Origin of the sequence: Staphylococcus sp. FSL W8-0056, assembly GCF_037963075.1 — a bacterium.
Lineage (GTDB): Bacteria > Bacillota > Bacilli > Staphylococcales > Staphylococcaceae > Staphylococcus > Staphylococcus aureus.
Map to the genome: position 1 here is coordinate 1,326,441 of NZ_CP150142.1, position 115,343 is coordinate 1,441,783.

Consider the following 115,343-nt stretch of genomic DNA (forward strand, 5'->3'; position numbering starts at 1 on the left):
AATTTTTACATTAATATTTGGCGAAGATATATCTTGTAATAATTCTGCAATTCTATTTGATTCTATATATTGTAGAATGGGCTGAATTGAAGATACATTACTTTCATTCAATGCATCAATAAGTTTAACCTTTCCACCCATATAAATGCTATTACTTTGATTAGAAATATGATTATTCATCGTATTTATCAATTTATTGATAAATATTTCTTCCTGCTCTGATTGAACAAAAGAGACAATATCATCTTGTAAATTCTGATTAAACTCAGTTAGTTTGTTAGTAACAAAATTTGATATTGTATTTAGTTTATCATTACTAAACGGTATGTCTGAAGCAAGATGTACATGCTCAACATGACCTGATGAAAATACGATAACCATTATAACTAAATTAGGATTAGCACGAATCAAATGTACATTATTGATAATATCTTGTTTATGATTAGGATGAACAACTAAAGTTGTATATTGAGATATATTTGATAATTCATCTGCAAAATATGTCAATGCTGATGATACATCATATTGATTCTCAACTAACAATTGATTTAATCGTCTTAATTTATTTGTTTTTTGATGAGATGTTTGTTCAAGTAAACGATTGACATAATACCTAAAACCTAATTGTGATGGCGAACGCCCTGAAGAACTATGTGTCTTTTCGATATAGTTTAAATCTTCAAGCTGTTTCATCTCATTTCTAATTGTAGCAGGACTAACATTCAAGTTATGTCGCTCAATTAGTGTTTTAGAACCAACGGGTTGTCCAAAATCAACATAATCCTCAACAATTGCGTTTAATATACTCAATTGCCTATCTGTAATCATGTTTTCACCTCATTAGCACTCACTTATCTCAAGTGCTAATTATAATTTATCAAATTGGTCAAAGTAAGTCAATGTTAAAGACTCGAAATTTCAATTTTTTTTAATCATTTATTAGGAAAGCTTCAAAAACCTCATTACCTATGACTTTCCCTCGCTTTGTTAGTGCAATCGCATCGTTCTTTTCTACAATTAATTCTTTCTCTTTTAAATTATTTATTGTTTGACCAAAGACACTTTCAATAGATTGGTCAAACTTCTTTTTGAACCTACTACTACTCACACCTTCATTTAAACGCAACCCAAGAAACATTTCTTCTTCCATTCTCTCAGTCAAAGAAGGTTTATTTGATACTAAAATTGCTTTACTTTCTTTATTTATAGCTTTGATATAATGATTCACTGGATTGATATTCGTATAACGCACACCATCTACATAACCACTTGCACCTGCTCCAAATCCATAATATTCCTCATTAAACCAGTAAACCTTATTATGTTCTGATTCATGGCCATCTAATGCAAAATTAGATATTTCGTATTGATGGAAAGGAGATTGTTCTATCTTAGACATCAACAACTGATACATGTCAGCACCTAAATCCTCATTAGGAAGTTTAAGCAACCCTTTTCTATACATATTATAAAATTGGGTTTTAGGTTCAAGTATTAAGCCGTAACTCGAAATATGTTGAATATCCATATCTAAAGCTAGATCTAAACTTTGTTCAAAATCTTCAATCGTCTGTTTCGGTAAATGATACATTAAATCTAAACTGATTGATTTAATACCTGCGTTTTTAGCATTTAACACCGAAGTGTAAATATCTTCAGTATTGTGCGTTCTACCTAAAACAGACAATAACTCCGGTTTGAATGTTTGAACGCCCATTGAAATTCTATTTACTCCATATTTCTCTAATAGTTGGACTTTCTCTTTAGTTAACTCATCAGGATTTGCTTCAAATGTATACTCGCCTGTGATTGTAAACGTATCACGTATTGCTTTAAGTAATCTTTCCAACTGATTAATAGAAAGGGCCGTTGGTGTGCCGCCACCTACATACATGGTCTTTAAGTTCCTATATTTTGCTGTAGACATTTCTGTTATTAGTGCATCTAAGTACTCATCTACAGGTTGATTCTGTATAAAATATTTATTGAAATCACAATATGTACATATTCTTACACAAAATGGAATATGTATATATGCACTTTGTACCGTCATTTTAATGCCCCGCTTCTCAGACTGTTTATCCAATCGGCTACATCCTGTTGGACTATCTGCTGTTATTCTTACTTTTAACTTTAACGTTTAATCAATGGTTGTCTAATATATCGATTCATTTTGATATTTATTCTTGTTTAGAGGGAGTGAGATAGAAATAATAAAGAACCACTAATGATTTATTATGTAGTGGCTCTTACACATTAGCCAGATGTAATATGTCCTTAAAAATAAAATTACATGAGTAAAACTCATGCATAAGGGAGTGGGACAGAAATGATATTTTCGCAAAATTTATTTCGTTGTCCCACCCCAACTTGCATTGCCTGTAGAATTTCTTTTCGAAATTCTCTGTGTTGGGGCCCCATTGTTATAAGCTCATTTTAACTCTGTCGATGACTGCCAATATAACATTGTAAAGCCCAGGACGTTAATTTATCCTAGGCTCCCTCTTTTTAGTTATTAAACTTTATTCATTGTAAATTGTTAATAAATTTTTTAAAAACTTATTCGTCATCCATTTTCAATACAGCCAAGAAAGCATCCTGTGGAATTTCAACATTACCAACTGCTTTCATCTTAGCTTTACCTGCTTTTTGTTTTTCAAGTAATTTACGTTTACGGCTTATGTCACCGCCATAACATTTAGCTAAAACGTTTTTACCCATTGATTTAATATTTGTACGCGCTACAATTTTTTGTCCTATTGCAGCCTGTACAGGTACTTCAAATTGCTGTCTTGGAATTAACGTTTTAAGTTTTTCAACTAATGCTTTACCACGTTCATATGCAAAATCTCTATGAACTATGAAGCTTAGCGCATCCACTTTATCACCGTTTAATAAAATATCCATCTTAACTAAATTACTTTCTTTATTTTCGATGAATTCATAATCAAATGATGCATATCCTTTAGTATTAGATTTAAGTTGATCGAAGAAATCAAATACAACTTCAGCTAAAGGTAATTCATAAACAATATTTACACGAATATCATCTAAATAGTCCATATTTATAAATTGTCCACGTTTACGTTGACATAATTCCATTACTGCACCTACATAGTCATTTGGAACCATCATAGTTGCACGAACATATGGCTCAAATATTTTATCAATTTTATCACGATCTGGCATTTGTGCTGGGTTATCAACCGTCACTTCTGAACCGTCCCTTAAAATACATTGATAAATTACAGATGGTGCTGTTGCAATTAATTCAATGCCAAATTCTCTTTCAATTCTTTCTTGAATTATTTCCATGTGTAACATACCTAAGAAACCAGTTCTATAACCAAAACCTAATGCTTGTGACGATTCAGGCTCAAATTCTAATGATGCATCATTCAATTGTAATTTTTCTAATGCTTCTCTTAAATCATTATAATTTTTGTTATCTATTGGGAACAGTCCGCAATATACCATTGGATTCATTTTCTTATAACCTTGCAATGGTTCTGATGCAGGTCTACTAGCTAATGTGATGGTGTCACCAACCCTAGAATCATCAACATTTTTAATACTTGCAATAATATAACCAACATCACCAACTGTTAATTCATCAACTGGAAGCTGCTTAGGTGTATTAATTCCAACTTCTGTTACTTCGAACTCTTTACCAGTGGCCATCATTCGAATTTTATCTCCAGCTTTAACAACACCGTCTACAATTCTTATCGATGAAATTACCCCTCTATATGGATCATACTCAGAATCAAATATTAATGCTTTTAGTGGTGCTTCTGGGTCACCATCTGGAGCTGGCACAACTTCAACTATTTTCTCTAGTATCTCTTCAATTCCAATGTTAGATTTAGCACTTGCTAAAACAACATCGTCTTGGTCTAAACCTATCATATCTTCAATTTCTTGTTTCACGCGTTCAGGTTCTGCAGCAGGTAAATCAATTTTGTTAATAACAGGCAATAACTCTAACTCATTATCTAATGCCAAATAAACATTTGCTAATGTTTGTGCTTCGATACCTTGAGCCGCATCTACTACTAAAATCGCACCCTCACAAGCTGCCAAAGAACGTGACACTTCATATGTAAAATCGACGTGTCCAGGCGTATCGATTAAATGGAATGTATAAGTATTTCCATCTTTAGCTTCGTACTTTAAACGAACTGCGTTTAATTTGATTGTAATACCACGTTCTCTTTCTAAATCCATTGAATCTAGTAACTGATCTTGCATATCTCTTGTTTCAACTGATTTGGTATTTTCTAAAATTCTATCAGCCAATGTAGATTTTCCGTGGTCAATATGTGCTATAATCGAGAAATTCCTTATATTCTCTCTTCTTTTTAAGCGTTGCTCATTATCCATTTTATCCTTCTCACTTTCATAAAATAAACCCGTATTATCTTTCGCATCTTTGATATAATAACGTTTTTAATAGGTAAATGCAAACGCCATAATCTTGGATGAACTTTGAAATTATAACAATCTTTATTTAAATACATACTTGCGATATGTTAATATGTTAATTACGTACTTATAATTATAAAACGTATTGATTGTGTTTCCAACACAATTTATTAAATCTGCAAAATTTTAAGCTAACCCCATCAAATAAATGATTGCACAACGGTTAGACTTTTGTTAAAATATTTCTTGTTGTAATCAAATAAAATTTTGATAAGATGAACTCACTTTTAGGAGGTGACAGAAATGGCAAATATCAAATCTGCAATTAAACGTGTAAAAACAACTGAAAAAGCTGAAGCACGCAACATTTCACAAAAGAGTGCAATGCGTACAGCAGTTAAAAACGCTAAAACAGCTGTTTCAAATAACGCTGATAATAAAAATGAATTAGTAAGCTTAGCAGTTAAGTTAGTAGACAAAGCTGCTCAAAGTAATTTAATACATTCAAACAAAGCTGACCGTATTAAATCACAATTAATGACTGCAAATAAATAATCTTTTTAAATAAAAGTTCAAGCGCATGCTTGAACTTTTATTTTTTATAAAGATAGAATGAATAATTCCAGTATTAACTGTTTATCCATATATGATGATTTAAGTTTATAATCAGTTTCCGCACAAGCATCTACAATATTCAATAATTCATCAAGTTGATAATGTCTTACTTGTCCTAACGCTAATTTTACTCTGTATGGATGCACTCCTATTGTTTTAGCAATTTGCTGTCCACTATATCCTTTTTGACTCAGAATCTTACATTGATAAAATAATCGGTAATTACTTGTAATTAGTGCAAGTAATTTAATTGGTTCTTCTTTCATAGTTATTAAATCTTTTACTAAATGAATTGCTTGTTCTTTCTTTCTTTTCTGAATGTATTCAGTCAGTAAAAATACATTTTGCTCTAAACTTCTATTAATAATTTGGTTAACATCCTGCTTATTAATTGTTGGTCTATCGCCTAAAAATAAAATCAACTTTTCTATCTCTTGTGAGACAATATTAAAGTTAATACCTGTCAACTCAATAAATAAATCTAATGCATCTCTTTTGATATCTTTGAAATTCTCATTTAATTTACTTTGAATCCATTTTTTTATTTCTTCTTCAGACATTTGCTCTATTTTTTTAAGCCTTGCATGCTTTTTTAGAGTTTTAGTTAACTTTTTTCTTTCATCAAGTTTATTTTGATATATCTCAAAGACAATCAAATTTTCGCCATCATATTTTTCAATAAATTCTATTAATTGATCTACATTATGAGCCATATCTTTTGGCGCTTTTTCACCTGTAAATATATATGCATTTTTAACCAAAATTGCTTTTTTATCTGAAAAGAAAGGCAATGTTAATGTTTCTTCAACAATTGGTGCAATCTCTGTTTCGTATAAATTATATTTCACAAAGTTAAAGTCATCTCTATCACTTTTCAAAAATTGTGATATGATTTCTGCACTTTGTTTTTCAACCAATTCAGGCACATCTCCATAAATAGCTACAATATTGTCGCTCATTCATTACACCCTTTCATTCGTTTGACACATCAATAGATTATATCATGTTTCTGTATCTATAAACCACTTGCATTTCCATAAGAGTTTGAATCAACTTTTAAATTATCATCTAAGTCAATTGTAACTTGACCGTTTTGTTGACTATTGTAAATGCGACTGCGAATCCTTTGCAATCGTTTAACAACTTCTATATTAGGAAGATGATACATATTGTTCTTCCCAGAAGAAATCAAACTTATTTTAGGCTTAATCATCTCTATAAATTCTTTAGAACTACTTGTCTTGCTCCCATGATGTCCTACTTTTAAAATATCAATCTCCGGCAAGTTATATTTTTTTAGTAGTAAAGATTCATTATTTTTACTAGCATCGCCCATTAATAAAACTTTTTTATTTTGATATGTAATCATAGTAATAATCGAATACTCATTTTTATCTCGGCTATTTGGAATAAAACTATCAAAAAATAGAAAACTACTATCTCCAAGTTTAAAACTACTAACTTGTCTTACATCCATAAGTTTAATGTTGTACTTATGGCTTAATTTCGATAATAACATCAATGTATTACTACTATATCCCTTATTGTATATCACTATATGTTTAATTTTAATATGACTAATAATATATTCCACTTCACCAATATGGTCATTGTGTGGATGTGTTAAAATTAGATACTCTAATTCATTTATCCCTCTTTCATTTAGCGTTGGTAAAATATGATATTTAGAAATTGAATAACTAGGTTGTTTAGTATCATCAATCACTTTCCCACCTGTATCAATCAAGACATTTTGGTTCTTACCGCCTTCATATAAAATACTGTCTCCCTGCCCCACATTTAACATTGTAATTTTGTGATGTGAATTTGTTGGAAACGTTATTAATAATGTCAGAATAATTATAGTCCAAAACGTAACCAATATATATTTACGTTTAGCCAATAACCAAAATATGTAATAAACAGAAATTATAAATATTATAAATATCCAATCATTAAACTTGGGAACAGAAAAATGTGATTGCTTAATTCTTGTGAATAGGTCTAGTAACCAGTCATGAAAATTAAAACTTAGGTCAACCAAGTAATTTAGCGGCGTTAATCCCACAATAAAATGACTTGTAATAAAGAATAAAATAGATAGCGGAAACAATATAATCGAATAGTACGGTACAAAAATCAAATTAGATAAAAATCCCACCCATTGAAGTTGATGAAAGTTTGGAATGGCAACGATAAATGAAGCTAATTGTGCAATAAACGTAATTATGAATAATGATTGTAACTTTGACAATTGCTGTAAAAAAGGAAAAAGTAGCATAATAAAAAATGAAATGATGAATGAAAATTGAAATCCAATATCATAAACAACTAGTGGGTTTAAAATAAACATAATTATAAATGCAAATGCTAATAGCTGAATACCCTTTATTTTAATTTGCTTAGTAATAAGCAGTACAAGAGTTGTCATTATTATAGCTCTTACAGCACTAGGTGCATAATTTGTGTATTGAGCATATAAAGTTAATACAATGATTGTAATTCCTTTAATGACAAATAAAGGTAAATTTAATCGTTTTAAAGGTTGGTAAATTAAGAATACAATTGCAGCTATATGCGAGCCACTAACTGCCAGCAAATGATATATACCTATCTCTTTAACACGTTCCTTAAATTGCTCATTAATTTCTTTTACGTCACCAGTAATCAATGCCATAATACGATCCGGAAACTTAATACCCGAATCATAAATTCGATTCATTATAAACTGTTTATGTTTCTCAATTAAATTAGACCGGTTCGATTCTAGGCAGCTTTGTACAACTATACTTTGTAATTTAAGAGTTACAAACTTATTTTCATTAACTTTGAATTGTCCTTTAACAATACAATTACGACTTTCAATTTTCTTTAAATCAAAATTCTTTTTATCTGTTAAAAAGAAAGGATATATTTCATTTTTTAAACTCAACCTACCTTTATATGTGTCACTACCTTGACGTTGAATTTGGATTACTTGAGCACGCTCATTAAACTGAGAATTACGTTCAATATAATTGATATAATTAAATATTGCTTGTTGTGAATAATGTAAATACCATGAGGAGAAAATGATTAAAAAGAGAGAAATAGGGGCATAAACGATTTTATTTTTACGATAAGTAATATACAAAAGTAAAATGAAAAGAAATGTAGAGAGCACTTTGCTAGAATTCCAAAGCACTCCTACAATCATTGATAACGCGACATACAGCAAAACATTAACCTTTAGTCAGATATTTAGCAACATATTCTGGTGAAAATGGAATTTTTTTAAATTCAATACCAGATTGTTTGAGTAATTTAGTTGCATATTCATGGTTATGATAATCTTCTGCATAGTAGATACGCTTTATACCTGCTTGAATAATTGACTTTGTACAATTTAGGCATGGAAAATGAGTAACATAGATTGTTGCACCTTCAGTAGATACACCTTGTTTTGCACATTGTAATAAAGCATTCATTTCTGCATGTATCGTTCTGATACAATGTCCATCTTCAATTAAACATCCTTCATCTATACAATGCACCTCGCCAGCTACAGAGCCATTATAACCACCAGCAATAATACGATTATCCTTAACAATCGTTGCACCTACAGATAATCTTTGACAAGTTGAACGTAATGCTAGCAAATGACTTTGTGCCATAAAATATTCTTCCCATTTGATTCTTTCCAAGATGTTCACCTTCCATACTTAAAATTTAGTAACATTTTCTAATAATATAAGATTAATCACAAAAAATAAAATTTGCAATTAAAATAATCCATTATATCGTGAAATAAGATTTCAGTTTATCAAAAGTTTTACTTCCAAAACCTTTTACTTTTTTCAAATCGTCAATTTCTTGAAATGCACCTTGTTGGTTGCGATATTCAACAATTGCATTAGCTTTAGCTTGCCCTACTCCAGGAACAGACATCAATTCTGATACAGATGCGGTATTTAAATTTACTTTAGTATTATTTGTGTTCCCATTTTTTACGTGCACACTGTTTACTTCAATTTGTGGTTCAACATTCTTTTGTCCTTTATGAGGTATGAAAATCATTTTTTGATCTGTTAATTTTTCAGACAAATTAATTCGACTTACATCTGCATCATCCAATAATTGTGCTTTATCAAGTAAATCAACTACTCTATCCTTAGATGTCATTTTATAAACATTAGGATGTTTAACAGCACCTTTTACATCGACATATACAGGACCTTTATTTTTGGAATTATCTCCATCTTTGACCTGGACATCTTCTAATTTGGACAAACTATTATTTTCACTAGTGCTTTGTTTCAGAGCAGTATCTTTATTTTCAAAATTTCTTGAAGTATAATCATCTTGTCTCCAGAATATAAAACCAATTAATACCATAATTAAAACAACAGCACTTATAATATATAACTTCCACTGAGTTAAAAAATCTTTATAGCGTAATAAAAATTGATACAATAAAACCACTCCTCAACTTTATACACGTCTGAGCGAGTGGTTTTACTTTTATTTTTTCGCAATGAAAAACAATCTTTCTGTATCTTCATTATGTTCATCTATATTAAAATCAGTAAATGTTTCAACATGTTTAAAACCGACTTGAGCTAACCAAGACAAATATGTCTTTTCATCAAATGTTCTCTGAAAATGAGACTCATCAAATCTTGAATATGTTTCATCTTCATGTCGAATGAAAAATGTCATATCATGATAAACACTTAAAGGTAAATCTCCTTGCACAGCATCCCATGCTAAAAAAATGTCCCCTTTATCATCAATATAACTTTGATTATTAAACAAAGTCATCATTTTATAAACAGTATGTACATCAAAAATAAATACACCTGAATCAGTCAGATGATGATAAACATTGATGAATGTTTCAATCACTGCAGTTTCATCTTGCAAATAATTTAGAGAGTCACAAAAAATAGTGATGATATCAAATTGTTGTTGCAAATCAAAAGATGTCATATCTCCTTCAAGCCAATTTACATTTGCTGATTTTTGAGCTGCAACAGTCAACATATCAACACTTAAATCCATACCAGTAACATTACCTAAAGCTTCTAATTGAACTGTTAAACTACCAGTACCGCATCCAATATCTAAAATATTTGATTCATCTTTGCAGTGATTTTTTACAATTTCAAACCATTTTTCATATGGTTGATCTTGAGTCAATTGATCGTACACTAGGCTCATTTCTGCATATTGCGACATAATTAATACGCAACCTGACCATATGATTCTAATGGTGCATCTTGATATAACTTTTCAATATTATAATAATTTCTTTCGTCTTTATGGAAAACATGTACCACAACATCAGCTAAGTCAATTAATATCCAACGCGCTTCATTGTATCCTTCCATACGTTTTACTTCTATATTTTGTTCATTGGCTACTTCTTTCACCGCTCTAGCAATCGCTTGAACTTGTCGTTCATTATTTCCGTGCGTTACAACAAAATAATCTGTCATATCGCTGATACCTTTCATTTCTAAAGAAATCGTATCTTCGCCTTTTTTATTGTCAATTGCATCCACAGCAATTGCTAATAATTCTTGTGAATTCATTTAATCATCCTTTATTCTTTCGTCACTATAGTTATAATAATTTAAACAGTCAATCGTCTTATTATATACCGTAATATCTTTCTGTATTAAAAATAGTACTGTGCGTTTAGAAATTTCATAAATTGTCTTATCTAAACTACCTTGATTGTATGCCATATCTCGAATATCATCAACTCCTGGGATTGTTCTTCCAGGTTCGATGTAATCAGCAATAAAAATCAGTTTTTCAGTTTTTGTCATTTGTTGACGTCCAGTAGTATGGTATTTGATAGCCATTAATACTTCCTCATCATTGATACCATATTCATGTTCCATGATTGCTGCACACACAGGGCCATGCAATATTTCACTACCATAACTCAGTAGATCATTACCTAATTCGTATTGTCGAACAATTTGATACATTTTACCTAAATCATCATATTTACAGAAATCATGTAATACACCTGCTAATTCTACTTTACTAGTGTCTCCATCATAAATTTCTGCCAATTTAATCGCTGTTTCTGCAACTCTTAAAGAATGATTATAACGTTTCTCTGGCAGTTTCTCTTTTGCAAGCCGTTTTGCTTTTTCAATGTTCATATAATCCTTCCCCCTTAATATAGTTTTCAACGGATTTAGGAACAAGAACTTGGATAGATTTCCCTTCACTAACTCTTTGTCGAATCATTGTCGAACTTATATCTACCCTAGGTATCTGAATTGCAATCATAGCATTTTCAACATTTTGACTATTTTTGTCTCGATTTACAACTACAAAAGTAACCATTTCTTTTAAGTATTCAATTTGATACCATTTCTCTAGTTGGTTATACTGATCCGTCCCAATAACAAAGTACAACTCACTGTCTTTGTGTTGCTCCTTGAATGCCTTGATCGTGTCATAGGTATAACTCTGACCACCACGTTTAATTTCATCGTCGCAAATATCTCCAAAACCAAGCTCGTCGATAATCATCTGTATCATTGTTAATCTGTGCTGAACATCTATAAAATTATTGTGCTTTTTCAATGGAGACATAAAACTAGGTAAAAAATAAAATTCATCTGGCTGTAATTCATGAAATACTTCGCTAGCTACTATCATATGTGCAGTATGGATAGGGTTAAACTGACCGCCGTAAAGTACTATCTTTTTCATTATTATGGCAATTCAATTTCTTTATTTTCTTTAGATTCTCTATAAATCACTATCATAGATCCAATCACTTGCACTAATTCACTACGCGTAGCTTCGCTTAATGTTTCAGCTAATTCTTTTTTATCATCAAAGTTATTTTGTAGTACATGTACTTTAATCAATTCTCTGTTTTCTAACGTATCATCTATTTGTTTAATCATATTTTCGTTGATACCGCCTTTTCCAATTTGAAAAATCGGATCAATATTGTGTGCTAAACTTCTTAAGTATCTTTTTTGTTTGCCAGTAAGCATATGTTATTCTCCTTTTAATTGTTGTAAAACTGCTGTTTTCATAGAATTAATATCAGCATCTTTATTAGTCCAAATTTTAAAGCTTTCCGCACCTTGGTAAACAAACATATCTAAGCCATTATAAATATGGTTTCCCTTGCGCTCTGCTTCCTCTAAAATAGGTGTTTTATACGGTATATAAACAATATCACTCATTAAAGTATTGGGAGAAAGATGTTTTAAATTAATAATACTTTCGTTATTTCCAGCCATACCCGCTGGTGTTGTATTAATAACGATATCGAATTCAGCTAAATACTTTTCAGCATCTGCCAATGAAATTTGGTTTATATTTAAATTCCAAGATTCAAAACGAGCCATCGTTCTATTCGCAACAGTTAATTTGGGCTTTACAAATTTTGCTAATTCATAAGCAATACCTTTACTTGCACCACCTGCGCCCAAAATTAAAATGTATGCATTTTCTAAATCTGGATAAACGCTGTGCAATCCTTTAACATAACCAATACCATCTGTATTATACCCTATCCACTTGCCATCTTTTATCAAAACAGTGTTAACTGCACCTGCATTAATCGCTTGTTCATCAACATAATCTAAATACGGTATGATACGTTCTTTATGAGGAATTGTGATATTAAAGCCATCTAATTCTTTTTTCGAAATAATTTCTTTAATTAAATGAAAATCTTCAATTGGAATATTTAAAGCTTCATAAGTATCATCTAATCCTAAAGAATTAAAATTTGCTCTATGCATAACGGGCGACAAGGAATGTGAAATAGGATTTCCGATAACTGCAAATTTCATTTTTTAAATCACCTTATAAAATAGAATTTCTTAATACAACATCAACATTTTTAGGAACACGAACGATTACTTTAGCTCCTGGTCCTATAGTTATAAAGCCTAGACCAGAGATCATAACATCACGTTTCTCTTTGCCTGTTTCAAGTCTAACAGCCTTTAACTCATTAAGATCAAAATTTTGTGGATTTCCAGGTGGCGTTAATAAATCGCCAAGTTGATTACGCCATAAATCATTAGCCTTCTCCGTTTTAGTACGATGTATATTCAAGTCATTAGAAAAGAAACAAACTAACGGACGTTTACCACCTGATACATAATCTATGCGCGCTAGACCGCCGAAGAATAATGTCTGCGCCTCATTTAATTGATATACGCGTTGTTTTATTTCTTTCTTAGGCATAATAATTTTCAATTCTTTTTCACTAACTAAATGCGTCATTTGATGATCTTGAATAATACCTGGTGTATCATACATAAATGATGATTCATCTAAAGGAATATCTATCATATCTAAAGTTGTTCCAGGGAATCTTGAAGTTGTTACTACATCTTTTTCACCAACACTAGCTTCAATCAGTTTATTAATCAATGTAGATTTCCCAACATTCGTTGTCCCTACAATATACACATCTTCATTTTCTCGAATATTCGCAATTGATGATAATAAGTCGTCTATGCCCCAGCCTTTTTCAGCTGAAATTAATACGACATCGTCAGCTTCCAAACCATATTTTCTTGCTGTTCGTTTTAACCATTCTTTAACTCGACGTTTATTAATTTGTTTCGGCAATAAATCCAATTTATTTGCTGCTAAAATGATTTTTTTGTTTCCGACAATACGTTTAACTGCATTAATAAATGATCCTTCAAAGTCAAATACATCCACGACATTGACGACAATACCCTTTTTATCCGCAAGTCCTGATAATAATTTTAAAAAGTCTTCACTTTCTAATCCTACATCTTGAACTTCGTTATAATTTTTCAAGCGGAAACAACGTCTGCAAATCACGTCATCACGAAACATATTATGCTCTGGTACAAAACCAGGTTTATTTTTATCTTCAGATTGAAGTGGCGCACCACAACCGATACATTTTAAAATGTCAGACAATCAATTTTCCTCCCATGTGATATAACCTTTTTTACTGAAATGACGTAATAATCGTCTTTCAATTAATCTATTAACCTTAGTAATAAAGCCATCAGTTCGTTTAACTGGAACAACCATAATTGTATATAGACCTCGACGATTACCACCAAATACATCAGTAAGCATTTGGTCACCTATAACAACAGTTTGATCTGGTCTGATATTCATCTTAGTTATTGCTTTATCAAACGCTTTCCCCATTGGCTTTCTCGCTTTAAAAATAAAATCGATGTCTAAATGCTGACTAAAACTAGCAACACGAGACTCATTATTATTAGACACGATTGTAATAGTGATTCCTTTTTCATTAGCTTCCTTAAACCATGCTTTAACACGTTCTGTAGGTTCTTTAACATCCCAACCTACTAGCGTATTATCTAAATCTGTAATAATACCTTTAACGCCTTTGTCCACTAACTTGTCTAAATCAATTTGAAATATTGATTGAACATATGAATTCGGCATAAAAAACTTGCGAACTAAACCCATTTAACTCACCTTTACCTTTTTATAATTGAGACACTAATGCTTCAACAGTTTGACTTGATGATACAGCTGCTTTTTCTAAAAATGCTTCGAAGCTCATTTCCGCTTCTCCATTTGCTAAGTCTGAAACTGCACGAACTACAACAAATGGTACATTAAATTGATAACATGTTTGTGCAATTGCAGTTGCTTCCATTTCAACCGCCATCGCATTTGGAAATGCTTTTTTAATTTTTTGGCGTTGTTCAACACTACCGATAAAGCTATCACCACTTACAATTAAGCCTACTTTAGCTGTTAATTGTTGTTGTTGTACAACTTGAGATACTTTTTCTATTAAAGGTTTACTTGATTGAAATGCTACCGGCATCTGTGGTATTTGTCCATATTCATAACCAAATGCTGTTGCATCCGCATCATGATATTTTACATCATCACTTATAAGAACGTCACCTACATTTAAACTTTCATCTAAAGCTCCAGCAGAACCTGTATTAATAATGACGTCCGGTTTAAACTTATTAATTAATAATGTCGTAGAAATTGCAGCATTAACTTTTCCAATGCCACTTTGGGTAATCACTACTTCTCTATCTTTTAAAATGCCAGTATAAAATTTAACATGTGCAACTGAAATTTCGCTTAATTGTGTTAATTTATTTTTTAATATTGTTACTTCTTCTTCCATGGCACCAATTATACCAATCATCCTTTGATTCACCTCTTTTAAAAAATCCTAGCATTTGTTATTTTATCACATTTTAATCACTACAACGACAAGTATCATGATTTTCATTACTGTATAAAACTTTTGCTTTATTTTTATAAAAAGCTCTTTCAATAACTTGGTATCATAAATAATTATTTTTGAACTCATAACAGTGAATTCGATGCTTCTAATTTGTCTATTTTTCAAAAACTAATCATATCAATTACATCAACCAATCGTGTCAAGAAACTTTATTAAATAACAGGAAAATGATATGTTTAAAATAATAATGATGAAATAAGAGGATTTTACAATGGCTGAAAATAATCAAAATAGTCTCGTAACAAAGATAGCTACATACGGCAGTTTTATTGCAATTGCGTCGTTTGTCATTTTATTTATAAGTATATTTTTAAAGTTTTCATTTAATATCGAGTTTATAGCAACAATTATGAACATATGTCGCTACACTCTAATTCTAGGATTTATACTTATGTCCTTACCTGATGTTGTTGATAAAAACATCAAGAAAATTATATTCGATGCATTTATTATCATCGTCTTTATCTTCTTTTTACTATAGTAGTTTTATTTTGTAATTACACAGTTAATCATATTTGTTTCGTATCGAATTCCTGTGTGCATTAAAGATAATTCTAATAGAAAATAGCAGTAAGACTTTTCTAAGTGTTAGCATCCTTACTGCTGTTTTCATTTGTAACAATATAATGTCAGGTACTTTATATTTCACTGTCAAAGATTATTAATGATTAACTTAATTAAATTATGATTTGAATAAATAGATATCTAAATGCAATTTGTCTCTATTGATAGTTTTATTATCAGCATACATTTTTAATACCTCATAACCATACTCACCATTTAAATTATAAAAATCATATTCTACATTTTGTTCATCATCATTATGATATTTAACATACCCTTTAACAATGTCGCCACCTTGTTCGTACAACTTATACTTCTCATTCAAATAATTTCTTAATTGAACATCTAATTCTTGAATGGTAACAATTTTCTTTTTTCGTTTTTACTGCAGTTAGTTCTATTTCTGTTTGATGTCCGTCAATCCATAAATTAGAAGGTATATTCTTATAATCATCTTATTTATTATTGTCACTTAAAGTAACACCACCATAACTACATTGCGTTTTATTGGTTGCTCCCCCATGACATTCATAGCTATAGCTTCCAGCATATATATCGATATTCTTATTTATAAATTTCTTTGAAAGTGCCTCATTTTCGAATTCAACTTTAAAATCCTTTTTCGAAGCAACATTTACGAACATGTCATGAAATAACAAATCATGCTTCAACAGTCTATCGTTTGTGTTTTTATTTTCAAGCTGAGTTGGATTGATGAATGACATCTTAGCATTACTTAGACGCTTTGAATCAAACTTACTTTTATGATGTAAGTCTGAATATTCGATTGCACTCGCTGAATTTGTAAAAATTCCTTCTAACAATAATATTAAAATAAATCCTGTTAAATATTTAACTTCAAACTCCCCCAAAACAATTATTAATTTACATTTGAGAGCGAGACATAAATGATAAACAGGCTGGGACATAAATCAATGTTCTATGCTCTACGAAGTTATATTGGCAGTAGTTGACTGAACGAAAATGCACTTGTAACAAGCTTTTTTCAATTCTAGTCAGGGGCCCCAACACAGAGAATTTCGAAAAGAAATTCTACAGGCAATGCAAGTTGGGGCGGGGCCCCAACATAGAAGCTGGCGGAAAGTCAGCTTACAATAATGTGCAAGTTGGGTGGGACGACGATAAAGAAATACTTTTTCTATAGAAATTAGTATTTCTTATACATGAGTTTTACTCATGTATTCCTATTTTTAAGTACACATTAGCTGTGGCTAATGTGTAAGAACCACTACATAATAAATCATTAGTGGCTCTTTATCATTTCTGTCCCACTCCCTTGAGCCTACAATTTTGATTATGTATCACGTTCATAATACTTTCCAATTTGAAATACCCTGTTCGCAATTATTAGTTGAGTTATATCAACCAATACAGTGTAAACATAAAAATTCCAAACCGTTTAACAGTATATCAGAAAAAATGATAATCATTTCTTTTATTTTTATTAAATTTCATAATGATTCATATAATATTCGCATTAAAACATCACAATACTGATACACAACAAAAAGAGCAGTACATTTGTCATGCACCACTCTCAACAAATATATTTTTCAATGAAGCAATTACGCGATCTTACAAATACTATAAGTATAGCTGAATCACATATTATATTTATTTTATAATCGAATTTAGAAATTCATCACTTATCTCATAAATTGTTGGTCTACTTTTAATTTTAACTAAGTAGTTATCATATTTTTTAATTGTATTATTAATTTTTACTCTTCCTACTCCCAATATGTTTTCTAAATCAATTAATGTTAATCTATTTCTTTTATTTCCAAACAATTTATCCATTGAAAGGAGATACAAAAATTCATAATCTATCTGTTTATAATGACTAGTTAAATAAAGCGTTAATTTTTCAGTCGCATCCATTTTTGGTATTAACTCATCAAGTATTCTTTCTTGTCCTGCTATCAATAGCTCAAGCATTGTGTCAATAAATTCCGTCAAATCACCACAATTCAAATGATTTGAAGCAGTCATAAACGCCTTGTAATATTTCGATTTATTTCTATTTATAACATATGAAAATGTCAAAGCAGTATAATTATCATAATAATCACTCAAGAGCTTGGCAATTATAAATCTTCCAACTCTACCATTGCCATCATAAAAAGGATGTATATATTCAAACAGATAATGACTAGCCATGATTTTGAACGGCTGAGGCGCATCAAAATATTTTAAAAATGTTAGCATTTCACCTATATATTCAACAATTTTGGTTTCAGGTTGTAACCCAACATGTATATATTTATTCGTTGACCCATCATGCACACCGACAAAATTTTTACGAAATAGCTCTCCATCTAACTTATCTTGTTCGTTAATTTCATTTGAAACTAATTTATCATAAATCGCTCTAATGTCTCTTACATTATCAACTTTAATTTTTTTATTAAGTTCTATCTCTTTATATTGATCCACGAGGCCTCTGAACTTAAGAAATTCTGATGCTTGGTTATTTAACGCATGTGCAATCTCTTGTTTAGTACTAAATACATTTTCAATTTCATTAGTACTTTGTAATTCATCGATTAATAAATCATTAAAATATTGTTCTCTAGCTGCATATGGTAAAGAATTAAGTGCTCTATCAATTTTTCTACTATTAATTGATATTAATTCTTGTTTTTTTGATAGATTTTTAGTCACCATAAAGAATAGAGGATATTCCAAATCATTAACTTTTTTTCCATTTTCCATAGGTATGATATTAATATTAGTATTGAAAGAAGCTAAAGAATTAAATCTTTTAGTATACTCTTCCTTCATTTTACTTTCATTGTGTTCATGAAAAATACTTTTTAAAGTTCTGTAACCCATTTGCAGCCTCCTCTACTCATTTAAAATGTATTTTTTGTCCAATAAATCCATTTTCATTAGATTAGCTAAATATTATCACTTTTTTTCTTTAAAAACTATATAAATAACTATTTTCTCAATCAATAGAAAAAGATTTTTCATCACAACAAAAAGAGCAGTACATTTGTCATGCACCACTCTCCCTTAAAATATATCTAATTATGCTTTATAAATGAATCACCGGAAATCAAAATATATCTTGCCTAATACTAACAACATTTACAGTGATGCTATTAGTCGAAATGTCTTTTAAAATAACTGAAGTACTTCTTTGAATGAGAATATACCTGTCAATATTGTAACAAGTACTGCAACGATACCAAAGATGAACATCCAATTTGGGTGTTTATAATCACCAACAATTGATTTCTTTTTACTTGCAATCAAAATTGCACCTAACGTAATAGGTAAAATCCATCCATTTATCGCGCCTGCTATAATTAAAAGGCTGATTGGTTTTCCAATAAATAAGAAAATCATTGTTGAAATAACGATAAACACAATCACAATTAAATTACTTCTTTCGTTAAGTGATTTATGAAGTGTTTTTAAAAATGTTGCGCTTGTGTATGCTGAGCCAATTACTGATGACATAGCTGCAGCAAATAACACAATACCAAAAATATTCTTTCCAATTGGTCCAATTGCGTGTTCAAAAACTGACGCTGGTGGATTTTCAGAACTTAGTGTCACACCTGTTACAACAACTCCTAATACCGCTAGGAATAGTAACGTTCTCATAATACCTGTAGTTAAAATACCAGCAATTGCTGATTGATTTACAAATGGTAAATATTGCTTACCTTTAATGCCAGAGTCTAATATACGATGTGCACCTGCAAAGGTAATATAACCACCTACAGTTCCACCAACTAACGTAATGATGGGCAAGACTAATTTCATTGGATGTTCTGGCGCAAATGTATGCACAAAAGCATCACCATAAGGTGGATTAGAAACAAACATCACATATGCCACAACTAAAATCATCACAATACCAAGAATCATTGAAACAACGTCCATAATTTTTTGGCCACTTTTACTTACAAAGATTAATATTGCAAAGATTGCAGTAATAGCTGCGCCCCATTTTACATCTAATCCAAAAATTGCATTTAAACCTAAACCGGCACCAGCAATATTACCAATATTAAAAGCTAGACCACCAAATGCAATCAATATTGAGATAACAGTACCAAGCCCAGGAACAACTTTATTTGATATTTCTTGACCTCTTAAACCAGTTACAACTAATATGCGCCATATATTAATTTGTGCACCAATGTCAATGATGATAGACAGTAATATGGCAAATGCGAAACTTGCAAAAAATTGTGATGTAAATACTGCTGTTTGCGTTAAAAATGCTGGCCCAATTGCAGAAGTTGCCATCAAAAATACAGAACCTAATAATAACCTTTTATGATTTTTTGTGAATTCAAAGTCACTTTCTTTTTTAAGCTTTAAATTTCTCCCCATTTTTTTAGCCCCCTATAAGGATTGAATATCAATGCCTTCTTTCATTAAAATTTCTCTAATTTTCGAAACAAATAATAATGCATGTTCTCCATCACCATGCACACAAATTGTATCTGCTTGTAACGTTACTTCCTTATTGTTTTTTGAAATAACTTTATTTTCCTTCACCATCTTTAAAACCTGCTTAAGTGCTTCGTCAGTATCAGTAATCACAGCATCACTTTCTTTTCTACTAACGAGCTGCCCATCATCTTCGTATCGTCTATCAGCAAACACTTCAGAAGCTGTAATTAATCCGACATTCTTTGCTTCTGAAATTAGATATGAATTTGCTAATCCTACTAACACTAGTGATGGATCAAAGTCATAAACAGCTTGTGCTATAACGTTTGCTATTTCTCTGTCTTTTGCACCCATCTGATACAATGCACCATGCGGTTTAACATGATTAATTTTAAGTTGATGAATGCGACAAAACCCTTGTAATGCACCTAATTGATAAATCATCAAATTATAAATCTCGTCGTTAGAGATATCTATATTTCGTCTGCCAAAGCCTTTCAAATCAGGTAAACCAGGATGTGCACCTACTGCAACATTATGTGCTTTGGCAAGTTTTACCGTTTCATTCATTACATTTTCATCACCAGCGTGAAAACCACAAGCAACATTCGCACTTGTAATTAACGGAATAATTTGATGATCACCACCAAAGGAATAATTTCCAAATGCTTCGCCTAAATCACAATTCAAATCAACTCGCATTATAATTCCACCCCTTTAACAATTTGATGTTTTTCTAAAAATTTAATATCAACATCTTTTGCATCTCCATCACGATATAGTGGATAATTTAAAACTGCATATAAAAAATCGGCAGTTGTAGAAAATCCATCTATCACCATTTCATCTAAGGTGACTTTCAACTTATCAATTGCTGAAGCTCTATCATGAGATTTTACAATTACTTTAGCTACTAAAGAATCATAATATGGTGAAACTTGATAACCGTGATATAGTAAAGAATCGACTCGCACATTAAAGCCTTGAGGTAAATGTAACGCTGTCACTTTACCTGGTGTTGGTTGAAATTTCTTTTCAGGATTTTCGGCATTTATTCTCGCTTCTATCACATGACCATTAAATTGAATATCGCTTTGTGAAAAAGGTAAATGATTATGTTCCAATAAATACAGTTGTGCTGCAACCAAATCACGTTCTGCTCGCATCTCTGTAACAGTATGTTCAACTTGTATTCGAGCATTCATTTCAATAAAGTAATGTGCGGTATCAGTTACTAAAAATTCAATCGTACCTGCACTTCTATAATTTGCTGCACGTGCAACTTTAACAGCATCGTTACATATTTGTTGTCGTCGTTCTTCAGTTAATGCTGCACAAGGAGATTCTTCGATTAATTTTTGATTTTTACGTTGTACAGAACAATCACGTTCCCCTAAATGTACATAATTATCCTGCCCATCTCCCATAACTTGAACTTCAACATGTTTTGCAACAGGTATAAAAGCCTCAACATAAACACGATCATCATCAAAGTATTTTTTTCCTTCACTTTTAGCTTCTTTAAATGCCTTTTCTAAATCTTCAGCTTTCTTTACAATACGTATACCTTTACCACCACCGCCACTGGCAGCTTTGATAACAACTGGATAACCGATGTCTTTGGCAAGATTCTCAATTTCAGACACATGATTCACAGCACCATTTGATCCTGGAATCACAGGAACACCTGCATGATGAACTGTTTGTCTTGCTGTTATTTTATCCCCCATCATTTCCATCGTTTTTTTAGTAGGCCCTATAAACGCTATGCCTTGTTCCTCAACGGTTTGAGCAAATTTTGTTGATTCTGATAAAAAGCCATATCCTGGGTGAATTGCATTAGCACCAGTGATTTGTGCAGCAGATATGATGCGGTCAATATTTAAATAACTATCTAAAGCATTAGCTTCCCCAATACATATAGCTTGATCTGCTAAATGTACATGCAAGCTTTGCTCGTCCCCTTTTGCATAAACTGCTACAGTTTCAATCCCATATTCTCTGCAAGCTCTTATAATCCTTACAGCAATTTCACCTCTGTTCGCAATTAAACAACGAAGCATTTACTTACCCCCTTTACTTAATACGTACCAAAACTTGGTCGTATTCAACATTTGTGCCATGATCAGCTACTATTTCAGTAATTTCTCCAGCAACATCTGTTGTTACCTCGTTTAATACTTTCATCGCTTCAACATATCCTATAATATCTCCCTTGTTAACTTTGTCACCGACATTCACAATTGGTTCAGTTAATTCTTTACTATCTTGTAAAAAGAATGTACCTACCATTGGTGATTTAATGTCATGATAATCATTTGTCGAAACATCGGAGTTATCATTCGCTTTTGAAGCTGTCAAATCATTATTGTTCATACTTTGATTTGATTGATTACTGTGTGCAGCCAAATGATTCGAGTCAGTGAAGTCAATTTCTATTTCATCTTCAAAATTTTTATATTTAAATTTCTTAACATCATTTTCCTTCACTAATTTGATTATTTGTTCGATTTTTTCAATATTCATTTTACAAATCCCCTTTTAAAATTGTTGATAATTTTTTCGAAGTATGTCGCAAGCTAGATGTATCAAAAATTGGAGTCTTTTGATGACTCTTAAGAATTTCATTAAACAGAGACATTTGTTCCCGATTCTTATCTACAGCTTCTTGGAATGATATCCATTTAAATTGAATTGTATCTTTTGGTTTCATCTGTGCTAACTTTGGCAGATCAAATTTGCATACAGTTGCAATTTTGGTATAACCACCTATCGTTTGTTTATCATTAAGCAGAATAATAGGTTGACCATCATTTGGTACTTGAACACTACCAAGAGCAACCGGTTCAGAAATGATATCTGCTTGATTAATTGGTGCAACGCTGTCACCTTCCAAACGATAGCCCATACGGTCTGATTGTTCAGTAATTAAATATGGATGATTTACAATTTTCGCTCTAGCCTCTTCAGAAAATGCCTCGAATTGAGGTCCTTGAAGAATGTGTATAATATTATTTTCTGGCAATAAATCGTCCTGTAAATGAATAGTCTTTCCAATGTTTTCTTTAAAGTCATTATTTATTTTCACTGTTATTACATCATTAGCTAATAACTTTCTACCTTTGAATCCTCCTATACTGCTTCGGGTATGTGTTGCATAACTTTCAGCAATAGAAGGTACGTTGATAGAATGACCAAAAGTAAGATAACCGCGTGCACCTTTGGTTATAGCACCTATTTTTAAAATGTCACCTTTCTCAGCTAATATGACAGAATTCATTGATATAGTTTTATTATTTAGCGAAGCATTAATACTACCACCGGTTATAACAAATGTATTTTGCGTATTAAATTGAATGGTAGGACCAATCAAAGTATATTCAATCGCTGGACCATCATTGTTAATTAATGACTGCGCAACCTTAAAACTAAATTGATCCATGGCACCTGCGCCTGAAAATCCAATATGTTCATAACCTATTCTTCCTAGATCTTGTACCGTTGAAAAGAGACCTGGTTGTAAAATCTTAATTGACATTTTCAATCACCACCCAGTCATCAACATTAAAGTTGCCATCTGATATATCTCTTTCGATTTGTATAAATTTCTGTTCATCTATTGCATAAAATTGTATCCATTCTCCTGCTTCGTACATTGACATTGGTTCACGCTCGCTGCTAAATACTTTTAACGGTGTGCGTCCAATAATTTGCCATCCGCCAGGAGAATCTGATGGATATAGTCCTGTTTGATTATTCGCAATACCTACAGAACCTGCATGAATTTTTAACCTTGGCTGATTACGTCTAGGTGTATGTAGTTGTTCATCAAGTCCGCCTAAGTATGGAAATCCTGGCATAAATCCTAGCATATATATTAAATAAGGTTTACTTGTATGTTTTTCAATAACTTGCTCAACAGTTATTCGATTATGCTTTGCTACTTCTTCAATATCTGGTCCATATGTACCACCATATTGAACAGGTATTTTAATAATACGATTGGTTTGATTCACAGCATGAACATTTTTTTCATTAAATTTGTTAAGTTCTAAATTTTCAATTAATTTAGAAGATGTTATAGCTTGTTCATCAAAATATATTAGAACTGCTCGATACGAAGGGACAATATCTTGAATTTCTAATATTTCTTTTTCTCGTATCCACCGTACCATTGCTGTGACATTACGATATGTCTCTTCGGATATTTTATTTTCAAAATAAATCATAATTGTCTGCTCGTTAATAAATCTTACATCCACTTTAAATCCCCCTTTGTATTGCAATAAACCAGTATTGAATACCTTTTCATTGTATCATTGAGAAGCACAAGTTGTTTAATAAGTAATTCAAATCGCATACAATAACAAATGATAATCAATTTGTTTTCTCGGAAATATTTTGCTTTTTTAAAATGGAGTAGTTAATATTGTAACTCTTACACTAATTTAGGTTCTGCTATCATTCGGTCTGATGGAAAATTTTTACTTTTCATCTGTCCGATTTTTTGATTTTGAATATAAAAAAGCACGACCGAAGTATCATTAACACACTTCAATCGCGCAATTAAACAATCTATTTGATCATTTATTGGATATTAACAATTTTTACGTTCATTTCGCCACCATTAGGTAGTGGAACACGAACTTCATCATCTAAACCTTTACCAATTAACGCTTTAGCCATTGGTGATTCATTTGAAATCTTACCATTAAATGCATCTGATTCAGCTGAACCAACGATTTGATAACTTTCCTCTTCATCACCTGGTAATTCTACAAACGTTACTGTTTTACCAATTTTAACAACGTTGTTATCTCCAGTATCTTCAATGATTAATGCATTTCTTAACATATGCTCAATTCTTTGAATATCTTGTTCGATGAATCCTTGTTCATCTTTTGCTGCATCATACTCAGAGTTCTCTGATAAGTCACCAAATGAACGTGCAACTTTAATTTTCTCTACAACTTCAGGACGCTTAACTGTTTTTAATTCTTCAAGTTCACGCTCTAATTTTTCAAAACCTTCTTGAGTCATTGGATATTGCTTTTGATTTTCCATATTGTCATCTTCCTTTACTGAATTATACTATTGCTTGCTAACTAAAGACTGAATTTTTGTTGTCATAATATCTATTGCAACTTTATTGCTCCCACCTTCAGGAATAATTATATCAGCATATTTCTTAGTCGGTTCAATAAATTGGTCATGCATAGGTCTAACAACACTTAAATATTGATTGATAACAGAGTCCATTGAACGCCCACGCTCTTTAGTATCTCGTGTTAAACGGCGTAATATTCTCAAGTCTGCATCTGTATCAACATATATTTTAACATCCATCATATCACGTAATACCTTATTTTCTAAAGCGAAAATACCTTCTACGATAATAACATCTTTAGGTTTAAAATCAATGGTAATGTCACTTCTTGTATGACTAGCATAATCATATGTCGGTACTTCTACTGCTTTACCATTTTTCAAGTCTTTAAGATTTTCAATTAATAAATCATTATCGAATGCAAATGGATGGTCATAATTGGTTTCTAGGCGCTCGTCGAAAGTCAAGTGCTTTTGATCTTTATAATAGTAATCTTGAGCAAGTAAAGCGACACTATGACCTTCTAAGTTTTTCATAATTTCGTTAGTTACAGTTGTTTTTCCTGAGCCAGATCCACCAGCTATGCCAATGATTGTAGTAGCTTTCATTAGCCAATTTCCTTTCTCATCATGTTGTTTGGATATATCGGGCGATCCACTTTAATTTGAACGATTTGTAATGGATGGCGCGCCGCGTCTAAGCTGTTACCTTCTTCATCATAAATTGCTTCTACTACTTGTGTAAATGTTTCAATTTCTGGACCAAAGAATTCTATTTCTTGACCTGGTTTAAAGTTATTTCGTTGTTGAATAGTCGCAATTTTTGTATCTTCATTATAGTCTAATACCAAACCACAAAAATCAAATGGTGATTTTTTAGATTGTTGTTGACCAAACATCTGTTCTTCATAACCAGGTGTTCCCTCAAAGAATGCTGGTGCAGTGTCTCTATTTGCACATTTATCTAACTCAATTAACCATTCCGGATTAATCTTAAAGTTGTCAGGATCTGCCGCATACGCATCAATGACTTTACGATATACTGAGACAACTGTTGCAATATAATGAATTGACTTCATACGTCCTTCAATTTTTAATGAGTCCACACCAATATCCATCATTTGAGGAATTGATTCGATTAATTTTAAATCTTTAGGACTCATCGCAAACGGTGTAACTTCACCTTGATTATAAAATACATCAAGTTCACCATTATCATCAACTTCTAATAATTCATAATCCCAACGGCAACTTTGACAGCAACCGCCTCTGTTGGAATCCCTTGCAGTCATATGATTACTTAATGTACATCTACCTGAATAGGCGATACACATAGCACCATGAATAAATGCTTCGATTTCAATATCTACTTTTTCCTTCATTTCACGCATTTCCATCGCGCCGGTCTCACGTGCTAATACAACACGATCCAATCCTTCTTCTTTCCAATATTCTACAGCTTTGTAATTAGAAAGTGATTGTTGAGTAGATAAATGAATTTCAAGTTTTGGCGCAACTTCTTTACATGTTTCGATAATTAAAGGATCTGCAACAATGATACCTGTCGCACCAGTCTTTTCCAAATTACGCAAATATGATTCTAGACCTTCAATATTCTCATCATGTGCAATAATATTTGTCGTAACATAAATTTTGGCACCGTAACGGTTCGCAAATTCAACACCTTCAGCTATTTCTTCCATCGTGAAATTATCAGCATTTGAACGTAATCCATATTCTTGACCACCTAAAAATACGGCATCAGCGCCATAATGTACTGCTATTTTTAACTTTTCTAAGTTTCCAGCAGGTGCTAATAATTCTGGTTTCTTCATAACTGTTTTAGGAGTTGATTTAATCTCTTCTATTGTCTTCATGATTAACCTCCTTAATATACTGTTTGTTTATATAAGAAACCTTCGTCAAATGGTCGATGATCAGGTTGAATTTCTTCAATTGGATCAATCAACATAAATTTCTCATCTTCATAGATTTCAGGATCTTCATTGTACAAATCTATCGCTTGACGATACTGTTCCGTTACCACATTAATATATTCTTCCGTTTGTAGAATACCATCGATTTTAAATGAATCTATACCCGCCTCAAAAAATGGTGCTAATTCTTCAATTAAACAAATGTCGTTTGGTGACATAATGTGCGTACCATTGTAATCTTCGTAAACTGGGTAATTATTTTGTCTTTCTTCATCATAAAGTAATAAAGATTGTTCATCATTGCGACGTTCAATTTTCATTTGGCGATCTTGGAACGTATAATAATTGCCTAGTAGCATACGCTTTGATTGGAACATACAAGTCATTCCTTGAACTTGCACCTCAATTTCCACATTTGAATTTTCTTTTATATTAATAATTTCATCCAAATTCAGCTCACGTGCTAAGACAGCTCTTGATGCGCCTCTTTTACCCCAGTAATTACATTGAAAATGATTAGTTACTAACGTCTCTGCATTCCAATGAAGTGGTATTGGATTTTCTTGCGCCTTCACATACATTACTACTGCTGGATCCCCGAAAATAATTCTGTCAACTCGTATTTCATGTAAAAAATTAATATAATCTTCTACAGCATCTAAATGATAATTATGAAATAATCCATTCACTGCCGCATATACTTTTTTATCGTTTTTGTGAGCTAATGCGACAGCCTCTGTCATTTGTTGTCTATTGAATTCCCCTGGAAGTCTTAAACCAAACTTTTGCTCGCCAATTACAAAAGCATCTGCACCTAAATCAATAAGTGTTTCCATATGGCTTAATGACTTGGGTGTGACAAGTAATTCTGTCATAGTCATTCTCCTTTAATTGAAATCGCTAATCCATCGTCTATATTTAAAAAATTCGTTGTATATCCTGGTTGCTTTATTAACCACTCATTATAATCTTGAACCTTTTTAACCATTTGTCTTACATTTCTCGATCTAACAATCCCAATATCCGATACAAAACCGTGATATAAAACATTATCTGTAATTACGAGACCTTGGTGCTTTAAAAGTGGTGTATATATTTCAAAAAATTTCTTTGATTGCGCTTTTGCTGCATCAATAAATATCATATCATAAACTTTGTCATTTACATTTTCAAATTGCTCTAAAGCATTACCTTCAATAATTCGAACCTGGTTTTCAAAATGATAAGTAGCTAAATTTTGTTTAGCATATTGAATCATCGTTTCATTACGCTCTATCGTTGTGACATGAATGTCATCAGATATAGAAGCGAATTGCATAGAACTATAGCCGATTGCTGTACCAATTTCTAAAATATTTTTAACATTATTCATACGAATTAATTGCTTAATTAAATCTAATGTTAAACGATCTACAATTGGCACTTCATTTCCCTCGGCAAATTCACGCAAAACTTCGATTGAACTATTTTGATGTTGATGTAAATCTATTAAATATTTTTTATTTAGGTCATCCATGTTTTAAACTTCCTTTATGTAAAATAAGTCAATATGATTATGACAATAAAATAAATCAGCCTTCACAATTGATTATAATTTTGCCAACCAATTAAATGACTGATTTCTTGTTAGACGCAAAGCTATTTTATTTATAGAAGCGAATCATTCATATAAAATTTAACTTTAGATATTTTACCATATTTTCAATAAAATTATAAGCGTTAATTATTTATACATTGCTTGACTTAAAAAAATACTCTTGCCTACCCATCTTAAGGTTAGCAAGAGTAAAATCTTTTTAATTATTCTTCCATTTCAGTATTTACAACTTCTTCAATCATGTCCCATTCTTCATCAGTTTCGATTGGTACTAACTTACCACCGTCACCTGACTCATCTGGTTCATTGATCATTGGTACAAGCTCAATCATATCGTCTTCATCTGATTGAGCACCTTCTTCAGCTAAGATAACATACTCTTTTTTGAATTCAGGATGATAAAATTCTAAAACTTTTCGGTATAAAACTTCATTTCCCTCTTCATCGAATAAAGTTAATAATTCTTCTTCGTTATTAATTTCTAGTTGTGAATCATGATTATGTTCAGTCATAGTAAAATCTCCTTTTAATGTAGTGAATCTAAATAGCCTTGTAAAATAAATACCGCTGCCATTTTATCAATCACTTGTTTTCTTTTTTGTCTTGAAACATCTGCTTCTAATAATGATCGTTCAGCAGCCATTGTGCTTAATCTTTCATCCCACATCACAATCTCAATAGAAGGATAAGCTTCTAATAATTTTTCTTTATATGTTAACGAAGCTTCGCCTCGAAATCCTATTGAATTATTCATGTTTTTAGGTAGTCCTATTACGACTGTACCCACATTATGTTTTTTAATAATGTCTACTAATTGCTCAATACCTAATTCATTATTTTCTTCATTGATTCGGAGTGTGTCTAATCCTTGTGCCGTCCAACCCATTATATCACTAATTGCAATTCCTACCGTTCTACTACCGACATCGAGTCCTAAAATTTTATGTTGTAACATAAATTATTTATTTTGCTCTTTTAAATAGTAAGAAACAAGTTCTTCCATAATAACATCTCTATCAATATGACGAATTTGATTTCTTGCTTCATTCTGGCGTGGAATATACGCAGGGTCACCTGATAATAAATAACCTACAATTTGGTTTACGGCATTATATCCTCGTTCATCTAATGTTCGATAAACATTATTTAAAACATCTCTTACATCTTGCGTTGGAAGTTCTTCATAGTCGAATTTCATTGTTTTATCAAAGTTTTCCATTTGCGACACTCCTTTAATTACAAATATAACTCACTATCATCATACAATATTATGGCTTTAAATTATAGATTTTTAATGTAATCTTTAATAAAGCTTAATGATTTTGAGATATTTTCAGGTTGTGTACCGCCACCTTGAGCCATATCTGGACGACCGCCACCTTTACCACCAACGATTGGTGCCATTTGTTTGATAAGATCACCGGCTTTAACGTTATTTGTTAAAGATTTAGGGACAGTTGCAACCATCGATACTTTATCATCAACATTACTTGCAAGAATGATAATTGTATCTTGTAGTTTAGATTTAAAATCATCCATTGTCGAGCGAATTGCTTTCGCATTTGGTACATCCACTTCAGTAACCAATACTTTATAGCCATTGATTTCTTCAACTTGATCTTCAATATTACCCATTTTAAGTGATGTGATTTCTTTGTCACGTTGCTCTAATTGTTTTAATAATGCTTTTTCTTCATCTTGTAATTGTGTTAACTTTTCGACTACTTGATCATCAGATTTCACTTTCATCTGTGATTTCATCGTATTAAATTTCTCTTGAATATCTTCTAAATATAAGAAAGCTGCTTTACCTGTTAATGCTTCAATACGACGCACACCAGCTCCTGTACCTGACTCACTTACTATTTTGAATAAGCCAATTTCAGAAGTATTGCGGACATGAATACCACCACATAATTCAATTGAAAATGGTGCCATATTTACTACACGCACAACATCACCATATTTTTCACCGAATAATGCCATTGCGCCCATTTCTTTAGCTGAAGCAATATCCATTTCTTGAATGTTAACGTCAATACCTTTCCAAATTTCTTCATTTACTAAGCGTTCAACTTGATCAATTTCATCATTAGTCATTGGACCAAAATGAGAGAAATCAAAACGTAAACGATCTGCTTCTACTAGTGAACCAGCTTGGTTAACATGATCACCCAGTACTGATTTCAACGCTGCATGTAATAAATGTGTTGCACTATGGTTCTTTTGAATGTCACGTCGATCATTTTGGTTCACTTCAGCAGACACTGTAGCGCCAACATTTACTTGGCCAAATTGTACTACTCCTTTATGCAAGTTTTGACCATTTGGTGCTTTGGTTACTTCACTAACAGCAATTTCAAAATTGTCATTATAAACAATACCTGTATCCGCAACTTGTCCACCACTGACTGCATAAAATGGTGTTTCCGTTAACATGAAGTATACTGTTTCACCCGCTTCAACTTGTGAAACTTCTTCACCATTATATATCAAGTGTGTTAGTGTTGTTTGAGCTGTCGCAGTATCATAACCAACAAAAGTACTTGCAGATGTAATATTTTTCAATACTTCACTTTGAACTTGCATTGATTGAGAATTTTGACGTGCTTGACGTGCACGATCACGTTGTTGTTGCATTTCTGACTCAAATGTTGTCATATCAACTTTCAATCCTGCTTGCACTGCTATTTCTTCAGTTAATTCAATTGGGAACCCGTACGTATCATACAATTTAAATGCATCTTTCCCATTAATTTCATTTGTTGTCGCTTTAGCTTTTTTAATTAATTCATTTAAAATCGCTAAACCATCTTCTAATGTTTCATGGAATCGTTCTTCTTCAGACTTTATAACACGCTTAATGAAATCTGCTTTTTCCTTAACATTTGGATAATATGGTTCCATAATGTCTGCAACAATATCAACAAGTTTGTACATAAATGGCTCATTGATTCCTAACGTTTGACTAAAACGAACGGCACGACGTAACAATCGACGTAATACATATCCTCTACCTTCATTGGCAGGTAATGCACCATCAGAAATTGCAAATGCAATCGTACGAATGTGGTCAGCAATTACTTTAAATGCCACATCTTGTTCGTTGTTTACTAAATATTGTTTACCTGATACTTTTTCGATTTCATTCATTATAGGCATAAATAAATCTGTTTCATAGTTAGTACGTACATTTTGAGAAACTGAGGCCATACGCTCAAGCCCCATGCCGGTATCAATATTTTTATTAGGTAATGGTGTGTAACTATGATCTTTATTATGATTGAATTCACTAAATACTAAGTTCCATACTTCAAGATAGCGTTCATTTTCTCCACCTGGATACATTTCTTCTGCCGGATCGTCTTGTCCATATGCTTCTCCGCGATCATAGAAAATCTCAGTGTTCGGTCCTGAAGGCCCTTCACCAATATCCCAGAAGTTACCTTCAATGCGAATAATACGACTTTCTTCAAGCCCAATATCTTTATGCCAAATGTTATATGCTTCCATATCTTCCGGATGAATCGTAACGTACAATTTATCTGGCTCCATACCCATCCATTTATCACTCGTTAAAAATTCCCAAGCAAATTCAATCGCTTCTTGTTTAAAATAATCACCAATTGAGAAGTTACCTAACATTTCAAAGAATGTATGGTGACGCGCTGTGAAACCAACATTTTCAATATCATTTGTACGAATAGCTTTTTGAGAGTTTACAATTCTTGGCTTTTTAGGTGTTTCACGTCCATCAAAATATTTCTTTAATGTTGCTACACCTGAATTAATCCATAATAATGTATCATCATCAATTGGCACTAATGGTGCAGAAGGTTCAACCATATGTCCTTTTTCAACAAAGAAATCTAGATATTTTTGTCTAATTTCACTCGCTTTTAACTTTTTCATCTTTTACACATCCTATTTACTGTTTTTAAATTACCATTCCATAAAAATTGATGACACAGATAGTCGATTTGAAAAACTAGTATAAATCAATATCATTTTTTATTATTAAAAAATAAAAAACGCCCATCCTCAAAAGGGACGAACGTTATCGCGGTACCACCCTAGTTATAAATGCAATTCAACACATTTATCACTTTAAATCGACTATACAGTTGTGCATAAAGTAGCGTTCACTAATGTTTGTTGTACTTTTCACCAACCAGTACATCTCTGATAAACAAATCATTAACTACTCATCTTTATACGAATTTAATTCTATTTTAGTTACATTTACGCTTGTTGTCAACGTTCTATAAAGTCATACGGCGTGATTTCTCCCATATTAATCATTGGGTCAATTTTAAACATTGTAGCTTCCGTTAATACATTTATATCTGTTTTTGTTGAATCAGACGTAACTTCTCCACTATCATTCGATGACATTGGCGCTTCTACTTGATCATCTATTGTCGTTTGTGAAGCTCCTGTATCATTAGTTGCTGTGTTTTCCAGCATTTCTTCATCTTCTGAATTAAAATAATTTTTCAACAATGTACATAATTGTGTTAAACGCGCTTGACCATTTGTTTTTAATCCAATATCAAATGCTTCTGGATCACCAAGTAGAACTAAACTCGTTTTCGCTCTAGTTAAACCAGTATATAATATCGGTCTTTGTAACATTCTAAAATACTGTTTAACAATAGGCATGATAACAATAGGAAATTCTGAACCTTGTGATTTATGGATTGATGTACAATAAGCATGTGTTAATTCCATCATATCTTGTTTCGTAAATGTAATTTCATTACCTTCAAAATCCACAACAAGTACATCTTTATTAAGGGCATTTTCTTTCGCCCAAAAAATACCAACAATAACTCCTATGTCACCATTGAATATGTTATCATTTGGCCTATTAACAAGTTGTAATACTTTGTCACCTTTTCTAAAGACTACATCACCAAACTCAATTTCTCGTGTGTCTTTCTTTTTAGGGTTTAAAATATCTTGTAAAACTTGATTTAAACGTTTAATACCGGCATTTCCTTTATACATTGGTGCAAGCACTTGAATATCAGCCATAGTATACCCTTTATTAACAGCACTAGTAACTACCTTCTCAACAACTGTTGGTATTTGGTTTGCCTGACAGTTAATAAAACTTCTATCATGAAAACGCTGTGTAATATCAATTTTCTGACCCAATTTCATTCGATGTGCTAATTCTATAATGCTTGAACCATCTTGTTGACGATATACTTCAGTCAGATTAACTCGTGGTATAGCTTTCGATTCAATTAAATCTTTAAATACTTGACCAGGACCTACAGAAGGCAATTGGTCCTCATCACCTACAAATATCAATTGTGCATCTAAAGGAACTGCACTTAAAAATTGGTGAAACAACCAAGTATCTACCATAGACATCTCATCAATGATTATGAGTCGTGCGTTTATTTCATTTTCTAATATATCCTCTGGCTTTGTGTCTTGATTCCAACCTATTAAACGATGAATCGTCATTGCTTCTAATCCAGTTGACTCTTGTAGTCTCTTAGACGCTCTTCCTGTTGGCGCTGCTAATACAACTGGATAATCATCATTGACATAATCATCATAATCTAATGATAAGCCATGAATCTCAGCATATAATTCTACAATACCTTTAATTACTGTCGTCTTTCCTGTTCCCGGTCCACCGGTTAATAGCATCACCTTAGAATTGATAGCCGTTTGCAAAGCTTCTTTTTGTGAAGCTGCATAGTTCACTTGATTCGCATCTTCTATTTCACCAATATGCATTTGTAAATCTGACTGTTCAATTTCCGTAAGTTTATTTGTATGCGTCTTTATTCTGAATAAGTTTTGAACACTTTTGATTTCAGAATAATACAAACTTGGAATTGCAACTTGTTCATTGTCAATAATTAGTCGTTTTTCCTCATTTAAGTATTGCAACATTTCGTCTAATTTTTCAGGTTCGATGACCTCTTCATCTTGATAATTTAATACATCAACCGTTAAATCTATAACAACATTGATAGGCAAATATGTATGTCCCTGTTTAATACATTCTTCTTCTAACGTATAGAGCAACGCAGCTTTTAATCGTTCATTATCGTTATAAGCGATACCAATATTTCTAGCAAGTTGATCTGCTTTATTAAAACCAATACCTTTAATATCATAAATCAATTGATATGGATTTCGATCTAAAATAGTCAGTGTATCGCCGAGATAAAACTGATAAATTGCCATTGAAAGTTTAGGACCAAACCCTAAATCATGTAAACGAATCATTATTTTTTCAGATTCTTGATTTGCTGAAATTTGTTCTGCAATTTGTTTCTGTTTCTTTTTAGATAATCCCGAAACTTTTTCTAGCACTGAATGGTCATCTAATATATCATTTATCGCATTGTCACCTAATGTATTAACAATATTTTGAGCTGTCTTTTTACCTACACCTTTAAACAAATCACTAGATAAATAACTTATAATTGCTTCTTTCGTTTGTGGCATTTCTTTTTCAAAAGTCTCTGCTTTTAATTGTTTACCATAACGTGGATGATCAACAACTTGCCCTTTAAATGTGTAGACATCGCCTTCAACAATATTCGGAAGAAACCCTACAACAGTTGGCATTGTATCAAAGTCTTCATTTGTTTCAATAGTATCTACTTTAAGCACTGTATAAAAATTATCACTGTTTTGAAACAATATCGCTTCAACAGTACCTTTGATCATTGAATAATCAAATAGTGTAGGGTCTGACATGTTACTCCTCCTCTTTCATTTTAGTGAATGTTTTCAGCGCATGCTGACTTAATAAGTGTTTAGGGTCGATAGTCACAGCTTCTTTAAAATGAGTTATTGCTTCATCAATATCTTCATTTTTCATAAATAACGCTAAGCCCAAATTGTATCTTGCATCAACATGATTTTTATCAATCGTTAATACATGTTTAAGTTGAGTTATGGCTTCATTAAACATTTCTAATTGACATAATACAAGACCATATTGAAATTGAACTTCTGCATCTTTGTCTTTATCTAGTTCCGCAGCAGTCATTAAATACGGCAATGCCAGCTTAAATGATTCTAACTGATTAAACGCCATACCGATCATATAATTACAATCAACTTGTTCAATCTCTGTTTGTAATGCTTGTTGATATAATTTAATAGCTTCTTGATAACGTTGCTGATTATAATATACATTTGCTAGATTATAAAATACGACGCCATTCTTCGGATCTATTGTTAAAGCTTTTTGGAAAAAACGCTCTGCCTTTTCAATCTCATTCGCATCAGCAAGTACGATACCAGCATTAATATAATTTTCAATAATTGTAGGATCTTCTTCGATATTTCCGAACAATGCTTGTAACGCTTCTTCTATTTTTCCATTTTGTATGTATTGATAAATTGTTTGTTGATCTATCATTTACGAACCTCATTTCTCATCAATTATAACATCTTGATAAATTGTATGTCTCGAATCACTTAACAACGAATAAAATATAATCTAATATCATTTTCATTCATGAAAAAGCGGGAATGGAATAGAAATGCTAAAGAACCATTAACGGTTTATTATGTAATGGTTCTTCCACATTAGCCACCACTATTATGTACTTAAAAATAGGAATACATAATTAGATTCATGCATAGGGAGTGGGACAGAAATGATATTTTAACAAAATTAAATTCGTTATCCCCAACTGGCATTGCCTGTAGAATTTCTTTACGAAATTCTCTGTGTTGGGGCCCCATCCCCAACTTGCACATTATTGAAAGCTGACTTTTGGTCAGCTTCTATGTTGGGGGCCCCGTCCCCAACTTCCATTGCCTGTTGAAATTAGGGTTCCAATTTCTCTGTGTTGGGGCCCCGCCAACTTCCATTGCCTGTTGAAATTGGGGTTCCAATTTCTCTATGTTGGGGCCCCGCCAATATAACATTGTAGAGCCTAGGACATTGTGATGTCCCAGACTCTATCATCATGAATTATTCTCATCAAAAACTGTCTTTCGTCATTTTCGACGTTGAAACTTCAAATAAGTAATTTATTGTTGCCATTGTTTATACAACATAATTTAATTGACCTTCATTTTTGAACACATCGTCAATTATTGCACCACCAAGACACACATCACCTTGATAAAAAACAACTGCTTGTCCAGGTGTGATTGCTCTTACTGGCTCAGCAAAAGTAACACGTAGTGCATGGTCGTTTTCACGTTTCACAAAAACTTTCGTATCTTTTTGGCGATATCTAAATTTAGCTGTACATTCAAAACCTTGATCTAAGTCATTATCTTCTGGATTTACAAATGAATAGTCTGAAGCAATTAAGTAATCACTGTATAATGCATCGTGATGGAATCCTTGTTCTACATATAAAACATTATCTTTTAGGTTTTTACCGACAACAAACCAAGGATCGCCATCTCCACCTATACCTAATCCATGTCTTTGTCCTATTGTGTAATACATCAAACCACTATGTTTACCCATTTTCTTACCATCAAGTGTTATCATATCACCCGGTTGTGCAGGTAAATATTGTGATAAAAATGTTTTAAAGTTTTTTTCGCCGATAAAACAAATGCCTGTAGAATCTTTTTTCTTAGCAGTAACAAGTCCTTGTTCTTCAGCAATTCGACGCACTTCACTCTTTTCGATGTCGCCAATTGGGAACATCACTTTTGAAAGTTGTTGTTGAGATAATTGATTCAAGAAGTATGTTTGATCTTTATTATTATCTACACCACGTAACATTTCAACATGACCATCTTCATGACGATGTATGCGTGCGTAATGTCCTGTTGCTACATAATCTGCACCTAAATTCATCGCATGATCTAAAAAGGCTTTAAACTTAATTTCTTTATTACACATAACGTCTGGATTTGGAGTACGACCTTTTTTGTATTCATCTAAGAAATACGTAAAGACTTTATCCCAATATTCTTTTTCAAAATTAACAGCGTAATATGGAATGCCAATTTGATTACACACTTCAATAACATCGTTGTAATCTTCAGTTGCAGTACATACGCCATTTTCGTCAGTGTCATCCCAGTTTTTCATAAATATGCCAATGACATCATAACCTTGTTCTTTTAAGACGTGGGCTGTTACAGAACTATCTACACCGCCTGACATACCAACGACAACACGTATATCTTTATTTGACAATTATGACTCCTCCTTAAATTTAAAATATATTTTATGAATTTCAGCTACAATTGCATTAATTTCATTTTCAGTAGTCAATTCGTTAAAACTAAATCGAATCGAATGATTTGATCGCTCCTCATCTTCGAACATTGCATCTAAAACATGCGACGGTTGTGTAGAGCCTGCTGTACATGCAGATCCAGACGACACATAGATTTGTGCCATATCCAACAATGTTAACATCATTTCAACTTCAACAAACGGAAAATATAGATTTACAATATGGCCTGTAGCATCCGTCATTGAACCATTTAATTCAAATGGAATCGCTCTTTCTTGTAATTTAACTAAAAATTGTTCTTTTAAATTCATTAAATGAATATTGTTATCGTCTCGATTCTTTTCTGCTAATTGTAATGCTTTAGCCATCCCGACAATTTGTGCAAGATTTTCAGTACCTGCACGGCGTTTCAATTCTTGTTCACCGCCAAGTTGAGGATAATCTAATGTGACATGGTCTTTAACTAATAATGCACCGACACCTTTTGGTCCGCCAAACTTATGTGCAGTAATACTCATTGCGTCGATCTCAAATTCGTCAAACTTAACATCAAGATGTCCAATTGCTTGAACCGCATCAACATGGAAATATGCATTTGTCTCAGCAATAATATCTTGAATATCATAAATTTGTTGCACTGTGCCAACTTCATTATTTACAAACATAATAGATACTAAAATCGTCTTATCTGTAATTGTTTCTTCAAGTTGATCTAAATCAATAGCACCTGTATCATCAACATCTAGATATGTTACATCAAAACCTTCTCGCTCTAATTGTTCAAAAACATGTAACACAGAATGATGTTCAATCTTCGATGTGATAATGTGATTACCCAATTGTTCATTTGCTTTTACTATGCCTTTAATTGCCGTATTATTCGATTCTGTTGCACCACTCGTAAATATAATTTCATGTGTATCTGCACCAAGTAATTGTGCAATTTGACGTCTTGACTCATCTAAATATTTACGCGCATCTCTTCCCTTAGCATGTATTGATGATGGATTACCATAATGCGAATTGTAAATCATCATCATCGCATCTACTACTTCAGGTTTTACTGGTGTGGTCGCAGCATAATCTGCATAAATTTCCATGTTTGGACACTCCTCACAATTTTATCAATGTTCCAATAATAGCACCTTACATACTATTTTTCTACTTTTCTGTTTAACTTTATTTATAATGTTTTTAATTATATTTTACCATTTTCTACACATGCTTTTCGATAGGCTTTTTTAAGTTTATCGCTTTATTCTTGTCTTTTTTATAAATTTTAGTATTTGCAGATATTTTTTCATTTGTAAAATGTAACGTACTATTATTTTGGTTATGAGCAATTTAATATTTATCTGGTTATTCGATTGGTATACTTCTTATATCATAAAAAAGGAAGGACGATATAAAAATGGCGATTAAATATTCAGCATTAAACCTTGTCCCTATTCGAGAAGGTGACGATGAACGAACAGCAATTAATGATATGGTTAAGCTCGCACAACATTTAGATGAATTATCGTATGAAAGATATTGGATTGCTGAACACCATAACGCTCCCAACCTAGTAAGTTCAGCAACTGCTTTATTGATTCAACATACGTTAGAACATACGAAACACATACGTGTAGGTTCTGGAGGAATCATGTTACCTAACCATGCTCCATTAATCGTTGCGGAACAATTCGGCACGATGGCAACATTATTTCCAAATCGTGTCGATTTAGGATTAGGACGTGCACCTGGAACAGATATGATGACCGCAAGTGCATTAAGACGAGATCAACATGATGGTGTTTATAAATTTCCAGAAGAAGTTTCATTATTACAACAATATTTCGGCCCAGCTCACCAACAAGCATATGTTCGTGCTTATCCAGCAGTAGGTAAAAATGTGCCTTTATACATTCTTGGTTCTTCAACAGATTCTGCACATTTAGCTGCTCGCAAAGGGCTTCCATATGTGTTCGCTGGACATTTTGCACCTCAACAAATGAAAGAAGCTATCGAAATTTACAAAACGTTATTTGAACCTTCTGATGTATTAGACGAACCTTATGTTATTGTATGTTTAAATACAATCGTTGCTGAAAATGATGACGAAGCACAATATTTAGCTTCATCTATGGCACAAGTAATGGTTAGTATCACTCGTGGCAGAATGCAGCCCGTTCAACCGCCAACACATGATCTACAAAATATATTAACGCCGAGAGAATATGCGATGGCTATGGAAAGACAGAAAATATCATTAATAGGTTCAGAAAATACTGTTCAACAAAAAATTCAAGATTTTATGGAAACTTATGGTGAAGTCAACGAAATTATGGCAATAAGTTATATTTATGATAAAGATATGCAATTAGACTCTTATCGTCGGTTCAAGAATGTTATAAATCAGATAAATGAAAAAAACACTTTATAATGTGATAAATAAACTAAGTGAAAGTATGTATCCATAATATTAATAAAAATAAACAGTAACAGCATTTTGAATAAAAGATGTCTTTATTGTTCAATCATTTGTTTTAGTAATGATTCAAATTCACTTAAAATTCTAAAGCAAATATGAAAGCGCCCCTTCAACTTTACACTGTGTTAGTGTTTATTTGATGGGGCGCTTTCAAAATATTGAAAAGCATATCCAAAATTTAAAGAAATTTATTTCTCTTTATCTTCATTTTCTTTTTTCTCTTCGTTATTCGATCCTGTATATTCATTTATCTTATCTTTTACATTTTTAACTTGTTCATTATCGCTATTTTTAAATTTTTCTACTGCGTCTTTAGCTTTATCCATAAAACTCATATTAATCGCTCCTCTTATATTTGATTAGTTTAATTGAACTTATTTTTTAAGTTTATCAATTGCATCAGTTATTTTGTTTTTAGCATTTTCAACAACTTCTTTTGCTTTACCAGTCGCTTTATCTTGCTGACCTTCTTTTTCTAATTCTTTGTTATCAGTAACGTTACCTACTGTTTCTTTAACATTTCCTTTAAATTGATCGAACTTACTTTCGTCTGCCATAGTGAAACCTCCTTGGATGTATATATTTATATACCACTAAGGAGGTTCGCTAAACATTATAATATGAAGTTTTTATGTTATAGTATAGTATTTATACGATTAAATATAAAACATGTATCCGTCTAAATCTTCACTTGTATCTACATATTCCGCTAAATATTTCAATGTTGTATTATCTAAAACATCTCTCACTGCATCTCTCATGCGAATCCATAGTTGTTTTTGCGCAGGTGGTTCTGATTCAATACTTTCAACAAATGTAATTGGACCTTCTAACAGTCTTATAATATCCCCTGCTGAGATTTCTTCCGCTGGTACTCTTAATTGGTATCCACCTTTAGCACCGCGTACACTTCGAATTAACCCCGCATTTCTTAAAGGACCTACAAGCTGTTCTAAATATAAATCACTCAAATTATTTTCTTCAGCAATTGACTTTAATGATATACATCCTTGCCCCTCTTTTTTAGCAAGAGAAATCATCAATGTAAGTCCATATCTCCCTTTAGTAGAAATTTTCATTGTATAACCTCACTTAATTCGAATATTGATATTCCCATTTTAGCATTTTTTGAGTTAAGATAGTATAAGAAAGGTGTGACAAATGTGAGTACAGAACCATTAGCATCGAGAATGCGCCCAAAAAATATAGATGAAATCATTTCCCAACAACATTTAGTTGGACCAAAAGGCATTATCAGAAGAATGGTTGACACAAAAAAATTAACTTCAATGATTTTTTATGGTCCACCTGGTATAGGCAAAACAAGTATTGCCAAAGCAATTTCGGGCAGTACGCAATATAAATTCAGACAATTGAATGCTGTAACTAACACTAAAAAAGATATGCAACTTGTTGTTGAAGAAGCTAAAATGTCTGGTCAAGTTATCTTGTTGTTAGATGAAATACATCGACTAGATAAAGCTAAACAAGACTTTTTATTACCTCATTTAGAAAATGGCAAAATCGTCTTGATTGGTGCTACAACTTCAAATCCTTATCATGCTATCAATCCAGCGATTCGTTCAAGAGCGCAAATTTTCGAGTTATATCCTTTAAATGACGAAGATGTGCGCCAAGCGTTAACTCGTGCAATAGAAGATGATGAGAATGGTTTGAAAACATATCAACCCAAAATTGATGAAGATGCCATGACCTACTTTTCTACACAAAGCCAAGGTGATGTTCGTAGTGCGTTAAATGCATTGGAATTAGCTGTATTAAGCGCAGATAATGACAAAGACGGTTATCGACATGTTACATTGCAAGATGCTAAAGACTGTTTACAAAAAGGTGCATTTGTAAGTGATAAGGATGGTGACATGCATTACGATGTTATGAGCGCTTTCCAAAAATCTATCCGTGGTAGCGACGTCAATGCCGCTTTACATTATTTAGCACGATTAATTGAAGCTGGAGATTTACCTACAATAGTTCGACGATTACTTGTAATTAGCTATGAGGATATAGGCTTAGCCTCACCTAATGCTGGTCAGAGAACACTTGCTGCTATTGAATCAGCAGAACGTCTAGGTTTACCAGAAGCTAGAATTCCACTAAGCCAAGCAGTAATCGAACTATGCTTATCACCTAAGTCAAATTCAGCAATGAGTGCCATTGATAGTGCATTGTCCGATATTAGAAACGGTCATGTGGGTCAAATTCCAAATCATTTAAAAGATGGACATTATCAAGGTGCTAAAGATCTAGGCCGATCTATTGGTTACAAATATCCACACCAATATGTTAATGGCTATGTTTCACAGCAATATTTACCTGATAAACTTAAAAACAAAATTTATTATGAACCAAAAACGACATCTAAAAGTGAACAACAACTCAAAGAAATATATAACAACTTACTTAAACAAAGGCCGTAAAAATAAGATTAAATCGATTACCTTTGATATTTTAGCTATAATCAAATCAAAACTGACTAGTACACGAGGCATATTCTACTATGCTTGCGAACTAGTCAGTTTTAGTTTTATGGTGTGGTTACACTTGCCTTACGTTGAAAATTATGACTTTCAAAATGAATTATTGCCCTTTGTCTTTAATGCGACGAACTGGAATATCTTTTAATACGTCATTCACCACATAACTAGCACAAATTAATCCAACAACACTTGGCACAAAGGCATTTGAAGAAGGTGGCATTTGTCCTTTTCGATTGATAGCATTTTTATCTCCAACTATATCTTTTACATCTTCTCTTATGACAATTGGACTTTCATCTGAAAATACAACTGGAATCCCTTTACGAATTCCTAGTTTTTTCAATTTTTGACGAATAATTTTGGCCATTGGATCGGTATGTGTTTTAGAGATATCTGAAATTGTAAAACGTGTTGGATCTGTTTTATTTGCAGCACCCATACTGGAAATCACTTTAATCCCTCGGTCAAGACACTCTTTCATTAAGTGTACTTTGTACATTATTGTATCACTTGCATCTACAAAATAATCTATATCGTAGTTATCGAAAATTTCTTCATATGTCTCTTCTGTATAAAACATATGTAAGGGCGTGACTTTACAATCTGGATTAATTAATTTAATACGTTCTTCCATCAAAGAAACTTTACTTTGTCCTACCGTTGTAGTTAAAGCGTGTAATTGTCTGTTTACATTTGTAATATCAACATCATCTTTATCTATTAATATAATATGACCAATATTCGTTCTTGCTAATGCTTCAGCAGCAAATGAACCAACACCTCCAACGCCAAGTATGACAACAGTTTGTTGCTTCAATAAATCTAAACCTTGTTGTCCAATCGCTAGTTCATTTCTTGAAAATTGATGTTTCATTATTTTACCTCTTTCACTGATTTATACATAAGTACATAGTAACTTAAAATTTTATATTTAGCATTATCGCTTTGATTATTTTCCCAAAATTCAACGAGGAAACATTTATTAAACGCTATAAAACCCAACTAATTCTTTATTAAAAACTTAAAGAAACGCATAAAAATACGCAAGACAAAGTCTTGCGTATCGATAGAGTCCGTATTGCCGTAGTTATAATAGCTTGATCATTCGGCCTGTTATATACAGGTGGGTGCCCTGTTTCTTGTTTTGTACGTCCTTCATATAAGGCGTGTACGCTGCAAGAAAACCCATTGGGCTCCCTTGATCAAAGAGTGTTAGGCCCAAATTAAAAAGCAAACTTACGAACAACTCAGATGACTATCTTATGATGTTATATTACCACATAATTAAAATTAATGAAATTATAACAAACCAAAGTTTATTGATTTTTTAAAATTTAGTGACGAATTCGCAAAGAAAGTTCTTCTAATTGTTTATCAGAAACTTCACCAGGCGCATTCGTTAATAAACATGTAGCAGATGCTGTTTTAGGGAATGCGATTGTATCTCTCAAGTTTGTTCTATTAGTCAATAACATGACTAATCGGTCTAATCCTAATGCAATACCGCCATGTGGTGGTGCACCATATTTAAATGCATCTAGTAAGAAGCCGAACTGTTCTTGTGCTTGTTCTTTAGTAAATCCAAGAACTTCGAACATTTTTTCTTGTAACTCACCATCATGAATTCTGATTGAACCGCCACCTAATTCATAACCATTTAATACTATGTCATAAGCATTTGCCTCAGCTTCTTCTGGCGCAGTGCCAAGCTTAGCAATATCAGCTTCTTTTGGAGATGTAAATGGATGATGTGCTGCAACGTAACGTTTCGCATCTTCATCATATTCTAATAATGGCCAATCTGTCACCCATAAGAAGTTTAATTTTGTTTCATCGATTAAACCTAATTCTTTAGCTAATTTGACACGTAATGCACCTAAACTTTGTGCAACGACATTTGGTTTGTCTGCAACAAACATTACTAAGTCACCAGCTTCAGCACCAGTTAATGTAAGTAATGTTTCAACATTTTCTGTTTCAAAGAAACGTCCAATTGGACCTGTCAAACCATCTTCCACAACTTTAACCCACGCTAATCCTTTAGCACCATAGATGTTTACAAATTCTGTTAAAGCATCCATATCTTTACGAGTATATTGTTCAGCTGCACCTTTAGCGACAATTGCTTTAATTTCACCATCATTTTCAACAGTATCTTTAAATACTTTAAAGTCCATATCACGTCCTAATTGAGAAACGTCAATTAATTCCATTTCAAAACGTGTATCTGGTTTATCAGAACCATAGCGACGCATCGCTTCTTTATATGTCATGCGTGGGAAAGCGCCATTAATTTCAACGCCTTTAACTTCTTTAACAACTTTTTTAAGCATTTCTTCACCCATTTGCATCACATCTTCTTGATCTACAAAACTCATTTCAATATCGACTTGTGTGAATTCAGGTTGACGATCTGCACGTAAATCTTCGTCACGGAAGCATTTTACGATTTGGTAGTATTTGTCAAATCCACTAATCATCAATAATTGCTTAAATAATTGTGGTGATTGTGGTAATGCATAAAATTCACCATCATGAACACGAGATGGTACTAAATAGTCACGTGCACCCTCAGGTGTTGACTTCGTTAGTACTGGTGTTTCGATGTCAAAGAACCCTTCATCATCCAAATATTGACGAATAGAACGTGTAATTTGATGTCTCATTTTAAATGTTTGCGCTAACTCTTGACGACGTAAATCTAAATAACGGTATTTTAATCGAATATTTTCATCAACGTTAACATTTTCTTCATTTATAGAAAATGGTGGTGTCTCAGATTTATTAATCACTTTAATATTTGTAACTTGTACTTCAACTTGGCCAGTTTTAATTTTAGGATTAACTGTTTCAGGGTCACGCTTCGTAACTGTACCTTGAACTTCTACAACATATTCAGAACGTACTGTTTCAGCAATTTTCAATGCCTCTTCTGAAAATGCAGGATTAAACACGACTTGTACAATTCCTTCTCTATCTCTTAAATCAACGAAAATCAATCCACCTAGGTCACGACGATTGTTAACCCATCCTTTTAATGTAATTTCTTGTCCTAAAAATGCTTCAGTAACTAATCCACAATAAGTTGTTCTCTTACTCATATTTTAACGCCCTCTCTACTTCTTAAAATATTCGACTAATGCGTCTAATTCAATTGTTTCAGATTCACCAGTTGTCATATTTTTAACATCGATTTTATTATTTTCTAATTCTTGATCACCAATAACGATTGTAAACTTGGCACCTAAACGGTCTGCTTGTTTCATTTGTCCTTTAATTTTACGCTGTAAGTAGTCTTTATCTGCTTTAATACCATTATGTCTCAAATGATTTAATAACTTCACAGCATATCGATCTGCTTGATCACCCATTGTAACAATGAATAAATCTAAGTTTTCTTCAATATCTAATTCGATACCTTCTTCTTCAAGTGCAAGCAATAATCGTTCTATACTTAGCGCAAAACCAATACCTGTTTCACTTGGACCATCTAGCAATTCTAATAAACCATTATAACGGCCACCACCACAAAGCGTTGTAATGGCACCATCATAGTTAGGATTATCCATCATTAATTCAAATGCTGTATGTGTATAATAATCCAATCCACGAACTAAGTTAGGATCTTCAATATATGGAATACCTAAATCATCTAAATAAGCTTTTACTTGTTCATAATATGCCTTAGATTCCTCATTTAAGAAATCAGTGATTCTAGGTGCAGTCTTAATCGCTTCTTTATCACGGTCAACTTTACAATCCAAAATTCGCATCGGATTTGTATGCAAACGTGATTGACAATCTGAACAAAATTCATGAATTACTGGTTCAAAGTGTTTCACTAACGCTTCGTTATATTCTTTTCGAGACGCCATATCCCCTACACTATTAATAACAAGCTTTAAATGTTTTAATCCAAATGATTGATAAATATGCATAACCATAGCTAATACTTCTGCATCTACGCTAGGATTTTCAGCACCAATAGCTTCTACACCAAATTGATTAAATTGACGATAGCGCCCTTTTTGCTTACGTTCATATCTAAACATCGGTCCATTGTAATAAAGTTTAATTGGTTGGTTTGGATTACCTTGCATTTTATGTTCAATATATGAACGCACAACTGCAGCTGTTCCCTCAGGTCTTAATGTAATACTTCTATCGCCTTTATCTTTAAATGTATACATTTCTTTTTGTACGACATCGGTTGAATCACCAACACCTCTTGCAAAAAGATCTGTACTTTCAAAAATTGGTGTTCTTATTTCTTTATAATTATAAAATGTCATTAATTCATCTAATTGATTTTCAATGTAACGCCATTTCTTTGAATCTTCAGGTAAAATATCCTGCGTCCCTCTAGGTATTTTAATCATTTTGACATCTCCCTCGGCAAACTATTTTATTTAATTACCTTTTTAAAACTAAAACTATATACGATCACTTAACTTTGCATGATAAATCATAATTTTAAAAGCAAAAGAAAAAGCCCTTGCACAGCCTGAAACTGCACAAGGGACGAATATCCGTGTTGCCACCCTCATTGGTTTAAAAAACATGCCTAATTGTAATCATCATTACTTTTTATAAGCGTGCATTAAATAAACCCACTCAAAACGTTTAACGTACGTTTAACGGCTTTACTTTTCATAAAGCACCTCTTCTTGTGTTCAATGTATATAAACTACTCAGCATAATCTTTCAGTCTATGGATTATATTCCTACACAATCTTAGTTAGATTGCTACCTATTTCATTTACCATTTCAAGAATACTAACGGTTTTAGTTATAAAATTCAATATCAATGATAACTACTTTCACATATTTTTGCAAGCCCTACGCAGAAAAATAAATTTTAAGTCCATCAACAATTGCTTGTTCTAAAATTTGTCTATGTAATTGATCTTTAATCATCGTTTCATCAGTTGGGTTACTAATATAACCTAATTCTAATAAAACAGCAGGAACTTTTGTTTGTCTTAACACTTGATAATTTTCTTGTCTTGAACCGCGATTAGAAAGTAAACCTTTCTTCTGAATCGTAGCGTCTAACGTATCTGCTAAAGCTCTTTGATTATCATGATACCAATAAACTGTCATTCCATTTGCATTAGATGATTCTAATGCATCATTATGTATACTCAAATAGGCATCGCCTTTGATATCACGATTTTCTAGTGAAACATATGTATCGTCTGTTCTTGTCATCTTAACAGTTGCGCCTTCTTTTTCTAAAGTACGCTGCAATTCTTTTGCTGTTTTCAACGTATAGTCTTTTTCTAAACTTTTATATTTAGTATTGCTTGAAGCACCCTGGTCACTACCTCCATGACCAGGATCAAGCACTATTGTTTTACCTTGCAAAGGATTTTTCTCCTTCGTATTATCCGCGACAATATCTAAATTTGTGTGCCATCCAGCTATCCAACCTTTTTCATTACTGGATGTATCTTCAACTTCAATCCATTTACCTACTTTACCAATCTTTTTAAAATGGTCACCTTTCTCAACTTTATATATGACTGGATACGCAGCGTTTGGACCTGTACGTAATTCAGCATTTTCAGTTATCGTGATGTTCCCACTATCTTCACTATTGCTATTCAGCAATAAAAATAAAAAGATGATAAATAAGACAAAGGCAATCACTACTATTAGAGTACGTTTATTTTTAAGACCCTTTTTAGATAACCATGCCTCTATTTTTTTCATTGAATTTTGCCGTCCTGACTTTCATAAATAATAGTGACTGGACCATCATTATTTATGCTAACATTCATGTGTGTTCCAAATTCACCTGTTTTCACAGTAAGACCATACGCTCGTAGCGCATCATTAAAATACTCATAAATTTTTACCGCTTGATCAGGATTTTTAGAATTTGAGAAACCTGGACGGTTACCTTTTTTTACATCTGCATAGAGAGTAAATTGTGAAACTGATAGTATTTCACCATTCATTTGTTGGATATTAAAGTTTAATTTATTATTGTCATCTTCAAATAATCTTGCATTAGCAATTTTCTTTGCAATTACATCTGCATCTTGCTCTGTAGAGTTCTGACCGATACCGACTAATAAACAATATCCTTTTTTGATTTGATTATTTAATGTATCATTCGTCACCGATGCTTCTTTAACTCTTTGTACAACTACTTTCATATTTTGCACCTCTAGTTCCAAACTCTTGTTACTGTATAAACATCACCAAGTTGTTTGATCTTTTCTACCACACGATAAACATCATTCACGTTTTTCACCATGACACTAATATTTATTATTGCATTTTTATCAATATCTGAACGTCCTGAAACTTTAATTAAATTGCCGGCTGTCGAGCTAACAGCTTGTAGTACTTCATTCAACAAGCCATTTCGGTCATACGCAGTTACCTCTAAATCAACCTGATATTTTTGAGTTGCGTCTTTTGATTTTACCCATTCAACATTAATTAGTCGTTCAGTTTCGTTCTTAATATTTGGGCAATCAGTGCGATGTACTTTAATACCGTGACCTTTGGTGATATAACCTACAATATCATCACCTGGTATAGGATTACAACATTTTGACAACTTGATAAGTACATTTTCTAAACCTTCTACATAGACACCACTATCAGTAATGATGTTGTCTTTAATAGGCAATGATTTCGTAACTTCTTGTGCTTCATTTAAAGCACGTTGTTTATCTAAAATACGTTGTCTTTCAGTTAATTTATTAACAATCTGTAAGGATGTCACGCCGCCAAATCCTACAGCTGCGAATAAATCATCTTCATTTGCAAAGTTATATTTTTCATTAACAACCTGAATATTTTTCTCTGTCAAAATATCTTCGACTCTAAATCCTTGCTCTTTTATTTCAACTTCAACCATCATTCGGCCTTTTTCAATATTAGATGAACGATCTTGTTTTTTGAAGAAACTTTTAATTTTACCTTTGGCACTAGACGATTTAACAATTTTCAACCAATCACGACTTGGTCCATATGAATGTTTACTAGTACGTATTTCAACAATATCGCCTGTTTGTAAAATATAGTCAATTGGTACAATTTTGCCATTCACCTTGGCACCAATCATCTTATTACCTACTTCACTGTGAATCGCATAAGCAAAATCAATCGGCACAGCACCATATGGCAACTCAATAACATCACTCGCTGGGGTAAATGCGTATACTTTGTCACTCTGTAAGTCATATTTTAAGGTTTCCATAAATTCTTGAGCGTCAGACGATGTATGATCCGCTTCAGCTAATTCTTTTAACCAATTTAACTTATTTTGATAAGTTTGATCTTTTTCACTTACTTTTTTACCTTCTTTGTAAGCCCAGTGTGCTGCAACACCATGCTCAGCAATTTCGTGCATATCAAACGTTCGTATTTGGATTTCGAGCGGGTCTCCATTTGGACCTACTACTGTAGTATGCAATGACTGATACAAATTTTGTTTAGGCATTGCAATATAATCTTTAAAACGTCCTGGCATCGGTTTCCATAACGTATGCACCAACCCAAGTATCGCATAACAATCATTAATAGAATTGACAATAACACGTATCGCCAACAAATCAAAAATTTGATCAAATTGTTTTTTCTGCTTCATCATTTTCCGATAAATACTGTAAATATGTTTAGGTCTACCATTTATATCGCCTTCGATATTCATTCGGTCCATTTCAGTACGTATTCTATCAATAGCCGTTTCGATATACGCTTCACGTTCACTACGTTTCTTCTTCATTAAATTGACTATTCTAAAATATTGCACATTATCAATATAACGAAGAGCCGTATCTTCTAGTTCCCATTTAATTGTATTAATACCAAGACGATGTGCTAAAGGTGCATAAATTTCTAATGTTTCTCGAGAAATTCTAATTTGTTTTTCACGCGGCATGGCTTTCAAGGTACGCATATTATGTAATCTGTCTGCTAATTTCACCAAAATTACGCGTACATCTTTGGCAATCGCAATAAATAACTTGCGATGATTTTCAGCTTGTTGTTCTTCTTTTGAGCGGTATTTTACTTTTTTAAGCTTCGTCACACCATCAACAATTCGAGCAACTTCTTCATTGAACATTTCTTTTACATCTTCAAATGTATACGGTGTATCTTCAATTACATCATGCAAAAAACCTGCGACAATCGTCGGTCCGTCTAATCGCATTTCTGTTAAAATACCTGCAACTTGTATAGGATGCATAATGTATGGTAATCCGTTTTTTCGGAACTGACCTTTATGTGCTTCATAAGCAATATGATAGCTTTTTAAAACATACTCATATTCATCTGCTGACAAATATGATTTTGCTTTGTGAAGAACTTCATCTGCACTATATGGATATTCGTTGTTCATTATATGATACACCCCATTCATATTTATTACTTCGCCTTAAACAATGATTTAGGTACTCTTGTTGAATAGTATTTGTCCCACACCAATCATACGTCCGTCGACGATAAATATTTATCCTGTCGTCATTAATCGTAATATTAATTTTACTTGAGCGAGTTTAATTTGTATACTATTCCTACTTTTAAAACTTTTACAAAAATTCGACCTAAATCTACTGTTTCATTTTTTAAATATTAGTTCTATGATACTACAATTTATGAAATAAATAAACGATGTTATTAAGGTATAATGCTCAATCATCTAACATTTTCAGTAAATAAAAAATCCTAACATCTCATGTTAAGAAAACTTAAACAACTTTTTTAATTAAGTCATTGGTTCTTATACATTTGATGAAGGATTTCATTTGATAAAATTATATTATTTATTATTCGTCGTATGAGATTAAACTCATAACATCGTAATCTTTAATTTTTTCAATACCATTTAAATATTTCAATTCAATTATAAATGCAATACCTACTACGATACCGCCTAATTTTTCAACTAATTTTATTGCTGCTTCAATCGTACCACCAGTAGCTAATAAATCATCTGTAATTAACACACGTTGACCTGGTTTAATTGCATCTTTGTGCATTGTTAAAACATTTGTACCATATTCTAGGTCATACTCATAACGAATGACTTCACGAGGTAATTTCCCTTCTTTTCTAACAGGTGCAAAGCCAATCCCCATTGAATAAGCTACAGGACAGCCAATGATAAAGCCACGCGCTTCAGGTCCTACAACGATATCAACATCTCTGTCTTTTGCGTATTCTACAATTTTATCTGTTGCATAGCCATATGCTTCACCATTATCCATAATTGTAGTAATATCCTTGAAACTAACACCTGGTTTCGGCCAATCTTGAACTTCTGATACGTATTGCTTTAAATCCATTAATATTTCCTCCTAAATTGCTCACGACAATTGTGACTTTATCCAATTTTTTATTTCTGAAAAATCTTGATATAATAATTGCTTTTCAACATCCATACGTTGTTGTCTTAATTGATATACTTTGCTGGAATCAATCGATCTTTTATCAGGTTGTTGATTGATTCGAATTAAACCATCTTCTTGTGTTACAAATTTTAAGTCTAAGAAAACTTTCAACATGAATTTAAGTGTATCTGGTTTCACACTTAAATGTTGACACAATAACATACCCTCTTTCTGGATATTTGTTTCTTGTTTAGTTATTAATGCTTTATAACACTTTTTAAAAATATCCATATTAGGTATACCATCGAAGTAAATCGAATGATTATGTTGCAAAACTATATAAAGTTGAGAAAATTGCAGTTGTTGCAAGGAATTAGACAAGTCTTCCATTGACGTTGGTAAATCTCTTAATACTACTTTATCAGTTTGTTGTTTAATTTCTTCACCATAATAATATTCATTCGCATTTACTTTATCACTTTTAGGATGAATAAGCACGACAATATTTTCATCATTTTCTGTAAAAGGTAAACTTTTTCGCTTACTTCTATAATCTAATATTTGCTGTTCATTCATCGCAATATCTTGAATAATTAATTGCGGTGATTGATTACCATTCCATTCGTTGATTTGAACAGATCCTAATATATTAATTGGCTGTTCATCTTGTAACTCAGGTTCTAAGTGTCCATTTTGCCAAAATAGCGCGGCGATATTACTTTCACCAAGTGTCAATTTTAGATGATTTTTTTGTTGACCGATCGCCTTAACTGAAGAAACTGATAAATCATCCATTTCAAAAATAGGTCTAGAAAAATCTGTTCCGAAGGGTCTTAAACGATTCATATCACGAATATTTTTAATCGTTATATCATTTTCTGTTAATAATACGTCTACTGGCTTTACGGGATCTAACGAAGTTGTTTTAGATAATTCTTTCATCCATTTATTTAAACCTTCAGCTAACGATTCTATATTTTCAATATCCATCGTCATACCTGCAGCCATATGATGGCCGCCAAATTTAGCGATTAACTCTTGATGTGCTGATAGTATTTCAAACATCGACACTTGATCAATTGATCTGGCGGAACCTTTTGCATGATTTTGCTCCCTATCAATATTTAAAATTAATGTTGGCAAAGCAAATGTTTCGACAATTTTCGAAGCAACAATACCTAAGACACCTTCATGCCAATTTTCTTTTGCTAAAAGTAAAAATAAATCTCCCTTTTTAACTTTCGTTTCTGCCATAGCCATTGCTTCTTCTGTGATAGTTGCTACAATATCTTTTCTTTCACGGTTAAAATGTTCAACTTGTTCTGCTAAAAATGCAGCTTCTTCTTCGTCGTCAGTCATCAACAATTCGCAAGCTAATGATGCGTCATCTAAACGACCTACAGCATTAAGTCTAGGTCCAATAATAAAACCAATTGTTTCTTCATCAATATTGTCATTGTATCCCGCTTCTTTTAGCAATGCTTTAACAGAGGTCGGACATTGATCATTTAAGACTTTTAATCCTTGTTTCACTAATGATCGATTTTCATCAGTTAAGGATACTAAATCCGCAATGGTACCTATCGCAACTAATGCTTTAAAATAATCAGGTACATTTTCAATCAATGCTTGTGCTAATTTGTATGCAACACCTGCACCACACAATTGTTGGAACGGATAATTAAACGATGGATGCATTGGATGTACGATTGCATATGCTTCTGGTAATGTACTACCAATTTCATGATGATCAGTTACAATGACATCAACTCCTAAATCTTGAACCATTTTAATTTCATTATGACCTTGTATGCCATTATCAACAGTTATGATTAATGTTATGCCTTCATCATGAGCATTTCTAAATGCTAGTTCGTTTGGTCCATATCCTTCGGTAAAGCGGTTAGGAATATGCCATCCTACTTGTGCACCTAAAAGTTGTAATGTTGTCACTAAAATTGTAGTTGAGGTAACACCGTCGGCATCGTAATCACCATAAACTAGGATTTTCTCATCATTCGCTATCGCTCTTTTAATTCTTTCAATAGCCTTAGTCATATCGCTCAATTGCAATGCATCATGATTGACATCTGTGTCTGAAATGATGGATTCAATTGCTTGTTCATCAATAATCGATTTACTTTCTAATATTTTTTTTACGATTGGCGTTAACTTTAATTTTGATGTTAATTCATCACTTATGTATTCAGCTGGTTTAGTTAATTTCCACTTATACTTCGGTTTAATCATATATATTTACGCCTCATTTCCAAAAGACATTATATCTAAAATTACTTTAAATAAAAAGCACTTATCTAAATAATCAAGACTTTAATTATACCATTTTTTAAAAATGAATGCGGGAACTTATTTATATATATTTTGTTAAATTTAAATAAAGTAAAAAGCGGTATGTGAACTCTTTATTGTTTCACATACCGCTTAATTCATTTTAAACTAAAATCTTTTCATCGTTCGATTTCTTTTCTTTATATACAACTAATTTGTGTTTCGGCGATTTTTTCAACTGACGTTTTTTCATTATTCCCCATAGCGGAACGGCAATGAAGATTGAAGAGAATACACCAGAAATCAATCCGATAAATAATGCTAAAGTAAAGTTGAATATCGTAGGAGCACCGAAGAATAGTATAGCAACTACTACTACAATAACTGTTAATACTGTATTAATTGAACGTGTCATTGTCTGTCTAATTGATCTATTAACGATATCATCAATTTGTTCTGTTGTCGTAATCACTTTAACCTTTTGTAAGTTTTCACGTACACGGTCAAACGTTACGATTGTATCATTAATTGAATAACCGACAATTGTTAATACAGCGGCGATAAATGTTAAATCTACTTCAATTCTAAATAAACTGAAAATCGCTACTATAATGAATACATCATGTAATAATGCCAATACAGATGAAAGACCCATGCGCCATTCAAATCGTAATGATACATAGATGATGATACCTATCGATGCATAGATTAATGCAAGCATTGCATTTTTTGCTAATTCCTGTCCAATAATTGGTGATACAGTATTAATTTGAGGTGTGTCACCGAATTTCGATTTAATATTATCACTCAATTTATTATCTTGAGCACGCGTTAAATCGTCTTTAAATTGAACAGTTGCTACTTTATTATCTTTACCATTGATTTGAATTTGATCCGCTTTAAGTCCACTATCTTTTACAACTTGCTCAACCTTTTGTTGAGTAATTGCTTGTTTAGATTGGAAATCTACACGTGTACCACTTGAGAAATCAATTCCTAAGTTTAACTTGAAGATATAAAGAATAACTAAACCGACAACTACAATTAAAATACTTACTCCAATTAATGGCTTAGCTAATTTAACAAAATTCCATTTCTCGAATGAAGTTTTAAGGTCATGAACATCTACACCTTCATTAATATCATGTCGTTTATTCTTTTTAACACCAAATAACCAAAATTGATTTTTGAATATATTTGATGAAACAAGTAATGATAATAAGAATCTTGATAAGAACACGGCTGTAACAAAGATCATTAGAATACCTAATAATAACATTGTCGCGAAACCTTTAACTGAACTTTCACCGAAGAAGAATAATACTGCTGCGGCGATAACTGTTGTTAAGTTAGAATCAAAAATTGTTAGGAATGAACTTTTGTTTGCTTTAGAAAAGGCTTGCTTTATCGTTCTACCTATTCGAAGTTCATCCTTAATACGCTCATACATGATAATATTGGCATCTACAGCCATACCTACACCTAATACCAACGCCGCTAATCCTGGTAAAGTTAGAACCCCGGAAATGAAATTAAATGCTACTAACGTTAGATAGATATAAGTTGTCAATGCAATAATCGCTACTAAACCAGGTAATCGGTAGAATCCAAGCATGAATAAATAAATTAATGCTACACCAATAAACGATGCAAACACAGTTTTATCTAATGCATCTTGACCAAATTGGGCACCTACTGAGTTTGAATAAATTTCTTTCAAGTCAACTGGTAAAGAACCTGCATTTAACAATTCGGCGATTTGTTTTGCTTTTTTAACGCCTTCTTGTCCTTTAAATCCACCCGAGATTTCTACGCTATCAGAATTGATTGGTTGATCAACACTTGCTGCAGAAATAAATTTAGGGTTTTTCTTTTGTGCTTCTTTTTTATAGCTGTCACCTTTTTTGAAATCTAACCAAACAACCATGACATTATCACGTTTCTTAGAGATTTCTTCCGTTACTTTTTTAAATTTGTTTTTGTCTTTTACTTTAAAAGTAACTGTAGGCTGGTTTGTTTCCTGTTTAAATTCTTGTTTGGCAGATCCCTGTTTAATATCAGAACCGCTTAATTTTACTTTATCTTCTGCATCGCGAATTGTTAAATTAGCTTGAGAAGATAAAATTTTACGTGCTTCATTCTGGTCTGTTACACCAGCAAGTTGAACTCTAATTCTATTAGGTTCTTCAACTTGAATTTTAGGTTCCGAAACACCTAAAACGTTAACACGATTTTCTAATGTTTGCGCTGTTGATTGTAAGGCTTTTTTATCTATTTTGTCGCCTTTATTTAAAGGATCGACTTGATAAAGCACCTCAAATCCACCTTGCAAATCAAGTCCTAAATTGACATTCTTTATAACACTTTTATAAGTTGCAGCCATTCCGGCAAACAACAATACGACTAAAAGCAAGAACGCAATTATTCTACTACTTTTCTTCACATGAACACCTCATTATTTACGTATGTATTTAGAATACTTGAATACTATTTTATAACGCAAGTTAAATCTTTCTTACAAAATTTATTAGCCTTATACATATTAACATACTAGAGCAGGGAGTAAAAATAGTCATAGATATATTTAATTTAAATTTAACAATTATTATGTATCACAATTTCTTTTTTTGGAATAAAAATAAGCTATTCTACATACTACTTATAACTTAAAAAGGATGAAACGCTATTCGTTTCATCCTTTTTAATACCACTTCTCGTTATGAAGGGTCAACTTGTTTAATAGCAGGTTTTTCGAAAGTTAATTCAGTACCATGACCATTAACTGTAATAACAACAGTTGTTTCATCTACTGCTTTAACAGTACCTTTAATACCACCAATAGTTGTAATTCTTTGACCAGATTGAATGTTATTAATCAACTCACGATGCTGTTTCGCACGTTTTTGTTGTGGTCTGATCATCAAGAAATACATAACCGCAAAAATTACGACTATATATATTAGTAATGAAAATTGCATTTTATACGCTCCTCTTGCTTAAAAGTTTTTTGGGTTCTCAACATTTAATCCATATTGCTCGAAGAATTCTTCTTTGAAATCTAAAAGACGATCTTCTCGAATGGCTTGTCTTATATCTTCCATTAATTTTAGCAGAAAATGTAAATTATGAATAGTAGTAAGACGAATACCAAAAGTTTCCTCTGCCTTGATTAAATGACGTATATACGCTCTTGAATAGTTTTGACATGTATAACAGTCACAATTCTCATCTAACGGTCTTAAATCATCTGCAAATTTTGCATTTTTAATAACTAAACGACCTTGCGATGTCATACAAGTACCATTTCTGGCAATACGTGTCGGTAAGACACAATCAAACATATCCATGCCGCGAATACTACATTCGATTAACGCATCTGGAGATCCTACACCCATTAAATATCTTGGTTTATCTTTAGGCATAAACTGCTCTGTATGTTCAACCATTTTATACATAACCGGTTTAGGTTCACCAACTGACAAACCGCCGATTGCATAACCAGGAAAATCTAATTCTACTAAATCCTTTGCACTTTGTTCTCTTAAATCTTCATATTCGCCACCTTGTATAATGCCGAACAATGCTTGATCTTCAGGTCTTTGGTGTGCATCTAGACATCTTTTCGCCCAACGTGTTGTACGTTCAATAGATTTTTTTACATAATCATATTCAGCAGGCATCGGTGGACATTCATCAAATGCCATCATAATATCAGATCCTAAATCATTTTGAATTTGCATTGATTTCTCAGGACTCAAAAATAATTTAGACCCATTAGTATGATGTCTAAATTCCACGCCTTCTTCTGTAATTTTACGTAAATTACTTAAACTAAACACTTGGAAACCGCCTGAATCTGTAAGAATCGGACCATCCCAATTCATGAATTTATGTAATCCCCCAGCGTGTTTGATAATATCATTTCCGGGTTGTAACCACAAATGATATGTGTTGCCCAAAATGATTTTTGCTTCAATTTGTCTTAACTCTTCTGGACTCATTGTTTTAACGGTTGCTTTAGTACCAACTGGCATAAACATAGGTGTTTCAAATGAACCGTGTGGTGTGTGCACGATACCTAAACGCGCACCTGATTGTTTACAAGTTTTAATGTGTTCGTATGTTACTGCAGGCATATTCAAAATCCTCACATTCTTTTTATATAATTAACATTGCATCGCCAAAACTAAAGAATCTATATTCTAAATTTACTGCTGTTTTATAAGCATTCAGAACATTTTCACGAGTACTAAACGCTGATACTAGCATAACTAATGTTGATTTTGGTAAATGAAAATTAGTAATCTGGCCATCAATTGCTTTAAAATCAAATCCTGGATAAATAAATATATTAGTCCAGCCACTCGTTTCAACAAATTTATCATGATCGCGTCGAATTGTTTCAAGTGTACGTGTTGAAGTTGTACCAACTGATATAATGCGATGTCCTTTGGACTTAGTATCATTTAATAAATCAGCTGTTTCTTGTGTCATTTGATAATATTCACTATGCATTTCGTGGTCATTCACATCATCGACGCTCACCGGTCTAAACGTACCTAACCCAACATGTAATGTAACAAATGCGATATTAACGCCTTTATTTTTAATTTCAGTTAATAACTCATCAGTAAAATGTAATCCTGCTGTTGGTGCTGCCGCTGAACCACTTTCTTTAGCGTAAACTGTTTGATAACGATCTGGATCATCTAAACGTTCTTTGATGTATGGTGGCAGTGGCATTTCCCCTAATTCATCTAATCTTTCTTGTAAAATACCTTCATAATGTAAACGCATGATGCGTCCACCTTGATCCATTTCTTTTATGCACTCAGCTATAATTTTGCCATTACCAAAATTCAATTTATTACCAACTTTAATACGCTTAGCTGGTTTCAGTAAGACTTCCCAATCATTACCTTCAATTTGAGTTAACATTAACATTTCAACTTTTGCACCAGTTTCTTCTTTTAAACCAAAAAGTCTAGCTGGCATTACTCGCGTATCGTTAAGCACTAATGTATCACCAGGTCTAAAATACTCAATGATATCTTTGAAATGTAAATGTTTCATTTCACCAGTTTCTCTATCCATGACTAATAAACGACTATGATCACGATCTTTTAAAGGCGTTTGAGCAATTAATGATTCTGGTAAGTCATAGTCAAATTCTTCAATATTCACGTTATCCTCTCTCCTCATTCGACTTTGCAAAATGTTCATAAGCTAATGGTGTTGCTTTTCTGCCACGTGGCGTACGTTCTAAAAAGCCTTTCTGAATAAGAAATGGCTCATAAACGTCCTCAATTGTAATACGTTCTTCACCAATTGTTACGGCAATCGTATCTAAACCAACAGGTCCACCATTATACTGCTTAATAATACAGTTCATCATTTTATGATCAATGTAATCTAGTCCGTGTTGATCAACTTGAAGTAAACCTAATGCGTGCTTCGTTGTTTCAATGTATATTTGTTCATCTTCATTCACTTGCTGGAAGTCTCTTACCCGCTTCAATAGTCGATTTGCTACTCTTGGAGTCCCTCTAGAACGTTTAGCAAGTTCAATGGCACTTTCTTCATCAATACCTGTGCCTAAAACCTCAGCTGTTCTAATAATGATTTCTTTTAAATCTGATTCATTATAATATTCTAATCTTAAGTGCACACCAAATCGATCCCTTAGTGGACCTGTTAAGCTGCCAGCTCGCGTTGTTGCACCTACCAAAGTGAATGGAGGTAAGTCGATACGGATACTTCTAGCCTCATCGCCTTTACCAATGATAATATCTAAAAAGAAATCTTCCATTGCAGGGTATAACACTTCTTCAACAACACTACTCAGTCTGTGTATTTCATCAATAAACAATACATCTCCAGGTTGAAGTCCTGATAAAATTGCAGCCAAATCACCAGGTCTTTCTAATGAAGGCCCTGATACTGTACGTATATTAACTTCCATTTCATTGGCAATGATATTAGATAATGTTGTCTTACCTAATCCAGGGGGGCCAAAAAGCAATACATGATCTAATGGTTCATGACGAAGTTTAGCCGCTTTAATAAATACTTCTAAATTACTTTTTATTGAATTTTGACCAATATATTGTCGTAATCTCGTAGGTCTAAGCGACAATTCGAAATCAGTTTCTTCACTATGCATTGATTGATCAACCATACGCTCATTCATGACAACACTTCCCCTATTAATCTATTTAAAATTAAGATACAACTAATTGAAGACCTGCCTTAACAGCTTCATCAACTGAGTCATATTTATTTTTATTTAACGTTTTCTCAACTTTTGCAAGCTCTCGTTTAGAATAACCTAATGCTTCTAACGCTAACATTGCTTCTTGCACGAATTGATCTTGCACCGTCGAAGTAGCGTCTACTTGTAATAATGAATCGCTATCTTCTTCAGTGATTTTCACTTTACCTTTTAAATCTAAGACAATCTGTCTTGCCGTTTTCTTACCAATTCCTGGGAATTTAGTTAAATACGTATCATTTTCATTTTCAATGGCACGTTTTACTTCATTAGGCGTACTTGTCGCTAAAATAGCTAAAGCTGATTTCGGACCAATACCAGTAACTTTAATTAAACTCAAGAACATATCTTTCTCTTCTTCACTACTAAATCCATACAATAATTGTGCATCTTCACGAACAATTAAAGATGTACGAATTAAAACTTCATGATCTAGATGCTTTTGAAAACGATAAGAATTTGGTGTTTGAATTTCATAACCAACACCAGCAGTTTCAACAACTACGTGTGTAGGATATAAATGTGTTAACTTACCTTTGACATACGCGTACATTATAGGCACATCCTTACATACTCATACTAATTAATTCTACTTTTGATACATAATCTAAATTTCTCAAAGCACCAATAACATCTTCTACTGAAGTTTCTTTAGATTTAGCATTCAGTGATAATGTTATTGTTGCTTTTTCTTCCATTGGAATACTTTGATGAATCGTTAATACAGATAGTTCTAACTTTGATATAACATCTAGTACACGTGCCAACATACCCACAATATCAGTTACATATAAAATTAATGTAAATTCTCGATGGTCAAGCATTTTATCGTCTACTGGAAATATCGTTTCTCTATATTTATAAAAAGCACTTCTAGATAGATCAAACTGTTTAACGGCATCATAAATGGACAATGTCGGATCACTTTTTAAGGCATCTTTAATCTTCAATGTTTTAACCACGGATTCAGGCAAGACATCTTCTCTAATTAAATAAAACTTTTTATAATCTTTATTGTCCATCATGTTACGCTCCTATTCAACGAATTCAAATTCTCCGCCAAGAATTCTAACGATATCACCATTTTTACAACCACGTTCTCTAAGTGCATCATCAATACCCATCGAACGCATTTGACGAGCAAATCGACGTACTGCTGGATCACTGTTAAAGTCAGTCATTTTAAACATTCTTTCAATAGCATTACCACTTACCACATAAGCACCATCATCATCTCTTGAAATTGTAAATTTATCTTGTGACGGTGTATGTTTATATAATACTCGGTTAATGCCAACTGACTCCTCTTCTTCAACTGTGAAGTCAACATCTTTATATTCTTCTAATTTATCTGCTATTGCATATAATAATTGATCAATATTATCACGCGTTATTGTTGAAACTGGAATAACTGGCACATCTTCGCCAATTTCTTCTTTAAACAAGTTTAAATTATCTTGTGATTCAGGTAAATCCATCTTGTTAGCTACTACGATTTGAGGTCTATCTTCTAAACGTTGCTCGTACGCAGCTAATTCTTGATTAATGACTTTATAATCTTCAATAGGTTCTCTACCTTCAGAACCGCTCATATCAATCATGTGAACAATAACTTTTGTTCTCTCTACATGTCTTAAAAATTGATGTCCTAATCCAACGCCATCAGATGCACCTTCAATTAAACCTGGTAAATCTGCCATAACAAAACTACGTTGATCAGGCGTTGAAACAACACCTAGATTTGGTTTAATCGTTGTAAAATGATATGCCCCAATTTTAGGCTTAGCTTTTGAAACGATAGATAATAAAGTCGATTTACCCACACTAGGGAAACCTACTAATCCTACATCAGCTAATAATTTCAATTCTAAAGATACATCTAATTCCTCACCTGGTTCACCTTTTTCACTGAAGTCAGGTGCAGGGTTTCTAGGTGTTGCAAAACGTGAATTACCTCGGCCACCTCGACCGCCCTTCGCTACTACAGCTCTTTGACCATCTTCAACAAGATCTGCTAACACTTCGTCTGTTTCAACATTTTTAATAATTGTACCAGGTGGAACTTTTAATACTAAATCTTCCGCATTTTTACCATGCATATTACTACTTTGGCCATTTTCACCTTTGCTTGCTTTAAAATGACGTTGATATCTAAAATCTAATAACGTTCTTAAACCTTCATCCACTTCAAATACGACTGAAGCACCTTTACCACCGTCACCGCCAGCTGGTCCACCAAATGGTACATATTTTTCTCTTCTATATGCGGTAATACCATTACCACCATCACCGGCTTTAAGAGATATTTTGACTTGATCGACAAACATATATCTCACCTCTTTTACATATAATTTTCATTTTCCCAATAATTATAGCATATTAGAGCCCCTTATATATTGTAAATAATTAGGGGCTCTTATGCAGTTGCTTTTAAATTTACTTTACTCAAATTGCTGATATTTCCGAATACCAAATATGATACTTTTTTTGCTTTTTATACTGCAACTGTATTCTTTTGTCCCCTTATAGTTTAGCGATTAGGGGCTCTTATGCAGTTGTACATTTAGTATAACGTCTAAAATTCCCATTTTTTAATAACATAATTAAAATAATAATGAAAAACCTTTTATAAAAAGTAAAAAACACCAGAAGATTCACTTCTGGTGTTAACTAGACAAAATTATTCAGCTACTGCATATACAGAAACTTGTTTTTTGTCGCGACCTTTACGTTCGAATTTAACAACGCCGTCGATTTTAGCGAATAATGTATCATCGCCACCACGACCTACATTTTCACCAGGGTAAATTTTAGTACCACGTTGGCGATATAAAATTGAACCACCTGTTACGAATTGACCGTCAGCACGTTTAGCACCTAAGCGTTTTGATTCAGAGTCACGTCCGTTTTTTGTAGAACTTACCCCTTTTTTAGATGCGAAGAATTGTAAGTTTAATTTTAACATCGGAATGCACCTCACTTATAATTTAATCTAATATTCTCATTATATTCTTCTTCAATAGTTTGTAAAGACACAAGCATTGTTTGAAGAATTAGTTGCGCTTCATCGTTATTTGTATCAACGCTTCTTATATGAAAATGACCACCATTGTCGTCATAATTGATATCTGGTCTCTCAGATGTCAATCCTATAATCGCATTAACACTACCAAACAATACAGCTGAAGCTCCAGCACAAACGATATCATGACCATATTCACCATGGTCAGCATGGCCATCCATAATAACGTCTGTTACTTTGCCTTCATCATTAACTGTAATATCAACAGTAATCATAATAATTACGCGTTGATTTTATCGATTGTTAATTTAGTGTATGGTTGACGATGGCCTTTTTTACGTTTTGAATTTTTACGACGTTTGTATGTGAATACAGTGATTTTTTTACCGCGACCTTGTTTATTAACAGTAGCAGTAACTGTTGCACCTTCAACTGTTGGCGCTCCAACTTTAACTGAATCTCCACCTACAAATAATACTTTATCAAATGTAAAAGTATCTCCTTCGTTTACGTCTAATTTTTCAACGAAGATTTCTTGACCTTCTTCTACTTTGATTTGTTTTCCACCTGTTTCAATAATAGCAAACATACTTTGCACCTCCTGTATAATAAGTCACGCCATACATAGGTGACATTTCGTTATTGAGTCAAGCGTTTGCACTCTACGTTGTTTCGGTCGCAACTCGAGTCATTTATAAACATAAACTCTTCTCGTTTCTTCCTTCAACGCCTTGATTGACAATCGCTTTCTTCATTAAAAATGTTCTTGAACCTATATTTGAGCGGTTGTATGTAGCTACTTATAACTACTCAACTATTGCATCTTACCATTGACGACGTTTCATGTCAATGTCATTGTTTGTTTTTTTAAGGAACTTTATAATCAACGGATAAAGCATAATCAACAGTACAAAATTCATAATTAATGTTGGCAATAATCTAAAGACTACAAAATGAATAATATCAAATTGAATGAATCCTAACATACCGTATATTAATGCCACATAGACTTCTAATAATAAGGTGCTGGCTAATATAATAATGAATAACATCGAATGATCTTTGTAAAAAATTTTAAAGAATCGATCTATAAGTGCTAAAAACAATATATAGCCAAATAAGTACACTCCATAAATACTACCAAAGTATACATCAGTCATTACGCCTAAAAATATGCTGAGCAATAATGATACGCCAAAGCCACGATACACTACCATCATTAAAATATACATAAATGTAAGGTGTGGTACAAATACAAGTTCAAACTTACCTATATGCATTGGAATAAGAAGCCCAATTGCAGTATCTATATAAAATAGTAAAATACCTATCAAAAAATAATACAGTGTACGCATTATTTATCCCTGCTTTCATCATCAGGAATTGTTTTAGGATCTCTTTTTGCAACATAAACATGACTCAAATCTGTTAAGTCTGCACCAGTCTTAACCCTAACTTCTTTAGCTAAGCCGTATTGATCATTTTGAACCTTAGTCACTTCTCCTATATATAAATTACTTGGTAGTTGATCAGCTAATCCACTTGTAACGACTTTATCACCTTTTGAGATATTATCTCTATTATTAATGTCACTAATTACAAGTTCTGAGTTCTTTTCATCATAACGATCAATTAAACCAAATATATTTTTAGAACCGTGTTGTATATTTACAGATAATTTACCCGCACGTGTATTAGTTGAGATTAAATCAACTTGTGAAGAAAATTTATTAACTTTAGTAACTCTTCCAACAAAACCTTGTGATGTCATCACAGCCATATTTGAAGTTATACCTGATTTAGATCCCTTATCAATTACAATTGTATTCATCCACTGATCCGGATTTCTTGCTAAAACCGTAGTAGAAATAGGATCAAATTTTGAAATATCTTTTAAATCAAGCTCTTTTTTTAATTTTTCATTTTCCGCTTCTAATTGTTGGTTCTTAGATTCTAACTGGCTAATCTTATTTTTAGATTCTTTAGAATCTCCTTTTTTAAAAAAGTCCCCAATCGTACCAGCAACAAAATTAACTGGATAACTCACAACTCGTTGTCCAAAAGACACAGAATCACCTATATATTGTTCAGGAGGTGATTGAGATTGTGAACGTATGGACAGCCCAATTAATGCAATAAAAACGATAATTGCACATAAAACAACAATTAATTTGTTATTTTTAAAAAACTTAAGCACCCAGAACACCTCTATTATGTCAAAATATTGTATATCCTTTTCTATTTTATATTACTCCCATTATGAAATAAAGCACTAACTACGAATTACTTTGAAAATGAACAACTCCGTAAAAAATTTGTGGCATTTTAAAAACAAAAAACTATTAGCAAACATTCCAGTCACTAGTAGTTTAAATAATCGATTTAAATTTTAAAATTATTTGTTTGTATCGTTCGAGGATTCACTGTTCGAATTCTGAAGTTGTCTCCAACGTGCGAATAAGTTCTGGGCCTTTTGTTGTTCATTAGCTTGTTTCTGTTTTGATTGTTCTGCCATTTGAACTACACCAACCTTTTAAATTTATTCTAGTGACAGGATAACTAAAATATATTTCTTATGCAATAATTTCCTATTGATAAGCATTTTCGGGTTTTAGTTGTAAATTTTGCCCTAATTCATTTAAGTCTTGTTGCATTTCAAATTCAGTATTGTAAACACGCATTGACTCATCTCCAAATTTATAAAGAATAAATTCGTCTCCTCTTTGACCTATAATATATTGATCATTATAAGCCATGCGATTCATTCCAGACACAGCCATAAACTCTTGTTTATCTATCATTTTAAATACATTTTTAATTTGGCTTAATGGTACATTCTTTATTAAATCATTTTCTTTTAATGAATATTTCTCACCACTTACATAAACATGTTGGGCATCATTAGTGGGTTGCGTAACTTGATTCATTTGATCATTATCGTGATTTACAGGATTCCAATCTTGTTCTTTTAAAAAAGGTGCGTATTTCAAGGCGATATAAACAATTATCACAATTGCTATTACTGCTATAATGTTTTTAATCATACTAAATATCAATCTCATAGTTCGCCTCCAATGTCTTCATCTAATTATATATTTTATTATGTATATTTTCCTCAGTCTTCAGCCTTAATCATGATATATCTTAGGACTGATGCACGTTCATTTAAAATAGCTTATAATTTTGTTATGATTTAAAAGCGTATGAGGAGGTTTGTAGCATTGAGTATACTAACAATTATTTTAATAGCACTATTAGTCATCCTCCTTTTTAGAGTTGGACTTTCTATTTTGCGATTTTTAATTTATGTCGGACTTGTTTTATTATGTATTTACTTAGGATATCAAGGTTTAATTTGGTTGCTCGATTTTTTTCAAATAAATAGTGGGTTTTTACCGCACTTTCAATTTAACAATTAAATTTATTCTGCATAACAAAACTCCTAATGTACTAGTTTAGAATTTTTTAACTAGTTCCACATTAGGAGTTTTAATTTGGTTTCAAGCACGGATACTACTTGATGAACAGATTACTATTACTTACGCCCAAATGCGTTAGATAAAAATCGTATCAGCGCGTAGCTACCACTTAGTAAAAGGCCCCAAACGATTCCAGTAAAAATTGAGCCGATTGCTACACTTAATAAAGGAAAAGCTTGTTTCGTAACGATCACACCTGCTAACGCCGTTACTAAAATACCTAACGTAGATAAAGCTAATGTTATTAATAGATTGCGCTTTGTTACAGGTTCATTTTTAATATTTAACTGCATGGTATAAACCATTGGCACGAGAACCCCGATAATAATAAATAGAGTCACTATTTTTCCTCCAATGAAAGTACTTCGTAGGTATTATACACAAGATACGTCATTAATTCTATCAACTTCAATCATTTTCATCAAAGTAACCCGCTTCTACAAGACTGGTAAATCTATTATCACCGATTATAATATGATCCAATAAATCTATCCCTAAAATCAAACCACACTCCTTCAACCTCATTGTTGTTATGATATCTTCTTGTGAGGGCGTTACATCACCGGATGGATGATTATGAACTGCGATGATTGCATTGGCATTTTCTCTCACCGCAATACTAAAAATTTCACGTGGATGTACAATCGAACTATTTAATGTACCTTTAAAAACACAGGTTTCTTTAATCACTACATTTTTTGAATTTAACAATAAAATGACAAAATGTTCTTGTGTTAAATCTTTCATTGTTGGAATCATATAATCAGCAACATCACTTGGTTGCGTTATTTTTATACGATTATTTTCAGCTCTTCTCCCCATCCTTTCCCCTAACTCAAATGCTGCTTTTAAAGTAATTGCTTTTTGTAATCCAATCCCTTTAACTTTTATCAAATCGTTAATTGAAGATTTTTTCAATTCATTCAGATTCGAAGCAGATTTAAGCAGTTCATTACTAATGTCTATGCTCGAGAATCCTTTTCTTCCGGTGTTAATTAATATAGCTAATAATTCTGTATTCGAAAGACTTTTTGCACCATGGCTTAACAAACGTTCTCTTGGCATTTCTGAAGTTACCATTTCTTTAATTTTCAAAAATATACGCCTCCTAAAAATTGATGGATATCATTATAAAAAAGTGAATTGATAAAAAAGGAAATAAATATAAATGGAACAAGGGGTAATAGTTTAATCGGCTTAAATATCATGGTAATTAAAGCAACTAAACCAGCAATGACAAATGTAAATAAAATGACATAAATAGTGAATTGGAGAGGGAAAAACAAAGAAAGTGCAGATATTAGTAAAACGTCACCATAACCAATATATGCCCGAAATAAAAAGTAGAATATATGCGTGGTCATACTAATAATGATAAAAGCTACTGGATAAATCATACTTAACGAGAGAGAAACGATACAATAAATTATAATTAAGCGACAATCTAACATTAAAGAAGTGATATCGGTCATAGTAAAAATAAGCAGAAAAACATATGTAGTTATAAATAGCGTAGCATTTACGTATGTGAAATCATACTTAATAAAGACGATAGGTATTAAAGCAAAGGTTTCCCCTAAGAAATGTGTTAGGGAAATACGCTTTCGACAGTTTCGACATCGCCCTTTTAATAATAAAAAACTAATAATCGGCATTAATTCATACCATTTGAGTGACGAATTACAATAATCACATTTCGATCTTCTATGTAAATAATCAAATGACGTTTCTTCTATAGATATAAATTGATATAGAAAACTAAAAATACAACTGCAGCTATAAGATAACAATACTACCAAATGACAACCTCCTTATGTAAATTATAGTTAGTTATTACCAAAATGTAAATATACACTATTTTTCAAGAATTGAACCGCTTTTTCATTTAAATTTTTCAATATTGCTAAGCATAATTGATGGATACTTTAACAACCCATTACTGCTCGGCAAAATTAATAATGGCAAGAAATTGAACCTTATAAACACATACGATTTAGAGCATAAAAAATAACCATGAAGCTCTACCTATTGATTAAATAGATTCTTCATGGCTATTTTAGTTTTAGTTTTATAATGCTTCAAAGTCTAATTTTGATTTAACTTCACTTATGAAATACAGACTACCGGTAATTACTAATGTATCACCTTGATAATTTTTTATAAATTCAACGTAGTCATCTACTAATTGTATTTCATCATTTTCAATACTACCTACAATTTCTTCTTTGCGTAACGCTTTCGGAAAATCAAATTCAGTTGCATAAAACGTATGCGCAATTAAACTTAAATGTTTGACCATCTCGTTAATCGGTTTTCCGTTTATTGCTGAGAACAAAATATCTACTTTTTCTTTATCATGGTACTGTTTAATTGTATCAATTAGAGCATCTATACTCTCTGAATTATGTGCGCCATCCAAAATGATTAAAGGTTTGTCATGCACCTGCTCAATACGTCCAGTCCAACGAACTGATTCAATACCGTCTATCATCTTATTGAAATCTAATTCAATTAATCCTTGTTCATTTAATTCAATAAGAGCTGTTATGGCTAATGCAGCATTTTGTTTCTGATGTTCACCTAACATGCTTAAAATGATTGTTTCTAATTCATAATCTTTATAACGGTAAGTAAATTCATCATTTTGCGATACAACAACAATTTCTCTATCTAATTCAATTGGCTTTGCATGTTGTTCAATTGCGCGTTCACGAACATATTTTAATGCATCTTCATTTTTAACAGCATATATCACTGGAACGTTAGGCTTTATAATCGCGCCTTTATCCCTAGCAATATCTAGATAAGTACCACCTAAAATATCTGTATGGTCTAGACCGATACTAGTTAAGATTGATAAAACCGGTGTAAAGACATTTGTCGAATCGTTCTTTATACCCAATCCAGCCTCAACAATGACAAAATCAACAGGATGTATTTCACCAAAATATAAAAACATCATCGCTGTGATTATTTCGAATTCAGTTGCAACACCTAAATCTGTTTCACGTTCCATCATTTCACTTACTGGTTTAATACGTGATACTAATTCTACAATAGCGTCATTTGATATTGGCACACCATTTAGACTAATTCGTTCATTAAATGTTTCAATAAACGGCGACGTAAATGTACCTACTTCATAACCATTTTCAACTAAAGCTGTTCTAAGGTAAGCAACTGTAGAGCCTTTACCATTTGTGCCACCTACATGAATACCCTTAATGTTATTTTGAGGATTATTAAACTGTGCTAGCATCCATTCCATACGTTTAACACCTGGTTTGATGCCAAATTTAGTTCTTTCGTGTATCCAATACAAGCTCTCTAGGTAATTCATTGTTACTAACTCCTATGTTTTAATTGTTCAATTCTTGCCTTCACACCATCATATTTTTCTTGATAATCTTGTTTTTTACGTTTTTCTTCATTTATAACCTTTTCAGGTGCTTTACTTACAAAGTTTTCATTAGAGAGCTTTTTATCTACTCTATCTAATTCGCTTTGAAGTTTAGCTAATTCTTTTTCCAAACGGCTGATTTCCTTATCCATATCAATTAGCCCTTCTAATGGTAATACCACTTTACCTGCAATTACAACTGATGTCATTGCTTTCTCAGGAATTTCCACGTCAGTGCTAATATTTAAGGTACTAGGATTACAGAATTTGATTAAATAATCTTTGTTTTGTGATAAAGTTGTTTCAATTTCTTTATCTTTAGCTTGAATTAAAATAGGTATTTCTTTAGACAATGGCGTATTTACTTCTACACGTGATTGTCTTACAGATTTAATGATTTCAACAAGTTGTTGCATTGTTTGTTTACTTTCTTCAAAAATCAATGATTCACGCACTTCTGGCCATGAAGCTTTAACAATTGTGTCACCTTCATGTGGTAAACTTTGCCATATTTTCTCTGTTACAAATGGCATGAATGGATGTAGCATTCTCATAATATTGTCTAAAGTATAACTCAATACTGAACGTGTAACTTGTTTTTGTTCTTCATCATTACTATTCATTGGAATTTTACTCATTTCAATGTACCAATCACAGAAATCATCCCAAATGAAATTATATAATGCACGTCCAACTTCGCCGAATTCATATTTGTCACTTAAATCAGTAACTGTTGCAATCGTTTCATTTAAACGTGTTAGAATCCATTTATCTGCTAATGATAAGTTACCACTTAAATCGATATCTTCAACTTTAAAGTCTTCACCGATATTCATTAAACTGAAACGTGCCCCATTCCAGATTTTATTGATAAAGTTCCACACTGACTCAACTTTTTCAGTTGAGTATCTTAAATCATGTCCTGGAGATGAACCTGTTGCTAAGAAGTAACGCAAGCTATCAGCACCGTATTCGTCAATAACATCCATTGGATCCACACCATTACCTAATGATTTACTCATCTTACGCCCGTCTTCAGCACGAACTAAACCGTGTAATAATACATCATTAAATGGACGACGATCTGTAAATTCTAAGCCTTGGAATATCATGCGTGCGACCCAGAAAAAGATAATATCGTAACCTGTAACTAAGGCATTTGTTGGGTAGTATCGTTTAAAGTCTTCACTTTCTAAATCAGGCCAACCTAACGTAGAGAAAGGCCATAAAGCACTTGAGAACCACGTATCTAATACATCTTCATCTTGTTGCCAATTTTCAATATCAGTTGGCGCTTCTTCTCCAACATATATTTCGCCTGTTTCTTTATGATACCAAGCCGGAATTTGATGACCCCACCATAATTGTCTTGAAATCGTCCAATCTCTAATATTTTCCATCCATTGGTTAAATGTATGTTCGAAACGTTGCGGATAAAAATCAATACGATCATCTGTTTTTTGGTTATCTAATGAACGTTTCGCTAAGTCTTCCATGCGCACAAACCATTGTGTTGATAAATATGGTTCAACAACAGCGCCAGATCGTTCTGAATGACCTACAGAATGAACATGATCTTCAATCTTGATAACTAAATCTTGTTCTTTTAAATCTTTAACTAGCTGTTTACGACAATCAAAACGGTCCATACCTTCATATTTACCCGCTTTGTCGTTCATTTTACCATTTTCATCCATAACGATAATATTTTCTAATTGATGTCTTTGACCAATTTCAAAATCATTAGGGTCATGTGCTGGTGTCACTTTCATAGCACCAGAACCGAAGTCTATATCAACATACTCATCTGCTAAAATAGGCAGTTCGCGTCCTACGATTGGTAATATAACAGTTTTACCGATTACATCTTTGTATCGTTCGTCATTAGGGTTAACAACAATCGCTGTATCACCTAACATCGTTTCTGGTCTTGTTGTTGCAATTTCAATAAAACCTTCACCATCAGCGTAAGGATATTTAAAATGATAAAACGCACCTTGAACATCTTCATGTATTACTTCAATATCAGATAAAGCTGTACGTGCTTTAGGATCCCAATTTATAATACGTTCGCCACGATAAATAATTCCTTTATTGTATAAATCAACAAAAACTTTTTTAACTGCTTTACTTAAACCTTCATCTAAAGTAAAACGTTCTCTACTATAATCTAAACCTAGACCTAATTTAGCCCATTGCGCACGAATAAATGACGCATACTCTTCTTTCCAATCCCATGCCTGTTCTAAAAACTTTTCACGACCAAGATCATATCTAGTTATTCCTTGTTCATTTAATTTAGCTTCTACCTTTGCCTGTGTCGCAATACCAGCATGATCCATACCTGGTAAGTATAACGTATCGTATCCTTGCATACGTTTCATACGTGTAATGATATCTTGTAAAGTCGTATCCCATGCATGTCCTAAATGTAATTTACCAGTTACATTTGGTGGCGGGATAACAATTGTATATGTTTCTTTTGATTTATCTTCTGACGGTTTAAAATAACCATTCTTTACCCATTCTTCATAACGTCCCGCTTCAACTTCACGAGGATCATATTTTGGTTTCATTTCCATTTGCTATACCTCCTAAAAAAATAAAAATATCCATCCTATATACAAATAGGACGGATATTCCGTGGTACCACCTATATTCAAGAAGGATGTTTAATATCAAATTCACTCTTTTAACATAATTGGAATAATCATACCAATACTATCATCGTGAAATTTGAAATGCTTCATCTCTTCAAGCACTCTAGATTATGATTAACGCTCAAACACGTCTTAGCCTACTATTAATCACGTTCAGCTAAGATACTCTGTGGGCTACCTTCAGTAAAAATCATTTACATACTCACACCAAATCATATGCTCTCTTTAAAATAATTTGAACTTACTCTTCCCAAATCCTATATTAAACTCTTAACTTATAGTATAATGATTGACAAAATAAGTCAATGTATAGGTGGGAATAAAATGAATGAATGCGCATTTGGTACTAAAGATCCAGTCTACTTAAACTATCATGATCATGTATGGGGACAACCGCTCTATGATAGCAAGGCATTGTTTAAACTTTTAGCATTAGAATCACAACATGCTGGGCTATCTTGGTTAACTATTTTAAAAAAGAAAGAAGCCTATGAAGAAGCATTTTATGATTTCGAACCAGAAAAGGTAGCACAAATGACCGCTCAAGATATCGACCGCTTAATGACTTTTCCAAATATCGTTCATCATCGTAAAAAATTAGAAGCAATTGTTAATCAAGCTCAAGGGTATTTAAAAATTGAACAAGCATATGGTAGTTTTAGTAAATTTTTATGGTCTTATGTAAATGGTAAGCCTAAAGATTTGCAGTATGAACATGCTTCTGATCGTATCACAGTTGATGATACTGCAACACAACTATCTAAAGATTTAAAACAATACGGGTTTAAATTTTTAGGTCCAGTAACAGTATTTTCGTTTTTAGAAGCAGCTGGTTTATATGATGCACATTTAAAAGATTGTCCATCAAAGCCTAAACACAATTAATTTGCTATAGCATCATAAAGTAAACGAGACATCATCTATTTTTAACTAATAGACTGTCTCGTTTTTTGATGTGAAAATTTATTCAAATCATAAGTTAAAGTTCCAAGTTAATGCACTGCTAATATTAGATATCTTAATCTAAAAATAGATGTACAACCTTTGCTTAAACCTTAATAATGAATTCTATCCTAAGCATAATTCAACTTAAATGGATGATAGTTTCTAATCTTCACGCTTATTCGAACGATATTTTAAAAAGTAATTAATTCCTGGTGCAATAATAAATAGGATGAAAAAGATTCGGAAAATATGATAACTCGTAATCATAGCAACATCGGCACCAGTAGCTAATGCAACTAAAACTATCTGATTAACCCCTCCTGGTGCTGCACCAAGAAACAATTCATTAATAGGATTATTATCAAAGAAATGTATGATATAAACCATGATTAGCGCACCAATTATCAACATAATATTTTGAATTGTAATTGCGATTGCTAGTCTACCTTTTAAATCTGACAATAAATGCGCAATTTGAACTCCAATTCTAATCATATATATTAGTTGTGCCATGTTCAACAACCAATGATCTAGTGTAAATGTTAAACCTGTAGAAAAATTCCAAACAATTAATACAATGAGTGGTGCTAATAATTGAAATGTTGGAAACTTTATTTTAGACATAATTAGATAAACTATAAAGATAGCTATCGCTAAAATAACTATTTGCCCTATGTTTAATACTTGTGATAAAGGCAAGACTTTTGTTAACTTTCCATTCGCATGCATGTTACCATCATGAAAAAAATATGAAATGAACGGTACTAAAACAACAACAAATATAATTCGTGATGTTTGCGTTAAGCTAACAACTAACAAATTAGCACGTTTGTCTTGTTCAGCCATGACCAGCATTTGTGTTAGTGCTCCTGGTATAACACTTAAAATAGCTGTTTCTGTATTAATACGTGCAATTTTTTTAAAAATAAATGCCATTACTATTGCAATTAATAATATCGAAATAGATACAACAATAATCGAAAGCCAATTGTTTTTAATATCCATAACGACATTTTTCGTAAACGTTGATCCGATTTGCACCCCTAATAGTACAATCCCTAATTCACTAAGTAAGAATGGCCATTTAATATCAAGTTTGAAAACTTTCACACAAATGATTGATGCGATAATAGGACCAAACATAAATGGGAGTAATACGTGCGATGAATACAATATAATACTAATAAAAAATGATAAAACGAACACAATGAAATTATTTCTATATATCATTGTCATGTTTTCCACTTCTTTCAATAAAAAATAAAATGACTAAATTGCTGCTTGAGCTTCACGTTTGTTAAGATAACAATATCCGCTAGCAGTTTTGACTACAAAGCATATATGGACTTTCACTATCAAGTCGCCGCCCATGCCTGATATACATTTAAAAAGAGCCTGAACAAAGTTCAGGCTCTCAATTTGTCCGTATATTTATTTTACAATACGACTTAAAGCCGTATCAAATGCTTGAATCGTTTTTTCAATATCTTCTTTCGTGTGTGCCGTAGATAAGAATGTACCTTCAAATTGAGATGGTGGTAAAAACACACCTTCTTTTGCCATTTCTCGATACATTTCTGCAAATAATTTCAAATCACTTTTATTCGCTTGTTCAAAATTAGTTACAGGTCCTTCATTTAAGAAATAACCAATCATTGAACCTGCTCTATTTACAGTTATTGGTACATTGTGTTTAGCAAATACACGCTTTAAACCGTCTTCAAGTATATCGCCTAACATATTAAAATACTCATATGTCTCTGGCGTTAATTGGCTTAACGTTTCATAACCACTTGTCATTGCAAGAGGATTTCCTGATAACGTACCCGCTTGATAAATATTTCCTAATGGTGCTATATGATCCATGATTTCTTTTTTACCACCAAAAGCACCTACAGGTAGTCCTCCACCGATAACTTTTCCTAAGCAAGTTAAATCTGGTGTCACACCAAAGTAACCTTGTGCACAATGATAACCGACTCTGAAACCAGTCATTACTTCATCGAAAATTAGCAATGCGCCGTATTCAGTCGTAATATCTCTTAATCCCTGTAAAAAACCTTCAATCGGTGGTACGACACCCATATTACCAGCAACAGGTTCTACGATTACACCAGCAATATCGTCTCCAAATTTTTCGAAAGCGATTTTAAGTGCATCTAAATCATTGTATGGAACTGTAATTGTATTTTTAGCAATACCTTCAGGCACACCAGGAGAATCCGGCAATCCTAATGTTGCCACCCCAGAACCAGCTTTGATTAATAACGAATCACTATGACCATGATAGCAACCTTCAAATTTCACAATTTTATTTCTGCCAGTATAACCACGTGCTAATCTTAAAGTATCCAATGTAGCTTCTGTACCAGATGACACCATACGCACTTTTTCTATTGAAGGTACTCGGTCAATAACGAGCTGCGCCAATTTATTTTCAAGTAATGTTGATGCACCAAAACTTGTACCTTTATCAATTGCTTCATGTAAATAACTAATAACTTGAGGGTCTCTATGTCCTAAAATAAGCGGCCCCCAACTTAGTACATAGTCGATATACTCGTTACCATCGATATCATAAATTTTTGAGCCTTTACCGTGATCCATAAAAATTGCTGGTGTATCTACTGATTTAAATGCGCGTACTGGACTATTTACACCACCAGGCATTAAAGTTTCAGCAACCTTCATTGCTTCTTCTGATTTCGTATATCTCATAAAGTAAATTCCTCCTATAGTTTATGGAAAATCATACATATAAAACCTTATTTATCTAAATAGCGACAAATGTCCTTTGCAAAATACGTAATAATCATATCAGCACCTGCACGTTTCATTGAAACCATTTGTTCCATAACGACACGTTCTTCATCTATCCAACCATTTTGTGCCGCTGCTTTAGTCATACTATATTCTCCACTCACATTATATGCAACAACTGGAACATTCGTATGATTTTTAACATCTCGAACTATGTCTAAATAACTTAGAGCAGGTTTAACAATCATCATGTCGCACCCTTCTTTAAGATCACTTTCTAATTCACGAAGTGCTTCCAAACGGTTAGCAGGGTCCATCTGATACGTTTTTCTATCCCCAAATGATGGCGCTGAATCTGCTGCATCTCTAAAAGGTCCAAAGAAACTTGATGCATACTTGACACCATAACTCATTATAGGAATATTGTAATAGCCGGCTTCATCTAATCCACGACGAATTTCAGCAACAAAACCATCCATCATATTACTTGGCGCAATAATATCAGCACCAGCTTCCACTTGAGAAATTGCTGTTTTAACAAGTAGTGGCAATGATTTATCATTGTCAACGTCATGTGTATGGTCATCAATCACGCCACAATGACCATGATCAGTATATTCACATAAACAAGTGTCTGCAACAATTAATAAGTCATCATACATTTTTTTAGCAATACGTGTTGCCTGTTGAATAACACCATCGTGAATGTATGCACCAGTACCTATATCATCTTTTGAGTTTGGAACACCGAAAAACATAATGGCACGTATGCCTAAGTCATAAGCTTCTTTTAATTCACTTTCAAGTAAATTCAAACTGATTTGGTATACACCTGGCAATGACTTAATTTCTTTTTTCACATCGTCTTTTTCAACTACAAAAATTGGATATATTAAATCTTCTTTTCTTACATGATTCTCTCTAACCATATCTCTCATTGTCGCTGATGATCTCAATCTTCTATGTCTATCAAATTTCATTTTTAGCCCCTACTTTCTAAAATCTTTTCAATTAGTGATTCGAGTGTTTGAATTTCTGCAATTGTTACTGGTTGTTGATATGTTTTAATGGTCCGTGCTGTTTGTTCTCCAATAGCAAAATACGACTTGAATTTTGGTACAAATCCTTCATTAAAATAATAACGTACTGCCGACGAACTTGAAAATGTTAATGCATCGATTTGTTGATGTTCTATCATTTCTTTAACATCTTGTATATTTTGTTTGTTAGGCACTGAAGTATATAAATCTATTTTAACAACTTCATTATCTTTAGATAACGCTGCTAATAACAATGGTCTCGCCAATTCACTCGAAGGCAAAAGTATTTTTTGGTTAGTTTGATTAAATGATTTTAAAAATCCTTCTTGAGAAAAGTCGTTTGGCATAAAATCAACTCGAATGCCAAGTGATTCACAATATTGCGCTGTCTTACTTCCTATCACAGCAATGTTATCAACATTAATTCCTTTTAGATATTTATAAAAGAATTTCACAGCATTTTTAGATGAAAAAATAAGCCAGTCATAGCGTTGATTTAACAAATGAATATCAAAATTTAGTGGCTTTATATCAATAAAGGGTTTGTGAATAATTGATACTAAATCACTTTGCATGTCATTTGTTTGTGTCATAACTACAACTGGCTTCATATTTAAACGTCACTCCATTATTTAATGTTGTTCATTTAAGCGTTTTATAATTTCATAAGCACCTTGCTCTTTTAATTTGTTACTCACTGTTTTGCCTAACTCAACCGGATCTGTTCCGTTCATTGTATATTCAAATCGTTCTTTACCATCTGGGGTCATAATTAAACCTGTAAATTCGATTTCTTTTTGATCTGAGATTGTAGCATATCCTGCGATTGGCACCTGACAACTACCATCCATTTCTGCTAAAAACGTTCGTTCAGCAGTCACACATTTTGCAACCTCATCATTATGTACTTTGCTTAATAATGTTAATAGTTCTTCATCGTCACTACGACATTCTATCCCTAAAGCACCTTGTCCGATTGCAGGTAACAATGTATCTCTATCAAGATAAGATGTTACAATATCATCTGACCAGCCCATTCTTCTTAAACCAGCTGCAGCTAAAATAATCGCATCATAATCTTCAGTTTGTAACTTTTCTAATCGTGTATCTATATTACCTCTAATCCATTTAATCTCTAAATTAGGATACTTAGATAATATTTGTGCACCACGACGTAATGAACTAGTACCAATAATACTGCCTTCTGGCAATTGGGATAGTGGTGTATGTGTTTTAGAAATATACGCATCAAAAGGTAATTCTCTATCAGGGATACAACCTAATGTTAAACCTTCCGGAATTACACTTGGTACGTCTTTAAGCGAGTGTATTGCCATATCGATATTTTTTTCAAAAAGTTCATGTTGTATTTCTTTAACAAATAAGCCTTTGCCTCCGACTTTAGACAATTGTTTATCTACTATACGATCGCCTTTCGTGACAATTTCTTTAATTTCAATTTCTAGATTTGGCTCGACAGCTTTTAATTTATTAATAAATTGCTGGCTTTGTGTTAAAGCTAATTTACTTCTTCTGGAGCCAACGACTAATTTACGCATGTTCAATTCCTCCTAGGAACGGATTGCTCTAGATTATTTTCTCAATTCACAAAATGTGTTGCAAAAAATAAATTAATCATATTTAAGCAAAATAAAATAATGTTATAGTATATTAAATACCTTGAATTCAACCATTTGTTGATTCTAAGCAATATATAACTTCCATATAATACTGTAATAATTGAAGAGAGTATTACCTTCGGGTCAATGAATATACGTTCACCAACTGAAATTACACCCCACTGTGTACCTAAAATAATACTAAATATGAGAATTATCCACCCACTTAACGTTGAGTAAAACACAATTGATTCAAGTGTAGCAACGCTACCTATTCTAAAGTATTTTTGATCAAAACGTTTTTCCTTCAAATTACGGTATTGCATGATATACAGTAATGCATTGACAAAAGCTAAGGCAAAGAAGACATAACTTAACACAGCTAGACCGATATGGACTAACAGTAACTCGTCTACAACAGCAATTTTCTGAACCTTATTAGTATAATGTGTCGGTTGAAATGTATTCATCCCTAAAAGTGTTAACCCTATTAAATTCAAGAAAAACACAGAGAAATTCAATACTTTGATAAGGTTAAGAATTAAAGAGATTGAAATAATCAGCCAACTTAAAGTATAGAATACATCTGAAATAGACCCTAATGGAATATGTCTAGTTTGTATAATAAAAATAGATAAAGAGATTGTTTGTAAAACCCAAACAATCCCCAATAAATATATGCCTAAACTTCTAATCTTATGACTTTTTTGGACAAAATCATAAAAATAGCAAATGATACTGATTAAGTATATTAATAATATAATTTCATTGAATCGAATAAACAGGTTTTCTTGCATATTATCACCATATTAATATGCTTATTCAAAACTAAAGATACGTCGCGCTGAAATTTCCTTGACCTTGCTTTCTTTTTGTTGCTTCGCTTGCTCATGAGGACATTCAGCTTCGATATCAAATATATTTTGAAATAGCTCTAATTTTTCATTACTTTTCTTATCACTACTTAATTCTTTGGCCTGTTTAATAGGATCTTTCAACATTTGATTGATGATACTTTTTGTATGTTTAGATATAATTTTACGTTCTCTTTCGCTTAACCCTGGCAATTTACGATCAATACTGTCCATCGTTTCTGCTTGAATTGCCATAGCTTTTTCACGTAAAGCTCTAATCACTGGAACAACACCCAACATACTAATCCACTCATTGTGTGCATGTATTTCTGCAGGAATTTGTTCCGAAATTGTTGCAGCCGCTAATTGTCGCTCACGTAAGTTTGCATCAACTAAACCTTTTAAGTCATCAACATCATAATTAAAGATGTTTGTGATGGCACTAATACCAGGTTCAATATCTCGAGGAACTGCAATATCAATCAATACTAGTGAATCTTGCTTTCTATTTTCTGCAATTCTTTCTATCATTTCATTTGTAATGATATAAGATTGTGCACTCGTTGAACTAATCACAATATCTGCACTTTCAAGTAAATTTGGTAATGATGATAGTTCATCATATTTCACTTGATGCTTTGCTGCTAATTTCATAGCATTTTCAATTGTTCTATTTACTACTGTAATATCAGTAATTCCAGAACCAAGAAGATTTAATAGTGATAATTCACTCATTTCCCCTGCACCAATAATGATAGCTTGCTTACTTTTCAATTTGCCAAATACTTTTTTCGCCAACTCGACCGCAGCATAAGACACACTTACAGCATTATCAGCTATATCTGTTTCATTATGTGCTCTTTTTGCAAAAGTAATTGCCTGTTTAAATAGATGATTAAAAATTGTTCCTGTCGTACCTGTGCTTTGCGCTAAGAAAAATGCATCTCTTATTTGACCTAAAATTTGAGTTTCTCCAAGTACGATTGAATCTAAACCAGAAGTGACACGCAATAAATGTTCTACTGCTTCGTCCCCCACTTTTACTTCTGACATTGCTTTAATATCATCTACTTCAAATCCAAATGCACGAGCTAGAAATCGTTGAATATAGTAACGACCTGTGTGAATTTGATCAACAACAGCATATACTTCAGTTCGATTACATGTTGATAATATGACATTTTCTAAAATAGATTTAGTTTCATATAAATCTTCATGGGCAATTCGTAAGGCATCATCTCTAAAAGCAACTTGCTCTCTTAGTGCAACATCAGCTGTGCGATGATTTATACTAATTGCAATAAAATGCATTTGAAACGCCCCCATATATACTAACAATACAAATATTATAACATAATTTAAAATCCAATTAAGTACGATGCTTAAATAAATTATAATCTTTCTAATTTACTTTTGAGTTTTTGACAAAATGATGAACGTTGAAAAATGTTATCAATTGTGTACTAATTAAAAGTTTCGTGCTTACATTATTTTTAAAATTTTTGTATAAGTTTTGTCGTACAAAAACTATGAAATATACGGTTCAATTAAATTCCATATTTGTTGTTGTTTATTATTTTGAATTGATGAATAACTTACAATTGTATCGTCTGGGTCCATATCTAATTGTGTCTTAATATTTTTAATATGCTTTTGAACTTTACCTTTTGGAATTTTGTCTTCTTTAGTGCATATAACTAAAGTAGGAATATCAAAATGTTTCAAATAATTGTACATTAAGATATCATCTTGTGTTGGATCATGTCTTAAATCAACTAATTGAATAACTAATTGCAAATTCTCTCTCTTAGTTATATATTCCTCAATCATTTTCCCAAATTTTTCACGTTGTGTTTTACTTACTTTAGCATATCCATACCCTGGAACATCCACAAAAATAAGTTGTTCATCTATATTATAAAAATTTAACGTTTGCGTTTTGCCGGGTTGCTGTGATGTACGTGCCATATTTTTTCTGCCAATCATACTATTGATAAATGTAGACTTACCTACATTAGATCGACCGCTCAGTGCAACTTCAGACAATTCTGTTTCTGGATATTGTTCTTCTTTTACTGCACTAATGATTAATTCAATATTATTAGGATTAACTTTCATTTTATATCCTCACTTTTTTATATTCTCTTTCAACTCTACCATTATATAATATTTGAACCTTTCGGTATACATTATAAAAAAGCTCCGATCAAAGTTAAACTATTTGAGCGTCAACTTTGATTGGAGCTTTTCACTTTTATAACACATCAATGATTAAGCTGATGTTTTACTATTATTAATTAAATTGCCTTCTGCGTCGTATAGTTCTGGTTCAGTTTCTTCATTAATTGTTTGTGCTGTAATAACTACCTTCGTTACATTTTCGTTAGAAGGCACATCAAACATAATATCGATTAACGATTCTTCTATGATTGAACGTAAACCACGCGCACCTGTTTTTCTTTCAATTGCTTTTTCACTAATTGCTGATAAAGCTTCTTCAGTGAACTCTAAATCCACATCATCTAATTCCAGCATTTTAGTATATTGTTTCACAAGTGCATTTTTAGGTTGCGTTAAGATGTTTTTCAACGCAGTTACATCTAATGTTTCTAAATTAGCTACAATTGGCACACGTCCGATAAATTCAGGAATCAAACCATAGGCTTGCAAATCTTCTGGGCGAATTTGTGCTAATAATGCTTGTTCGTCATATTTATCAGCTTCATTGCTTGAGAAACCAATAACTTTTTCACCAAGACGGCGCTTAATCACTTCTTCAATACCATCAAAGGCACCACCAAGAATAAATAAGATATTTGTTGTATCAATTTGAATCATTTCTTGGTTTGGATGTTTGCGTCCACCTTGTGGCGGAACACTTGCAGTCGTACCTTCTAAGATTTTAAGCAATGCTTGTTGAACACCTTCACCTGAAACGTCACGTGTTATAGATGTGTTTTCAGATTTACGTGCAATTTTATCAATTTCATCTACATAAATAATACCTTTTTCGGCTTTATCAATGTCAAAGTCAGCTGCTTGAATTAATCTCAACAAGATATTTTCAACATCATCGCCTACATAACCAGCTTCAGTTAAACTTGTCGCATCTGCAATTGCAAATGGTACATTCAACGTCTTGGCTAATGTTTGAGCTAATAATGTTTTACCACTACCTGTTGGCCCAATTAATGCAATGTTACTTTTTTGTAATTCAACATCATCTTCTTTTGGTCCTAATTGTTGAATACGCTTATAGTGGTTATAAACAGCTACAGCTAAAGATTTTTTAGCTTTTTCTTGACCAATAACATATTCGTTTAAATGATCCATAATTTCTTTAGGAGTAGGTAATTCTGTCATCGCTTCAGAAGTGTTTTGAGCTAATTCTTCTTCGACGATTTCTGAGCATAATTCAATACACTCATTACAAATATATACACCACTTCCTGCTACAAGTTTTTTTACTTGATCTTGGTCTTTTCCGCAGAAAGAGCATTTCAAATTTTCTTCATCTTCATTGAATTTAAACATTCTTTTTACACCCCTATTCGTTAAAGACTATACTAGATTGGATATTACAATGCAACATATTAACATACAAACTTTTTGCTTAAAGAATAGTAGCAGATACATAAGCTATGCATCTGCTACTCATTTTTGTAATTTAATATTTAATGAAGATTAATCTTCTTTAGTTCCTTCAACGAACTTTGCGTTATCTCTTAATAAATCGATAACTTTTTGGATACGAACATCATTTTTAATGATATCAGTATTACCTAAAGTATTTTTGATATCTTCAACTGAGATATTAAATTGTTTACTCATTTTTTCTAATTCTTTATCGATATCTTCATCAGTAGCTTCGATTTTTTCAGCTTCAGCGATCGCAGTTAAAGTTAAGTTAGTTTTAACACGTTGTTCTGCATCGTCTTTCATTTGCTCTCTTAATTGAGTTTCATCTTGACCTGAGATTTGGAAGTACGTTTGTAAATCTAAACCTTGTTGTTGAATTCTTTGTGCAAATTCAGACACCATACGATCTAATTCAGTATTAACCATTGCTTCAGGAATATCGATTGTTGTATTATCAGTAGCTTTTGTAATCGCTTCTTCTTTTTCAACATTTTCAGCATCTGTAGCTTTTTGTTCAGCTAAACGTTTACGTAAGTTTTCTTTGTACTCGTCTACTGTATTTGCTTCTGCATCTAATTCATTAGCAATTTCATCTGTTAATTCTGGAACTTCTTTAAATTTAATTTCGTTAACTTTTGTTTTGAAAGTTGCTTCTTTACCAGCTAATTCTTCAGCATGGTATTCTTCTGGGAATGTTACGACAACATCTTTTTCTTCGTCAACTTTCATACCTTCTAATTGCTCTTCGAAACCAGGTATGAATGAACCTGAACCGATTTCTAAATCGTAACCTTCAGCTTGTCCACCTTCGAATTCTTCTCCGTCAACTGAACCACTAAAGTCAATGTTAACTGTGTCGCCATTTTCAACAACACCATCTTCTTTAACTACCATTTCAGCTAAATGTCCTAAGCTGTGGTCAATCGCTTCTTGTAACTCATCATCAGATAATTCAGTTTCTTGTTTTTCAATTTCAAGACCTTTATAGTCTCCTAATTTAACTTCTGGCTCAACTGTAACTGTTGCTTCAAAAATGAAATCTTTACCTTTTTCAATTTGAGTAACACTTACTTCTGGTTGTGCAACTGGTTTAATATCAGTTTCGTCAATTGCTTCACCATAAGCATCTGGTAATAAAATGTCGATAGCATCTTGATATAATGCTTCTACACCAAAGCGTTGTTCAAAAATTGGACGTGGCACTTTACCTTTACGGAATCCAGGTACGTTAATTTGTTTAACCACTTTTTTGAATGCTTGATCTAACGCTTTGTTTACTTTTTCTGCAGGAACAGTAACAGTTAATAAACCTTCGTTACCTTCCTTTTTTTCCCAAGTTGCTGTCATGTATATATACCTCCATGATTAACTAATTTATTTTTTCAACTTCCCTATTATATCATAGGTCTATTCCCTATACAAACATTGAAATCACAACGTTTATATATTTGTAAATCAACTTTTTTCGTCAAAACTATATTAAAATGCTGAGTATTATTTTGCAACAATTTAACTATTATTATTCAAATCTAATTGCTGAATAAAATTAAATGCATCGATACTTTGTAATTCACATTTAAGTCCTAACATATTTTTGAAATAACATTCGTATGCATTAATCCATTTATTCGTTTCAAACAAAGTTTCAATATCAATTGGATAAATCATGATAGAGTGATTATTCATAATATGGTGTGCTTCTTCAGCGATATGTAATGCACCATCATTTAATGTTTCCATAACGTTAGGTATAACTTTTTCTTTCAGTGTTGTATGTTCTAGCCCATTTAAATTAGCTGGTACAAAAGTTACATCCATACCATACTTTTCAATTGTCAGTTCTTGTGTACAATTTGCAAACCTTAAATACTCAATCATTAAACTAATGAGGTTATAACTGTACGTATTAGATTTTAATATATATAATACCGTTTCTTGAAATTGAAAATGACCATTGTCTATTAACTTCAAAATCAAGTGCGTCTGTTCCCTCATTGATAACGTATCAAAATCAGTTAATGACTGAGTCAATCGTTTTTCATCTTCAATTAATTTTGACTTAGCAAATTCTTTAAGAGGATGTAATGCCATTCTTGTTTTGTGATCTTTGACTTCATCAATAATTTGATGAATTACTTCTACCGCTTCAAAATATTGTCCCAAACCAATCAAACTTTTCACGTAATAAATCATCAATGCATCATATTGTTGTATGCCAGTTTTCAATAAGACAATTGTTTCTTCTCTTAATTCAAGAAATGACCCCGTCTCATATAACATACGGCATTTCATCATTGCTATTTCTTCAGTGAGTTCAAATTGACGTTCATATTGCACAATATATTCATACATCAGGTCATAGTTTTGGTCTTGTTCAGCACGTTTTATATCTTTATATAACTTTTTCGAAGAGTTAGGAAACTGAATAATATCTGACATATATGTCACCTCGTTTGATTATAAATCTTGAAGGATTAATGCGCTCCACGTTTCGAAATCATCATATGACTCTATGTTGCCTTTTTCAACCCATTTTATTCGTAAAGTATCTGTTTCTTTAGCTTCTACATCATTCGTACTTACAGTGATTTTAAATACAACACCAATATGTACCTTGCCCACTTCATTATTATCGTCATTAATAAAACCGATATATTCCATATTTTGTGAATCTTGCTCACTTAAACCTACTTCTTCTTCTAATTCTCTCTGTGCATTAACTCTCAATACTTCGTTAATAGATTCTGCTCCTGGAACATCATTCATATGACCGCCTACACCTATTGAAGATTGTCCATGCAATCGAGCTTCTCCACCGCCAGATAATCGTTCATACACTAATATCTCGCCATGCTCATTTTCAAGTAAACAATAAGAAATGAGTTGTTTATATGATGGATCCTCTTCCATATCGCCGCGTCGCTTAACTTCATATTGACTTAGCGCATCAAAAATATTTTGACCTTCTGGTTTATTCTTATTTAAAAACCCATTGAAAGTATTCTTTTCATTATTAAAAATAATTTCTCTAGGTACTACAATGATTTGTTCATCAAATTTAGACATCGTATAAAACTCCTCACTTTAATGTTTGTTCTCTTAAATGCATTTTAGCAAATATGTCATATTTTAGCGATTAAATGTGGCATTTTGCTTTTTAAAAAATAAAAAAGAGATGACAATGCCATCTCTTTTTTATAAGTGTTATTATTTTAAAGCATCTTTAGCTTTAGTTACTAATTGAGCAAATGCTTTTTCGTCAGAAATTGCGATTTCTGATAACATTTTACGGTTAATGTCGATACCAGCTTTTTTCAAACCGTTCATTAAACGTGAGTAGCTCATTTCATGTTGACGAGCTGCTGCGTTGATACGTGTAATCCATAATTTACGGAAGTCACGTTTACGTTGACGACGGTCACGGAAAGCATATTGACCTGATTTCATTACTTGTTGCTTAGCTACTTTGTATAATGTATGTTTTGAACCGAAGTAACCTTTAGCTAATTTAATCGTTTTTTTACGACGCGCTCTTGTTACTGTTCCACCTTTAACTCGTGGCATAAAAAATTCCTCCTTAGGTAATTCCTACCGATTTCTGTATTTGTTCTTATTTTTTGTATGCTAATAATTGTTTTACACGTTTCATATCGCTCTTAGACACTAATCTAGCTTTACGTAATTGACGTTTTTGTTTAGTGCTCTTGTTTGCGAATAAGTGAGATGTGAAAGCTCTTGAACGTTTTAATTGACCTGAAGCAGTTCTTTTAACACGTTTAGCTGCTCCGCGGTGAGTTTTCATTTTTGGCATAATATAAGTCCTCCTGTAATAGCTTTAATTATTTTTCAGCTGTTGGCGCTAACATGATAAACATTTGACGCCCGTCCATTTTAGGTTTTTGTTCAACTGTTGCTATATCTTTGCATTCATCTGCATATTTTTCTAGCACACGTTGACCAATTTCCTTATGCGTAATGGCACGCCCTCTGAAACGAATAGATACTTTACATTTATCGCCTTTAGTTAAGAATTTACGTCCGTTTTTCAACTTAGTTTGGAAATCATGTTCCTCAATTGTTGGACTTAAACGAATTTCTTTAACATTGATAATTTTTTGTTTCTTTTTCATTTCTTTTTCTTTTTTCTGTTGTTCGAATTTGAATTTACCGTAATCCATAATTCTTGCAACTGGTGGTTTCGCATTCGGTGCAACGACCACTAAGTCTAAATCTACACGTTCAGCCATTTCTAAAGCTTCACGCTTTGATTTAACACCAATTTGTTCACCATCTTGACCGATTAAACGTAATTCTTTTGCACGAATTTTGTCATTGATTTGAGTTTGATCTTTTGCTATGGTTGACACCTCCAAAATTTTTACGAAATTTGCACCAAGCAAAAAGGAAGAGCAGGTATAAAATACCCGCTCTTCCTTATACACAGTTATGTGTAATGTGATTAACCTGCCAACTGCTTTATGCGTCGCTACAGGTGAGAAGCGGGTGCTTCTACTTGGTTCGTTTCGTATTCAACGTTGTTAATCATATCAACAATTCACATTTAAGTCAACACTATAACTGTAATTATTTTTATTTTAACCTTTTATTTCATCCATTGACACGTCTTGACGTAAATCTACTTGTTCTAATGGAATTTTTTTCGTTTTATATCGAAGCTTATGATAAATAAAGAATGCTAAAAATACTGGAATTCCCATATACGTAATTAAGAAGCGACTAAAATTAAAATCTCCTGTTTTAATAAAGTCAACATCTTGACCAATAATTACTACAATACATAAAAAGCCAGCAAATAATGGTCCGAATGGGAATAATTTAGCAGTATATTTTAATTTAGATTTGTCATAATTTTGTTTATCAAATGCTCTTCTAAATCGATAATGACTTACTGCTATACCTACCCAAGCAATAAAACCAGTTAAACCACTTGCTGCAACGATATATTCGTATGCACCTTTTGTAAGGCTTTGTAATACGAAAATAATCACTACAATGATTGCTGTAACGAGTAACGACATATATGGCACACCGTTTTTATTTGTTTTACCAAATGCTTCAAACGCTAATTTATCTTTACTCATTGAATATAGCATTCGGGTTGAAGCATACATACCTGAGTTACCTGCTGATAACACAGACGTTAAAATGACTGCATTCATAAATGATGCTGCAAACGCAAATCCAGCATTTTTAAACACTAATGTGAATGGAGACGTTGCTACATTATCACTACCACCCATTAATGCACTACTATCATAAGGAATTAACATACCGATAACAAAAATGGCTAAAATGTAAAATAATAAAATTCTCCAGAATACTTGTTTAATTGCTTTCGGCACAGCACGTTCAGGATTTTCTGATTCACCAGCCGTAATACCAATTAACTCAGTACCTTGGAATGAGAAACCAGCGATTAAGAATACACCTAGAATTGATAACAAACTTCCTCCTAAGTTGCCACCAAGAATAGGACCTTCACCTTTATTAAATATTTCAAATCCTACAACATGACCACCCATGATTCCTACAATCGTTAATAAACCAATTGCAATGAAAACAATAACTGTAATCACTTTTATCAATGCCAACCAGTATTCACTTTCACCATAGACGCGAACTGATAACGAATTCAGACTAAAAATTATAACTAAAAACAACGCACTCCATGCCCAAGCGGGTATGCCTTGCAATGGTGTCCAATATTGAATGACTTGTGCTGCAATCGTAATATCTGCTGCTACAGTTACTACCCAGTTAAACCAATAGTTCCAACCAAGCGCAAACCCTAAAGATGGATCAACAAATCTTGTAGCATATGTACTAAATGAACCTGATACTGGTAAATACGTAGCCATTTCACCAAGTGACGTCATTAAGAAAAATACCATTATTCCGATAATTGCGTATCCTATTAATGCACCCAAAGCACCTGCATCATGAATTGCTCCACCAGAAGTTACAAATAAACCTGTACCAATACAACCCCCAATCGCAATCATAGAAATATGACGATCTTTAAGTCCCCTTTTGACAACATTGTTACTTTCATTTTGAACTTTTGACATATAAGCTCCCTTTCCATGTTTTAGAGGCCAAGAAATAAATAACCTTTATTCACTTTCATACCCTTTTTTACAGAACATAGTGATATTAAAAGTAAAAAAGTGGCTACATACCTTTAAGATATGCAACCACTTTGGCAATTATCTATATAAGGTAGCACATCACATTCTGTGACAGTACAGTTCCTATTCGAAAACTGTCCCAATAGATATAATTTATGGTTTATATCTATTTCGGCATCTTTACCTTTCACTTGTTCAACTTATGTACCATAAATACTTCTGACAAGTTACTAATTAAACATGCAACCTCTAACTCAATTTAATATTTTAACTAACTTGTAATATACAGGATTCATCACGCATAATCAACCCTGTAAAACTTGATACGCAATAAAAGTTTTAAAGCATTTTATTGCGACAACTGTCTATCTATGTTTTTTCAAACGAATTTCATCAACTAGATTCCAGATAAATTCATCTTTTTCAACTGTTTCTTGGTCTTGCGATCCATATTGACGCACATTCACTTGATTATTTTCAACTTCCTTATCCCCAACTACGATTTGATAAGGTATTTTTTGCATTTGAGCTTCTCTGATTTTATAACCCATTTTTTCATTACGGTCATCAATACTTACACGAACACCTTGAGATTTCAATTCATCTTGCAATTGGCGCGCATAATCATAATGTAAATCAACGTTAACTGGAATGATTTGAACTTGTTTTGGCGCTAACCAAGTTGGGAATGCACCTTTAGTTTCTTCAGTTAAAAATGCTACAAATCGTTCCATTGTTGATACAACACCACGATGAATAACAACTGGACGATGATGTTCACCATCTTGACCAATATAAGTTAAATCAAAACGTTCTGGTAATAAGAAATCAAGTTGTGCTGTTGATAATGTCTCTTCTTTACCCATCGCTGTTTTAACTTGAACATCTAGTTTCGGACCATAGAATGCCGCTTCACCAATCGCTTCTTCGTACGATAAGCCAAGCTCATCCGCTGCCTCTTTAAGCATATTTTCAGCTTTATTCCACATGTCATCATCATCAAAGTACTTTTCTTTATCTTCAGGGTCTCTATAACTTAATCTAAAGCTATAATCCTCGAAACCAAAGTCTTTATACACATCAATAATCATGTTTACAACGCGTTTGAATTCTTCTTTAATTTGATCAGGTCGAACAAAGATATGTGAATCATTTAAAGTCATACCACGAACACGTTGTAATCCTGATACAGCACCACTTGCTTCATATCTATGCATCGTTCCTAGCTCAGCGATACGGATAGGTAATTCACGATATGAATGTGGTTTATTCGCATAAATCATCATATGATGTGGACAGTTCATTGGACGTAATACCATAGATTCAGTTTCATCTAACTGCATTGGTGGGAACATATCTTCTTGATAGTGATCCCAGTGACCAGATGTTTTGTATAAATCAACATTAGCAAGTACTGGTGTATAAACGTGGTCATAACCCATGCTCACCTCTTTATCAACAATGTAACGTTCAATTTCACGTCTAATTGTTGCACCGTTAGGTAACCATAATGGCAAACCAGCACCAACTAATTGGCTATTTGTGAATAATTCTAACTCTTTACCAATTTTACGATGATCACGTTCTTTACGCTCTTCTAACATTTGTAAATGTGCTTTTAATTCTTTTTTATCAAAGAAAGCAGTACCGTATATACGTTGTAACATTTTGTTGTTACTATCTCCACGCCAGTATGCACCTGCTGTAGATAATAGTTTAAACTCTTTAATTTTAGCTGTTGATGGAACGTGAACTCCACGACATAAATCAGTAAAATCACCTTGACTATATAATGTTACATTTTCATCTTCAGGAATCGCGTCGATTAATTCTAATTTGTATTCATCATTGCTGAATAACTCTTTCGCTTCATCTCGTGAAACCACTTTTCGTTCGATTTTCATATTTTCGTTAACGATTTGTTTCATTGTTTTTTCAATTTGTTCAAAGTCATCAGATGAGATGTTTTGGTCAATGTCGAAGTCATAGTAGAATCCACCTTCTATTACAGGACCTACACCAAATTTAACATTACCATATAACCTTTTAATCGCGTGTGCCATTAAATGTGCAGTAGAATGACGTAATACCTCTAACGCTTCTTCACTACCTGGTGTCACAATTTCAATTGATCCATCAGTTTCAAGCGGTTTAGTTAAATCTACAAGTTGCCCGTTAAATTTGCCGGCAACAGCTTTTTTACGTAATCCAGGACTAATTGATTGTGCTATATCTTCAGTAGTAGTACCTTTATCAAACGCCTTTTTATTACCATCTGGAAATTGAATATTAATTTGTTCCATGTTAAACCCTCCTATTTGATTTATAAATACTTTTATCTGACCTCGTTAAAAAATTGAACAACAATCATCGTTTTAACATTAAACCTATTAACAATAAACAGGGAATATATGACACCAACAAACATTTATGTCTGAAAAAAACAAAAAATCCCGCCCCTATACAAGGGACGAGATCGTCGTGGTACCACCCTAGTTATTTAATACAATTTATGTATTAAATATCTCTGCTTAAGATAACGGTCTTGATCCGGGTATTCATTACAAATACCATAAATGAAGTAGTAATCATCTAATTTATTAACCATATTCTCATCAAACAATGGCTTTCTGTGTAATATTGATTAGATCATCTTGTCTTCAATCATTTAAACGATTTAGATTTGTATTCATTATACACCAATCATTTTAAAATTCAATTGTTTCTGAAATTTTCTCCTGATAAAAAGTATGGTGTTGACAAAGATTTGACACGTTCAATAATACGTGCTGCTTTAGTCTTCTCTTCACCATCACGAGTCATCGCTAAATGATGTTCCAATTCACTATAGTCAAAATTAGAACTAAAGAATGTTGGTAATTCATGAACCATTCGATAGTGTAGCAAAGGTCCAATTACCTCATCTCTCACCCATGGAGTCACTTCTTCAGCCCCAATATCATCAAGCATTAAAATGTTTGCTTCTCTTACGCGATGTAATTTCTTTTCAAAAGAACCATCTTTAAAGCCACCTTTTAATGTTCTAATAAATTCCGGTAAATAAATAATTGTCGAACGTACCTTCTTAGATTTGAGCTGATTCGCAATTGCACCTAGAATAAAAGATTTACCTGTCCCAAATGGACCATAAAGGTAAAGGCCTTTCACTTGTTCCCCATTAGTTATTGCTGTACAAATATCATCTGCTGCCATAGCTACATCAAGACGGTCTCGATGATTCATATAAATATCTTTCAATTTGGCATTTAAAGTATCTCGTTGCATATGATGAGATGTAATTAGCTCAGCTTCAAAGCGTTCTTCGTCGTACTTGATTTTACATGGGCATTGTAAATAGCGTATTTTAATTCGGTTATTATCAACATATAACTCAGGCACATGCCCCTTTACGAAATTTGGACAATCAGCAAATTTATGACCGTCATAATGTTTTTGTTGATCTTTATACTCTTGTAACACATTTAAGTCTTCATCAATCATAGCATTCGTTAATTCAGCTCGATGCGCTTCCAAAAATTGCTTAACATCTGGGTCATTGATTACTTCTTTTTTTATCTTTTCTATTCTTTTTTCAAAGTCCTGCGACGTGTTAATTATACTTTTAAATTGCTTCATTATCGACTGTCCTCCTCCCATTTTTTAGATAATTTATCTAGAAATGCTTGTCGATCTTGCTCTAATTGTTGATCATCTACGCTATTATCTTTAGCCGAATCTTCTTCACTAGGTTTATCTCTATTTTCTAACCATTTAGGTGTTTTTTCTTTTGAAATACGATTACGTTGCCCATAGTATGAACCACGCTTTTGGTAATTTCCGCTAGAACCCTCATTTTTAGGTTGATTAACTTTTTTAGCGTAATTATATGCTTCTTTAGCTGTCTTAATACCTTTTTTCTTCCAATTTGATGCTATTTCCAAAATATACGCTTTAGGAAGTTTCATATCTTCTTTTAACATGACAAATTGCAACAAAATATTAATGACGCCAAAAGACATTTTTTCACGTTCAATTAATTCTTCAACCATTGTCTTTTGCGATATAGTTGGTTCTGATTCAGACCAAGAAGCTAACATATCAATTGGACTCGTTTGTTCAAGTAACTCAAACCATTCATCACTTTGTGGCTTTGGATTCACTTCTGAAGATTTGCCCGTCGAAGATGATGTAGCAGGAGATTTCACCTGTAATTTAGGCATTTGATTTTCGTGTTCCATTAAATAATACGAGCGTGCTTGTTTACGCATTTCTTCAAAGGATAACTGTTGTCCACTTGTAATTGAATTTAAAATAACATGCTTCATGCCATCTGCTGTTAAACCATATAAAGTCGCGAGTTGTGTAATTAAACGCTTTGCATCTTTGGTAACAATGTCTTGACTAATAAAATGTTTACCTAACATTTGTCTCAACATTTCAAAGTCAAAAGATTCATTTGATAAATCGATACCTTGGTACGGTTCATTAATCGGAATATCACTTGTATCGATATCTATTTTTGTAGACGGCACTTTAAAAACATCAGTAAATTGTCTTGTTACCTGTTTAAATTCACTCAAATCAATTTGTTGATACTCAAAGTATTTCTTCAACTCATGAAATCGACGATGCTCGACTTCACTATATAAAAAGATTGACAACATTGGATCATTAAAAAATAAATGTGCTGAAGGCGGTTGAATTAATTGGTAAACAAATTGTGTTTCTTGTTCATCATGTTTGACAAACGCCTTTAACAATCCAATCGCTTCAAGTAAGTCCATTTGTTGTCTAAACTCTAGTAAATTAATTTTAAGTTCATTCATAAAAATATAATGAGAAAGAATCAATGTTTCATTATGACTGTCTTTAACGAATTGAGTCATAAAATGATATAAACCCACTGCTTGCGTTCCAATTAGCGGTGTATACAGTCGATTCAATACCTCTAAATGATTCGTATTTAAATCAAAGTGTTGCATAACTTTGAATTGATCCTTTGGTCTTAAGCCGAATTCGAAGGCTTGTCGTCCCATTTAAGCATCACTCCGTTTGTTTTCGCTTAAAATCCCTTGCATCGATGCTAACAATTGATCAACATCTTTAAATTCTTTATAGACTGATGCAAATCTAACATATGAAACTTGATCAACATGCATTAACAAGTTCATAACGTGTTCACCTATATCTCGTGAAGACACTTCCGTATGACCTTCATCTCGTAATTGCCATTCAACCTTGTTTGTTATGTCTTCAAGTTGTTGATATCTAACTGGTCGTTTCTCACAAGAACGCACAAGTCCATTAAGTATTTTTTCTCTTGAAAACTGCTCTCTTGTGCCATCTTTTTTCACAACTATAAGCTGACTAACTTCGATATGTTCAAATGTAGTGAAACGTGTTCCACAATTTTCACATTCTCTTCGTCTTCGAATGGCATTTAATTCATCGGCATGCCTTGAATCTACAACTTTAGATTGTGTAGAATTACATTTCGGGCATTTCATTACATCACCCTCTTTATTTTGATTATGCCTAATTATACTATAAATCTAGAGATGAAAAAAGAATCCCTCAATTTAATTCATTTAACCAAATAATGAAACAATAAAAAACATTATATCGTTACTTATTAAGTAATTTGCATGACAATATTATTGTATTAAAAAATAAAAAACCTAACTCCGAAGTCAGAGTTAGGCTATAAATTAATTGTATTAACTTGCACTTACAGTTTCTTTTGATGTCAAAAGTGCTCCAATTTGCTCAGCAACATCTACAACTCTATTTGAATAACCCCATTCATTATCATACCAAGCAATAACTTTTACTTTATTCCCTGACATGACCATTGTTGATTTTGCATCAATAATAGCTGAATTTGGATTAGTATTAAAATCAACAGACACTAGTGGTTGATGTTCGACTTCTATGATACCTTCTAAACCTGCATTTTCAAAAGCTTGGTTTACTTCTTCTGCAGTTACTTCTTTTTCTAAATCAACAACTAAATCAACGAGCGATACATTCTTTGTTGGTACACGTAATGCCATGCCGTGTAATTTACCTTCTAATTCTGGTAATACTTCTTTTAAAGCTTTCGCCGCACCAGTAGAAGTAGGAATAATGCTTTCATTACATGAACGTGCACGTCTTAAATCTTTATGTGGATTATCAATATTTTTTTGGTCATTTGTAATAGCGTGAACAGTAGTCATTAAACCATTAACTATTCCAAACTGATTATTTAAAACTTTTGCAACTGGACCAATGCAATTAGTAGTACATGAAGCATTACTAAAAATGTCAAATGCTTCTATATCTAATTGGTTATCATTTACGCCTTTAACTACCATTTGAACATGTCCACCTTTTGAAGGACCAGTTAACAATACTTTTTTGGCACCTGCTTTAATATGTGCGATGGCTTTATCACCATGATTAAATTTACCAGTTGCATCTATAGCAATATCGATATCTAATTCTTTCCATGGCAAGTTTTCAGGATTGCGATCAGCAACCAATTTAATTTTATGATCACCAACTTGCAATCCATTTTCAATCGGTTCAACTTTTAGATTATATTTTCCATGTGTTGTATCGTAATTGATTAAATGTGCAATTGTTTCGGGTGGATAACTAGCATTTATCGCTACTACATTTAAATTTTTATTTTGTAATGCAATACGTAATACCATTCTTCCAATTCTACCCATACCATTAATTGCAATATTCGTTGACATTAAAAGCACCCCTTGATTTTTATGTGTTATACTTTATGGAATTAGTATAGCATATTATATGAATTTTGAAAGCGTTTTCCGTTGATTTATTTATCTTTTTTATAAAAAATAGTCATTACTTACATACATCAACGCGTACGTAAAGTAATGACTTATTTATAGTGTAATATTAATCTTCTTCTCCGTAATTCGGCTTTTCAATATAACCTTCTTCTTCTAACAATCTCTCAAGGTTTTGTTTTAATTCAAGTTTATCCCCTAAATTATCGATAACATGATCGGCCATTCGGCTTTTTTTATCAATAGAAATTTGGCTATAGACACGTGCTTTCGCATCTTCTAATGACAGATTATTACGTTGCATTAAACGATCCATTTGTATACTTTCAGAAGTGTATACAACCCACACTTCGTCTACTGTATTTTCCAATTCATTTTCAAATAATAATGGAATATCCATGATTACATTATATCCTTGTTTTAAATATTCTTGCTTTTCTTCTTCCATAATATCTCGCACGATAGGATGTATGATAGCATTTAATTCTAAGCGTTTTTCTGGATGGTTAAACACTAAATCACCCATATAACGACGATTCATCTCACCATTTTCATCAATTGCTTCATCACCAAAGACTTCTCGTACTTGAGCTAAACCTTTACTCCCCTTTTTAACAGCTTCCCTGGCTGCTTTATCAGCATCTACTACTTTAAAACCGAATACGGATAAGAGTTCTGATACTGTTGATTTTCCTGAGGCGATTCCACCTGTTAGACCAATAACTTTCGGCATAATTTCACTCTTTCTTTATTTTTGACATACTGGACAATAATGACTATTTCTTGTCGCGATGATTTTTGTTTCAATTTGACTTCCACACACTTTGCATACCGGCTGCTTATATACATTAAGATGCAATTGCATCTCACCAGTTTTTCCATCAGCATGACGATAATCTGAAATACTTGTACCGCCATGCTTAATACCTTCTTCTAGTACTTCTCTAACATAATAAAAAACCATTTCTTGTTGTTGGTGTGTTAAGTCTTTTACTTTTTTATCTGGTAAAACACCTGCACGAAACAACGCTTCACATGCGTAAATATTTCCGCAACCTGCGATTACTTTATGATCCAAAATCACTTGTTTGATTGGTTTATTCTTATTAGACTGTTGATGAATTCGATTTAAATAATACGTCAATGCTTCATTTGTAAAAGGTTCAGGCGCTATTTCTAAAAATGAAGGATAAGATGCTACAGACGCAACATTTCTAATTTCTCCAAAACGACGTATATCTGAATAAATTAACTTTTTGTCATTTGACAACTCAAAAATAACATGCCAATGCTTACGATAATTAGGTATCATAATATCTTCAAGTTCATCTACAATGAAAAAACCACCCGCCATACCTAAATGACTAATTAATGTACGTTGTTCTCGTTTATTATCTAGCTGAAAAACGATATATTTACTTCTTCGTTCTACATTTGTAATGGTATAGCCTTCCGATAAAGTTTTAAAAGTATCTAATTCAATTCCTTTTATAATTGTTTCCTTGCCTTGAGCTTTACCTTCGATTACTTTATCCGAAAATATAACGTGTTCAATTTTTTGATTTATAACGTAGGGTTCAATTCCTCTTTTTACATGTTCTACTTCTGGTAATTCGGGCATACCATTAACCTCACTTTATTTTGCATCATACCAAGTTGCACCATAACTTGAGTCTACTTTTAATGGAACATCTAATTGCAATGCATTTTCCATTATCTCTTCTACAAATTCACTAAATGAATCTACTTCTGACTTAGGTACTTCAAAAATTAATTCATCGTGTACTTGTAATAATAGTTTAGCTTGATATGTTGTCTCTTTCATTTTTTGTGCAAATTTAACCATTGCCAGTTTAATGATATCTGCAGCACTGCCTTGTATTGGCGTATTCATAGCAGTACGTTCAGCAAAGCCGCGTAAATTAAAGTTACGACTCGTAATATCAGGAATATAGCGTCGACGATGTAGCAATGTTTCCACGTAACCTAAAGCTTTGGCATCTTTTACAATATCAGACATATATTGTTTCACACCTGGGAAACTAGCTAAATAATCATCAATGAATGCTTTTGCTTTTTTACGAGTAATACCTAAACTTTGACTTAAACCATAATCACTTATCCCATAAACAATTCCAAAGTTAACCGCTTTTGCTTGACGACGCATTAAACTATCGACTTGATCAGCCTCTACACCAAATACTTTCATAGCAGTTGCTGTATGAATATCATCGCCGTTGATAAATGCTTCTTTCATACTCTCATCTTGTGTAATGTGTGCTAATACACGCAATTCAATTTGAGAATAATCTGCTGATAATATAACGCTATCTTTTGAAGTTGGTTTAAAGGCTTTTCTTATTTTACGCCCTTCTTCAAGTCTAACCGGAATATTTTGTAAATTAGGATCTACACTTGATAAACGTCCAGTTTGCGCTAAAGTTTGGTTAAAACGTGTATGGATACGTTGATCATCACTAATTACCTTTTGCAATCCTTCAACATAAGTAGACTGTAACTTAGATAATTGACGATATTCTAAAATATAATCAATGATAGGATGTTCACCTTGCAATTGCTCTAAGACATCTACAGCAGTAGAATATCCTGTTTTCGTCTTTTTAATAACAGGTAATTGTAATGTCTCAAACAATACAACACCTAATTGTTTAGGAGAATTTATATTAAAATCTTCACCAGCTGCATCATGGATATTTCGAATCAAGACGTCTAATTTTTCTTGAATTTCTTTTTCCATTTCTTCTAAATCATGAACATCTGTAAATATACCAATTTCTTCCATTTCACTTAAAATCTTAGCTAGCGGTAGCTCTAAATCAGCTAAGAGTTCTACCTGATTGTATTCTTCTAATTGTTTATCCATATTTGGTTTCGCAAAGTAAATTGCATCAGTAATAGAAGCAACATATGGATTTAAAACATCATCTTCAGGTACCTTAAATTTCTTACCTTTTCCATATATACTTACATCGTCTTTCACAAAACTTTGACCGTACAATGAAACAACTGATTGAACATCACTAATCGTACGAGATGGATCAATTATATAACTGGCCAACATAATATCGAAAGAAATATTTTGAATATCAATTCCCAATCTATGTGATGCTACATATGTTTTTTTAGCATCATATACGACTTTTTTCGTATTCGGATTTTCTAACCATGAAACTAGTTCGGCATAATTATTTATGTCATCCGCATTAATTACAATATGTTTCTCACCTGTAAATAAAGAGAATTTTAAAATATTATTTCGCAAATAGTTACCACCGTCTAATTCGAAATGGATGGCCGCTTCTTTCAATGAAGTAAAATCAATATTATCAAAAGACGTTTCAATTTCAAATGTCTTTTCTATTGCATCTTCAACGCTTGCTGATTGATCAATGTCAGACAACAATTGTTTGAATTCTAACTTCTTAAACAATTCGATTTTTTCTTGTTGTTCATCTTGATGAGTCATTAACGTATCTTCAAGTTTTACTTCAATCGGACTATCTACATTAATCGTTGCTAATTCTTTACTCATTAATGCATCTTCTTTGCTATTTTGAAGTTTTTCTTTTAACTTTTTACCTGAAATTTCATCTAAATGTTCATAGACACCTTCTACTGTGTCAAATTGGTTTAGCAATTTTATTGCTGTTTTCTCTCCAACACCTGCAACACCTGGTATATTATCAGAAGTATCTCCCATTAATCCTTTCATATCAATAATTTGATTAGGTGTTAACCCGTTGTATTTTTCCGCAATAAAGTCAGGTGTATAATGATCAACATCAGTAACACCTTTTTTAGTGTAATAAATGGTTACATTATCCGTTGCAAGTTGTGTTAAATCTCGGTCTCCCGTTATAATAATTGTCTGAAAGCCCGCTTTATCTGCTTCTTTACTTAAAGTTCCGATAATATCATCTGCCTCATAGTTATCTAATTCATAACGTTTAATATGATAAGCATCTAATAATTGGCGTATATAAGGAAATTGCTCACTTAGTTCAGGCGGCGTTTTCTGGCGTCCACCTTTATATTCACTATATTTTTCATGTCTGAAAGTTGTTTTACCTGCATCAAACGCTACTAAAAAATGATTTGGCTTTTCTTCTTTTAAAATCTTCTCTAGTAACATTGCAAAACCATATACTGCATTGGTATGAATGCCTGCTTTGTTTGATAACAAAGGTAATGCATAAAAAGCTCTAAAACTTAAGCTATTACCATCGATTAATACTAATTTATTCACAATTTTAACCTCCAGAACTAATTTATATATATTTTAGCATATTCGACTGTGATGTCGTAATTAAAGAAACTATCTCATAGAGTATTTATACACGACCTAATTTCAAATAAAACAAGTGCCTATATAGACTTAGCTAAAAAATAAAAAAGACATAATCATGATTGTTCTTGATGAGCACTCCATAAAGTCAGGTTAAAAGTCCAACTTTTGAGATGCACATTATCATTTCATGATTATGTCTACTTTTTAATATTTTTATGCTGCTATTTTAAATTTTTATAGGTAAGAATAAGTTATGAATCGTCTGAACCAAATGGAATATATTTAACTTTGGTCATTTTCGGTAATTCTTCATAATTATTAAACCACTCTTGGTAATTTTTATTGATTGGTGACGGATGATGCATATAATGTTCAAACGGCAATGATTCCACTGTATAAACCTCTTGTCGTGGATGATCTTTAATTTGTTGTTTTAATAACTGAACTCTTTTTTCATGTTCATAATGAACATAAATAAATGCACTAAGATATATCACAGCTAAAACTAGTGATGCACCTTTAATAAAATTAACATTGATTGACTTATATTTCCGAAATTCTTTTAATAAAATAATTAAAATGATTACATGTATCGTATAAACAATCAAAAAATTACCTGGTTCTATTGGAGTAACAATGACTAGTGTCGACGCCGAAACACATATTGCAATAAGTAAGGAATATAAAGTGATTTGTGTTTTACGATCATTAATAGACAAATAAATACCTACAAATATCGAAAACGCAAAGTAACCACATACAATTACGTTCACAAAACCAACCAATCCAATATCTGTATTTTTATTTAATAAAAACTGATTGTAAAATAGTAAATAATAAAGCGGTAAAGTGATAAATCCTATCATAATGATACGACGCTTTAATATTGTTAAATGTACATACCGATCACTTCTAAGCAGTAGATAAATAATAAGCGCTGCAATCATACTTAAAATTATAATCTGACTGAAAATGACACCATATGGAAGTGACGTTGATATCATTTCTGCAAATTTTGAAAAGATACCTTGATTATTTGAAACTTGTTGATATTCTGATCCTTCAAATAAAATTTTGCGATAATTTGGATTGGAAAACATAATGATTGTACCTATAGTAGCAATCATAAATGAAAACAATAATTTATAATTAAGTGTTCGATTTGCAGTAAATTCATACAGAAAAGCTAAAATTAAAATGATACAGTGGAATAATGTCACATTCTCCATAAATAATTGACCGAAGAAGCATAAAACATAGAATAGTACAGTAACACTTACCGGCTGCTTTTCTTTATATATAATTGCATTAATACAATAATAAATAATAAAGAGTGAAATTAGTGTTGATGTCGCATAATTATAAAATCCTGCAAACCAGCCATATGTATCTGCATAAATAGCACTTGGTAAAATTAACATTAAAGAAAATGCTAACAAATAATAGCTTGTCCACGCTTTACAACGTGTAATGTGCATAATCATCCAAATGATGCCCATACTAATGAGACCATATGAAAGCCAACGTAACCAGCTTACATGTACAGCTATAATTTCAAAGATATTTCCGATATAGCGACCATTAAGTGATGCAAATCCTACTTTTAAAATATCAGTATTATAATTGCTAAACCATTGTAAATCATCGTGCATGATTGGTAGTAAGATACCCATAAAAGTATAAAACAATAATATCGCAATTAATATCAAAGTTGTCTTGTGTAATTGAATTGTTTTCACTTTGCTAATCCTCAAATCTAGTTAAATTTTCCTCAACTTGTAGGTCGAAAAATTAATTCAATATTTTTAATGTATTTCTAATTTTCACCTATGCATGTTTCCTCAATCAAATTAGATAAACAAGGTATTTAATATTACTTTCAACAATTTATCTAAATCGCCCCTCGTCTTTTTCTATGACGAATGATTACACTTGTGTATTCAAGTGTTCAAATTAAGATTTATTTCCGTTCAAATAAAACTTATTACTTTTTAATTAAGCATCTATTTTAAGCGCATTACTAAAATTTCTTTATTATAATAAATATATTATAAAATTGCTTGATTCACAACAATCTATTACTTATAACTTACAAAACGATATATGCTAATGACAAAATTGACAACCGAATTTATTCCAATTCATTAACTCTAATTTAATACCAATAGAGATTTGAACGAAATAAAAAAGCAGCAACAACTTCGTGAAAAATACACGCGCTGTTACCACTTTAATTTTTATTCTTTATAATCTTTTAGAATAACTTTGAACGTTGAGCCTTTGCCAACTTGACTATTCACTTCAATATTGCCTTGGTGGGCCTCTACTATATGCTTTGTAATTGATAATCCAAGACCTGTCCCACCAGAATCTCTACTTCGTGCTTTATCTACTCTATAAAATCTTTCAAAAATACGTTGTTGGTCTTCTAATTTAATACCTATACCAAAATCTTGTACTTCGAAAATGACACGAAAGTCATCTCGATACACACGAACGTTAATATCTCCATCTTCATAAGAATAGTTAATTGCATTCGTTAACAAATTCGTGATAACTTGAGCAATTTTACTTTCTTGTGCTTTAACAATGACATCTTTTTCAATATCAGTATGAATGGAAATATTTTTTTGATTGGCTTGAGTCATCATATTATCAATAATACGCCGCGTTAAATCTGATAAATTCATATAGTCTGTATCTAACTCTGTATGTTGCTCAATATGCGATAAATCTAACAGATCTGTTACTAAAGATTCTATTCGATTTGATTCTTTTAAAATTATGTTTAAAAACATGTCTAATGATTCCGCATCATTTTTTGCACCATCAATAAGCGTTTCAGCAAACCCCTTAATTGAAGTAATAGGTGTTTTTAATTCATGTGAAACATTTGCTACAAATTCACGTCTTAGATTTTCAAGTTGTTTCAGATTTGTTATATCATGCATCACAACTAAAATCCCTTGCAAACTTTTTTGAGACCTAGTTAAAATCGGAACGCATGAAATATCAAAGTACTTGGCATGGACTTGGTTTATTGCAACTTCCAATTGTTCATAAATAGGTTTTTCAACTTTAAAACTTTCTAAAATTAATTGCTCAATTTCAGTATTAACATAGCCGTGATAGCCTACTTGTTCAATATTATGCGAGATGTTGAACTGTTCATAATACGCTTTATTTGCAACAACGATTTTTCCATTTCGATCTATCATTAAAATAGCACTTGGAATATTTTCAATCGTTGTTTTTAAACGGTTGGATTGAATTTTTTGCTCATTATTAAGCTTTTGAAGGCGTCGTGCTAAATCATTGGTAGACACAAAAAGCGCTTTCGTTTCTACAACATTACTTTCAGGTACACGTATGTGATAATAACCATTTGCCAACAATTGTGTTGCATAAGTAACTTCTTGAATGGGACGGATTAATGTACGCTTAAAACTACGGCTTGCAAAATACAGACAAATGAGTACAACTAAACATGTCAATATAAGATATTTCCACAACGTCCAATGCATTTCTGTAATATCGTTATTGTAACCTTTAATCCATACATGATAACCGTTAACCTTCTTATTAAAAATAAAAACGTCCCTTTTTTGAATATAGCTATCACTATTTGGGATAGCTTTCAGTTTGCCACTACTAAACACCTTTTTATCATGTTTAGTTATCAATAAATCTATATTTTGCTGTTTTACAATTTCTTTAACTTTATCAATCTCATTATCTTGGACTAAATAAATATATGATCTTGCATCTGTTGCTAGAGCTTGTTCGTGTTTTTCTGATAAAACATATGTGATGGAAGCGTGAATAATAATGCCTAATGTAACAAAACTGATAATTAATATACTGCTTATCAATAACATTAAGCGGTGGTGAAACTTCATCATTGTTCTTTAGGTCTTTCCAATTTATAGCCTAAGCCACGCACAGTTTTAATAAGTTGTGGCTTCTTAGGATTATCTTCTAATTTATCTCTTAAATGACTGATATGTACATCAACAATTCTTGAGTCTCCTGCAAATTCATAATTCCATACCGTATTTAACATATGCTCTCTCGTAATGACTCTGCCTTGTCTTTCTATCAAATAAAGCAAGAGTTCAAATTCTTTCGGTGTTAGCTCCAATAACTCATTATGCTTATATACTTCAAAATAATCGGGTCTAATACGTATCGATCCGATGGTAATATCATCGTCAATCTCTTCTACTTCTTTTACAAATTGAGAACGTCTTAAAATGGCTTTCACACGGGCAACAACTTCTCTAGGTGAAAAAGGCTTAGTCATATAGTCATCGGCACCTAATTCTAAACCTAATACCCGATCAAACTCATCATTTTTCGCCGTTAACATTAATATAGGGACTAAATTTTTATTTGTTCTTACAGTCTTACATACGTCAATGCCATCTTTTTTAGGTAGCATAACATCTAAAATAATTAAATCTGGCTGTTCACTTTCTACCTTTTCTAAAGCCTCATCACCATCAAATGCGACAACAACTTCATAACCAGCTGTTTCTAAGTTATATTTAAGTAATGTTACGATTGAATGTTCGTCATCTACTACCAACACTTTTTGCGACATGGTATGCCTCCCTAACTTATAATTATATTTACATTATAACCGAACTATTTATAAAAATAACATCCTACACATTATCTTTACACATTTTTTACATTACTTTACATATAAATAAAATACTTCTTATATTTCCTTCTATCATTTGCATGACTTACTCTGGGACAACGAAATAAATTTTGTAAAAATATCATTTCTATCCCACTACCTATGCATGAGTTTTACTCATTTATTCCTAAGCTTATGTACAAATTCGCTTTGTCTAATGTGTAATAAACACTACATAATCAATCATTGGTGACTCTTTATTATTTCTATCCTGTTGCCAACTTCAATTCATTTAAAAAGGCGAACCTAGCAATTAAAGTTGCTAGACTCACCTAATTTTATTTTGCTTATTTTAAATTTTTAATCAATTCATCTGCAAATGCTGATGTAGAAACTTCTTCAGCACCATCCATTAAACGGGCAAAGTCATAAGTAACAACTTTTGAAGCAATTGTATCTTCAATTGAATCTGTAATCTTATCTGCCGCTTCTTGCCATCCTAAATGTTCTAACATTAATACAGAACTTAAAATTACTGAAGATGGATTCACTTTATTTAAACCTGCATATTTTGGAGCTGTACCATGTGTTGCTTCAAAAATAGCATGACCTGTTTCATAATTAATGTTTGCACCTGGCGCAATACCAATACCACCAACTTGTGCAGCTAAAGCATCTGAAATATAGTCACCATTCAAGTTCATAGTTGCTACAACATCATGCTCAGCTGGACGAGTTAAAATTTGTTGTAAGAAAATGTCAGCAATAGAATCTTTAATGATAATCTTGCCTTCTTTTTCAGCTTTTTCTTGAGCAGCATTAGCAGCATCTCTGCCTTCATTTTCAACAATTTCGTCATATTGTTGCCAAGTGAATACTTGATCACCAAATTCAGATAATGCTAAATCGTAACCCCACTGCTTAAATGAGCCTTCTGTAAATTTCATAATATTACCTTTATGAACTAAAGTAACTGATTTACGGTTATTATCGATAGCATATTGTATAGCTGCTCTAACTAATCGCTCAGTTCCTTCTTTAGAAACTGGTTTAATACCAATACCTGAAGTTTCTGGGAATCGAATGTTTGTCGCACCCATTTCGTTTTGTAAGAAGTCAATTACCTTTTTAACTTCTGTTGTACCTTCTTTAAATTCAATACCAGCATAAATGTCTTCAGTATTTTCACGGAAAATAACCATATCAACATCTTGTGGACGTTTAACAGGTGATGGTACTCCTTTAAACCAACGTACCGGTCTTAAGCAAGTAAATAAATCTAATTCTTGGCGTAAAGCCACATTTAATGATCTAATACCACCACCAATTGGTGTTGTTAAAGGTCCTTTAACAGCAATTAAATATTCTTTAATTGTATCAAGTGTTTCTTGAGGTAACCATTCACCAGTTGTATCAAATGCTTTTTGGCCAGCTAGCACTTCTTTCCATTCAATGCGTTTTTCGCCATTATAGGCTTTCTCAACAGCAGCATCTATAACTCGGCTTGCTGCCTTCCAAATATCCGGTCCAATTCCATCACCGATAATAAATGGGATAATTGGTTCATTAGGTACGTTTAATCCTTCAGTTCCTTGAGTAATTTTTTCTGCAGTCATAGTTATTTTACCTCCAAATTTTACATCTTCATTTTTAATTTGTATTGATTATTTTCTTTCTTCAAGCGGGATATACTTACGATTCGTTTCGCCAATATATTTCGCTCTAGGACGCATAATTCTATTATCTTTATATTGTTCTAAAATATGAGCAATCCATCCTGCAGAACGACTTACAGCAAAGATTGGCGTGAATAAGTCATGAGGTATTTCCATACAGTGATAAACACTCGCACTATAAAAATCAACATTAGGAATTAATCCTTTTTCTTCTGCCATACGTTTTTCCATTTTCACTGACATTTCAAATAATTCTTCACGACCAGCGTCTTTCGTAATTTGACGGCTCATTTCTCTTAAATATTTCGCTCTAGGATCACCATCTTTATATACACGATGACCAAAGCCCATTACTTTATCTTTATTAGCAAATTTTTCATCTAAGTAAGCATCAACATTTTCAATTGACCCAATCTCAGATAACATCGTCATAACTTGTTCGTTTGCACCACCATGTAATGGCCCTTTCAGAGAACCTACAGCTGCTACAATACCTGAGTACATATCTGACAATGATGATACCGCACAACGTGCTGTAAATGCAGATGCGTTCAACTCATGATCAGCGTGTAAAATAAGTGCTTTATTGAAGGCTTCTACTTCTATATCTGTTGGTAATTCCCCACGTAACATATATAGGAAGTTTGCCGCATAACTTAAGTCAGGATTAGGCTTAAGTGGTTCTTTATCTTGTCTTACTCGAGCAAACGCTGTAACTAATGATGCTACTTTAGCCTGTATACGCATTGCTCTTTCATAACGATTTTCATCTGATTCATTTTCAGCATCAGGATCGAAATGTGCAATATATGATAATGACGTACGTAATGCTGTCATTGGATGCACGTGATCTGTAACATACTCCTCAAAATGTGTATACACACGAGGATTTAATGTCATGTATTGATTTAATTTCCCTTTTAGATGAGCAAGCTCTTCTTCGTTTGGCAATCTATAGTTCCATAATAGGAAAATAACTTCTTCAAATTGCGCATTTTCAGCTAGATCATCAATATCATAGCCGGCATAAGTCAATTGACTTTCAATAATTGAACTTATTTTAGTCTCCGCTGCGATAACCCCTTCTAAACCTCTTTGTAATTCTGCCATGATAAATTTCCCCTTTACTGTTTCTTTATGAAATGGCTTTCAACTAATATTATAGCTAAACGCATTTCGTTTGTGAAATATAAAAACTGGCATTATATGTGCAACAATTTTTTTGTAAATCTATGTAAATGTCACAGAATAGCCACAAATAGCACCATTAAAGCTTTTTCAAGATGTGAATAATCCATGAATTTTACAATAGAATTAAATTTTCAATTGGTTATTATATATGATTATAAAAACCAAAGTATATTAACATGGAATTTTACACATTTTTACCGAAAATAATTGTATATATCTCAATATAAGTGCATAATAAACATATCTATATTTAAGGGAGATGTATTATGGCTGAAAAATTACAAAGGGAACTGAGCAATCGCCACATACAATTAATTGCAATTGGCGGTGCAATTGGTACAGGCTTATTCTTAGGTGCTGGTCAAACGATTGCATTAACCGGCCCTTCAATTCTATTAACATACATCATTATAGGATTTATGTTATTTATGTTTATGCGAGGTTTAGGAGAAATCATTATACAGAATACTGAATTTAAATCTTTCGCAGATGTAACCAATACATATATTGGGCCTTTTGCAGGATTTGTTACCGGATGGACATACTGGTTCTGTTGGATTATTACAGGTATGGCTGAAGTAACGGCTGTGGCAAAATATGTTAGCTTTTGGTTCCCAGAAATTCCAAACTGGATAAGTGCACTATTTTGTGTACTGTTATTAATGTCATTCAACCTACTTAGCGCAAGACTTTTCGGAGAATTAGAATTTTGGTTCTCTATCATTAAAATAGCGACAATTATTGGTTTAATAGTAGTTGGTTTCGTCATGATTCTATTTGCATTTAAAACTCAATTCGGGCATGCCAGTTTCACAAATTTATATGAACACGGCATATTCGCTAAAGGTGCTTCTGGATTCTTTATGTCTTTCCAAATGGCATTATTCTCATTTGTAGGAATTGAAATGATTGGTGTTACAGCTGGGGAAACAAAAGATCCAGTTAAAACAATTCCAAAGGCAATTAACAGTGTACCCATTAGAATTTTAATATTTTACGTTGGTGCGTTAGCGGTTATCATGTCTATTATCCCTTGGCAGCAAGTTGATCCTGATAACAGTCCATTCGTAAAATTATTCGCATTGATCGGAATTCCGTTTGCTGCGGGCTTGATTAATTTTGTAGTATTAACCGCTGCTGCTTCATCATGTAACAGTGGTATATTCTCAAATAGCCGTATGCTTTTCGGTTTATCAAGTCAACAACAAGCACCTCCGAACTTTTCTAAGACGAATAAATATGGCGTTCCACATGTTGCAATCTTTGCTTCATCAGCATTATTACTTGTGGCAGCATTACTAAACTATATTTTCCCAGATGCGACAAAAGTATTTACGTATGTGACTACCATCTCTACAGTGTTATTTTTAGTTGTATGGGGTCTGATTATCATTGCATATATCAATTATAGTCGTAAAAACCCAGATCTACATAAAAATGCTACGTACAAACTATTAGGTGGTAAATATATGGGCTACTTAATATTTGTATTCTTCATTTTTGTGTTCGGGTTATTATTTATTAATGTTGATACAAGACGTGCAATTTATTTTATTCCGATTTGGTTTATACTTTTAGCATTTATGTACTTAAGATATAAACGTATCGCTGCTAAATCAAATAAATAACAACAAGTTTTACCCCTGTTGAATATACTAAAGTTCAACAGGGGTTTTTATATGCAACTTATAATATTAAATTGCGTACTTGGCTCAAAACTTTTACTTTCTCATCTATTTAATAATGTATCATTTCAGAAATACATCCATACTTCTATTTTATAATAAATTTCCAAAGTAATATGAGTGAAAGTTTGAAGGTGATAATGTACATGTATAAAAGATATAAACATTTATATAGATTGCCATTCATACACTATCATTATCAAATAACCTATTAATTACGTCATAAAATACCAGATGAACCAAAAAACGCCTTTCCATTGTTGATAAATGGAAAGACGTTTTTTTATAAATTATAGTACGTTTGCATATCCTTCAAAGATTTTACCTTGAGCAGCATCAATCGTAACTAACATGTTATTGCTTATGTTTTTAACAGCTTTTTCTACACCTACAACTGTTGGAATACCTTTTTCTAAACCAACAATTGCACTTGGTGATGTAATACCATTTTCTTCTGTAATTAATCCTAAAGCTTTTTCTACATAAGGTACAAACGTTTCATCGATTGAGTTAGTAACGATAACTTTGTCAGATAAATCTTTACCTTCTAAATCTTTAACAGTTTCAGCAACTAACGTAGTACCAACAACTGATCCACGTCCAATACCTTGACCATTAGCAATTTCGTCACCAACTAGGTGGATTTTCATCATATTAGTAGTTCCAGTTTCACCAGTTGGTACACCAGCAGTAATAATGATTAAATCACCATTAGATACTCTACCAGTTTCAACAGCTGTTGCAACTGCATTGTTTAACAATGCATCTGTACTCTTACGTCCTTTTTTAACTACAGGTTGAACTCCCCAAACAATTGAACATTGACGTGCTGTTTCTTCACTTGGAGTCACCGCAATAATGTCTGAATGTGGACGATATTTAGAGATAGTACGTGCCGTTGAACCACTTTCAGTAGCAGCTACAATTGCTTTAACATTTAAGTTTAAAGCTGTATGTGCAACCGAAATACCGATAGCATTCACTAATGAAGTTTCAACTAATTTAGTACGATCTGACAATAACTTTTTATAATCTTGGGCTGCTTCAGCTGATACAGCAATATTTCTCATTGTTTTAACAGCTTCTTCAGGATATAAACCAGCAGCAGTTTCACCAGATAACATTACTGCATCTGTACCATCATAGATTGCGTTGGCAACGTCACTAGCTTCTGCACGTGTAGCACGTGGGTTACGTTGCATAGAATCTAACATTTGTGTAGCTGTAATAACTGGTTTACCTAATTTGTTACATTGTCTGATTAAATCTTTTTGAACCATTGGTACTTTTTCAGGTGGAATTTCAACACCCATGTCACCACGTGCAACCATTAAACCATCAGACACTTCAAGAATTTCCGCAATATTATCAATACCTTCTTGGTTTTCAATTTTAGGGAATACTGAAATGTTAGCTTTTTGTTCTTCTAAAATTTCACGAATTTCTAAAACATCACTAGGACGACGTACGAAACTTGCTGCAATGAAGTCAACATTTTCTTTAATACCGAAACGGATATCTTCAGCATCTTTTTCTGTAATACCAGGTAAACTTACTCTTACACCAGGTAAGTTAACACCTTTTTTGTTTTTAAGCTCACCAGAGTTTAAAATATCACATTTAACTTCTTTTTTAGCATGGTCAATATCTTTAACTTGTAATTCAATTAAGCCATCATCAAGTAAAATGTATGAACCTACTTGAACATCGTTAATTAAGTTTTCATATGTTACTGAGAACTTTTCAGGTGTTCCTTCAACTTCATTCATGCTAACAATAACTTCGTTACCACGTTCAAGTTCAATGATACCGTCTTTCATATTATGCGTACGAATTTCTGGACCTTTCGTATCTAATAAAATTGCTACAATTTTGTCTAATCTTTTAGCTACTTTACGAATTGTATCAATTCTACCTTTATGCTCTTCATGACTACCATGTGAAAAGTTTAATCGTGCAACGTTCATACCAGCATTGATTAATTTCTCAATCATTTCTTCTGATTCTGAAGCTGGTCCAATTGTACATACAATTTTAGTTTTTCTCATTTTATAATTCCTCCTGAAATCTTATATAGATAACTTGTTAGCAAGTTCATATAGACTATAATCAAATTTATGATCTTTACCATCAAAAATTTCATCAAAAGATGTTGCTACAATTTTATTGTTCTTAATTCCAACACCCTTAGCTGTTTCACCTTGCATTAATAAGTCTACCGCATATCCACCTAAACGTGATGCTAAAACTCTATCCGCACCTGTTGGGCTACCACCACGTTGAACGTGACCTAACACAGACACTCTATTATCAACATTGATGTATTGTGATAATTCTTTTTGACAATCTTGCGCAGTCATGCAACCTTCTGCTACAAGAACGATTGAGTGTTTCTTACCACGTTTAATACCTTGTTCAATTTTATCAGCTATTTCTTTAATATCTGTTTTCACTTCTGGAACTACAATTGTCTCAGCACCAACTGATAATCCAGCCCATAATGCTAGATCTCCACAATCACGGCCCATTGCTTCAATGATAAATGTTCGTGCGTGACTTGACGCAGTATCTCTAATTTTGTCGACTAAGCCAATAATCGTATTTAAAGCTGTGTCAAATCCAATTGTAAAATCAGTACCATTGATATCATTGTCAATCGTACCAGGAATACCGATAGTTTGAATTTCTTTGCATTCCTCACTGATGCGTTGTGCACCGCGATAACTACCGTCACCACCAATAACTACAAGGCCCTCAATCCCTCTTTTACGTAAGTTTTCGATTGCAACTTTACGTACTTCTTGCTCCTTAAACTCTGGACATCTTGCTGAATACAAGAATGTACCTCCACGCTGAATCGTATCCCCAACTGATCCTAATTCAAGTTTATGAATATCATCATTTAACAATCCTTGGTAACCATGATACACACCATAAACTTCAATTTCATTGTAAATTGCTGTACGAACAACTGCTCTTACGGCAGCATTCATTCCAGGTGAATCTCCACCACTAGTTAAAACTGCAATTTTCTTCATGACGACATACCTTTCTATAACTGATTTATCTTTAACTCTAAATTACCACAAATTGATATGTCATTCCATCAAAACTAATGTATTGAATTGATGTAAACGTTTTAAATATTGAATTTTATTTTAACTTAATTAAAAAAAGATTAGTAGCCACAATTTTGACTACTAATCTTAGTTAAAATTCAGTATCTAAATATTAAATTATTGTTTTAATGTACTTCAATTTATGGTAAAACCCAGTATCGATTTAACATAAAAATGCTCAAGTTGATTATTCTATATAAGAACCGATATTTCTGAATTTTTCAAAGCGATCATTAGCAATTTCATCACGTGATAATGACTCAAGTGAATCTAACTGTGCAACAAACGCTGATTTAATAGCTAAAGCTTGCTGTTCAACATCTTTATGTGCACCGCCAAGTGGTTCAGAAATGACATCATCTATAATACCTAATTGCTTAATATCATGGGCAGTAATTTTCATTGTTTCAGCTGCAATTTTAGCCAAATTACTGTCTTTCCATAATAATGCCGCTGCACCTTCAGGAGATATAACAGAGTAAGTACTATTCTCTAACATCAATACTTTATTGGCAATACCAATACCTAGAGCACCTCCACTGCCACCTTCACCAATGACTATCGCAATAACTGGTACTTTTAATGAAGCCATCTCAATCAAATTTGTTGCGATAGATTCACTTTGTCCACGTTCTTCAGCAGCTTTACCAGGATATGCACCTTTTGTATCTATAAATGTAAAGATAGGACGATTGAATTTTTCAGCTTGTTTCATTAAACGTAATGCTTTTCGATAACCTTCTGGATGCGCCATACCAAAATTTCGATAAATATTATCTTTTGTATCTTTTCCACGTTGTTGTCCAATAACTGTAACAGCACGACCATTTAAAAAGCCAATACCACCAATCATTGCTGGATCATCTCTAAAATTACGATCACCATGTAGTTCCATAAACGAATCAAAGATATATGGAATATAATCTAGGGTCGTAGGTCTTTCTTGCAAACGCGCAATTTGCACACGATCCCATGGTTTTAGATTTGTATATATTTTTTTAGTTTCTCGTTCCAATGACGCTTCAAGCATGTCAATTTCTTCTTGTAAATCCACATCATTTTTATCTTGAGATTCTTTTAAAGATTCAATTTTATTTCGAATTTCAAAAAGTGGTTTTTCAAAATCTAACATTATTTAGTCACCTCTTGATGGATTTTTAGAATTTCAGACAATGTTTGACGCATATCATTACGATGTACAACTTTATCCAATTGTCCATGCTCTAATAAAAATTCTGCAGTTTGGAAATCATCTGGCAATTTTTCGTTTATTGTCTGTTCAATAACTCGACGACCTGCAAAACCTATCA

At 32.5% G+C, this 115,343-nt stretch carries 111 protein-coding genes, 1 other RNA gene, 1 pseudogene, 1 riboswitch and 3 other annotated features (2 of these 117 cut by a window edge); of the genes and pseudogenes, 7 read left to right on the forward strand and 106 right to left on the reverse strand.

Annotated elements, in window-relative coordinates:
* The 3 genes from hrcA to lepA form a co-directional block, all read right to left on the reverse strand.
* A protein-coding gene (gene hrcA / locus NSS86_RS06570) for a heat-inducible transcriptional repressor HrcA (RefSeq protein ID WP_000627144.1) crosses the window boundary here: on the reverse strand, positions 1 to 828 show its 5' portion. Its footprint begins 150 nt before the window's first position; 828 of the gene's 978 nt are visible here — the first part of the coding sequence; it begins with the start codon at positions 826 to 828; its stop codon lies beyond the left edge, outside the window.
* A 100-nt stretch (positions 829 to 928) separates the two neighbouring features.
* Entirely contained in the window at positions 929 to 2,053 is a 1,125-nt protein-coding gene (gene hemW, locus NSS86_RS06575; RefSeq protein WP_000218103.1) for a radical SAM family heme chaperone HemW, read from the reverse strand.
* Positions 2,054 to 2,559: 506 nt separating this feature from the next.
* On the reverse strand, positions 2,560 to 4,383 hold the full coding sequence (gene lepA / locus NSS86_RS06580) for a translation elongation factor 4 (RefSeq protein WP_000368338.1): 1,824 nt from the start codon (positions 4,381 to 4,383) through the stop codon (positions 2,560 to 2,562).
* Between the two features lie 345 nt (positions 4,384 to 4,728).
* Here lepA and rpsT point away from each other — a divergent pair, with 345 nt between their 5' ends.
* Positions 4,729 to 4,980 (forward strand): 30S ribosomal protein S20, encoded by a 252-nt coding sequence (rpsT, locus tag NSS86_RS06585; RefSeq protein WP_001274017.1) that lies wholly within the window; start codon positions 4,729 to 4,731, stop codon positions 4,978 to 4,980.
* Between the two features lie 44 nt (positions 4,981 to 5,024).
* Here the strand turns inward: rpsT and holA are convergent, their stop codons facing one another.
* From holA to mtnN, 13 genes are all read right to left on the reverse strand, one after another.
* On the reverse strand, positions 5,025 to 5,999 hold the full coding sequence (gene holA, locus NSS86_RS06590) for a DNA polymerase III subunit delta (protein WP_001282563.1): 975 nt from the start codon (positions 5,997 to 5,999) through the stop codon (positions 5,025 to 5,027).
* 56 nt (positions 6,000 to 6,055) lie between these two features.
* Positions 6,056 to 8,257, reverse strand: coding sequence for a DNA internalization-related competence protein ComEC/Rec2 (locus NSS86_RS06595; RefSeq protein WP_001557362.1), 2,202 nt, complete (start codon positions 8,255 to 8,257; stop codon positions 6,056 to 6,058).
* 4 nt (positions 8,258 to 8,261) lie between these two features.
* Positions 8,262 to 8,723, reverse strand: a complete 462-nt coding sequence (locus tag NSS86_RS06600) for a ComE operon protein 2 (RefSeq protein ID WP_000439693.1) — start codon at positions 8,721 to 8,723, stop codon at positions 8,262 to 8,264.
* A gap of 91 nt (positions 8,724 to 8,814) precedes the next feature.
* Positions 8,815 to 9,501, reverse strand: coding sequence for a ComEA family DNA-binding protein (locus NSS86_RS06605; protein ID WP_001802022.1), 687 nt, complete (start codon positions 9,499 to 9,501; stop codon positions 8,815 to 8,817).
* A 39-nt stretch (positions 9,502 to 9,540) separates the two neighbouring features.
* Positions 9,541 to 10,257 carry a class I SAM-dependent methyltransferase gene (locus NSS86_RS06610; protein WP_000084830.1) on the reverse strand — a complete coding sequence of 239 codons (717 nt, stop codon included), beginning with the start codon at positions 10,255 to 10,257 and terminating at the stop codon, positions 9,541 to 9,543.
* Positions 10,258 to 10,259: 2 nt separating this feature from the next.
* On the reverse strand, positions 10,260 to 10,613 hold the full coding sequence (gene rsfS, locus NSS86_RS06615; RefSeq protein ID WP_001088020.1) for a ribosome silencing factor: 354 nt from the start codon (positions 10,611 to 10,613) through the stop codon (positions 10,260 to 10,262).
* Complete coding sequence (gene yqeK / locus NSS86_RS06620; protein WP_001019324.1) at positions 10,614 to 11,198, reverse strand: bis(5'-nucleosyl)-tetraphosphatase (symmetrical) YqeK; 585 nt, start codon at positions 11,196 to 11,198, stop codon at positions 10,614 to 10,616.
* A complete protein-coding gene (gene nadD / locus NSS86_RS06625) occupies positions 11,188 to 11,757 on the reverse strand; it encodes a nicotinate (nicotinamide) nucleotide adenylyltransferase (RefSeq protein ID WP_000725167.1) in 570 nt (189 codons plus the stop codon). Before nadD ends, yqeK begins: the two co-directional genes overlap by 11 nt.
* Positions 11,758 to 11,759: 2 nt before the next feature.
* Positions 11,760 to 12,050, reverse strand: a complete 291-nt coding sequence (gene yhbY, locus NSS86_RS06630) for a ribosome assembly RNA-binding protein YhbY (RefSeq protein WP_000955235.1) — start codon at positions 12,048 to 12,050, stop codon at positions 11,760 to 11,762.
* A 3-nt stretch (positions 12,051 to 12,053) separates the two neighbouring features.
* Positions 12,054 to 12,860, reverse strand: a complete 807-nt coding sequence (aroE, locus tag NSS86_RS06635) for a shikimate dehydrogenase (protein ID WP_000666757.1) — start codon at positions 12,858 to 12,860, stop codon at positions 12,054 to 12,056.
* Between the two features lie 13 nt (positions 12,861 to 12,873).
* Positions 12,874 to 13,974, reverse strand: coding sequence for a ribosome biogenesis GTPase YqeH (yqeH, locus tag NSS86_RS06640; protein ID WP_001280137.1), 1,101 nt, complete (start codon positions 13,972 to 13,974; stop codon positions 12,874 to 12,876).
* Positions 13,975 to 14,502, reverse strand: a complete 528-nt coding sequence (locus tag NSS86_RS06645; protein ID WP_000524903.1) for a YqeG family HAD IIIA-type phosphatase — start codon at positions 14,500 to 14,502, stop codon at positions 13,975 to 13,977.
* A 19-nt stretch (positions 14,503 to 14,521) separates the two neighbouring features.
* Positions 14,522 to 15,208 carry a 5'-methylthioadenosine/S-adenosylhomocysteine nucleosidase gene (mtnN, locus tag NSS86_RS06650; protein ID WP_000579275.1) on the reverse strand — a complete coding sequence of 229 codons (687 nt, stop codon included), beginning with the start codon at positions 15,206 to 15,208 and terminating at the stop codon, positions 14,522 to 14,524.
* A 313-nt stretch (positions 15,209 to 15,521) separates the two neighbouring features.
* Between mtnN and NSS86_RS06655 the strand changes: the two genes are divergently transcribed.
* The gene (locus tag NSS86_RS06655; RefSeq protein WP_000829749.1) at positions 15,522 to 15,791 is read left to right on the forward strand and encodes a hypothetical protein; all 270 of its coding nucleotides are present in this window, start codon (positions 15,522 to 15,524) and stop codon (positions 15,789 to 15,791) included.
* Positions 15,792 to 15,992: 201 nt separating this feature from the next.
* On the opposite strand, the pseudogene NSS86_RS06660 reads toward NSS86_RS06655, so the two are convergent.
* The 21 genes and pseudogenes from NSS86_RS06660 to NSS86_RS06760 all read right to left on the reverse strand — a co-directional run bounded on the left by NSS86_RS06660 (position 15,993) and on the right by NSS86_RS06760 (position 39,251).
* A pseudogene (locus tag NSS86_RS06660) lies at positions 15,993 to 16,746 on the reverse strand (exotoxin beta-grasp domain-containing protein).
* A 763-nt stretch (positions 16,747 to 17,509) separates the two neighbouring features.
* Positions 17,510 to 18,730, reverse strand: coding sequence for a Fic family protein (locus NSS86_RS06665; RefSeq protein ID WP_000542320.1), 1,221 nt, complete (start codon positions 18,728 to 18,730; stop codon positions 17,510 to 17,512).
* Positions 18,731 to 19,018: 288 nt separating this feature from the next.
* Positions 19,019 to 20,248, reverse strand: coding sequence for an NRAMP family divalent metal transporter (locus tag NSS86_RS06670; protein WP_000533238.1), 1,230 nt, complete (start codon positions 20,246 to 20,248; stop codon positions 19,019 to 19,021).
* 12 nt (positions 20,249 to 20,260) lie between these two features.
* Positions 20,261 to 21,013, reverse strand: a complete 753-nt coding sequence (pxpA, locus tag NSS86_RS06675) for a 5-oxoprolinase subunit PxpA (RefSeq protein ID WP_001261793.1) — start codon at positions 21,011 to 21,013, stop codon at positions 20,261 to 20,263.
* The gene (locus tag NSS86_RS06680; RefSeq protein ID WP_000942744.1) at positions 21,013 to 22,374 is read right to left on the reverse strand and encodes an acetyl-CoA carboxylase biotin carboxylase subunit; all 1,362 of its coding nucleotides are present in this window, start codon (positions 22,372 to 22,374) and stop codon (positions 21,013 to 21,015) included. Before NSS86_RS06680 ends, pxpA begins: the two co-directional genes overlap by 1 nt.
* Positions 22,375 to 22,387: 13 nt before the next feature.
* Positions 22,388 to 22,837, reverse strand: coding sequence for a biotin/lipoyl-containing protein (locus NSS86_RS06685; RefSeq protein WP_001019340.1), 450 nt, complete (start codon positions 22,835 to 22,837; stop codon positions 22,388 to 22,390).
* A gap of 1 nt (position 22,838) precedes the next feature.
* Positions 22,839 to 23,849: a biotin-dependent carboxyltransferase family protein gene (locus NSS86_RS06690; RefSeq protein ID WP_000023318.1), complete on the reverse strand. Its 1,011-nt coding sequence runs from the start codon at positions 23,847 to 23,849 to the stop codon at positions 22,839 to 22,841.
* Entirely contained in the window at positions 23,839 to 24,573 is a 735-nt protein-coding gene (gene pxpB / locus NSS86_RS06695) for a 5-oxoprolinase subunit PxpB (RefSeq protein WP_000383180.1), read from the reverse strand. Before pxpB ends, NSS86_RS06690 begins: the two co-directional genes overlap by 11 nt.
* A 325-nt stretch (positions 24,574 to 24,898) precedes the next feature.
* Positions 24,899 to 25,375, reverse strand: coding sequence for a transcription elongation factor GreA (gene greA, locus NSS86_RS06700; protein WP_000431312.1), 477 nt, complete (start codon positions 25,373 to 25,375; stop codon positions 24,899 to 24,901).
* A gap of 27 nt (positions 25,376 to 25,402) precedes the next feature.
* Entirely contained in the window at positions 25,403 to 26,026 is a 624-nt protein-coding gene (gene udk / locus NSS86_RS06705; protein WP_000648617.1) for a uridine kinase, read from the reverse strand.
* On the reverse strand, positions 26,026 to 27,294 hold the full coding sequence (locus NSS86_RS06710; protein WP_000848304.1) for a U32 family peptidase: 1,269 nt from the start codon (positions 27,292 to 27,294) through the stop codon (positions 26,026 to 26,028). Before NSS86_RS06710 ends, udk begins: the two co-directional genes overlap by 1 nt.
* 11 nt (positions 27,295 to 27,305) lie before the next feature.
* Positions 27,306 to 28,229 (reverse strand): peptidase U32 family protein, encoded by a 924-nt coding sequence (locus tag NSS86_RS06715; protein WP_000137774.1) that lies wholly within the window; start codon positions 28,227 to 28,229, stop codon positions 27,306 to 27,308.
* 2 nt (positions 28,230 to 28,231) lie between these two features.
* Positions 28,232 to 28,870: an O-methyltransferase gene (locus NSS86_RS06720; protein ID WP_000342258.1), complete on the reverse strand. Its 639-nt coding sequence runs from the start codon at positions 28,868 to 28,870 to the stop codon at positions 28,232 to 28,234.
* A 284-nt stretch (positions 28,871 to 29,154) separates the two neighbouring features.
* Positions 29,155 to 29,463, reverse strand: coding sequence for a DUF1292 domain-containing protein (locus tag NSS86_RS06725; protein WP_000134779.1), 309 nt, complete (start codon positions 29,461 to 29,463; stop codon positions 29,155 to 29,157).
* A gap of 14 nt (positions 29,464 to 29,477) precedes the next feature.
* The gene (gene ruvX / locus NSS86_RS06730; protein ID WP_000939063.1) at positions 29,478 to 29,906 is read right to left on the reverse strand and encodes a Holliday junction resolvase RuvX; all 429 of its coding nucleotides are present in this window, start codon (positions 29,904 to 29,906) and stop codon (positions 29,478 to 29,480) included.
* Positions 29,907 to 29,909: 3 nt separating this feature from the next.
* Positions 29,910 to 30,170 (reverse strand): IreB family regulatory phosphoprotein, encoded by a 261-nt coding sequence (locus NSS86_RS06735; RefSeq protein ID WP_000426912.1) that lies wholly within the window; start codon positions 30,168 to 30,170, stop codon positions 29,910 to 29,912.
* Between the two features lie 62 nt (positions 30,171 to 30,232).
* Positions 30,233 to 32,863, reverse strand: a complete 2,631-nt coding sequence (alaS, locus tag NSS86_RS06740; RefSeq protein ID WP_000734075.1) for an alanine--tRNA ligase — start codon at positions 32,861 to 32,863, stop codon at positions 30,233 to 30,235.
* Positions 32,864 to 33,205: 342 nt separating this feature from the next.
* The gene (locus NSS86_RS06745; protein WP_001283312.1) at positions 33,206 to 35,683 is read right to left on the reverse strand and encodes an ATP-dependent RecD-like DNA helicase; all 2,478 of its coding nucleotides are present in this window, start codon (positions 35,681 to 35,683) and stop codon (positions 33,206 to 33,208) included.
* Position 35,684: 1 nt separating this feature from the next.
* The gene (locus NSS86_RS06750) at positions 35,685 to 36,353 is read right to left on the reverse strand and encodes a tetratricopeptide repeat protein (RefSeq protein ID WP_000567017.1); all 669 of its coding nucleotides are present in this window, start codon (positions 36,351 to 36,353) and stop codon (positions 35,685 to 35,687) included.
* Between the two features lie 636 nt (positions 36,354 to 36,989).
* Positions 36,990 to 38,108 (reverse strand): tRNA 2-thiouridine(34) synthase MnmA, encoded by a 1,119-nt coding sequence (gene mnmA, locus NSS86_RS06755; RefSeq protein WP_000066095.1) that lies wholly within the window; start codon positions 38,106 to 38,108, stop codon positions 36,990 to 36,992.
* Positions 38,109 to 39,251 carry a cysteine desulfurase family protein gene (locus NSS86_RS06760; protein ID WP_000409157.1) on the reverse strand — a complete coding sequence of 381 codons (1,143 nt, stop codon included), beginning with the start codon at positions 39,249 to 39,251 and terminating at the stop codon, positions 38,109 to 38,111.
* A 311-nt stretch (positions 39,252 to 39,562) separates the two neighbouring features.
* Here NSS86_RS06760 and NSS86_RS06765 point away from each other — a divergent pair, with 311 nt between their 5' ends.
* A complete protein-coding gene (locus NSS86_RS06765; protein ID WP_000985878.1) occupies positions 39,563 to 40,576 on the forward strand; it encodes an LLM class flavin-dependent oxidoreductase in 1,014 nt (337 codons plus the stop codon).
* 236 nt (positions 40,577 to 40,812) lie between these two features.
* Here NSS86_RS06765 and NSS86_RS06770 read toward each other — a convergent pair whose 3' ends face one another.
* The 3 genes from NSS86_RS06770 to NSS86_RS06780 form a co-directional block, all read right to left on the reverse strand.
* Positions 40,813 to 40,959, reverse strand: a complete 147-nt coding sequence (locus NSS86_RS06770) for an SAS049 family protein (protein WP_000009238.1) — start codon at positions 40,957 to 40,959, stop codon at positions 40,813 to 40,815.
* Between the two features lie 39 nt (positions 40,960 to 40,998).
* Complete coding sequence (locus NSS86_RS06775) at positions 40,999 to 41,181, reverse strand: CsbD family protein (RefSeq protein WP_000752909.1); 183 nt, start codon at positions 41,179 to 41,181, stop codon at positions 40,999 to 41,001.
* A gap of 99 nt (positions 41,182 to 41,280) precedes the next feature.
* A complete protein-coding gene (locus NSS86_RS06780; RefSeq protein WP_000704122.1) occupies positions 41,281 to 41,703 on the reverse strand; it encodes an Rrf2 family transcriptional regulator in 423 nt (140 codons plus the stop codon).
* 84 nt (positions 41,704 to 41,787) lie between these two features.
* On the opposite strand from NSS86_RS06780, the gene NSS86_RS06785 reads away from it, so the two are divergent.
* Positions 41,788 to 43,062 (forward strand): replication-associated recombination protein A, encoded by a 1,275-nt coding sequence (locus tag NSS86_RS06785; RefSeq protein WP_000102729.1) that lies wholly within the window; start codon positions 41,788 to 41,790, stop codon positions 43,060 to 43,062.
* Positions 43,063 to 43,222: 160 nt separating this feature from the next.
* Here the strand turns inward: NSS86_RS06785 and NSS86_RS06790 are convergent, their stop codons facing one another.
* From NSS86_RS06790 to NSS86_RS06910, 25 genes are all read right to left on the reverse strand, one after another.
* A complete protein-coding gene (locus NSS86_RS06790) occupies positions 43,223 to 43,996 on the reverse strand; it encodes a tRNA threonylcarbamoyladenosine dehydratase (protein ID WP_000682646.1) in 774 nt (257 codons plus the stop codon).
* The gene (locus tag NSS86_RS06795) at positions 43,996 to 44,124 is read right to left on the reverse strand and encodes a hypothetical protein (RefSeq protein ID WP_001790559.1); all 129 of its coding nucleotides are present in this window, start codon (positions 44,122 to 44,124) and stop codon (positions 43,996 to 43,998) included. The genes NSS86_RS06790 and NSS86_RS06795 overlap by 1 nt, the downstream gene beginning before the upstream one ends.
* A gap of 64 nt (positions 44,125 to 44,188) precedes the next feature.
* A non-coding RNA gene (gene ssrS, locus NSS86_RS06800) (6S RNA) lies at positions 44,189 to 44,379 on the reverse strand.
* A 77-nt stretch (positions 44,380 to 44,456) separates the two neighbouring features.
* Positions 44,457 to 46,223 (reverse strand): aspartate--tRNA ligase, encoded by a 1,767-nt coding sequence (gene aspS, locus NSS86_RS06805; RefSeq protein ID WP_000044799.1) that lies wholly within the window; start codon positions 46,221 to 46,223, stop codon positions 44,457 to 44,459.
* A 15-nt stretch (positions 46,224 to 46,238) separates the two neighbouring features.
* Positions 46,239 to 47,501 carry a histidine--tRNA ligase gene (gene hisS / locus NSS86_RS06810; RefSeq protein ID WP_000590826.1) on the reverse strand — a complete coding sequence of 421 codons (1,263 nt, stop codon included), beginning with the start codon at positions 47,499 to 47,501 and terminating at the stop codon, positions 46,239 to 46,241.
* A gap of 460 nt (positions 47,502 to 47,961) precedes the next feature.
* Positions 47,962 to 48,837, reverse strand: a complete 876-nt coding sequence (locus tag NSS86_RS06815; RefSeq protein ID WP_000717800.1) for an N-acetylmuramoyl-L-alanine amidase — start codon at positions 48,835 to 48,837, stop codon at positions 47,962 to 47,964.
* On the reverse strand, positions 48,834 to 49,286 hold the full coding sequence (gene dtd, locus NSS86_RS06820; protein ID WP_000869983.1) for a D-aminoacyl-tRNA deacylase: 453 nt from the start codon (positions 49,284 to 49,286) through the stop codon (positions 48,834 to 48,836). Before dtd ends, NSS86_RS06815 begins: the two co-directional genes overlap by 4 nt.
* 11 nt (positions 49,287 to 49,297) lie before the next feature.
* Positions 49,298 to 51,487, reverse strand: a complete 2,190-nt coding sequence (locus NSS86_RS06825; protein ID WP_001058587.1) for a bifunctional (p)ppGpp synthetase/guanosine-3',5'-bis(diphosphate) 3'-pyrophosphohydrolase — start codon at positions 51,485 to 51,487, stop codon at positions 49,298 to 49,300.
* A gap of 427 nt (positions 51,488 to 51,914) precedes the next feature.
* Positions 51,915 to 52,433 (reverse strand): adenine phosphoribosyltransferase, encoded by a 519-nt coding sequence (locus tag NSS86_RS06830; protein ID WP_000364542.1) that lies wholly within the window; start codon positions 52,431 to 52,433, stop codon positions 51,915 to 51,917.
* A gap of 21 nt (positions 52,434 to 52,454) precedes the next feature.
* Entirely contained in the window at positions 52,455 to 54,728 is a 2,274-nt protein-coding gene (gene recJ, locus NSS86_RS06835; RefSeq protein WP_000595011.1) for a single-stranded-DNA-specific exonuclease RecJ, read from the reverse strand.
* Positions 54,729 to 54,930: 202 nt separating this feature from the next.
* A complete protein-coding gene (gene secDF / locus NSS86_RS06840; RefSeq protein ID WP_000749795.1) occupies positions 54,931 to 57,210 on the reverse strand; it encodes a protein translocase subunit SecDF in 2,280 nt (759 codons plus the stop codon).
* A 274-nt stretch (positions 57,211 to 57,484) separates the two neighbouring features.
* Complete coding sequence (gene yajC, locus NSS86_RS06845; protein ID WP_001160682.1) at positions 57,485 to 57,745, reverse strand: preprotein translocase subunit YajC; 261 nt, start codon at positions 57,743 to 57,745, stop codon at positions 57,485 to 57,487.
* Between the two features lie 18 nt (positions 57,746 to 57,763).
* Positions 57,764 to 58,903, reverse strand: coding sequence for a tRNA guanosine(34) transglycosylase Tgt (gene tgt / locus NSS86_RS06850; protein ID WP_001112045.1), 1,140 nt, complete (start codon positions 58,901 to 58,903; stop codon positions 57,764 to 57,766).
* A gap of 22 nt (positions 58,904 to 58,925) precedes the next feature.
* Positions 58,926 to 59,951 carry a tRNA preQ1(34) S-adenosylmethionine ribosyltransferase-isomerase QueA gene (queA, locus tag NSS86_RS06855; protein WP_001019178.1) on the reverse strand — a complete coding sequence of 342 codons (1,026 nt, stop codon included), beginning with the start codon at positions 59,949 to 59,951 and terminating at the stop codon, positions 58,926 to 58,928.
* Between the two features lies 1 nt (position 59,952).
* On the reverse strand, positions 59,953 to 60,957 hold the full coding sequence (ruvB, locus tag NSS86_RS06860; RefSeq protein WP_001005768.1) for a Holliday junction branch migration DNA helicase RuvB: 1,005 nt from the start codon (positions 60,955 to 60,957) through the stop codon (positions 59,953 to 59,955).
* 31 nt (positions 60,958 to 60,988) lie between these two features.
* Positions 60,989 to 61,591: a Holliday junction branch migration protein RuvA gene (gene ruvA / locus NSS86_RS06865; protein WP_000271550.1), complete on the reverse strand. Its 603-nt coding sequence runs from the start codon at positions 61,589 to 61,591 to the stop codon at positions 60,989 to 60,991.
* Between the two features lie 13 nt (positions 61,592 to 61,604).
* A complete protein-coding gene (locus NSS86_RS06870; protein ID WP_000368902.1) occupies positions 61,605 to 62,060 on the reverse strand; it encodes an ACT domain-containing protein in 456 nt (151 codons plus the stop codon).
* Positions 62,061 to 62,072: 12 nt separating this feature from the next.
* Positions 62,073 to 63,365, reverse strand: coding sequence for a GTPase ObgE (gene obgE / locus NSS86_RS06875; RefSeq protein ID WP_000496100.1), 1,293 nt, complete (start codon positions 63,363 to 63,365; stop codon positions 62,073 to 62,075).
* Positions 63,366 to 63,718: 353 nt separating this feature from the next.
* Positions 63,719 to 64,003 (reverse strand): 50S ribosomal protein L27, encoded by a 285-nt coding sequence (gene rpmA / locus NSS86_RS06880; protein ID WP_000916187.1) that lies wholly within the window; start codon positions 64,001 to 64,003, stop codon positions 63,719 to 63,721.
* Between the two features lie 11 nt (positions 64,004 to 64,014).
* Complete coding sequence (locus NSS86_RS06885; RefSeq protein ID WP_000633692.1) at positions 64,015 to 64,335, reverse strand: ribosomal-processing cysteine protease Prp; 321 nt, start codon at positions 64,333 to 64,335, stop codon at positions 64,015 to 64,017.
* Positions 64,336 to 64,340: 5 nt separating this feature from the next.
* Positions 64,341 to 64,649, reverse strand: coding sequence for a 50S ribosomal protein L21 (gene rplU, locus NSS86_RS06890; protein WP_000457386.1), 309 nt, complete (start codon positions 64,647 to 64,649; stop codon positions 64,341 to 64,343).
* Between the two features lie 12 nt (positions 64,650 to 64,661).
* Positions 64,662 to 64,858: a sequence feature (ribosomal protein L21 leader region), on the reverse strand.
* 26 nt (positions 64,859 to 64,884) lie between these two features.
* The gene (gene mreD, locus NSS86_RS06895) at positions 64,885 to 65,415 is read right to left on the reverse strand and encodes a rod shape-determining protein MreD (protein WP_001259925.1); all 531 of its coding nucleotides are present in this window, start codon (positions 65,413 to 65,415) and stop codon (positions 64,885 to 64,887) included.
* Entirely contained in the window at positions 65,415 to 66,257 is an 843-nt protein-coding gene (mreC, locus tag NSS86_RS06900) for a rod shape-determining protein MreC (RefSeq protein WP_000911041.1), read from the reverse strand. Before mreC ends, mreD begins: the two co-directional genes overlap by 1 nt.
* Positions 66,258 to 66,455: 198 nt before the next feature.
* On the reverse strand, positions 66,456 to 66,575 hold the full coding sequence (locus NSS86_RS06905; protein ID WP_000840602.1) for a hypothetical protein: 120 nt from the start codon (positions 66,573 to 66,575) through the stop codon (positions 66,456 to 66,458).
* 73 nt (positions 66,576 to 66,648) lie between these two features.
* Positions 66,649 to 67,122, reverse strand: a complete 474-nt coding sequence (locus tag NSS86_RS06910) for a DUF4930 family protein (protein WP_001236734.1) — start codon at positions 67,120 to 67,122, stop codon at positions 66,649 to 66,651.
* A gap of 159 nt (positions 67,123 to 67,281) precedes the next feature.
* On the opposite strand from NSS86_RS06910, the gene NSS86_RS06915 reads away from it, so the two are divergent.
* Positions 67,282 to 67,479 (forward strand): hypothetical protein, encoded by a 198-nt coding sequence (locus NSS86_RS06915; RefSeq protein ID WP_000025835.1) that lies wholly within the window; start codon positions 67,282 to 67,284, stop codon positions 67,477 to 67,479.
* Between the two features lie 116 nt (positions 67,480 to 67,595).
* On the opposite strand, the gene NSS86_RS06920 is transcribed toward NSS86_RS06915, so the two are convergent.
* From NSS86_RS06920 to NSS86_RS06940, 5 genes are all read right to left on the reverse strand, one after another.
* The gene (locus NSS86_RS06920) at positions 67,596 to 67,880 is read right to left on the reverse strand and encodes a hypothetical protein (RefSeq protein ID WP_000171859.1); all 285 of its coding nucleotides are present in this window, start codon (positions 67,878 to 67,880) and stop codon (positions 67,596 to 67,598) included.
* A 67-nt stretch (positions 67,881 to 67,947) separates the two neighbouring features.
* Positions 67,948 to 68,634 carry a DNA repair protein RadC gene (gene radC, locus NSS86_RS06925; RefSeq protein ID WP_000692870.1) on the reverse strand — a complete coding sequence of 229 codons (687 nt, stop codon included), beginning with the start codon at positions 68,632 to 68,634 and terminating at the stop codon, positions 67,948 to 67,950.
* Positions 68,631 to 69,338 carry an A24 family peptidase gene (locus tag NSS86_RS06930; RefSeq protein ID WP_000261115.1) on the reverse strand — a complete coding sequence of 236 codons (708 nt, stop codon included), beginning with the start codon at positions 69,336 to 69,338 and terminating at the stop codon, positions 68,631 to 68,633. The genes radC and NSS86_RS06930 overlap by 4 nt, the downstream gene beginning before the upstream one ends.
* Before the next feature lie 269 nt (positions 69,339 to 69,607).
* The gene (locus NSS86_RS06935; protein ID WP_001108346.1) at positions 69,608 to 70,879 is read right to left on the reverse strand and encodes a folylpolyglutamate synthase/dihydrofolate synthase family protein; all 1,272 of its coding nucleotides are present in this window, start codon (positions 70,877 to 70,879) and stop codon (positions 69,608 to 69,610) included.
* 5 nt (positions 70,880 to 70,884) lie between these two features.
* Complete coding sequence (locus NSS86_RS06940) at positions 70,885 to 73,521, reverse strand: valine--tRNA ligase (protein ID WP_339302380.1); 2,637 nt, start codon at positions 73,519 to 73,521, stop codon at positions 70,885 to 70,887.
* A gap of 43 nt (positions 73,522 to 73,564) precedes the next feature.
* Positions 73,565 to 73,866 (reverse strand) — a binding site (T-box leader).
* A gap of 57 nt (positions 73,867 to 73,923) precedes the next feature.
* On the opposite strand from NSS86_RS06940, the gene NSS86_RS06945 reads away from it, so the two are divergent.
* On the forward strand, positions 73,924 to 74,484 hold the full coding sequence (locus tag NSS86_RS06945) for a DNA-3-methyladenine glycosylase I (protein WP_001001237.1): 561 nt from the start codon (positions 73,924 to 73,926) through the stop codon (positions 74,482 to 74,484).
* Positions 74,485 to 74,706: 222 nt separating this feature from the next.
* Here the strand turns inward: NSS86_RS06945 and NSS86_RS06950 are convergent, their stop codons facing one another.
* From NSS86_RS06950 to NSS86_RS07105, 32 genes are all read right to left on the reverse strand, one after another.
* Complete coding sequence (locus tag NSS86_RS06950; protein ID WP_000177998.1) at positions 74,707 to 75,780, reverse strand: AbrB family transcriptional regulator; 1,074 nt, start codon at positions 75,778 to 75,780, stop codon at positions 74,707 to 74,709.
* Positions 75,781 to 75,813: 33 nt separating this feature from the next.
* Positions 75,814 to 75,915 (reverse strand): hypothetical protein, encoded by a 102-nt coding sequence (locus NSS86_RS06955; protein ID WP_001788970.1) that lies wholly within the window; start codon positions 75,913 to 75,915, stop codon positions 75,814 to 75,816.
* 60 nt (positions 75,916 to 75,975) lie between these two features.
* Positions 75,976 to 77,262: a glutamate-1-semialdehyde 2,1-aminomutase gene (gene hemL, locus NSS86_RS06960; RefSeq protein WP_339302381.1), complete on the reverse strand. Its 1,287-nt coding sequence runs from the start codon at positions 77,260 to 77,262 to the stop codon at positions 75,976 to 75,978.
* Positions 77,263 to 77,309: 47 nt separating this feature from the next.
* Entirely contained in the window at positions 77,310 to 78,284 is a 975-nt protein-coding gene (hemB, locus tag NSS86_RS06965) for a porphobilinogen synthase (protein ID WP_000667126.1), read from the reverse strand.
* A gap of 2 nt (positions 78,285 to 78,286) precedes the next feature.
* Positions 78,287 to 78,955, reverse strand: a complete 669-nt coding sequence (locus tag NSS86_RS06970) for a uroporphyrinogen-III synthase (RefSeq protein WP_000805951.1) — start codon at positions 78,953 to 78,955, stop codon at positions 78,287 to 78,289.
* Between the two features lie 21 nt (positions 78,956 to 78,976).
* Complete coding sequence (gene hemC, locus NSS86_RS06975; RefSeq protein WP_001230232.1) at positions 78,977 to 79,903, reverse strand: hydroxymethylbilane synthase; 927 nt, start codon at positions 79,901 to 79,903, stop codon at positions 78,977 to 78,979.
* A gap of 41 nt (positions 79,904 to 79,944) precedes the next feature.
* Positions 79,945 to 80,760, reverse strand: coding sequence for a cytochrome c biogenesis protein (locus NSS86_RS06980; RefSeq protein WP_001157329.1), 816 nt, complete (start codon positions 80,758 to 80,760; stop codon positions 79,945 to 79,947).
* Positions 80,761 to 80,781: 21 nt separating this feature from the next.
* Positions 80,782 to 82,128 carry a glutamyl-tRNA reductase gene (gene hemA, locus NSS86_RS06985; RefSeq protein ID WP_000545451.1) on the reverse strand — a complete coding sequence of 449 codons (1,347 nt, stop codon included), beginning with the start codon at positions 82,126 to 82,128 and terminating at the stop codon, positions 80,782 to 80,784.
* A 216-nt stretch (positions 82,129 to 82,344) separates the two neighbouring features.
* Complete coding sequence (gene yihA, locus NSS86_RS06990; protein WP_000867697.1) at positions 82,345 to 82,935, reverse strand: ribosome biogenesis GTP-binding protein YihA/YsxC; 591 nt, start codon at positions 82,933 to 82,935, stop codon at positions 82,345 to 82,347.
* Between the two features lie 153 nt (positions 82,936 to 83,088).
* Positions 83,089 to 84,351: an ATP-dependent Clp protease ATP-binding subunit ClpX gene (gene clpX / locus NSS86_RS06995; RefSeq protein ID WP_000472302.1), complete on the reverse strand. Its 1,263-nt coding sequence runs from the start codon at positions 84,349 to 84,351 to the stop codon at positions 83,089 to 83,091.
* A gap of 150 nt (positions 84,352 to 84,501) precedes the next feature.
* Positions 84,502 to 85,803: a trigger factor gene (gene tig / locus NSS86_RS07000; protein WP_000127573.1), complete on the reverse strand. Its 1,302-nt coding sequence runs from the start codon at positions 85,801 to 85,803 to the stop codon at positions 84,502 to 84,504.
* 47 nt (positions 85,804 to 85,850) lie between these two features.
* Positions 85,851 to 85,961: a hypothetical protein gene (locus NSS86_RS07005; protein ID WP_001790560.1), complete on the reverse strand. Its 111-nt coding sequence runs from the start codon at positions 85,959 to 85,961 to the stop codon at positions 85,851 to 85,853.
* Between the two features lie 4 nt (positions 85,962 to 85,965).
* Positions 85,966 to 86,895 (reverse strand): hypothetical protein, encoded by a 930-nt coding sequence (locus tag NSS86_RS07010; protein WP_001280022.1) that lies wholly within the window; start codon positions 86,893 to 86,895, stop codon positions 85,966 to 85,968.
* 18 nt (positions 86,896 to 86,913) lie between these two features.
* On the reverse strand, positions 86,914 to 87,522 hold the full coding sequence (locus NSS86_RS07015) for an NUDIX domain-containing protein (protein WP_000032657.1): 609 nt from the start codon (positions 87,520 to 87,522) through the stop codon (positions 86,914 to 86,916).
* A gap of 141 nt (positions 87,523 to 87,663) precedes the next feature.
* Entirely contained in the window at positions 87,664 to 88,020 is a 357-nt protein-coding gene (rplT, locus tag NSS86_RS07020) for a 50S ribosomal protein L20 (protein ID WP_001138360.1), read from the reverse strand.
* 46 nt (positions 88,021 to 88,066) lie between these two features.
* Positions 88,067 to 88,267, reverse strand: coding sequence for a 50S ribosomal protein L35 (gene rpmI / locus NSS86_RS07025; protein WP_001125540.1), 201 nt, complete (start codon positions 88,265 to 88,267; stop codon positions 88,067 to 88,069).
* 28 nt (positions 88,268 to 88,295) lie between these two features.
* Entirely contained in the window at positions 88,296 to 88,823 is a 528-nt protein-coding gene (gene infC, locus NSS86_RS07030; RefSeq protein WP_001791162.1) for a translation initiation factor IF-3, read from the reverse strand.
* A gap of 28 nt (positions 88,824 to 88,851) precedes the next feature.
* Positions 88,852 to 88,977 (reverse strand) — a sequence feature (ribosomal protein L20 leader region).
* Positions 88,978 to 89,051: 74 nt separating this feature from the next.
* Positions 89,052 to 90,545, reverse strand: coding sequence for an amino acid permease (locus NSS86_RS07035; protein ID WP_000049145.1), 1,494 nt, complete (start codon positions 90,543 to 90,545; stop codon positions 89,052 to 89,054).
* Positions 90,546 to 90,689: 144 nt separating this feature from the next.
* Positions 90,690 to 90,865, reverse strand: a riboswitch (Lysine riboswitch).
* A gap of 105 nt (positions 90,866 to 90,970) precedes the next feature.
* Positions 90,971 to 92,908 (reverse strand): threonine--tRNA ligase, encoded by a 1,938-nt coding sequence (gene thrS / locus NSS86_RS07040; RefSeq protein ID WP_000435132.1) that lies wholly within the window; start codon positions 92,906 to 92,908, stop codon positions 90,971 to 90,973.
* A 197-nt stretch (positions 92,909 to 93,105) separates the two neighbouring features.
* A complete protein-coding gene (locus tag NSS86_RS07045) occupies positions 93,106 to 93,228 on the reverse strand; it encodes a hypothetical protein (protein ID WP_001790562.1) in 123 nt (40 codons plus the stop codon).
* Positions 93,229 to 93,320: 92 nt separating this feature from the next.
* Positions 93,321 to 94,241 carry a primosomal protein DnaI gene (gene dnaI, locus NSS86_RS07050; protein ID WP_000808621.1) on the reverse strand — a complete coding sequence of 307 codons (921 nt, stop codon included), beginning with the start codon at positions 94,239 to 94,241 and terminating at the stop codon, positions 93,321 to 93,323.
* The gene (locus tag NSS86_RS07055; RefSeq protein WP_000533479.1) at positions 94,241 to 95,641 is read right to left on the reverse strand and encodes a replication initiation and membrane attachment family protein; all 1,401 of its coding nucleotides are present in this window, start codon (positions 95,639 to 95,641) and stop codon (positions 94,241 to 94,243) included. The genes dnaI and NSS86_RS07055 overlap by 1 nt, the downstream gene beginning before the upstream one ends.
* Complete coding sequence (nrdR, locus tag NSS86_RS07060) at positions 95,642 to 96,112, reverse strand: transcriptional regulator NrdR (protein ID WP_000650082.1); 471 nt, start codon at positions 96,110 to 96,112, stop codon at positions 95,642 to 95,644.
* 210 nt (positions 96,113 to 96,322) lie between these two features.
* Positions 96,323 to 97,348 (reverse strand): type I glyceraldehyde-3-phosphate dehydrogenase, encoded by a 1,026-nt coding sequence (gene gap, locus NSS86_RS07065; protein WP_000106141.1) that lies wholly within the window; start codon positions 97,346 to 97,348, stop codon positions 96,323 to 96,325.
* Positions 97,349 to 97,517: 169 nt separating this feature from the next.
* Complete coding sequence (coaE, locus tag NSS86_RS07070; protein ID WP_001127167.1) at positions 97,518 to 98,141, reverse strand: dephospho-CoA kinase; 624 nt, start codon at positions 98,139 to 98,141, stop codon at positions 97,518 to 97,520.
* Positions 98,142 to 98,156: 15 nt separating this feature from the next.
* Positions 98,157 to 99,029, reverse strand: a complete 873-nt coding sequence (gene mutM, locus NSS86_RS07075) for a bifunctional DNA-formamidopyrimidine glycosylase/DNA-(apurinic or apyrimidinic site) lyase (RefSeq protein WP_001114454.1) — start codon at positions 99,027 to 99,029, stop codon at positions 98,157 to 98,159.
* 15 nt (positions 99,030 to 99,044) lie between these two features.
* Positions 99,045 to 101,675, reverse strand: coding sequence for a DNA polymerase I (polA, locus tag NSS86_RS07080; protein WP_001038317.1), 2,631 nt, complete (start codon positions 101,673 to 101,675; stop codon positions 99,045 to 99,047).
* 293 nt (positions 101,676 to 101,968) lie between these two features.
* Positions 101,969 to 103,456 carry a hypothetical protein gene (locus tag NSS86_RS07085; RefSeq protein WP_000849428.1) on the reverse strand — a complete coding sequence of 496 codons (1,488 nt, stop codon included), beginning with the start codon at positions 103,454 to 103,456 and terminating at the stop codon, positions 101,969 to 101,971.
* Between the two features lie 498 nt (positions 103,457 to 103,954).
* On the reverse strand, positions 103,955 to 105,616 hold the full coding sequence (locus NSS86_RS07090; protein ID WP_015445861.1) for an ATP-binding protein: 1,662 nt from the start codon (positions 105,614 to 105,616) through the stop codon (positions 103,955 to 103,957).
* Positions 105,616 to 106,320, reverse strand: coding sequence for a response regulator (locus tag NSS86_RS07095; protein WP_000080028.1), 705 nt, complete (start codon positions 106,318 to 106,320; stop codon positions 105,616 to 105,618). The genes NSS86_RS07090 and NSS86_RS07095 overlap by 1 nt, the downstream gene beginning before the upstream one ends.
* A 389-nt stretch (positions 106,321 to 106,709) precedes the next feature.
* Positions 106,710 to 107,978 (reverse strand): NADP-dependent isocitrate dehydrogenase, encoded by a 1,269-nt coding sequence (gene icd / locus NSS86_RS07100; RefSeq protein ID WP_000123165.1) that lies wholly within the window; start codon positions 107,976 to 107,978, stop codon positions 106,710 to 106,712.
* 48 nt (positions 107,979 to 108,026) lie between these two features.
* Positions 108,027 to 109,148 carry a citrate synthase gene (locus NSS86_RS07105; protein WP_000829167.1) on the reverse strand — a complete coding sequence of 374 codons (1,122 nt, stop codon included), beginning with the start codon at positions 109,146 to 109,148 and terminating at the stop codon, positions 108,027 to 108,029.
* 347 nt (positions 109,149 to 109,495) lie between these two features.
* Between NSS86_RS07105 and NSS86_RS07110 the strand changes: the two genes are divergently transcribed.
* Positions 109,496 to 110,857: an amino acid permease gene (locus tag NSS86_RS07110; RefSeq protein WP_000818525.1), complete on the forward strand. Its 1,362-nt coding sequence runs from the start codon at positions 109,496 to 109,498 to the stop codon at positions 110,855 to 110,857.
* Positions 110,858 to 111,204: 347 nt separating this feature from the next.
* Here NSS86_RS07110 and pyk read toward each other — a convergent pair whose 3' ends face one another.
* The 4 genes from pyk to accD form a co-directional block, all read right to left on the reverse strand.
* Entirely contained in the window at positions 111,205 to 112,962 is a 1,758-nt protein-coding gene (pyk, locus tag NSS86_RS07115; protein WP_001232648.1) for a pyruvate kinase, read from the reverse strand.
* 21 nt (positions 112,963 to 112,983) lie between these two features.
* Positions 112,984 to 113,952, reverse strand: coding sequence for a 6-phosphofructokinase (gene pfkA / locus NSS86_RS07120; RefSeq protein WP_000717561.1), 969 nt, complete (start codon positions 113,950 to 113,952; stop codon positions 112,984 to 112,986).
* A 268-nt stretch (positions 113,953 to 114,220) separates the two neighbouring features.
* Positions 114,221 to 115,165, reverse strand: coding sequence for an acetyl-CoA carboxylase carboxyltransferase subunit alpha (locus NSS86_RS07125; RefSeq protein WP_000883648.1), 945 nt, complete (start codon positions 115,163 to 115,165; stop codon positions 114,221 to 114,223).
* Positions 115,165 to 115,343, reverse strand: partial view of an acetyl-CoA carboxylase, carboxyltransferase subunit beta gene (gene accD, locus NSS86_RS07130; RefSeq protein ID WP_000471571.1) — the end only. The gene runs 679 nt beyond the window's last position; only the last 179 of its 858 coding nucleotides appear in the window; the start codon falls outside the window, past its right edge — the gene reads right to left on this strand; its stop codon occupies positions 115,165 to 115,167. Before accD ends, NSS86_RS07125 begins: the two co-directional genes overlap by 1 nt.

Coding starts and splice junctions, on each gene's coding strand:
- lepA (WP_000368338.1), bottom strand. CDS start 4,383: ATGGATAATGAGCAACGCTTAAAAAGAAGAGAGAATATAAGGAATTTC.
- hemC (WP_001230232.1), bottom strand. CDS start 79,903: ATGCGTAAATTAGTCGTTGGCTCCAGAAGAAGTAAATTAGCTTTAACA.
- NSS86_RS06940 (WP_339302380.1), bottom strand. CDS start 73,521: ATGGAAATGAAACCAAAATATGATCCTCGTGAAGTTGAAGCGGGACGT.
- pxpA (WP_001261793.1), bottom strand. CDS start 21,013: ATGCGAGTTGATTTGAATTGTGATTTAGGCGAAGCATTTGGAAATTAT.
- NSS86_RS06655 (WP_000829749.1), top strand. CDS start 15,522: ATGGCTGAAAATAATCAAAATAGTCTCGTAACAAAGATAGCTACATAC.
- NSS86_RS06945 (WP_001001237.1), top strand. CDS start 73,924: ATGAATGAATGCGCATTTGGTACTAAAGATCCAGTCTACTTAAACTAT.
- pfkA (WP_000717561.1), bottom strand. CDS start 113,952: ATGAAGAAAATTGCAGTTTTAACTAGTGGTGGAGATTCACCTGGAATG.
- aroE (WP_000666757.1), bottom strand. CDS start 12,860: ATGAAATTTGCAGTTATCGGAAATCCTATTTCACATTCCTTGTCGCCC.
- NSS86_RS06720 (WP_000342258.1), bottom strand. CDS start 28,870: ATGGATGACCTAAATAAAAAATATTTAATAGATTTACATCAACATCAA.
- NSS86_RS06955 (WP_001788970.1), bottom strand. CDS start 75,915: ATGGGCGGCGACTTGATAGTGAAAGTCCATATATGCTTTGTAGTCAAA.
- NSS86_RS06745 (WP_001283312.1), bottom strand. CDS start 35,683: ATGTCAGACCCTACACTATTTGATTATTCAATGATCAAAGGTACTGTT.
- thrS (WP_000435132.1), bottom strand. CDS start 92,908: ATGGAACAAATTAATATTCAATTTCCAGATGGTAATAAAAAGGCGTTT.
- NSS86_RS07095 (WP_000080028.1), bottom strand. CDS start 106,320: ATGTCGCAAAAAGTGTTGGTAGTAGATGACGAACATTCAATCGTAACA.
- NSS86_RS06670 (WP_000533238.1), bottom strand. CDS start 20,248: ATGGGGAGAAATTTAAAGCTTAAAAAAGAAAGTGACTTTGAATTCACA.
- dtd (WP_000869983.1), bottom strand. CDS start 49,286: ATGAAAGTAGTTGTACAAAGAGTTAAAGAAGCATCGGTGACGAATGAT.
- NSS86_RS06980 (WP_001157329.1), bottom strand. CDS start 80,760: ATGCAAGAAAACCTGTTTATTCGATTCAATGAAATTATATTATTAATA.
- nrdR (WP_000650082.1), bottom strand. CDS start 96,112: ATGAAATGCCCGAAATGTAATTCTACACAATCTAAAGTTGTAGATTCA.
- NSS86_RS06725 (WP_000134779.1), bottom strand. CDS start 29,463: ATGACTGAACATAATCATGATTCACAACTAGAAATTAATAACGAAGAA.
- NSS86_RS06765 (WP_000985878.1), top strand. CDS start 39,563: ATGGCGATTAAATATTCAGCATTAAACCTTGTCCCTATTCGAGAAGGT.
- NSS86_RS06825 (WP_001058587.1), bottom strand. CDS start 51,487: ATGAACAACGAATATCCATATAGTGCAGATGAAGTTCTTCACAAAGCA.
- NSS86_RS06750 (WP_000567017.1), bottom strand. CDS start 36,353: ATGATAGATCAACAAACAATTTATCAATACATACAAAATGGAAAAATA.
- NSS86_RS06790 (WP_000682646.1), bottom strand. CDS start 43,996: ATGAAACATCAATTTTCAAGAAATGAACTAGCGATTGGACAACAAGGT.
- tgt (WP_001112045.1), bottom strand. CDS start 58,903: ATGCCTGCAGTAACATACGAACACATTAAAACTTGTAAACAATCAGGT.
- ruvX (WP_000939063.1), bottom strand. CDS start 29,906: ATGTTACAACATAAAATTTTAGGACTCGATGTCGGTAGTAGAACGGTA.
- rplU (WP_000457386.1), bottom strand. CDS start 64,649: ATGTTTGCTATTATTGAAACAGGTGGAAAACAAATCAAAGTAGAAGAA.
- NSS86_RS06690 (WP_000023318.1), bottom strand. CDS start 23,849: ATGTCAATTAAGATTTTACAACCAGGTCTCTTTTCAACGGTACAAGAT.
- alaS (WP_000734075.1), bottom strand. CDS start 32,863: ATGAAAAAGTTAAAAGCGAGTGAAATTAGACAAAAATATCTAGATTTC.
- NSS86_RS06870 (WP_000368902.1), bottom strand. CDS start 62,060: ATGGACAATAAAGATTATAAAAAGTTTTATTTAATTAGAGAAGATGTC.
- NSS86_RS07010 (WP_001280022.1), bottom strand. CDS start 86,895: ATGTCAGATATTATTCAGTTTCCTAACTCTTCGAAAAAGTTATATAAA.
- rsfS (WP_001088020.1), bottom strand. CDS start 10,613: ATGAATTCACAAGAATTATTAGCAATTGCTGTGGATGCAATTGACAAT.
- NSS86_RS06905 (WP_000840602.1), bottom strand. CDS start 66,575: ATGGCAGAACAATCAAAACAGAAACAAGCTAATGAACAACAAAAGGCC.
- ruvB (WP_001005768.1), bottom strand. CDS start 60,957: ATGAATGAGCGTATGGTTGATCAATCAATGCATAGTGAAGAAACTGAT.
- NSS86_RS06885 (WP_000633692.1), bottom strand. CDS start 64,335: ATGATTACTGTTGATATTACAGTTAATGATGAAGGCAAAGTAACAGAC.
- NSS86_RS07090 (WP_015445861.1), bottom strand. CDS start 105,616: ATGAAGTTTCACCACCGCTTAATGTTATTGATAAGCAGTATATTAATT.
- NSS86_RS06680 (WP_000942744.1), bottom strand. CDS start 22,374: ATGCTTCGTTGTTTAATTGCGAACAGAGGTGAAATTGCTGTAAGGATT.
- NSS86_RS06830 (WP_000364542.1), bottom strand. CDS start 52,433: ATGGATTTAAAGCAATACGTATCAGAAGTTCAAGATTGGCCGAAACCA.
- NSS86_RS06645 (WP_000524903.1), bottom strand. CDS start 14,502: ATGGGTTTAGTTCGCAAGTTTTTTATGCCGAATTCATATGTTCAATCA.
- NSS86_RS06970 (WP_000805951.1), bottom strand. CDS start 78,955: ATGAAGCCAGTTGTAGTTATGACACAAACAAATGACATGCAAAGTGAT.
- NSS86_RS06685 (WP_001019340.1), bottom strand. CDS start 22,837: ATGAATATTGAAAAAATCGAACAAATAATCAAATTAGTGAAGGAAAAT.
- NSS86_RS06775 (WP_000752909.1), bottom strand. CDS start 41,181: ATGGCAGACGAAAGTAAGTTCGATCAATTTAAAGGAAATGTTAAAGAA.
- holA (WP_001282563.1), bottom strand. CDS start 5,999: ATGAGCGACAATATTGTAGCTATTTATGGAGATGTGCCTGAATTGGTT.
- pyk (WP_001232648.1), bottom strand. CDS start 112,962: ATGAGAAAAACTAAAATTGTATGTACAATTGGACCAGCTTCAGAATCA.
- NSS86_RS06715 (WP_000137774.1), bottom strand. CDS start 28,229: ATGACAGAATTACTTGTCACACCCAAGTCATTAAGCCATATGGAAACA.
- NSS86_RS06770 (WP_000009238.1), bottom strand. CDS start 40,959: ATGAGTTTTATGGATAAAGCTAAAGACGCAGTAGAAAAATTTAAAAAT.
- ruvA (WP_000271550.1), bottom strand. CDS start 61,591: ATGTACGCGTATGTCAAAGGTAAGTTAACACATTTATATCCTACACAC.
- rplT (WP_001138360.1), bottom strand. CDS start 88,020: ATGCCACGAGTTAAAGGTGGAACAGTAACAAGAGCGCGTCGTAAAAAA.
- coaE (WP_001127167.1), bottom strand. CDS start 98,141: ATGCCGAAAGTTATTGGTCTAACAGGTGGAATCGCCTCAGGAAAATCA.
- aspS (WP_000044799.1), bottom strand. CDS start 46,223: ATGAGTAAGAGAACAACTTATTGTGGATTAGTTACTGAAGCATTTTTA.
- icd (WP_000123165.1), bottom strand. CDS start 107,978: ATGACTGCAGAAAAAATTACTCAAGGAACTGAAGGATTAAACGTACCT.
- NSS86_RS06950 (WP_000177998.1), bottom strand. CDS start 75,780: ATGACAATGATATATAGAAATAATTTCATTGTGTTCGTTTTATCATTT.
- mutM (WP_001114454.1), bottom strand. CDS start 99,029: ATGCCCGAATTACCAGAAGTAGAACATGTAAAAAGAGGAATTGAACCC.
- NSS86_RS07015 (WP_000032657.1), bottom strand. CDS start 87,522: ATGTCTAAATTTGATGAACAAATCATTGTAGTACCTAGAGAAATTATT.
- yihA (WP_000867697.1), bottom strand. CDS start 82,935: ATGAAAGTTAATCCTAATAATATTGAATTAATCATTAGTGCAGTAAAA.
- rpmI (WP_001125540.1), bottom strand. CDS start 88,267: ATGCCAAAAATGAAAACTCACCGCGGAGCAGCTAAACGTGTTAAAAGA.
- NSS86_RS06780 (WP_000704122.1), bottom strand. CDS start 41,703: ATGAAAATTTCTACTAAAGGGAGATATGGACTTACATTGATGATTTCT.
- obgE (WP_000496100.1), bottom strand. CDS start 63,365: ATGTTTGTCGATCAAGTCAAAATATCTCTTAAAGCCGGTGATGGTGGT.
- NSS86_RS07125 (WP_000883648.1), bottom strand. CDS start 115,165: ATGTTAGATTTTGAAAAACCACTTTTTGAAATTCGAAATAAAATTGAA.
- NSS86_RS06910 (WP_001236734.1), bottom strand. CDS start 67,122: ATGAGATTGATATTTAGTATGATTAAAAACATTATAGCAGTAATAGCA.
- recJ (WP_000595011.1), bottom strand. CDS start 54,728: ATGATTAAACCGAAGTATAAGTGGAAATTAACTAAACCAGCTGAATAC.
- NSS86_RS07035 (WP_000049145.1), bottom strand. CDS start 90,545: ATGTCAAAAGTTCAAAATGAAAGTAACAATGTTGTCAAAAGGGGACTT.
- udk (WP_000648617.1), bottom strand. CDS start 26,026: ATGAAAGCTACTACAATCATTGGCATAGCTGGTGGATCTGGCTCAGGA.
- clpX (WP_000472302.1), bottom strand. CDS start 84,351: ATGTTTAAATTCAATGAAGATGAAGAAAATTTGAAATGCTCTTTCTGC.
- hisS (WP_000590826.1), bottom strand. CDS start 47,501: ATGATTAAAATACCTAGAGGGACGCAGGATATTTTACCTGAAGATTCA.
- gap (WP_000106141.1), bottom strand. CDS start 97,348: ATGTCAACGAATATTGCAATTAATGGTATGGGTAGAATTGGAAGAATG.
- NSS86_RS07055 (WP_000533479.1), bottom strand. CDS start 95,641: ATGGGACGACAAGCCTTCGAATTCGGCTTAAGACCAAAGGATCAATTC.
- tig (WP_000127573.1), bottom strand. CDS start 85,803: ATGACAGCAACTTGGGAAAAAAAGGAAGGTAACGAAGGTTTATTAACT.
- hemL (WP_339302381.1), bottom strand. CDS start 77,262: ATGAGATATACGAAATCAGAAGAAGCAATGAAGGTTGCTGAAACTTTA.
- NSS86_RS07110 (WP_000818525.1), top strand. CDS start 109,496: ATGGCTGAAAAATTACAAAGGGAACTGAGCAATCGCCACATACAATTA.
- dnaI (WP_000808621.1), bottom strand. CDS start 94,241: ATGAAGCAATTTAAAAGTATAATTAACACGTCGCAGGACTTTGAAAAA.
- NSS86_RS06760 (WP_000409157.1), bottom strand. CDS start 39,251: ATGGAAATTTATGCAGATTATGCTGCGACCACACCAGTAAAACCTGAA.
- rpsT (WP_001274017.1), top strand. CDS start 4,729: ATGGCAAATATCAAATCTGCAATTAAACGTGTAAAAACAACTGAAAAA.
- NSS86_RS06710 (WP_000848304.1), bottom strand. CDS start 27,294: ATGAAGACAATAGAAGAGATTAAATCAACTCCTAAAACAGTTATGAAG.
- greA (WP_000431312.1), bottom strand. CDS start 25,375: ATGGAAAATCAAAAGCAATATCCAATGACTCAAGAAGGTTTTGAAAAA.
- NSS86_RS06935 (WP_001108346.1), bottom strand. CDS start 70,879: ATGAATTACCTAGAGAGCTTGTATTGGATACACGAAAGAACTAAATTT.
- yqeK (WP_001019324.1), bottom strand. CDS start 11,198: ATGAACATTGAAAAAGCAAAACGGCTTGCAAAAGAGAAACTGCCAGAG.
- rpmA (WP_000916187.1), bottom strand. CDS start 64,003: ATGTTAAAATTAAACTTACAATTCTTCGCATCTAAAAAAGGGGTAAGT.
- mreD (WP_001259925.1), bottom strand. CDS start 65,415: ATGCGTACACTGTATTATTTTTTGATAGGTATTTTACTATTTTATATA.
- hemW (WP_000218103.1), bottom strand. CDS start 2,053: ATGACGGTACAAAGTGCATATATACATATTCCATTTTGTGTAAGAATA.
- NSS86_RS06665 (WP_000542320.1), bottom strand. CDS start 18,730: ATGGGTTACAGAACTTTAAAAAGTATTTTTCATGAACACAATGAAAGT.
- nadD (WP_000725167.1), bottom strand. CDS start 11,757: ATGAAAAAGATAGTACTTTACGGCGGTCAGTTTAACCCTATCCATACT.
- hemB (WP_000667126.1), bottom strand. CDS start 78,284: ATGAAATTTGATAGACATAGAAGATTGAGATCATCAGCGACAATGAGA.
- hemA (WP_000545451.1), bottom strand. CDS start 82,128: ATGCATTTTATTGCAATTAGTATAAATCATCGCACAGCTGATGTTGCA.
- yajC (WP_001160682.1), bottom strand. CDS start 57,745: ATGCAATTTTCATTACTAATATATATAGTCGTAATTTTTGCGGTTATG.
- NSS86_RS06815 (WP_000717800.1), bottom strand. CDS start 48,837: ATGAAAAAAATAGAGGCATGGTTATCTAAAAAGGGTCTTAAAAATAAA.
- mtnN (WP_000579275.1), bottom strand. CDS start 15,208: ATGATTGGTATAATTGGTGCCATGGAAGAAGAAGTAACAATATTAAAA.
- yhbY (WP_000955235.1), bottom strand. CDS start 12,050: ATGCTTACTGGCAAACAAAAAAGATACTTAAGAAGTTTAGCACACAAT.
- NSS86_RS06610 (WP_000084830.1), bottom strand. CDS start 10,257: ATGTCGCAATATGCAGAAATGAGCCTAGTGTACGATCAATTGACTCAA.
- NSS86_RS07105 (WP_000829167.1), bottom strand. CDS start 109,148: ATGGCAGAATTACAAAGAGGTTTAGAAGGGGTTATCGCAGCGGAGACT.
- NSS86_RS06735 (WP_000426912.1), bottom strand. CDS start 30,170: ATGGAAAACTTTGATAAAACAATGAAATTCGACTATGAAGAACTTCCA.